General features: G+C 40.7%; 92 protein-coding genes, 1 tRNA gene and 2 pseudogenes. 47 read left to right on the top strand and 48 right to left on the bottom strand.

What is annotated here, in order from left to right; translation table 11 throughout:
- Positions 1 to 811: 811 nt before the first annotated feature.
- The 3 genes from H6H03_RS21370 (at position 812) to H6H03_RS21360 (ending at position 8,075) form a co-directional block, all read left to right on the top strand.
- Positions 812 to 2,194, top strand: a complete 1,383-nt coding sequence (locus H6H03_RS21370; RefSeq protein ID WP_190957090.1) for a substrate-binding domain-containing protein — start codon at positions 812 to 814, stop codon at positions 2,192 to 2,194.
- Positions 2,195 to 2,846: 652 nt separating this feature from the next.
- Positions 2,847 to 6,806, top strand: coding sequence for a beta strand repeat-containing protein (locus tag H6H03_RS21365; RefSeq protein ID WP_242065745.1), 3,960 nt, complete (start codon positions 2,847 to 2,849; stop codon positions 6,804 to 6,806).
- 1,035 nt (positions 6,807 to 7,841) lie between these two features.
- Entirely contained in the window at positions 7,842 to 8,075 is a 234-nt protein-coding gene (locus H6H03_RS21360) for a DUF3134 domain-containing protein (protein ID WP_190957089.1), read from the top strand.
- A 548-nt stretch (positions 8,076 to 8,623) separates the two neighbouring features.
- Here the strand turns inward: H6H03_RS21360 and mltA are convergent.
- Together mltA and H6H03_RS21350 are read right to left on the bottom strand one after the other, a co-directional pair.
- Positions 8,624 to 9,907, bottom strand: a complete 1,284-nt coding sequence (gene mltA / locus H6H03_RS21355) for a murein transglycosylase A (protein ID WP_190957088.1) — start codon at positions 9,905 to 9,907, stop codon at positions 8,624 to 8,626.
- Positions 9,908 to 10,180: 273 nt separating this feature from the next.
- Complete coding sequence (locus tag H6H03_RS21350) at positions 10,181 to 11,515, bottom strand: proton extrusion protein PcxA (RefSeq protein WP_190957087.1); 1,335 nt, start codon at positions 11,513 to 11,515, stop codon at positions 10,181 to 10,183.
- Between the two features lie 78 nt (positions 11,516 to 11,593).
- Between H6H03_RS21350 and H6H03_RS21345 the strand changes: the two genes are divergently transcribed.
- From H6H03_RS21345 to H6H03_RS21335, 3 genes are all read left to right on the top strand, one after another.
- Positions 11,594 to 13,918: a recombinase family protein gene (locus H6H03_RS21345; protein ID WP_190957086.1), complete on the top strand. Its 2,325-nt coding sequence runs from the start codon at positions 11,594 to 11,596 to the stop codon at positions 13,916 to 13,918.
- Between the two features lie 472 nt (positions 13,919 to 14,390).
- Complete coding sequence (locus H6H03_RS21340) at positions 14,391 to 15,227, top strand: sulfite exporter TauE/SafE family protein (RefSeq protein ID WP_190957085.1); 837 nt, start codon at positions 14,391 to 14,393, stop codon at positions 15,225 to 15,227.
- A gap of 2 nt (positions 15,228 to 15,229) precedes the next feature.
- Positions 15,230 to 15,619: a DUF1634 domain-containing protein gene (locus H6H03_RS21335; protein ID WP_190957084.1), complete on the top strand. Its 390-nt coding sequence runs from the start codon at positions 15,230 to 15,232 to the stop codon at positions 15,617 to 15,619.
- 51 nt (positions 15,620 to 15,670) lie between these two features.
- Here H6H03_RS21335 and H6H03_RS21330 read toward each other — a convergent pair whose 3' ends face one another.
- Positions 15,671 to 16,108 carry a YidH family protein gene (locus H6H03_RS21330; protein WP_190957083.1) on the bottom strand — a complete coding sequence of 146 codons (438 nt, stop codon included), beginning with the start codon at positions 16,106 to 16,108 and terminating at the stop codon, positions 15,671 to 15,673.
- Positions 16,109 to 16,341: 233 nt separating this feature from the next.
- Here H6H03_RS21330 and msrA point away from each other — a divergent pair, with 233 nt between their 5' ends.
- Positions 16,342 to 17,010, top strand: coding sequence for a peptide-methionine (S)-S-oxide reductase MsrA (gene msrA, locus H6H03_RS21325; RefSeq protein WP_190957082.1), 669 nt, complete (start codon positions 16,342 to 16,344; stop codon positions 17,008 to 17,010).
- Positions 17,011 to 17,147: 137 nt separating this feature from the next.
- On the opposite strand, the gene H6H03_RS21320 is transcribed toward msrA, so the two are convergent.
- The 5 genes from H6H03_RS21320 to pedR form a co-directional block, all read right to left on the bottom strand.
- Positions 17,148 to 18,341, bottom strand: a complete 1,194-nt coding sequence (locus H6H03_RS21320) for a serine/threonine protein kinase (protein WP_190957081.1) — start codon at positions 18,339 to 18,341, stop codon at positions 17,148 to 17,150.
- A gap of 137 nt (positions 18,342 to 18,478) precedes the next feature.
- Positions 18,479 to 19,546 (bottom strand): dTDP-glucose 4,6-dehydratase, encoded by a 1,068-nt coding sequence (gene rfbB / locus H6H03_RS21315; protein WP_190957080.1) that lies wholly within the window; start codon positions 19,544 to 19,546, stop codon positions 18,479 to 18,481.
- A 31-nt stretch (positions 19,547 to 19,577) separates the two neighbouring features.
- Positions 19,578 to 20,579, bottom strand: coding sequence for a glycosyltransferase (locus tag H6H03_RS21310; protein ID WP_190957079.1), 1,002 nt, complete (start codon positions 20,577 to 20,579; stop codon positions 19,578 to 19,580).
- A 158-nt stretch (positions 20,580 to 20,737) separates the two neighbouring features.
- Positions 20,738 to 21,439 carry a DUF6391 domain-containing protein gene (locus tag H6H03_RS21305; protein ID WP_190957078.1) on the bottom strand — a complete coding sequence of 234 codons (702 nt, stop codon included), beginning with the start codon at positions 21,437 to 21,439 and terminating at the stop codon, positions 20,738 to 20,740.
- A gap of 397 nt (positions 21,440 to 21,836) precedes the next feature.
- Entirely contained in the window at positions 21,837 to 22,100 is a 264-nt protein-coding gene (gene pedR / locus H6H03_RS21300; protein WP_096535280.1) for a photosynthetic electron transport-dependent transcriptional regulator PedR, read from the bottom strand.
- 364 nt (positions 22,101 to 22,464) lie between these two features.
- Between pedR and H6H03_RS21295 the strand changes: the two genes are divergently transcribed.
- Together H6H03_RS21295 and H6H03_RS21290 are read left to right on the top strand one after the other, a co-directional pair.
- Entirely contained in the window at positions 22,465 to 23,442 is a 978-nt protein-coding gene (locus H6H03_RS21295; RefSeq protein WP_190957077.1) for a carbohydrate kinase family protein, read from the top strand.
- 88 nt (positions 23,443 to 23,530) lie between these two features.
- On the top strand, positions 23,531 to 24,286 hold the full coding sequence (locus H6H03_RS21290) for a Uma2 family endonuclease (protein WP_190957076.1): 756 nt from the start codon (positions 23,531 to 23,533) through the stop codon (positions 24,284 to 24,286).
- A gap of 44 nt (positions 24,287 to 24,330) precedes the next feature.
- Here H6H03_RS21290 and H6H03_RS21285 read toward each other — a convergent pair whose 3' ends face one another.
- Positions 24,331 to 25,017: a polysaccharide deacetylase family protein gene (locus H6H03_RS21285; protein WP_190957075.1), complete on the bottom strand. Its 687-nt coding sequence runs from the start codon at positions 25,015 to 25,017 to the stop codon at positions 24,331 to 24,333.
- Between the two features lie 309 nt (positions 25,018 to 25,326).
- On the opposite strand from H6H03_RS21285, the gene H6H03_RS21280 reads away from it, so the two are divergent.
- The 3 genes from H6H03_RS21280 to H6H03_RS21270 all read left to right on the top strand — a co-directional run bounded on the left by H6H03_RS21280 (position 25,327) and on the right by H6H03_RS21270 (position 28,551).
- Entirely contained in the window at positions 25,327 to 26,220 is an 894-nt protein-coding gene (locus tag H6H03_RS21280; protein WP_190957074.1) for an RnfABCDGE type electron transport complex subunit D, read from the top strand.
- 50 nt (positions 26,221 to 26,270) lie between these two features.
- Positions 26,271 to 27,674, top strand: a complete 1,404-nt coding sequence (locus H6H03_RS21275; RefSeq protein ID WP_190957073.1) for a DUF2330 domain-containing protein — start codon at positions 26,271 to 26,273, stop codon at positions 27,672 to 27,674.
- 226 nt (positions 27,675 to 27,900) lie between these two features.
- Complete coding sequence (locus tag H6H03_RS21270; RefSeq protein WP_190957072.1) at positions 27,901 to 28,551, top strand: sigma-70 family RNA polymerase sigma factor; 651 nt, start codon at positions 27,901 to 27,903, stop codon at positions 28,549 to 28,551.
- Between the two features lie 284 nt (positions 28,552 to 28,835).
- Here the strand turns inward: H6H03_RS21270 and H6H03_RS21265 are convergent, their stop codons facing one another.
- From H6H03_RS21265 to H6H03_RS21230, 8 genes are all read right to left on the bottom strand, one after another.
- On the bottom strand, positions 28,836 to 30,470 hold the full coding sequence (locus H6H03_RS21265; protein WP_190957071.1) for an AAA family ATPase: 1,635 nt from the start codon (positions 30,468 to 30,470) through the stop codon (positions 28,836 to 28,838).
- A 15-nt stretch (positions 30,471 to 30,485) separates the two neighbouring features.
- Entirely contained in the window at positions 30,486 to 30,989 is a 504-nt protein-coding gene (locus H6H03_RS21260; RefSeq protein ID WP_190957070.1) for a hypothetical protein, read from the bottom strand.
- 72 nt (positions 30,990 to 31,061) lie between these two features.
- On the bottom strand, positions 31,062 to 32,429 hold the full coding sequence (locus tag H6H03_RS21255) for a vWA domain-containing protein (RefSeq protein ID WP_190957069.1): 1,368 nt from the start codon (positions 32,427 to 32,429) through the stop codon (positions 31,062 to 31,064).
- Positions 32,362 to 33,471: a hypothetical protein gene (locus H6H03_RS21250; protein WP_190957068.1), complete on the bottom strand. Its 1,110-nt coding sequence runs from the start codon at positions 33,469 to 33,471 to the stop codon at positions 32,362 to 32,364. Before H6H03_RS21250 ends, H6H03_RS21255 begins: the two co-directional genes overlap by 68 nt.
- Positions 33,472 to 33,478: 7 nt before the next feature.
- Positions 33,479 to 34,891, bottom strand: a complete 1,413-nt coding sequence (locus H6H03_RS21245; protein WP_190957067.1) for a hypothetical protein — start codon at positions 34,889 to 34,891, stop codon at positions 33,479 to 33,481.
- A 151-nt stretch (positions 34,892 to 35,042) separates the two neighbouring features.
- The gene (locus tag H6H03_RS21240; RefSeq protein WP_190957066.1) at positions 35,043 to 35,273 is read right to left on the bottom strand and encodes a hypothetical protein; all 231 of its coding nucleotides are present in this window, start codon (positions 35,271 to 35,273) and stop codon (positions 35,043 to 35,045) included.
- 18 nt (positions 35,274 to 35,291) lie between these two features.
- Positions 35,292 to 35,867: a 4Fe-4S single cluster domain-containing protein gene (locus tag H6H03_RS21235; protein WP_190957065.1), complete on the bottom strand. Its 576-nt coding sequence runs from the start codon at positions 35,865 to 35,867 to the stop codon at positions 35,292 to 35,294.
- Between the two features lie 3 nt (positions 35,868 to 35,870).
- Positions 35,871 to 37,004, bottom strand: a complete 1,134-nt coding sequence (locus tag H6H03_RS21230; protein ID WP_190957064.1) for a hypothetical protein — start codon at positions 37,002 to 37,004, stop codon at positions 35,871 to 35,873.
- 589 nt (positions 37,005 to 37,593) lie between these two features.
- Here H6H03_RS21230 and H6H03_RS21225 point away from each other — a divergent pair.
- Positions 37,594 to 40,281, top strand: a complete 2,688-nt coding sequence (locus tag H6H03_RS21225; protein WP_190957063.1) for a CHAT domain-containing protein — start codon at positions 37,594 to 37,596, stop codon at positions 40,279 to 40,281.
- A 156-nt stretch (positions 40,282 to 40,437) separates the two neighbouring features.
- Here the strand turns inward: H6H03_RS21225 and H6H03_RS21220 are convergent, their stop codons facing one another.
- The 4 genes from H6H03_RS21220 to H6H03_RS21205 form a co-directional block, all read right to left on the bottom strand.
- Positions 40,438 to 40,998: a Uma2 family endonuclease gene (locus H6H03_RS21220; RefSeq protein ID WP_190957062.1), complete on the bottom strand. Its 561-nt coding sequence runs from the start codon at positions 40,996 to 40,998 to the stop codon at positions 40,438 to 40,440.
- A gap of 254 nt (positions 40,999 to 41,252) precedes the next feature.
- On the bottom strand, positions 41,253 to 41,792 hold the full coding sequence (locus H6H03_RS21215; protein ID WP_190957061.1) for a L,D-transpeptidase: 540 nt from the start codon (positions 41,790 to 41,792) through the stop codon (positions 41,253 to 41,255).
- Between the two features lie 512 nt (positions 41,793 to 42,304).
- Complete coding sequence (locus H6H03_RS21210) at positions 42,305 to 42,820, bottom strand: L,D-transpeptidase (protein WP_190957060.1); 516 nt, start codon at positions 42,818 to 42,820, stop codon at positions 42,305 to 42,307.
- 113 nt (positions 42,821 to 42,933) lie between these two features.
- The gene (locus H6H03_RS21205; protein WP_190957059.1) at positions 42,934 to 43,566 is read right to left on the bottom strand and encodes a bifunctional 4-hydroxy-2-oxoglutarate aldolase/2-dehydro-3-deoxy-phosphogluconate aldolase; all 633 of its coding nucleotides are present in this window, start codon (positions 43,564 to 43,566) and stop codon (positions 42,934 to 42,936) included.
- 198 nt (positions 43,567 to 43,764) lie between these two features.
- Here H6H03_RS21205 and H6H03_RS21200 point away from each other — a divergent pair, with 198 nt between their 5' ends.
- The 4 genes from H6H03_RS21200 to H6H03_RS21185 all read left to right on the top strand — a co-directional run bounded on the left by H6H03_RS21200 (position 43,765) and on the right by H6H03_RS21185 (position 47,189).
- Positions 43,765 to 44,025, top strand: coding sequence for a hypothetical protein (locus H6H03_RS21200; RefSeq protein ID WP_190957058.1), 261 nt, complete (start codon positions 43,765 to 43,767; stop codon positions 44,023 to 44,025).
- 444 nt (positions 44,026 to 44,469) lie between these two features.
- The gene (locus tag H6H03_RS21195) at positions 44,470 to 44,742 is read left to right on the top strand and encodes a GlsB/YeaQ/YmgE family stress response membrane protein (RefSeq protein WP_190957057.1); all 273 of its coding nucleotides are present in this window, start codon (positions 44,470 to 44,472) and stop codon (positions 44,740 to 44,742) included.
- Between the two features lie 447 nt (positions 44,743 to 45,189).
- Positions 45,190 to 46,020 (top strand): metallophosphoesterase, encoded by an 831-nt coding sequence (locus tag H6H03_RS21190; protein WP_190957056.1) that lies wholly within the window; start codon positions 45,190 to 45,192, stop codon positions 46,018 to 46,020.
- Between the two features lie 335 nt (positions 46,021 to 46,355).
- A complete protein-coding gene (locus tag H6H03_RS21185; RefSeq protein WP_190957055.1) occupies positions 46,356 to 47,189 on the top strand; it encodes a metallophosphoesterase in 834 nt (277 codons plus the stop codon).
- 625 nt (positions 47,190 to 47,814) lie between these two features.
- Here H6H03_RS21185 and H6H03_RS21180 read toward each other — a convergent pair.
- Positions 47,815 to 48,546, bottom strand: a complete 732-nt coding sequence (locus H6H03_RS21180) for a hypothetical protein (protein ID WP_190957054.1) — start codon at positions 48,544 to 48,546, stop codon at positions 47,815 to 47,817.
- A 568-nt stretch (positions 48,547 to 49,114) separates the two neighbouring features.
- The gene (locus H6H03_RS21175) at positions 49,115 to 49,723 is read right to left on the bottom strand and encodes a J domain-containing protein (protein ID WP_190957053.1); all 609 of its coding nucleotides are present in this window, start codon (positions 49,721 to 49,723) and stop codon (positions 49,115 to 49,117) included.
- 29 nt (positions 49,724 to 49,752) lie between these two features.
- On the opposite strand from H6H03_RS21175, the gene H6H03_RS21170 reads away from it, so the two are divergent.
- Positions 49,753 to 50,850: a tocopherol cyclase family protein gene (locus H6H03_RS21170; protein WP_190957052.1), complete on the top strand. Its 1,098-nt coding sequence runs from the start codon at positions 49,753 to 49,755 to the stop codon at positions 50,848 to 50,850.
- A 385-nt stretch (positions 50,851 to 51,235) separates the two neighbouring features.
- Here H6H03_RS21170 and H6H03_RS21165 read toward each other — a convergent pair whose 3' ends face one another.
- Positions 51,236 to 51,376 carry a hypothetical protein gene (locus H6H03_RS21165; protein ID WP_190957051.1) on the bottom strand — a complete coding sequence of 47 codons (141 nt, stop codon included), beginning with the start codon at positions 51,374 to 51,376 and terminating at the stop codon, positions 51,236 to 51,238.
- 258 nt (positions 51,377 to 51,634) lie between these two features.
- Between H6H03_RS21165 and H6H03_RS21160 the strand changes: the two genes are divergently transcribed.
- The 5 genes and pseudogenes from H6H03_RS21160 to H6H03_RS21145 all read left to right on the top strand — a co-directional run bounded on the left by H6H03_RS21160 (position 51,635) and on the right by H6H03_RS21145 (position 54,739).
- Positions 51,635 to 53,218, top strand: a complete 1,584-nt coding sequence (locus tag H6H03_RS21160) for an SUMF1/EgtB/PvdO family nonheme iron enzyme (protein WP_242057944.1) — start codon at positions 51,635 to 51,637, stop codon at positions 53,216 to 53,218.
- Positions 53,219 to 53,310: 92 nt separating this feature from the next.
- Positions 53,311 to 53,439: pseudogene (locus H6H03_RS42060) on the top strand (diversity-generating retroelement protein Avd); the annotation flags it as partial.
- A gap of 197 nt (positions 53,440 to 53,636) precedes the next feature.
- Positions 53,637 to 53,933: a DUF433 domain-containing protein gene (locus H6H03_RS21155; RefSeq protein WP_190957050.1), complete on the top strand. Its 297-nt coding sequence runs from the start codon at positions 53,637 to 53,639 to the stop codon at positions 53,931 to 53,933.
- Positions 53,934 to 54,057: 124 nt separating this feature from the next.
- Positions 54,058 to 54,357: a type II toxin-antitoxin system HigB family toxin gene (locus H6H03_RS21150; protein ID WP_190957049.1), complete on the top strand. Its 300-nt coding sequence runs from the start codon at positions 54,058 to 54,060 to the stop codon at positions 54,355 to 54,357.
- Positions 54,341 to 54,739 (top strand): helix-turn-helix domain-containing protein, encoded by a 399-nt coding sequence (locus tag H6H03_RS21145; RefSeq protein ID WP_190957048.1) that lies wholly within the window; start codon positions 54,341 to 54,343, stop codon positions 54,737 to 54,739. The genes H6H03_RS21150 and H6H03_RS21145 overlap by 17 nt, the downstream gene beginning before the upstream one ends.
- 270 nt (positions 54,740 to 55,009) lie before the next feature.
- Here H6H03_RS21145 and dnaA read toward each other — a convergent pair whose 3' ends face one another.
- Positions 55,010 to 56,392 (bottom strand): chromosomal replication initiator protein DnaA, encoded by a 1,383-nt coding sequence (dnaA, locus tag H6H03_RS21140; protein ID WP_190957047.1) that lies wholly within the window; start codon positions 56,390 to 56,392, stop codon positions 55,010 to 55,012.
- 332 nt (positions 56,393 to 56,724) lie between these two features.
- On the opposite strand from dnaA, the gene H6H03_RS21135 reads away from it, so the two are divergent.
- Together H6H03_RS21135 and H6H03_RS41400 are read left to right on the top strand one after the other, a co-directional pair.
- Complete coding sequence (locus H6H03_RS21135) at positions 56,725 to 57,957, top strand: HhoA/HhoB/HtrA family serine endopeptidase (RefSeq protein WP_190957046.1); 1,233 nt, start codon at positions 56,725 to 56,727, stop codon at positions 57,955 to 57,957.
- Between the two features lie 18 nt (positions 57,958 to 57,975).
- Positions 57,976 to 58,110, top strand: coding sequence for a hypothetical protein (locus tag H6H03_RS41400; protein ID WP_277927400.1), 135 nt, complete (start codon positions 57,976 to 57,978; stop codon positions 58,108 to 58,110).
- A gap of 185 nt (positions 58,111 to 58,295) precedes the next feature.
- Here H6H03_RS41400 and H6H03_RS41395 read toward each other — a convergent pair whose 3' ends face one another.
- Positions 58,296 to 58,427 carry a hypothetical protein gene (locus H6H03_RS41395; RefSeq protein ID WP_277926173.1) on the bottom strand — a complete coding sequence of 44 codons (132 nt, stop codon included), beginning with the start codon at positions 58,425 to 58,427 and terminating at the stop codon, positions 58,296 to 58,298.
- A gap of 46 nt (positions 58,428 to 58,473) precedes the next feature.
- Here H6H03_RS41395 and def point away from each other — a divergent pair, with 46 nt between their 5' ends.
- Positions 58,474 to 59,001 (top strand): peptide deformylase, encoded by a 528-nt coding sequence (gene def / locus H6H03_RS21130; RefSeq protein ID WP_190957045.1) that lies wholly within the window; start codon positions 58,474 to 58,476, stop codon positions 58,999 to 59,001.
- Positions 59,002 to 59,142: 141 nt separating this feature from the next.
- Positions 59,143 to 60,330, top strand: a complete 1,188-nt coding sequence (locus H6H03_RS21125; protein WP_242057945.1) for an HMA2 domain-containing protein — start codon at positions 59,143 to 59,145, stop codon at positions 60,328 to 60,330.
- 152 nt (positions 60,331 to 60,482) lie between these two features.
- Here H6H03_RS21125 and H6H03_RS21120 read toward each other — a convergent pair whose 3' ends face one another.
- Positions 60,483 to 60,659 (bottom strand): hypothetical protein, encoded by a 177-nt coding sequence (locus H6H03_RS21120; protein WP_190957043.1) that lies wholly within the window; start codon positions 60,657 to 60,659, stop codon positions 60,483 to 60,485.
- 179 nt (positions 60,660 to 60,838) lie between these two features.
- On the opposite strand from H6H03_RS21120, the gene H6H03_RS21115 reads away from it, so the two are divergent.
- The 7 genes from H6H03_RS21115 to H6H03_RS21085 all read left to right on the top strand — a co-directional run bounded on the left by H6H03_RS21115 (position 60,839) and on the right by H6H03_RS21085 (position 67,137).
- On the top strand, positions 60,839 to 63,136 hold the full coding sequence (locus tag H6H03_RS21115; RefSeq protein WP_190957042.1) for a heavy metal translocating P-type ATPase: 2,298 nt from the start codon (positions 60,839 to 60,841) through the stop codon (positions 63,134 to 63,136).
- A 73-nt stretch (positions 63,137 to 63,209) separates the two neighbouring features.
- Positions 63,210 to 63,518 (top strand): DUF5132 domain-containing protein, encoded by a 309-nt coding sequence (locus H6H03_RS21110; protein WP_096535306.1) that lies wholly within the window; start codon positions 63,210 to 63,212, stop codon positions 63,516 to 63,518.
- Between the two features lie 38 nt (positions 63,519 to 63,556).
- Complete coding sequence (locus H6H03_RS21105) at positions 63,557 to 63,856, top strand: hypothetical protein (protein ID WP_190957041.1); 300 nt, start codon at positions 63,557 to 63,559, stop codon at positions 63,854 to 63,856.
- Positions 63,843 to 64,424, top strand: a complete 582-nt coding sequence (locus H6H03_RS21100) for an HMA2 domain-containing protein (RefSeq protein WP_190957040.1) — start codon at positions 63,843 to 63,845, stop codon at positions 64,422 to 64,424. Before H6H03_RS21105 ends, H6H03_RS21100 begins: the two co-directional genes overlap by 14 nt.
- Before the next feature lie 352 nt (positions 64,425 to 64,776).
- Positions 64,777 to 65,850 (top strand): dihydroxyacetone kinase subunit DhaK, encoded by a 1,074-nt coding sequence (gene dhaK / locus H6H03_RS21095; protein ID WP_190957039.1) that lies wholly within the window; start codon positions 64,777 to 64,779, stop codon positions 65,848 to 65,850.
- Between the two features lies 1 nt (position 65,851).
- Complete coding sequence (gene dhaL / locus H6H03_RS21090) at positions 65,852 to 66,490, top strand: dihydroxyacetone kinase subunit DhaL (RefSeq protein ID WP_190957038.1); 639 nt, start codon at positions 65,852 to 65,854, stop codon at positions 66,488 to 66,490.
- Between the two features lie 14 nt (positions 66,491 to 66,504).
- Positions 66,505 to 67,137: a hypothetical protein gene (locus tag H6H03_RS21085; protein WP_190957037.1), complete on the top strand. Its 633-nt coding sequence runs from the start codon at positions 66,505 to 66,507 to the stop codon at positions 67,135 to 67,137.
- A gap of 116 nt (positions 67,138 to 67,253) precedes the next feature.
- Here the strand turns inward: H6H03_RS21085 and H6H03_RS21080 are convergent, their stop codons facing one another.
- From H6H03_RS21080 to H6H03_RS21070, 3 genes are all read right to left on the bottom strand, one after another.
- Positions 67,254 to 67,646 carry a hypothetical protein gene (locus tag H6H03_RS21080; protein ID WP_190957036.1) on the bottom strand — a complete coding sequence of 131 codons (393 nt, stop codon included), beginning with the start codon at positions 67,644 to 67,646 and terminating at the stop codon, positions 67,254 to 67,256.
- 12 nt (positions 67,647 to 67,658) lie between these two features.
- Complete coding sequence (locus H6H03_RS21075; protein ID WP_190957035.1) at positions 67,659 to 67,967, bottom strand: hypothetical protein; 309 nt, start codon at positions 67,965 to 67,967, stop codon at positions 67,659 to 67,661.
- A gap of 150 nt (positions 67,968 to 68,117) precedes the next feature.
- On the bottom strand, positions 68,118 to 70,472 hold the full coding sequence (locus H6H03_RS21070) for an IMS domain-containing protein (RefSeq protein ID WP_199339025.1): 2,355 nt from the start codon (positions 70,470 to 70,472) through the stop codon (positions 68,118 to 68,120).
- 769 nt (positions 70,473 to 71,241) lie between these two features.
- On the opposite strand from H6H03_RS21070, the gene pdhA reads away from it, so the two are divergent.
- From pdhA to H6H03_RS21055, 3 genes are all read left to right on the top strand, one after another.
- Complete coding sequence (gene pdhA, locus H6H03_RS21065; protein ID WP_190957034.1) at positions 71,242 to 72,276, top strand: pyruvate dehydrogenase (acetyl-transferring) E1 component subunit alpha; 1,035 nt, start codon at positions 71,242 to 71,244, stop codon at positions 72,274 to 72,276.
- Between the two features lie 344 nt (positions 72,277 to 72,620).
- On the top strand, positions 72,621 to 73,490 hold the full coding sequence (locus tag H6H03_RS21060) for an aldose epimerase family protein (RefSeq protein ID WP_190957033.1): 870 nt from the start codon (positions 72,621 to 72,623) through the stop codon (positions 73,488 to 73,490).
- Between the two features lie 60 nt (positions 73,491 to 73,550).
- Positions 73,551 to 73,622, top strand: a tRNA-Lys gene (locus H6H03_RS21055).
- 138 nt (positions 73,623 to 73,760) lie between these two features.
- Here H6H03_RS21055 and H6H03_RS21050 read toward each other — a convergent pair.
- The 5 genes from H6H03_RS21050 to H6H03_RS21030 form a co-directional block, all read right to left on the bottom strand.
- Positions 73,761 to 79,571 (bottom strand): AAA family ATPase, encoded by a 5,811-nt coding sequence (locus H6H03_RS21050; protein WP_190957032.1) that lies wholly within the window; start codon positions 79,569 to 79,571, stop codon positions 73,761 to 73,763.
- A 204-nt stretch (positions 79,572 to 79,775) separates the two neighbouring features.
- Positions 79,776 to 80,822, bottom strand: a complete 1,047-nt coding sequence (locus H6H03_RS21045; RefSeq protein WP_190957031.1) for a hypothetical protein — start codon at positions 80,820 to 80,822, stop codon at positions 79,776 to 79,778.
- Positions 80,823 to 80,866: 44 nt separating this feature from the next.
- Positions 80,867 to 81,952 carry an amidohydrolase family protein gene (locus H6H03_RS21040; RefSeq protein WP_190957030.1) on the bottom strand — a complete coding sequence of 362 codons (1,086 nt, stop codon included), beginning with the start codon at positions 81,950 to 81,952 and terminating at the stop codon, positions 80,867 to 80,869.
- Positions 81,953 to 82,332: 380 nt separating this feature from the next.
- Positions 82,333 to 84,636, bottom strand: a complete 2,304-nt coding sequence (locus H6H03_RS21035) for a TOMM precursor leader peptide-binding protein (protein WP_190957029.1) — start codon at positions 84,634 to 84,636, stop codon at positions 82,333 to 82,335.
- Positions 84,637 to 84,724: 88 nt separating this feature from the next.
- Entirely contained in the window at positions 84,725 to 86,104 is a 1,380-nt protein-coding gene (locus tag H6H03_RS21030) for an AAA-like domain-containing protein (protein WP_190957028.1), read from the bottom strand.
- A 1,087-nt stretch (positions 86,105 to 87,191) separates the two neighbouring features.
- Here H6H03_RS21030 and H6H03_RS21025 point away from each other — a divergent pair.
- From H6H03_RS21025 to fba, 5 genes are all read left to right on the top strand, one after another.
- Complete coding sequence (locus H6H03_RS21025; RefSeq protein WP_190957027.1) at positions 87,192 to 87,350, top strand: hypothetical protein; 159 nt, start codon at positions 87,192 to 87,194, stop codon at positions 87,348 to 87,350.
- A 410-nt stretch (positions 87,351 to 87,760) separates the two neighbouring features.
- Entirely contained in the window at positions 87,761 to 89,359 is a 1,599-nt protein-coding gene (locus H6H03_RS21020) for a tetratricopeptide repeat protein (protein WP_242057946.1), read from the top strand.
- Positions 89,360 to 89,662: 303 nt separating this feature from the next.
- Positions 89,663 to 89,806, top strand: coding sequence for a hypothetical protein (locus H6H03_RS21015; RefSeq protein ID WP_190957026.1), 144 nt, complete (start codon positions 89,663 to 89,665; stop codon positions 89,804 to 89,806).
- A 71-nt stretch (positions 89,807 to 89,877) separates the two neighbouring features.
- On the top strand, positions 89,878 to 90,570 hold the full coding sequence (locus H6H03_RS21010; protein ID WP_190957025.1) for a Uma2 family endonuclease: 693 nt from the start codon (positions 89,878 to 89,880) through the stop codon (positions 90,568 to 90,570).
- 237 nt (positions 90,571 to 90,807) lie between these two features.
- Entirely contained in the window at positions 90,808 to 91,887 is a 1,080-nt protein-coding gene (fba, locus tag H6H03_RS21005) for a class II fructose-bisphosphate aldolase (RefSeq protein ID WP_190957024.1), read from the top strand.
- A 329-nt stretch (positions 91,888 to 92,216) separates the two neighbouring features.
- Here the strand turns inward: fba and H6H03_RS21000 are convergent, their stop codons facing one another.
- Positions 92,217 to 93,029: a carbon-nitrogen hydrolase family protein gene (locus H6H03_RS21000; RefSeq protein WP_190957023.1), complete on the bottom strand. Its 813-nt coding sequence runs from the start codon at positions 93,027 to 93,029 to the stop codon at positions 92,217 to 92,219.
- 216 nt (positions 93,030 to 93,245) lie between these two features.
- Between H6H03_RS21000 and H6H03_RS20995 the strand changes: the two genes are divergently transcribed.
- Positions 93,246 to 93,839 (top strand): MarC family protein, encoded by a 594-nt coding sequence (locus tag H6H03_RS20995; RefSeq protein ID WP_190957022.1) that lies wholly within the window; start codon positions 93,246 to 93,248, stop codon positions 93,837 to 93,839.
- 157 nt (positions 93,840 to 93,996) lie between these two features.
- On the opposite strand, the gene trxA is transcribed toward H6H03_RS20995, so the two are convergent.
- From trxA to H6H03_RS20975, 4 genes are all read right to left on the bottom strand, one after another.
- Complete coding sequence (gene trxA / locus H6H03_RS20990) at positions 93,997 to 94,320, bottom strand: thioredoxin (RefSeq protein ID WP_190957021.1); 324 nt, start codon at positions 94,318 to 94,320, stop codon at positions 93,997 to 93,999.
- 424 nt (positions 94,321 to 94,744) lie between these two features.
- Positions 94,745 to 95,908 carry a GuaB3 family IMP dehydrogenase-related protein gene (locus H6H03_RS20985; protein ID WP_190957020.1) on the bottom strand — a complete coding sequence of 388 codons (1,164 nt, stop codon included), beginning with the start codon at positions 95,906 to 95,908 and terminating at the stop codon, positions 94,745 to 94,747.
- A gap of 244 nt (positions 95,909 to 96,152) precedes the next feature.
- Entirely contained in the window at positions 96,153 to 96,683 is a 531-nt protein-coding gene (locus H6H03_RS20980) for a YdcF family protein (RefSeq protein WP_190957114.1), read from the bottom strand.
- A gap of 646 nt (positions 96,684 to 97,329) precedes the next feature.
- Entirely contained in the window at positions 97,330 to 98,691 is a 1,362-nt protein-coding gene (locus tag H6H03_RS20975; RefSeq protein WP_190957019.1) for an NAD(P)/FAD-dependent oxidoreductase, read from the bottom strand.
- 409 nt (positions 98,692 to 99,100) lie between these two features.
- Between H6H03_RS20975 and ilvC the strand changes: the two genes are divergently transcribed.
- Together ilvC and H6H03_RS20965 are read left to right on the top strand one after the other, a co-directional pair.
- Positions 99,101 to 100,096 carry a ketol-acid reductoisomerase gene (ilvC, locus tag H6H03_RS20970; protein ID WP_190957018.1) on the top strand — a complete coding sequence of 332 codons (996 nt, stop codon included), beginning with the start codon at positions 99,101 to 99,103 and terminating at the stop codon, positions 100,094 to 100,096.
- A gap of 85 nt (positions 100,097 to 100,181) precedes the next feature.
- Positions 100,182 to 101,717: a glycine betaine ABC transporter substrate-binding protein gene (locus H6H03_RS20965; protein ID WP_190957017.1), complete on the top strand. Its 1,536-nt coding sequence runs from the start codon at positions 100,182 to 100,184 to the stop codon at positions 101,715 to 101,717.
- Between the two features lie 136 nt (positions 101,718 to 101,853).
- On the opposite strand, the gene H6H03_RS20960 is transcribed toward H6H03_RS20965, so the two are convergent.
- The 5 genes from H6H03_RS20960 to H6H03_RS20940 all read right to left on the bottom strand — a co-directional run bounded on the left by H6H03_RS20960 (position 101,854) and on the right by H6H03_RS20940 (position 108,780).
- Positions 101,854 to 102,348 (bottom strand): DUF427 domain-containing protein, encoded by a 495-nt coding sequence (locus tag H6H03_RS20960; RefSeq protein WP_190957016.1) that lies wholly within the window; start codon positions 102,346 to 102,348, stop codon positions 101,854 to 101,856.
- Between the two features lie 153 nt (positions 102,349 to 102,501).
- Positions 102,502 to 103,848 (bottom strand): 5-histidylcysteine sulfoxide synthase, encoded by a 1,347-nt coding sequence (gene ovoA, locus H6H03_RS20955; protein ID WP_190957015.1) that lies wholly within the window; start codon positions 103,846 to 103,848, stop codon positions 102,502 to 102,504.
- A gap of 195 nt (positions 103,849 to 104,043) precedes the next feature.
- A complete protein-coding gene (gene egtD, locus H6H03_RS20950; RefSeq protein ID WP_190957014.1) occupies positions 104,044 to 105,018 on the bottom strand; it encodes an L-histidine N(alpha)-methyltransferase in 975 nt (324 codons plus the stop codon).
- A 906-nt stretch (positions 105,019 to 105,924) separates the two neighbouring features.
- The gene (locus H6H03_RS20945; protein ID WP_190957013.1) at positions 105,925 to 108,081 is read right to left on the bottom strand and encodes a polyribonucleotide nucleotidyltransferase; all 2,157 of its coding nucleotides are present in this window, start codon (positions 108,079 to 108,081) and stop codon (positions 105,925 to 105,927) included.
- 153 nt (positions 108,082 to 108,234) lie between these two features.
- Positions 108,235 to 108,780 carry a GNAT family N-acetyltransferase gene (locus H6H03_RS20940; protein ID WP_190957012.1) on the bottom strand — a complete coding sequence of 182 codons (546 nt, stop codon included), beginning with the start codon at positions 108,778 to 108,780 and terminating at the stop codon, positions 108,235 to 108,237.
- Between the two features lie 150 nt (positions 108,781 to 108,930).
- Here H6H03_RS20940 and H6H03_RS20935 point away from each other — a divergent pair, with 150 nt between their 5' ends.
- On the top strand, positions 108,931 to 112,236 hold the full coding sequence (locus H6H03_RS20935) for a DEAD/DEAH box helicase (protein ID WP_190957011.1): 3,306 nt from the start codon (positions 108,931 to 108,933) through the stop codon (positions 112,234 to 112,236).
- Positions 112,237 to 112,396: 160 nt separating this feature from the next.
- Positions 112,397 to 113,233, top strand: a complete 837-nt coding sequence (locus H6H03_RS20930; RefSeq protein ID WP_190957010.1) for an SWIM zinc finger family protein — start codon at positions 112,397 to 112,399, stop codon at positions 113,231 to 113,233.
- A gap of 150 nt (positions 113,234 to 113,383) precedes the next feature.
- Here the strand turns inward: H6H03_RS20930 and H6H03_RS20925 are convergent, their stop codons facing one another.
- From H6H03_RS20925 to H6H03_RS20915, 3 genes and pseudogenes are all read right to left on the bottom strand, one after another.
- Positions 113,384 to 113,569: a PCP reductase family protein gene (locus H6H03_RS20925; RefSeq protein ID WP_190957009.1), complete on the bottom strand. Its 186-nt coding sequence runs from the start codon at positions 113,567 to 113,569 to the stop codon at positions 113,384 to 113,386.
- A 264-nt stretch (positions 113,570 to 113,833) separates the two neighbouring features.
- Positions 113,834 to 115,225, bottom strand: a complete 1,392-nt coding sequence (psbC, locus tag H6H03_RS20920) for a photosystem II reaction center protein CP43 (RefSeq protein WP_190957008.1) — start codon at positions 115,223 to 115,225, stop codon at positions 113,834 to 113,836.
- Positions 115,209 to 115,343, bottom strand: a pseudogene (locus tag H6H03_RS20915) (photosystem II D2 protein (photosystem q(a) protein)); the annotation flags it as partial. The pseudogene H6H03_RS20915 and the gene psbC, both read right to left, overlap by 17 nt.

The following is a 115,343-nucleotide window of genomic DNA, read 5'->3' as shown; positions in this document are numbered from 1 at the left end:
AAATATAGGAATCCGATTTGATTTATAAACAGACCTGTGTAGACAGGCAACAGCGAACAGGGAACACAAAAGAACCAAGTTAGAGATATACTGATTTTTTAACAAAATCCCCTACCCTTTAATCTTCTACCCTCTTACCTATTGCCTCTTGCCTCTTGCCTCTTGCCTAACACATCGTTAAGTTCATAAATTAAATCGGACTAGTATGATAGGTTTTATAAATCCTAAAACAACCTAATTCGCTTGATGGACATAACGATTATTTTGTCAAGACAATAAATTATATTCTAAATCTATTGCAAACTTGAAAGTCAAGCTTAATCGGCAAAACCATATATAGATAAGATTATGGACAAAAATCGAGATTTTACTCTGATGGAATTAATAAAAAGCGGTAACAAGTCCCTTTTTAAAAAACTTCAAAATACTGGCAATAGAATTAATTGTTTTAATCTTTTCATAATGCAACCATGATTGTAATTTTACCTTAACACTCTACTCTTAAATTCGTTAGAACATTCTGGCAGCTACAAATCATAGCAGTCATAGAGAAATCGTGAAATTTTTATTTTCTTTGGTTTAGCCTTGGCTATCGCAGATAGCAAACTGCTGCACGTCTAAGCCAAAGAAAATGATGTTCATAATTATTTGCTCTAATTTATTGACTAGTTTGTGCAAAATTGTGCTTGATGAATAAATTTTTTCGAGCCAGATTTTTGGCTGAAAAAAACTTATTTTTGAGCGCGAATTTGACGATTGGTTTTGTTTTTTTCAGGGTGCTAATCCCTAATTTAACTGCAAGGAGCTTGACATGGTTTTTTATTGCGATCGCCAATCGAATCATTTGATAAGTTCGATTTCTGTACTTGCCATCACAATTGGTTTAGTAGCAGGTCAATCTGCTAGCGAAAAATCTCTAGCTCAGACCTCCACCACTCCTCCTCCAACTGGAGTACTTTCCATAAATGGAGCAGGCGCAAGTACTGTAAACACTTTGTTTGTAGGTACAGGAACTACCGCTCCTTTCAGCCCACAAAACTCATGGTTTAACTTTTACGGTGTTGGAAATCCTCCATCCCTCAACGATCCTGCTGGTGCAACAAATGGCCCAGTCAATTCTGCCGTCACATTCAGATATGCTTCAGTTGGTAGTGGCGCAGGCCTAACAGCCTTTTTCAGCCAAACCGTACCACCTGCATCACCTGGCCCTACCATCTTACCCCCAGTCTCTTTTGCAGCTAGTGACGATCCTTTGGCAGGAACACAAGTAGAACAAGTAGTTACTACTGGTAGTGGAAAACCCAATAGTGGTAAGGCCATTCAAGTGCCTGTGGTGGGTGTCGGAATCACCTTATCCTACAACCGTACTGGTCTTACCATACCAGCAGCTGGACTGAGACTTTCGCGAAATACTTACTGTGGTATTTTGAACGGCAGCATCACAAATTGGAACGATAGCAGAATCAGAACTGATAATGGCGGCGCAGTCATCGCAGCCAATTTACCCATCAGAGTTGTACGTCGTAGTGACAGCAGTGGTAGTACATTTGTATTAAGCACTCATCTCAATACTGCGTGTCAAACTGCTGCGACTTCAGGTCTTCAAACAACCTCTGTATGGAATAGAGGAGTAGGTAGCGTAAGTACTTCAGGCACCGTACCTCCTACACCACCAGCCAATACAGTTGTTTGGCCAGCAAGCTTCCTATCTGCCTCAGGAGGTGGAGCAGTAGCAACTACGATTTCAAGTACTACTGGTGCAATTGGTTATGTTGATAGTGCTACTCGGTTAGCTAGAAGTCTACCTGCCGCACTCTTACGCAACAAAGCAGGTACATACGTTGGCCCTACAACAGCCGGAATTCAAGGCGCTTTGAGTGGTGGAACCATCGTCACATATGGTGCTGCTCCCGCTAACAGACTGGTTAGAATTGATAATTTGGCCGACCCAGCTCCTTCAACTGCCTATCCCATTTCTACAGCAAGTTATTTGCTGTTTTATGACAGATACGCAGACACTACCATAGCAACTAATATTAGGGCTTTTATCAACTGGGCTTTAGGAGGTACACCAACCTCAAGTCCCACAGCAGACAGTATAGCTATAGCTCGTGGCTATGCTCCTCTTCCGGCTGCCATTAAAACTCAATCTAGAAATGTTGTGAATACTTTTGTGAATACTACCAGCCCTTAGGTTTGGAAATCAACCTAGTAACCTATCCGAAAACTCAACTATTAATTTAGTTGGCACATCTTAACTATCGTTAGCAGTGTTGCTGAATTGAAGTATGAAATTTCAAACTCCAAAGCTGGAAAACTTTGTTGTTGCCTTTTGGTGCAAAGCAAAATTCATACTCTGAATCAGTAACACCTTTTTCTAGGTTTACTAAAAAATTCTGGTAAGGATATGAGAATTATGCTTCAGGATTATATTTATAATTCTGAAGTTTTATTTGGGCGATTATTCGTATTCGTCAATCTTGATGTTTATGATTTAGATAAATATTAACTAAGTATAAATAAAATCATTATATTAGCTTTTAGCAATAGTGTTGTAAATCAACTAACTAATAGTATTTTTCTTACTTGCTGAAACTTGATTTTATGTTTGATTTAATCTAGCAACTTCATTAACAACGCTCTTTTTCATGGAACTCGTAATCTCAAAATTGAAAAGATATTAACTCCTTTAAATAACTGCAAAAAAATAATCTGCCAACCCATATCATAAAAATACAATAATTTTTAATTTGATTTACTTAACCTAACTTTTAACAAATACTAACGTTACTTGTTTAAAAGTTCTAAATATATTCCATTGCTAACAACAAACATACAATAAAATCATGGCTGATCCATTATCCAACCTCTCGGAGCTTAACGGCAGCAACGGCTTTAGCCTCAACGGCAGTGGCACAGACTCCTCAGGCAACTCAGTCAGCAGTGCCGGAGACGTAAACGCTGACGGCATCGCCGACATAATAATTGGCGCACCAGGAGCAGGGCAAAGTTATGTAGTATTTGGTAGCACTAGCGATTTTAGTGCCAACCTCGACCCCTCGACTCTCGACGGCAGCAACGGTTTTGCCATCAACGGTGGTGCGAATCAATCTTTTGGCGGCTCAGTCAGCAATGCCGGAGACATCAACGATGACGGCATCGACGACTTAATTATTGGCGCTTCGGGTGCAGCCTCAGGAGCCGGACAAAGCTACGTGGTATTTGGTAGCAGTAGTGGCTTTAGTTCCAGCCTCGATGTTTCTAATCTCAACGGCAGCAATGGCTTTGTCATCAATGGTATTAATGCCACCAACTCCGATGGCTTCTCAGACTCCTCAGGTAACTCAGTCAGTAGTGCTGGAGACATCAACAATGATGGCATCGACGATTTAATTATTGGCGCTTCAGGTGCAGCATCTGGAGCCGGACAGACCTACGTGGTGTTTGGTAGCAGTGATGGCTTCAATCCCAGTCTTGACCTCTCGACTCTTGACGGCAGCAATGGTTTTACCATTAACGGTAATGCCAATGACTCTTTTGGGAACTCAGTCAGTAGTGCTGGGGACATCAATGGCGACAACATCGACGACATCATTATTGGTGCATCTGGTAACGCCAAGAGCTATGTGGTGTTTGGCAGCACTAACAACTTCAGTGCCAGCCTTGACCTCTCGACTCTCAATGGCAGCAACGGCTTTGTGATTAATGGCAATGCCAGCGATTTCTTTGGCGCTTCAGTCAGCAATGCTGGGGATATCAACGATGACGGCATCAACGACATTATTATTGGTGCATACAACGCCGCTTCTGGTGCAGGAAGCAGCTATGTGCTGTTTGGCGGCAACAGCTTTAATGCCAGTTTTGACCTCTCGACTCTTGATGGCAGCAATGGTTTTGTCATCAACGGTATTAACAGCAATGATGTTTCAGGTTACTCAGTTAGTGGTGCTGGGGATGTCAACGACGATGGCATCGATGACATATTAATTGGCGCACCTTTCGCCTCTGCCATTGCTGGACAAAGTTATGTGGTGTTTGGTAGCAGTAACGGCTTTAGTGCCCAACTCGACCTCTCCAACCTTGACCCCAGCAACGGCTTTGCCATCAATGGCATTAATGCTAATGATTCTTCAGGTATTTCAGTTAGTGCTGCTGGTGATGTCAATGATGATGGTGCTGATGATTTAATTATCGGTGCAACTGGCGCTTCCTCTGGTGCTGGGCAAAGTTATGTCGTCTTTGGTACTCCACAGCCCGAACCAGAACCACAGCCACAAGTCATATTTAACCTCTCGACTCTCAACGGCAGCAACGGGTTTGCCATCAACGGCATAAATGCTAATGACTCATTTGGCACATCAGTCAGCAATGCTGGAGACATCAACGCTGACGGCATCGCCGACATAATAATTGGCGCACCAGGAGCAGGGCAAAGTTATGTAGTATTTGGTAGCACTAGCGATTTTAGTGCCAACCTTGACCCCTCGACTCTCGACGGCAGCAACGGTTTTGCCATCAACGGTGGTGCGAATCAATCTTTTGGCGGCTCAGTCAGCAATGCCGGAGACATCAACGATGACGGCATCGACGACTTAATTATTGGCGCTTCGGGTGCAGCCTCAGGAGCCGGACAAAGCTACGTGGTATTTGGTAGCAGTAGTGACTTTAGTTCCAGCCTCGATGTTTCTAATCTCAACGGCAGCAATGGCTTTGTCATCAATGGTATTAATGCCACCAACTCCGATGGCTTCTCAGACTCCTCAGGTAACTCAGTCAGTAGTGCTGGAGACATCAACAATGATGGCATCGACGATTTAATTATTGGCGCTTCAGGTGCAGCATCTGGAGCCGGACAGACCTACGTGGTGTTTGGTAGCAGTGATGGCTTCAATCCCAGTCTTGACCTCTCGACTCTTGACGGCAGCAATGGTTTTACCATTAACGGTAATGCCAATGACTCTTTTGGGAACTCAGTCAGTAGTGCTGGGGACATCAATGGCGACAACATCGACGACATCATTATTGGTGCATCTGGTAACGCCAAGAGCTATGTGGTGTTTGGCAGCACTAACAACTTCAGTGCCAGCCTTGACCTCTCGACTCTCAATGGCAGCAACGGCTTTGTGATTAATGGCAATGCCAGCGATTTCTTTGGCGCTTCAGTCAGCAATGCTGGGGATATCAACGATGACGGCATCAACGACATTATTATTGGTGCATACAACGCCGCTTCTGGTGCAGGAAGCAGCTATGTGCTGTTTGGCGGCAACAGCTTTAGTGCCAGTCTTGACCTCTCGACTCTTGATGGCAGCAATGGTTTTGTCATCAACGGTATTAACAGCAATGATGTTTCAGGTTACTCAGTTAGTGGTGCTGGGGATGTCAACGACGACGGTATCGATGACCTAATTATCGGCGCACCTTTCGCCTCTTCCATTGCTGGACAAAGCTATGTCGTCTTCGGTAGCAGTAACGGCTTTAGTGCCCAACTCGACCTCTCCAACCTTGACCCCAGCAACGGCTTTGCCATCAATGGCATTAATGCTAATGATTCTTCAGGTATTTCAGTTAGTGCTGCTGGTGATGTCAATGATGATGGTGCTGATGATTTAATTATCGGTGCAACTGGCGCTTCCTCTGGTGCTGGGCAAAGTTATGTCGTCTTTGGTACTCCACAGCCCGAACCAGAACCACAGCCAGAACCAGAACCACAGCCTGAACCAGAACCAGAAGCAGAACCAGAAGCAGAACCACAGCCACAGCCACAGCTTCCACAACTGACAAACAGTGGTAATGATGTCTTTAATATCAAAAGTGGCAATGGTCAAGTAACACTCGAAGTTGCTATCACAGCCAGCAATTCTACACTGGTGAATGAGTTGGGTGTGTATGCTGTTGATGATGCTACGGGCAGTATTGATGGTATTGCTCCAGGCGAAGCAGGTTACGCTCGCCAAGCTCTAGAACGAGGACAGGTGATTTTCTCAGCTATTGCAAATCCACCCAATGGGTTCAGCAACAGCCTTGTTGAGAGTGTATTAGAATTTTCATCTGATACAAACCTGAGATTTTATTTAGTCAAAAACAGTACAACTGAAAATGTGCTAAGTAATATCACACCAATCAGTGATGTATTGTTTTCTGACTCATCAAACCAGCAGATTAAAAGTTTAGACAACAATGCATTTTCCTTAGCTTGGAAAGATGGTTCTGGTAATAGCACTAATGATTTTCAGAATTTAGTAGTAACAATTCAGCCTACAAATAATCCAATACCTTTAGGTAAAAGTTTACAAGGTCAGCCGCAAAAAGAATTAATTGACTTCAGAGATATTGAACAACAGGTAACAGCTAATTTTGTTATCAACCGAGAAGCTGCGTTCAATAATTTTGTGGGATTCTATAAAGTAGCTGATGAAAATGGTGGTATTGATACCAATGGTGATGGTACGGTAGATATTCTCGTTGGACAAGCTGGTTATGCCCAAGCTGCTGTGCGTCAGCGGGTTGCAGGAATTGATCTTACTGTGAACAACCAAGGTACGGCAAGTTATACCGGCACTTTCGAGCCTGGTTCTATCTTTGCACCATTTATCATTATCGATGGCAGACCAGATGCCATTTTAGATAACAATTCTAATAACGATCCACAAGTTTACTTCTCATTCTTAGGCGCTAACGCTGACAGGGTTGATCATATTCGTCTGTTGGGGAACAACATCTTTGGCTTTGAAGATCTAGAAAATGGTGGTGACAGAGATTTTAACGATATTATTGTGCAAGCTAATTTTAGTCTTGTTCAATAATTTGAGGAGTTTATACTAAGTTGGATTCAAAGATAGTAAATCTGACTAAGAGGAAGGAGTAAGAATATTCTGGTCGAACACAATTTAGTATTAAAACCTCTAAAGAAGGTGTGAAAAAAGCAGTCTTGAGATAGCTTAGTGTATCAAGATCACAAATGCCGTAGAATTGTTCACCCTTAGAGTTTTTGCATGATACCATCTAGTGTTGGGCACTGAATAAAAGCTGAAAGTAAGTACTTGAGCTAACCAAAACCAGTGCCCACATTAGTTTATGAGATTTATGAGATCGTGCGATCGCTATCACTATTTAGAGACTTTCAACTAAAAATATCTCACGCCTGTGTCAGTTCTGGAAGCAGACAAAGCATCTGAATCATCATTTTCACTCTCAAAATTGCATCGTCTAATTTCTAGAATTCCCTTAACCTTTATTTCTCATATTACTGAGTAAAAATAATAACTTAAGTGCAGAGTACTTAATTAATTCAAAGTAGCAATTAAATACAATCATCCTGTTCTTGATGACTAAATAGCTGTCGGTCACAATAGTTAAAAAAGTTAAACTGCCAACTATGTTATAATTAAGTTAACTTGAGAAATATTTTCGGTCATGTTAGTGACTATATAATAGAGACCTCTCCGAATCTAAATCTCTACACAGTTTGATTCTGGAGGTATTTTATTTCAGGAATCGATTTGAAAAATTTACCTTCGAGGATTCCGAAAATGAAAATTTTTAGCGGAGGAAACTGTACTGGAATACCTCTAAGAAACTCATATATTAATGTGAATTCGATGGCTCATATATTGTCTGCCCTGTTTACTCAATCAAAAAACCTCTAAGAGGTTTTACTACGCAAAATCGTCCTTCTTGGACTCGCAGATAAACTTGAACTAAAGTTAAAGGCAGGGAGAGCTTCGTCGAACTCACGTTATATTACTGTCATAAATTTCCATAACCGACAGTAAACTGTGTCAAAAATCCAAATAGTATACTGATAGTACTTGAACTTATATCGATAGTGAGTTTTTTTTATGCCTACAAGCCCTTTGCGTGAAGAACCTCGTAATCAGCGAGCGCCTGTCATTCGCACAAGTAATGAATTTATTCTTTTGGAATGGCTAAAGTCAAGTGGTCGTCTCATAGAACGCGAACATCAAGAATCTGATTATTTAGGTGAAATAGAAGAAATATCAGAAATGATAGATCTAGATGATATTCCTTACGATCATGATGATGATGATGTTGAGCTAGATTTAGAAGGTTAATGCTGCTTTGGGCAATTTCTAATTCTTAATTACCATACCCAGACATTTCTTTGATTCCAAATCAATAGTTTATGTATCTGAAGTACAGATAATTTGTAGGGTAGCACAGCTGTGCTACCCTACTTTAAATATAATTCAATACAGTTCAGTTAAGCATTTCTGGCATTGCTGAATCTAGGGATGATTTTTACCTCACGCAAAGGCGCAAAGGCGCAAAGAATCTACCTTTAGCCTTCGTCAAAAATCTTAATTCATCCCGCATTTATGCAACGCCGCATTTCTTTGTTCTCTCTGTGTCCTCTGCGCCTCTGTGGTTCGTTAAAAAAATTGACTTTGGCAAAAGGTTTTAGTCTTAACTGAACCGTATTGAAATATAATTCAGAAATAAAATCGGCTTTCTACCAAGGGTTGAAAGTTAGATTGCGTACTTAAGTTTCCTTGAAATACTGTGTATTTTGTAAATATAATTGATGTAGAAAATTTATTACTATTAGTAATAGTAACAAGATAATAGATAAACTAGAAACATGAGTTTTAAATTCTGAATTCTACTTTAGTAATAGATAAAATAATTGCCCATTACTAACTGTGACGCCAGCACGATCGCCTGGGATTTTACCAGTACCTAAAAAATAATCGACTCTACCTGCACCTTTAATTGCGCCTCCGGTATCTTGGTCGAGAACATAGCGGCTAATAATCCGTTCTTCCATGCTTCCGGTAGAATTAACAAAGGGAATAGAAGCACGAATTAATGCTAAAGCACCAGGGGGCATGAGGGATTTATCTGTAGCAATAGAACGCTCTGCTGTTAGTGGTACATTGATGGAACCTTGGGCTGGTTCGCCGTGATTTTCTTGAAAAAAAACAAAGCTGCGATCGCGGGGAATATAAATATTTAATTCTTGGGGATGTTTTTGGAAATAATCGAGAATAATTGGCATAGTCATACCTTCTAATGGTAATTTGCCATCATTCGCTAATTCTCGACCAACGCTTTTGTAATTATAACCAGTATTACCTGCATAACCTATGCTTGTTTGAGTTCCATCAGTGAGTTGAAGTTTAGCTGAACCTTGAATTTGAACCATATATGGTTCGAGGCGATCGCGGAACCAAAATAATTCTAAACCTCGCAATTTACCCTTTGCACCTTGTAAGCCATCTGCTCCTTCTAATTGTAAACGTGTAGGATGAGGTTTAGGCCAGGAGTTGATATCAGGAGGTAATCGATAAACAGGATAGCGATATTCTGCTGTGGGGACGCGACTAGCGGCGTAAAGTGGTTCGTAATAGGCGGTGAATAAAACAGCACCTTTGTTATCTTTTCCAACTGATTGATAATAAATAAATTCTCTTTCTATGGCTTGATGTAACTCCGTTGGAGAATTTGTTTTTAAGAGAATTTCGCGGAATCTTTGTAAACTTTTGAGTACGCGATCGCGACTAATTCCACTCACTTGATAGTTTTGGTAAGCACTTGCAGCTGCTTGAGTTTGTAGGTATTGTAAACTGCGATCGATAGCTGTTAATAATGCTTTTTTATCTGATACTTTTCCATACAGAACTTCATCTACACAAGAAGCATCATCTTCACAACAAGTAACTGGTGTTCTTTGAATTAATACTGGTTTTGCCTGTTGTACAGGTGCATTTTGTTTTTCACTAGTCAACGGCATTGGTATATCCCACTTTTTCACTCGACATTCTGGCGGACTGAGTTCTGGATTTGCCAAAGATTGCATCCTCAACAAAGAAATTGACAGAACTACAAGTACGCTGATAGCGATAAAGTTGTGAAACTTTCCTAATTCAGCAAATATTTTTTTCATGAAAATGCAAATGTTTAATCAATTCAATTAAAAATGTCATTCTTGGAGACATTGCAATGCAACGTCTCTACATCTACTTCGATGGGAAAAAATCGGGCTATGTGAAGTATGACCACGGATTTGCTAACAATAGCATTTAAAAATTCAGGATTATAAGCCATCAAGCTTAATCGCATAAACCATTAGTTTTGATAGCTTGCGAAAGTTCCTATTCAGCAAATTAACCAATGCCCAATGCCCCATGCCCAATGCCCAATGCCCCATGCCCATTACCTATTCATTCATATTCCGGTAAGTAGCCACCGCTGAAGGCGATATCCGGTTTAAATATCGGAATATCCAGTATTTGAAAATCGTATCTAAAATCACCGGGAATGTGGCAATAAATAAGAAGATAAAATCTCGATTTGCAGGTAATCCCCAATGGCGGGATACACCTTCTAAAAGCACTTCCCAGCCGTGGGGAGAGTGGAAACCGACAAATATATCGGTAAACAAAATGATAATAAATGCCTTAGCACTGTCACTAAGTCCATAAACAATATGATCGAAGAAATCTTTCAGCACAGCAATAGAAGACTTGCTCGTTACCATCAGCCAGATAAAAGCAACCACAGAAAACATATCAGCAAAAACATTTTTGATCGCATTAGAGCTTTCTCGGCGAAATTCTTCAGCAATCTCTGTAGCCTTATCTTTTAGCTCTATTTCTATATGCTCAGGCGACAATTGAGGTGCATTACTAATTAGATTTTCAAACTTGATTCTTTCTTCAAATCTTTGTAGTTCTCCCAAGGCTTCTTCTTCCATCTCATAATTCAGGAATACCTGGGCTTGTTCAGTAGTTCTCAATCTATCAACAGCTGGGCCTACTACAAAAGCTTTTGCTATTTGATGCGTTAAAAGTGGTACTATAATTAAGAGCAAAATAAATCTGATAGATATTATTGTTCTTCTTTGAGCTTGACGGAAACTTTGAATTACTTCTTCTTCAGAATTAGGGTCTAATTCAACTTGCAAACGACTGATAGTACTTAAAATTGAACGGGGTAAAACACCCATTGTATCAGTTTTGCCCTTTGGTTTTTTATCCGATTTATTCTCCACATCTTTAGTTGATATCTTCGGCGGTAACGCTGGAGTAATTGCTGAGTCAACTGGTGGAGTTAGAGGTTTTACTAATACAACTTGAGAAGATATTGGTTCGGGAATTGTTGTGTATTTAGATATGACTCCATCGATAAAATTGAGCCTTTCTAAAACGAAAGAAGGACTGAGGAATTCTATGCCTGCTTTATCAGCAGCTTTGTGATTTTCTTCATTGAGAAACCAGCGGCTTGCTCTAAACTCTGTTAGGCGCATTTTGGCAGTTTTTAATAGCTTGTTTAAGTCTGACTCAAAATAATCCATGACGCTGTTACTGTACATGGCTGAGCCAGTGTCTATTTTATTACCATTAAAATGTTTATCTTCTATTTCCTTGATCTTTAATGCTGCATCGTAAGCCCCATTTAAAGAACGTTCAGGAGTCTGTAAGTACCATCGATAAGCAGCAAGTAGGAAAGAATAGATTTTTTGACTAAAAACAGAGTTTTTCATTGCAGACAATCATCCAGCATTATTTGGTGATTCTTAACCTTAAGTTAACGCACGAGGTATACTAACAAATCTACAAGGAGAAAATTTGTGGTTTCTCATTCGATTTGGATTGTTGGCACCAGCCGCAGTGGTAAGACAACTCGCTTAGTAGAGCAATTTTGTAGTTGGGTAAAATCTAAAAATACGTATAATGACTCATTTTATACTAAAAATCAAGGACGTGAAAAAGGTGATAATGTCTCCAAATTTTTATATCTTAAGCCAACAGAACCAGGAGTTTTAGTCTTAGCTGCTAATGATGATAATCGTCGAGAATTAGGAGATAAAATTGTTACATCTACATTGGGAAAATATCCGGTTCGTGGGAAGACACCGCTGGGGTTTTTTCAGGATGAAGTTATTTTATTTTGGCCATTGCTAATCAATTCATTGAACCTCAAGGCGCAGTTTCCGGTGAGATTGCGGCCAGAAACCGAACAAGAGTTAGCAACTAAACTGTGGCGTTCCCAATTAGACGAAGAAATTTTACGTCTTGCGGGTGTGAATGAGTCTCGTTTGGTGCGTCGCATCTTAGATTTATTTCAATTAGCGGCTTATAGTGGTACACCTTGTGAAGATATTGCCCAGATTTTGGCTAGGGGTTTGGGGGAAAATAATACGAATTTAGAGCCGGAATTTTTGGCATCTTTGCTGTTAGATTGGCGTAGCTGGTGTTTAGAGAGAGGATTACTAACTTATGGGATGATTACTGAACTTTATAGCCAGCATTTGTTAAGCGATCGCAATTACCAAAAGCACTTAACAAAACGCTATCAAGCAATACTGGCGGATGATGTCGATGATTATCCTGGGGTAGCGCGTCTGTTGTTTGAGTTGCTCCTAGACGAAGGCGCAGTTGGGGCGTTTAGCTATAATCCCGATGGTGCAGTGCGGTTGGGATTGGGAGCAGACCCAAACTACCTCGAAGGTTTAGCAGAGCGTTGCCGAGTAGAAACCTTAACCGGGCCGCCTCCAGAGTCACTAGGACAACAACTAGCTACACAAATGGTGGAATTAGTCACAGAGTCCGTAATGCCATTGAGTTTACCTGAAATCGTACACTCAATTCAAACCACCTCCCGCGCCCAATTATTGCGGCTCACCGCACAAGTCATTGCCAATGCCATCCAATCAGGGCAAGTGGAACCAGAAGAAGTAGCCATCATAGCACCAGGTTTGGATGCGATCGCTCGTTATACCTTAGTAGAAATCCTCGTCAAGCAAAACATCCGAGTAGAATCGCTTAACGACCAACGTCCATTAATTAGTTCGCCAGTGATTCGGGCATTGCTCACCATGCTGGCACTAGTTTATCCCGGCTTAGGACGCCTTGTAGACCGGGATGCTGTGGCAGAAATGCTGGTTGTGTTGAGCAGAAAACAACAACCATTAGAAAGCACAGACGCCATGAATCGCGTTTCTACGGACGGGATGAATCGTTTTTCTACAGACGCCATGAATCGCGTCTCTACAGATATTGACCCGGTACGCGCTGGTTTAATAGCAGATTACTGCTTTGTACCCCATCCTGACCGACCCAATTTGCTACCAGTATCAGCCTTCGAGCGTTGGGATAGAATCGGCTATGCAGCTACCACAGCTTATAACGAGATATTACAGTGGTTAGAACAACAGCGATCGCAACAAGAACAACGTTTAATTCCCAGCCCCATTTCCCTTTTAGATAGGGCAATTCAACGTTTTTTGTGGAATGGTAGCAATCTTCCCTACGAACAACTAGCAGCATTGCGGGAATTACTAGAAACCGCCCAACACTACTGGGAAATTGAAACAAGGTTACGACAAGCATCTTCTGGAAGAGTAGGGGAAGAGGACGGGGGGACATGGGGACGTGGGGACGCGGCGAAAGAACTCTCCGTGTCGCCGCGTCTCCCAGTCTCCGTGTCCTCTTCATCTCCCTCAGTCGCCACTATTGTAGAATTCATTCAACTACTGCGCCGTGGTACCATCACCGCCAACCCCTACCCGGTGCGTCCCATTGGTGGAGCCAGAAAAGCTGTGACTTTAGCAACTATATTTCAATATCGAGCTAGTAGGCGATCGCACCGCTGGCATTTTTGGCTGGATGCTGGTTCACCTCTATGGGCTAAAGGCGGTGCGGCGACATTGTTCGGTGCGCCATTTTTCCTACAAGACAGATTAGGCGAACCTTGGACAGCAGAAGATGAAAAAGTAGCAGAACAACAGCGACTACGCAGGATTTTAGCAGATTTGCTCTCTCGTGTATCTAAGAGAGTTTATTTGTGTCACAGCGATTTAGCCGTCAATGGACAAGAGCAACTAGGGCCATTGTTACCCTTAGTAAATGCTTGTGTCACAGTTATTTCTGAAACTAGCGAAACGGGCGGTTAGAAACCGCGTCTACACAAAAGACTTCTTGCAGAAGTCGGGGAAAGGGAAAGGGGGAAAGGTTTGGTATTTTCCTTTCCCCTTTTCCCACAAGAGTGCAAAAGTGTTTTTTGCAAGAGACTCCATGAACACAATTCACAACGAAGGAATGAAAATATTTCTTTCCTAGTCACCAGTCCCCAGTCCCTATTTTCAAGGCAGGTCTAAATCAAAGCTACCGATCTTGGGTTTCAAACCCTTAATTTGACCTTAGTCCGCGGAGGCGGACTTTGCCTTTGTAGCCGTGAATTCTATTCGCCAGAGCTTAAGTTGACTGCCCTACTCATCACTTTTAATTATCAATTTAACAAACAAAAATATTTGTTTCTCTTAGGCAAACTTCCTAGAATATTCGGGGGTGAAATCAACCAACCGACAAATAGGTTGAGTTTCGCTTTCTAGTCTCAAGCAAAAAGTTTGTGGCGGGGGAAGCAATTTGAACATCCTAGAATTTTCTTTATTAGTATGGTTCGGCTCATTTCTGGCCGGATTTTTAGGGGCACTAACTGGGTTAGGCGGTGGAGTAGTAATTGTCCCCTTTTTAACATTAGTATTTGGGGTTGATATTCATTATGCGATCGGTGCTTCACTAGTATCTGTAATTGCGACATCTAGTGGAGCCGCATCTGCTTACGTCAAAGAAGGCTACACAAATGTGCGGCTAGGGATGTTTCTAGAAGTAGCAACAACCTTTGGGGCAATTTTTGGGGCAATTGTGGCAGCTAAAATTTCCACAGGAACGCTTGCTGTTGTGTTTGGAATCGTTTTACTCTATTCCGCTTACTTGTCTCGACAAAACCCACCCGAACACCTCAACAATTTGCCGCCAAATTCTTTAGCAATTCGTCTTCAACTCAATGGTACTTATCCCACTCCCACAGGGGAAGAATCTTATCACGTGCGTGGAGTACCTTTCGGGTTTGCATTGATGTTTGTAGCTGGTGTACTTTCAGGATTGCTTGGTATTGGTTCCGGAGCGCTCAAAGTGCTGGCAATGGATCGAATTATGCATATTCCCTTTAAAGTATCAACCACCACCAGCAATTTCATGATTGGAGTGACGGCGGCGGCTAGTGCTGGTATATATCTCAACCGGGGTTACATTGACCCTGGATTAGCAATGCCTGTGATGTTAGGAGTATTATTTGGTGCTTTATTGGGAGCGCGGGTATTAGTTAGAGCCAGAGTCAAACTTTTGCGAAATATTTTCAGCGTTGTAATTTTGGTGCTAGCGGTGGAAATGATTTACAAAGGTGTAACAGGGAGACTTTAAAAATGGCGAAAAGTAGGCGTAGTAAATCTGAGCACCGCTTTGAGAAATTTCTGGGCAACCTATTAAGAATTGGTGTGATTATTGCCACCGCTTTGGTTTTGATAGGTGGAATTTTGTATTTAATTCGCCACGGTACTGAAGCTCCCAATTATCAGTTTTTTCGGGGAGAACTACCCGAATTTCGTAGTCCATCAGGCGTAATGACATCTATTGCATCCGGTCGTCGCCGTGGAATTATTCAACTTGGACTGTTAGTCTTAATTGCCACTCCAGTTATCAGAGTAGCCTGTTCATTATTAGCCTATGTGCAACAACGAGATTTTACTTATATTATTATGACTTCAATTGTCTTGCTTGGACTTTTATACAGTCTGATTGGAGGCTATATATAGCAATTCTAAATCATTCACGAGCAAAATTTATTGCCTATTTCCTCTTGCCTCTTAATACAAATTTCGTGACTGTGGTTGAGTTGGAACAGGAAAACGAACAGGCACTTTATTACGCCATAGAATTAAAGGAATACAGAAAAGTCCCAAAATAATTACTACTCCAGTCATGAACCAAACAATTAATCGATTTGGTTTGTAATTACTGCGTTCAATTTGCCAAAAAACTTGATTGTATCGCCACGCAGCTAAGACAATTGTGACAATTCCAGAAATTACCAAAGCCAGTCCCAAATTTTCTGAATTGGTTAATGAATTTACTGGTGTTTCTTGTTGAGTAATAGCAACATTAAGCTGGCGCAAAAATATACCAAATCTAGCAATAGCAATTCCAAAACTAATTAATGCAATAGAAGTGCGTAGCCAAGCTAAAAAAGTTCGTTCGTTGGCTTGATGTTCCCTTTGACGGTCAATTTTCGGTATTTTATCCATAATTCCATTTTGGATTTTAGATTTTGGATTTTGGAGTGAGAATTTATCGAACAGAATAAAGTCGTCAGTCGTCAGAATTCAGCAATGTTTTTTGACCGAAAAAGCGGATAGCCTAGCGTAAAGCCCTAGTTCACTGCTACCCCTAAAGTAAGGATTGTGAGAATACGCCAAGCGATCGCCAAAATCTTTACAATATTAAATAAGGTAAAGATGTATATTCAGAGTCAAAATCAATGGCACTATTTGGATTTGGCAAAAAACAAAATATGCCCACGCCTGAGGAAGCTTTGCCAGGAAGGGCGCAGTCTATGTCAGTACCCACTGCTCATTATGTCAACAAAAATCCCCTAAAATCTCCTTTTCCTGATGGATTAGAGAAAGCGGTGTTTGGCTTGGGCTGTTTTTGGGGTGCAGAACGTAAATTCTGGCAACTTAAAGGAGTTTACACCACCGCAGTGGGTTACGCTGCCGGTTTCACTCCCAACCCTACCTATGAAGAAGTGTGTAGTGGAAGAACCGGTCACAACGAAGTAGTTTTGGTTGTGTTCGATCCGAAAGTGATTAGTTATTCCGAACTGCTGAAAGTCTTCTGGGAAAGCCATAATCCCACCCAAGGAATGCGCCAAGGCAACGATGTTGGCACTCAGTACCGTTCGGGAATTTATGTATACTCTGAAACTCAAAAGCAGCTAGCACAAGCATCGCTAGAAGCTTATCAACAAGCCTTGAACAAGGCAGGCTATGGCAAGATTACCACAGAAATCTTGGATGCCCCTGAGTTCTACTATGCTGAAGCCTACCATCAGCAATACCTAGCAAAAAATCCCAACGGCTATTGCGGTTTGGGAGGAACAAACGTTTCTTGTCCTATAGGTGTAGTTGAATCCCAAGCGATTGGGTAATGGGGGCTGGGGGGACTGGGGACTGGGGACTGGGGAGACAAGGGGACTGGGGACTGGGGAGACAAGGGGACAAGGAGGGTAATTCTTAACTCCTCACTCCTAACTCCTCACTCCTAACTCCCAATCCCCCATGCCCACTAAAATGCAGATTTAATCAAAGCGATCGCTCTTAGCCACAACATAATACTAATGGGCGCACCAATTAAAATACCAGCGATCGCCCAGCCCCTTTGATGTGCTTTAAAGTGTTCAATATTGCGCCACTGTCTACTTTTCCAAGCCCATTCGTTGCCTTTAGCACCAAGGGCGATCGCCATTACCCACCAACCGTGAGGTATAAAACAGAACAATCCATACCACACTTGGTTAGTCCACATCCATAACCAAGGCATGAGAAATGCGCCCCAATTCCAACCAAGAATTTCCTCTGGGACTGTTTCATTGTGATTGTTGATACCGCATCCAGAGTTGTTGATAATTTCTTTTGGCGGTAAAAGCTGATATTTGTTTGCAGATTTGACAACCAGACCAGATTTGAGGGCTTGCAGCGCTTGGCGAGCAGTAGTAAAACGTTGTTCTGGTGCAGGTTCTATCAATTTTTCTAGCCAACTGATAAAACTGGGACTGAGGTTCACGCGATCTGCAAATTGCAATCGTAAATCCTGCTGGGGTAAATCAGATGGGGGGATACCAGTTAGCAGATGAATTAAAGTCGCCCCCAAGGCATAAAGATCTGAAGCCGCTACCGCACGTCCACCAAATTGTTCCATTGGGGCATAACCATAAGTACCGACAACGGTGAAAGTAACGCCTTCTTTTGCTGCTTTATCTTGAACTGCGCCGAAATCAACTAAATAAATTCGATTATCTTCACCCCAGATTAAATTACTTGGTTTAATATCTCGGTGCAATACGCCTGGATTTAACTCATGTAGATACGTAAGAATATTTAATACTTCAACAGCAATTTTTTTAGCTCGTTTTTCACTAAACCTTTTGCCACTGGCAAGTTTATCCTTGAGTGACTCACCAGGGATGTATTCTTGGATTAAACCAAACCAGAGGGTGCGATCGTCAATACAAAAATAATCTATATACTGGGGAATTCGGGGATGATTTAGCTGTTTGAGAATTTGTGCTTCCCTCTCAAAAAGCTTCAAATCGTCCCACTGCACAGTACCCCCAAAAGCCAAAAGTTTGACCACAACACTAGAGTTCTCGCCATCATCAGCTTGTAAATCCAATGCTAGCCAAGTTTGGCGAATTCCATTGTTGCCGAGTTGGCGTTGAATTTGATAACGGTCTTGTAATATCTGTTTTACTTGCAGCATCTGACACCTGCTGGCAATTTACGCTAATCTCATTCCCTTACTATTCAAGGATAATCATTATCTCGAAAAACTGTCGGAATCTGATTATTAAGGTAGGTTATTTTCGCTATTGCCTATTGCCTGTCCAAAGGGCTTGATCATTTTACAGAATAATTCTTCCAATAATAAGCTTGATATTCCGCAGACAACAGAGGTTCCCACCAATCACGATGAGTGAGATACCATTCAACAGTTAAACGCAAACCTTCAGCAATTGTGACTGAAGGCGTCCAACCAAGTTGAGTTTTAATCTTATTCGCATTAATGGCATATCTTCTATCGTGTCCGGGTCTATCCTTGACAAAAGTAATTAACTGGCTTGCTGGACGCACAGGCAAATCAGATGCCAATTCATCCATCATTTGACATAAAAGTTCCACAAGTTTAATATTTTCTACCTCATTATTGCCGCCAATATTGTATGTTTCCCCTGGCTTTCCGCGATTAATTACTACATCTAAAGCACGACAATGATCGCCCACATAAAGCCAATCTCGGACATTTTTACCATCCCCATAAACAGGTAATGGTTTACCAATTAAAGTGTTGATACACATTAAGGGAAGCAGCTTTTCTGGAAACTGATAGGAACCATAATTATTGGAACAATTTGTAATAATTGTCGGCAGATTATATGTATGATAATAAGCACGCACTAAGTGGTCGCTACCAGCTTTGGAAGCTGAATAGGGACTATTGGGAGCGTAGGGCGTAGTTTCAGAAAAAGCTGCATCATCTGGGCCTAAACTACCGTAGACTTCATCAGTAGAAACGTGCAAGAAACGATAATCAGATGGCTGTGCTTTTGTCTGCCAATGTTGGCGAAAAGCTTCAAGAAGAGTGAAAGTTCCTACCACATTAGTTTGCACAAAAGCACCAGGGCCGAGAATCGAGCGATCGACATGAGACTCAGCAGCAAAATGGGCAATGGTGTCAATATTTTCCGTTGATAATAACTCATCGACAAGGGGGCGATCGCAAATATCCCCTTGCACAAACCGAAAATTCTCCCTTCCCTCAACCGGCGTCAAATTCAAACGATTTCCCGCATAAGTTAGAGCATCCAACACCACCACCCGGTCATCTGGATAAGCTTGACACCAATGATGTACAAAATTTGCCCCAATAAACCCCGCACCCCCCGTCACCAATAATCGCCGACTCATCCAATTTCCTCTCTTCTCTGTTGCGGTTTGTTTATTTAAACTGAAAATATTTTTTTCTCAGCTTACCATATATCCTCTGTGCCCGTAATTTAGCCATACGAATTTTCGTCAAACTTTTAATATTAGATGGCTGCTGTATTTTGTGGTCAAAAAATGTATTTAATTCATCTAAAATCACTTGCAAGCGCTTAATAATATTTTCAGTTCGATACTCAGCAAAAAAATCTTCATTTAATGTAAACACTACTGAAGAATCAAGCGCTTTTAGAATACGTTGCACATCATATTCTTGTGAATATCCAGCGATTTTATAGCAATTAAATCCAGGATCTAAGTAATCTGATAATCCACCATTAACACTAGAAAATACTTGACATCCACAGGCAAGGGCTTCCATTGGTTGCAGGCCAAATCCTTCACTAACACCTTGTTGTGTCCAATACTCAGCAGAATCGTAGAGGTAAACCTTAGCTCGGTTAAATAGTCCAGGTAAATCCTCGACATAGGAATCGACAACGAAAACATTACAATGCTTTTGTAACCCTGGAATCAACTCTTTGATTAAATACTCAGAAGATTTCCGAGCCTGAACTAAAACATCAATATCTCGTTCTAAGCCGAAATTTTTAAACTCATCAGAAATTTGATTGGGCAAATAATAAATCAAAGAATTGGGTGATTTTTCTCCCCAATATCCCATTGTATAGCGACTAACAGTAACAATCGGAATACTTGCTGGTAGCTTAAATGGGTAACCTGGGCTATGTGCGTGGTAAACAACATTGTATTGCTTCAGTTTAGGGACAAGTTGAGGTACATCAAATCCCCAATTAATTACAAAAATCACATCATTGAGATTTTTTTCTTGGAGTAAATCATCAATGAATTGCTTACCTTTTTCCCGTTGACGATAAGTTACAACATCAGCACTACAAATCTGCTGAACCAGATTGACTGTTTTCAATTCCGCCCAAAGACCACCGCAAGCAAATTTGCCATCTGTACCAGGAAGTAAGAAGTAAAGTTTTCTCATCAGTTTTTTAGGGAAGTGGAGAGTGGGGAGATAGGGAGACTTGTACTGAGCAAAGCCGTTGGCGCAGCCTCTCGTAGAGAAGTATGGGGAGATGGGGAGATAAGGACAAGGAGAATGGTTCTTTACTCTTCGTCAACAGTTAACAGTCAACACTTCCTTTATTCTTGCCATTTCACCCGGACAAAATGCGCTTCACGTCCCCAGAGGTCACGTGTACGGGTAATGTTTTCAATTGTTAGGTTAAAAGGAATGGCGGTTGTTAAGTAACGCTGTACCATAGAACCTAAATCAGGTGCGAGTTCAGCAGCTGTTGTTGCCGCTAACCCCAAACCTATAAGTTGCTCTATTGGCCGGAATGGTAACAATAAATGTGCGCCCACAGCTAATCCAGCCGTTAAGAGCATTGCTACTGATAAATTTGTGCCACAACGGGGATGTACTGCTAAATCCCATTCTCCAGCGGTGATGCGATGTCGGGCAAGTGCGACTGCACGCCGCAAATCACTGATATTCACTTGGCCATAGAGGTAGAATCCTTGCTCTGTAGATAAACCGCCTAATAGTTCGTTATCTAGTTGAACTTTCTTGGGTTCTCCTGTGGTGTGGTAGGCACTATTTGATTCGCTCAGAACCCAAACAGTGGCATGTTCTAATGCGTGAACCTGCCGCAGCATCAAAATTTCTTTCAACCCTGGAATGAACGACAGTTGCCTAAGTAAGTCAGTATCTTGTTTGGGATACGGAAAGTCTGAGGGTTGAGATTCTGAGGTTGGAACTTTTCCTGACAGAGGTGTTGTCAAATCAAAATTCAAAAATTCAAAGGGAAAAGAACCACCTTGAAAAGAAGCAGAAGTATTCATCGGAACACTGCTCTCCAAGCCGATGGAGCAACGTAGATTTCTTTCAAATGTAGCGCTTGCATCACTGAATTGTTGCTAATTTTTGTTATTGAGTATAGAGGATTGGGGATTGGGGACTGGGTAATTAGGGATTCGCAGTGCTGAGTGTTGACTCAAGAGTTAGGAGTTATTCTCTTGTCCCCTTGTCCCCTAGCCCCTTGTCCCCTTGTACATAGTTTCCGAGTCCGGAGGCTCAGCTGGCTGCACCAACATAAACTCCTGCTGAGTCAAGGACTCGGAGCTTTTGGTAGAGTGTTCACACTGTAATTAATGTGCGAGGAGAGGAACAATCAGTAAAACTCAATCTTGCTTTTTAGCATACTACACCAGATAAATCGTGTTACAACAAGTCAATTGTTTATTCGATCTGGTTAGGCAGAGGACAGCAATTGACATCATTTAAACAGACTTTGCCCCACTGTAAAGCCCAGCGGACAAGAGCTACTCGATTTTCTGTCTCGGTCTTGGTGAGAATGTTACTGATATGGTTATCAACTGTACGCTTGCTAATTTCCAGTTTCACTGCAATCTCTTGGTTAGTTAAGCCAGCGGCCACTAAGTCGATTATTTGCAGCTCTCTGTCTGACAGACTAACAGGGGTCTCAGACTTGCCACCAGCCATGACTATTTCTATCCTCCCTTGGTATATGTACTTAATCACTCTTTTTAATTCTAGAAGATTCTTTTGTTGGTAGGGGTTTCAAGTGTTAGCAGTAATACGATTGTCAATATTTTCTTTCGATTTCAAGTTGCCAGTAATTTAACTAACAAATATTTTAATGTAAAAAATATAGCATGTTTTACATAATAAACGTAGTTAAATTACTGAGACAAATGAAATATGCATTAGGGGCACATATATGTTGTTTGAGTAGTAAAAATTGCTATTGAATTCTATGAAGAACTGGCGACAGATAGCAACAATTATTGTAGATTTTATACTGGAAATTCGTAATCCAAAATCGAAACCTAAAATCTAAAATGAAATGAGCAATCCCCGCGTTTTGTGTCTTGGTGAGATTTTGTTTGATTGTTTAGCCGATCAATTGGGGCTAAAGCTGGAAGAAGTGAAATCCTGGACTCCCTACCCAGGAGGGGCACCAGCTAATGTGGCCTGTGCTTTAGTCAAGTTGGGGACGCCAACGGCCTTTATTGGGGCTGTTGGCGAAGATGAACCAGGAAATGCACTGGTGAAGCTATTACAAGATGTGGGTGTAGAGACAACAGGGGTGCAACGCCATCCGACAGCACCAACACGGCAAGTTTATGTCATACGGGATCTGGCTGGCGATCGCACTTTTGCTGGATTTGGTCAGCATGATACCTCTGAATTTGCTGATACTCGCCTGCAAGCCAAACAATTGCCAGATTCACTGTTTCAAGAGGCAGATTTTCTAGTTTTGGGTACTTTGGAATTAGCTTATCCTGAAAGCGAAGAAGCAGTTCACCGCGCCCTAGAATTAGCAGAACAATACGATCTGAAGATTGTGCTGGATGTCAACTGGCGTCCTGTATTTTGGCACGATCCAAACATCGCTCATCAAAAAATTCCAGAATTATTTAATAAAGTCGATTTTCTCAAACTTTCCAAAGAAGAAGCCGAATGGCTATTTGAAACCGCCGATCCGGGAGCCATAACTTACCGTCTGGCTACCATTGAGGGAGTATTAGTTACCGATGGAGAAAATGGTTGCACTTACTGTCTTGGTGAAAACGAAGGTAAATTACCCTCATTTTCCATTCCTGTAGTTGATACAACTGGTGCAGGGGATAGCTTTTTAGCAGGATTTATTCACCAACTCAGCCAGTATGGTATCCACAGCTTGCGCGATGCAGAAACGGCAAAACGCATTGTTACCTATGCTAGTGCTGTTGGGGCATTAACTACTATTAAACCAGGTGCGATCGCTTCTCAACCCACAGCGGCCGAAGTCGAAGCTTTTTTAGCCACAAATCAACTTTAGGAATTAACAAAACTAGCGGGAATATTAGCTCATCAAACTTGATATTCCCAGCTAAAAAAGAGATTGAAATTTGAATTTGGAATTGATTATGATAACCCAATTCAATGAAAGCAAAGCATCAAATCAACTGAGAATAACTTGGGAAGCCTTACCCAAAGATTTTCAACTAGAGGATGAACCAGTGGAGAATACAGGTCAGCCAATATTAGCTGGTGCTTTGCGTGAAAGTTTAGAAATTAGTGGTTTCATCCAACCCCAAATGTTAATCGCTTCCAACTTTGGATTATGTGCAACTGTCAACGGACAACTGGTGATTAAAGCGCCAGATTGGGTGTATGTAACAACAGTGAAAGAAGTTATCAGTAATCGCAAAAGTTACACACCAATTTTAGAAGGTGAAATCCCACTAATTGTGATGGAATTTCTCTCTGATAGCGACGGGGGAGAATATTCGGTTAAGCGCACTTACCCGCCAGGAAGATGGTTTTTTTACGAACAGATATTGCAAGTTCGTATTTACATAATTTTTGAGCCAAATGGGGGTTTATTGGAATATTACCAATTGGAAAATGGACGTTATGAATTAAAGTTACCAGACGAGAATGGTCGTCATTTCGTAGATGCAATGGGCTTATTTTTGGGAACATGGCAAGGAACAAAAGAAGCTCATACTGGTTATTGGTTGCGTTGGTGGGATAAAGATGGGAATTTGTTACCTTGGGCGGTGGAAAAAATTGAACAAGAACGCCAACGTGCTGAACAAGAACGCCAGCAAAAAGAAAGACTAATTGCTTATTTGCAGTCGCAAGGTATTGACCCTAATAATTTACCTGCTTTTGAATAGAAATGTTATTAGGTTGTTAACTGTTGACTGTTAACGGTTAACAGTTAACGCTTCCCTGTTCCCTCTGAACGCTGCCATAGAGCATCAACAGTTACAAATTCATAGCCTTGTTGTAACAATTGAGGAATGAGAATTTTGATTGTGGCAGCAACATCTTGTCCACCACAAACACCATCATGTAAGACAATCAACGAACCATTTTTGACTTGCTGCATAACTCGTTTTACCACAGTGTTGACGCCTGGTCGCACCCAATCTTCTGGTACAACACTCCACATTACTGGGCGGTAATTCCACTCAAGAAATAACTTTAAAGTAGTAGGTGTAAATAAACCATTGGGGGGACGGACATCCCGCACTTGTTCGGGTTGCAGATTGCAAGCATTGTAGATGGCAACTTGGGTTTTTTCTAAACTCTGCTTGAGTTCATTTTGTGAAAGCATGGGGAAAGAGCGATGATCGTAACCATGCAATCCAATCCAGTGTCCGCGATCGCTAACAGCTTTAGCAACCGCTGGTGAACGGTTGACGCAAACACCCAACCAAAAAAAACTTGCTGTAATTTTGTACTGGTCTAAAACTGCTAACACTTCCGGTGTATGTTGCGGATGGGGGCCATCATCAAATGTCAAAGCGATCGCTTTACTATGGGGATTGCCCATCCAAAGGCAATTGGGAAAACTCGGCTGGAGAATGCGGTAGAAAATTGGGAACAGGGGAGCTAGTTGCATTTTGCGTTTTTTTGCTGCTGAAAACTTTTTGTAGGTGTTGCTGGCGAAATTGCGATGTCTGCGACCGGCTACACCTACACTTCTGGCAATAAAGCATATTTGGTTAAATGGTAATCTATAAAAACTCGAAGCGTAGGAGTTTTTCGGCTGTTAACTGTTGACTGATGGCTCTTAACCGTCAACCATCAACAGTCAACATAAAATCCATCAGCTTATATTTGTAACAAAATCTGTAACAGCAATGTTATTTCAGCTAACACTCGTCTAAATTGATGAGAAATCTACGGGGAATCCCTGAATTAGCGGGTAATGTTGCTTAAAGATATACGAGACTACCAAATTTTATTTCTCGGCTTGTTCCTAGTCTTGGGAATCGGTACGCGAGACTGGACACTGCGACCAGAATTGATTGCAGTAGCGATCGCCACAAGTCTTTCAACTCAATTGGTATTGTCATTAGTCCTTGGTCGTTGGTCATTTGGAAATAACAAAGCGCAAAGCTTGAATCTTCGCAGTGCTTTAATTACTTCTTTAGGATTGAGCTTGCTGTTGCGGGCTGACCATTGGACAACAATGGCAATAGCTGTAGCAAGTGCGATCGCCAGCAAATTTATCTTGCGAGTCGGCGAGAAGCATTTCTTTAATCCTGGGAATTTTGGCATTATTTGTGCCTTGATTTTCACCGGTGACGCTTGGGTTTCACCGGGACAGTGGGGTGAAGAGTGGTGGTATGGGCTAGTATTTGCCGGTACTGGCGGTATGGTTTTGCAACGAATTGGACGTTGGGACACCACAGCAGCTTTTTTGGGTGCGTACTCTTTACTAGAGGCGATTCGTAATTTCTGGCTGGGTTGGACTTGGGATGTTTACTGGCACCGATTGATGAGCGGATCTTTACTGTTATTTGCTCTATTTATGATCACCGATCCGCGATCGATCCCCAACTCTCGAATCGGGCGGGTAATTTGGGCAATCTGCATCGCCGGATTAACTTTTATCCTGCGAAATTATTTCTTTGTTTCCACCGCAGTTTTCTGGGCACTATTTATCCTTGCACCATCGACCATCCTGATAGATTATCTCTGGTCTGCACCAAGGTTTTCTTGGCAAACGGGAGATGAGGAAAATCTAGCTTTAGCTTCCCAGGGTGTAGAAGATGACGAGAATTCTTATAAATCCTCACTCCTAACCCTTAACTCCTAACTCCTCACTCCTAACTCTCAACTTTTAACTTAAAAATACAGAGGTATAAAATGAAATTTTTGCGATTTTTGACGCCATTATTATTGGCAATTGTAGTTGTTTTGTGCTTTGCGCCGACAGCTTGGGCATTTTGTGGATTTTATGTAGCAAAGGCTGATACAAAACTTTATAACAAAGCATCTCAGGTGGTAATAGCGCGGAATGGCGATGGCTTCGCCAACGCCAAAGGCGATCGCACCGTTCTGACAATGGCAAACGATTTTCAAGGGGAAGTCAAAGATTTTGCAATGGTAGTGCCCGTACCAACTGTAATAAAAAAAGAGCAAGTCCGCGTCACAGAACCCAAAATTATTGAACGTTTGGATGCTTTTAGTGCGCCGCGATTAGTCGAATATTTCGACTCAGATCCTTGTGCCCCGCTTTATGACTATGCCCTACCACAAGCAGCACCAGCGCCAGCGGTAAGCAATGAATCAGCGGGCGCAAGACGCGGTGATGCTAGTTTGGGTGTGACTGTAGAAGCACGTTTTAACGTCGGTGAATATGACATTGTAATTCTCAGTGCTAAAGAATCTGGCGGACTAGAAACTTGGCTGCAACGCAATGGCTACAAAATTCCTAGAGGGGCAAAACAGTTACTTAAACCCTATATCCGCTCCTCCATGAAATTCTTTGTTGCTAAAGTCAACTTAGATAAATTCGAGAAATCTGGTTATCAGTTCCTTCGCCCGCTACAAATTTCTTACCAGTCACCCAGATTCATGCTGCCAATTCGTTTGGGCATGATTAATGCCACCACAGAGCAAGATTTAATTGTTTACATCCTCTCACCGGAAGGACAGGCAGAAATCACTAATTACCGAACAGTGAAAATCCCCTCCGATGCCAACATTCCTGTATTTGTGAAAAATGAATTTGGTGAATTTTACAAATCCATGTTTCAAACCGCCTACACCAAAGAAGACAAGAAAGTTGGTTTTTTGGAATACGCTTGGGACATGAGTAATTGCGATCCCTGTTCTGCCGATCCCCTAACCCAGGAAGAACTCAAGCAAGCAGGTGTATTTTGGTTAGATGATAATTCTGAAAGTAGTGTGCCAGCACCACCGAACTTTCGTCGTCCGTTTCCTACAAGTAGTGTGTTCATCTCCCGGTTGCATGTGCGCTACACTCGCGACAAATTCCCCGAAGACTTGATATTCCAACAAACAGGTAATCGTGATTCTTTCCAAGGGCGTTATGTTTTGCAACATCCCTTCCAAGGAGAACTCAAGTGTCAGGCGGGTAGAGAATATAAGCGTTCTTTACCCAAGCGTTTTGAACAAGAAGCGCAAACTTTAGCGAAACTCACCAACTGGAATATCCAAGACATTCGTAACAAAATGAAACTGAATGTAAGTAATTTGAGATTGTCTTGGTGGGAAAATTTTCTATCTTGGTTTGGATTGTATTAAAAAGATTGGGGAGTGTTGACTGTTGACTAAGGAGTTATTATTCTCCCCTCTACTCCCTGCTTCCTACACTCCCCCCTCCCCCCATACTCCCTCATATCCTTCATCTCCCTCATCCCTATGCCCTATACCCCATGCCCCATGCCCTAATTTCTTGATGAAAGGTAATTTTCTAAGGCGTTGTTATAGGCAATACTAAGATATTCTTGCTTTGTTCCTGAAGATTGTCATGGTTCAATTCGATGAACAGCTACGCCGCTTAGTTACCGAAGCCTGTGGATACCCACCTGGAAGCCCTCAGCGTCAGAAGCTGCTCACACAGATTATTCGTTTGACGGCAAGTAGACTCTGGAGGGAAAGTACTCCCTATTATCAAGACGCACTACAACAAACTTGGTTGTATTTCTGCCGTAATGTTTGTGAAGGTTTGACAGGCCAAAAATATGACCCCGCTTATGGTACTGTGATCACCTGGCTGAATGCTTACCTGAAAAGGAGACTGCAAGACTTTTACCTTAATCAAAACCGGGAACAAGCCACAACAGTCCCTCTTAAAATTCGTCAGTCTACATCTGGTGGAACAAGTGAAACCATCGATCCTGTAGATAACCTACCAGCTAACCCCGAAACACCTCCAATTCTGGAAGAGTTAGAGAACTGGGCGAACGCAGACTCTGATGGAGAACTTCGCAGTACTTACATCAAAGGGCGTCCAGATGTAAATTGTCAGGTGTTAATTCTTAAACGCCTACCCCCGGAAGTTAGCTGGAGAGAGTTGTCTGAGGAATTCCGACTCTCAATTCCGACATTGAGCAGTTTTTATCAACGTCAGTGTCTACCGCGTTTGCGTAAATTCGCAGAATCGGAGGGATTGTTATGAATTAGGACTTACGCATTGACGGTAAATACAAAATATGGAGTGCTTGAAAAAACCACATCTGTCGTAGGGGCACACCATTGCTCATTGGTGTCAACTTAAGGCTGGGCGAATGGAATTCGCGGCTACACAGGCAAAGTCCGCCTATCGCGCTTGCGCTGCGCTTGGCGCACCACGCGGACTAACAGAAAATTAAGGCTTTTGAAACCTGCGTAGGCAGGTTTTGTTTGTGTAGACGCGGTTTCTAACCGCCCGTTTCGCGTTAAGTTGACTATTCAATCAAAAATTCAAGATCCAAGAATAAGATTTTCCAAAAAACCTATTTCCAATACTGATGCACTTTTACCACCGCCTCCTTGTATTAACTTCAAATATTTACCCAACAGTTGTTGCATGTTTGGAGTGCGATATTGAGGGCTAATTTGATTTAAAGCATTTTCCCAATGAGTTTTAGTTGGTAAGTGACCGTATTCAGCTAGATAGATTGCTTCTCTGACTAATTTATCTAATTCTGCTCCTGAATACCCTGCTGTTTGCTCTACTAGATACTCCAATGTGGTTGAGGGGGTTGGTGGTAATTTATAAGCACTAATACGCTTTTGCAAAACTTGAAATCTTTCTTCTTTATTGGGTGGCATAACTATAAAAATTTCATCAAAGCGACCAGCCCGAAATAATTCGGGGGGTAATTTTTCGCGATCGTTACAAGTAGCTATAAAAAAAATCGGGTATTCGTGATCGTTTAACCAAGATAAAAATGTCCCAAACTGTCTAGTACTAACTCCTGAACTATCACCACCAACACCAGCAAATGCTTTTTCAATTTCATCCATAAACAGGATGTTGGGAGCAGATGCTTCAATTGCTCTGAGTGCTTGAAAAGTATTACTTTCTGATTCACCTACCCAACGAGACTGTAATCGAGCAATCTCAAAATTAATTTGAGGTACACGCCATTCTTGAGCGATCGCTCTGGCAATAAAAGTTTTACCACAACCAGGAAAACCTTCCAGTAAAATAGCACGAGGACGTAATTCTGGCTGCGAATCCTGTGTAAACCAAGACTCACGACTATATATCCATTCTTTAACTTTGCTTAACCCGCCCACATCTCTCAAACCCTGACCTTGAGGAGCATAATATTCTAAAACTCCTGTTTTTCTAATTTCTTGCTTTTTGGCTTGCAATAATAATTGTCCGGCTTCTTCTGGTTGAGACCAAAGATTACGAATAGTTGATAACTTTGCACATTGAATAGCTGCTTGTAAGGGCATACCTTGAGCTTGTTCTGCTAATCTCCAAGCGTCTGTTTCTGGCAAACCATATTTTTCGACAGCGACGCTAAAAACATTATCATAAAGTTCTTGTTCTACAGGTAAAGGTAAATCTATAATATGAACTATGTTGCGAAGAATTGTGGGAATTGTCCAATCTGACCCAATAATAATTAAAGACATTCTTGGTAAAGGTCTTTTTTGGTCGATCGCTATAATTAATTCTTTGAGTCTTCGCGTTATTAAATGGTCATCAGCACCCAGCAATACACACCAATCAGGCAATAAATAAGTATGTTGTCGGTTAAGATTTTTAGCTACTTGTTCCTGTAAACGATGTTCTAAGACTTCCAATGCTTGTAATATTAGATTATGACTGCGATCGGGCGGATTGCCTAATCGTTGCCATTGCGCTTGACCAGCAGTTGCTGGTGTTTCTATTCTTTGTTGAAAGCCTTGGGTAGTACTCCACTGTACTAACTCTCCATCTTGAATATCTTGAGTATTCAGAATTGCTAGATGAGCCTCTATTGCACAACGAATAGCGCGACTTTCTTCCGATGACCGTAGAAAAATCAACGGATAACGCGATCGCAACAAATCTTGTAATTCTTGCTTGCACTTATTATACGGAAGTTCAGTTTGCATATTCACTAACCTTGATTAAAAATCAGCCTTGTTAGTATCTGCGCGGACATCTGGAGGTGGTTCTTTTGGTTTTTCAGAATTATTTACACTACTTGGACTTGGAATGTTAGTAGTATTAACAGATTCAACTGTAGGATTTTTAGCAGTTTGAACTACAGTTGTTGGCGTTAATGGTTGTCGAGTCGGTTGCTTGGCAGGTAAGGTGATATTATTAGTAATTGGAGTTGTAATAGTTTGTACAGGCGAAGACACATCTGGGGGTAAATCTAAAGTAACTACAGTTCGATGTAAACCAGATTTAATATCTAAAATCCACGTAGAAATAATTGATTTTAGGTTAGCTGAACTAACCTTCCTTGCTGATTGTTGTTCAATAGCTTGACTGATGGCTAAACGATGTTTTTCGTGGCGAAAATAGTCATCTGGATAATTTTCATCTAATCCACTCAGATTAATAGAATAGTTAATTTCTCTATTTCCTGCTTGGGGAATTCTCACAACTAGAGTATATTCTGACATAATTTTATTCCTTTGCACCTTTGCATAGCAGTCGCTATTCAAAATTCTGAATTCTGAATTATGACTCCTGTTTTATAACCACCGTTCAGCATCTTTTTTAAGTTGTTCGCTCCAACCTTTAAACCACCATAAAGTGCCTCCTAATGCTGCTAAAGTTAACATGAGGATAATTAAGCGATCGGGAATTAAAGGTAGTTGAATAGAAAAGTTCGGTATTCTGAAAGTAACTGGTTCAGAACTGCCATCAATTTTTCTACTAGCAGAATTAATACTAACTTTGGCTTGATATTCTTCTGCTGGTTCTGCACCTACTTGTTTATATTGCAATTCATAATATCTTAAAGCTTTAAAGAAAGTTTCCAAACTATTAACAGCGTCAGTGGCATTATCAGGGAATTGACTAATACCTCCACCTAATTCTGCTATTTGTTTTAAACGCGGTTGATCGACAATAAAATTTGCAATATTTTTTCCAGATAATCTACATTTACTAATTAAATCTACTGCATTATTTTGAGTTAATTGATAATTAGTAATATCACAATTGTAGGCGCGATCGCGTAAATGTTGCAAAGATTCACCATAGCCCAAAGCATAAACTCTCACCGCCGGGTTTTCCTTTAGCACCGTTTCTACTTCAGCAAACTGTGTTTCCTCAGTTTCTCGATTCTTATTATGATAGCCATCAGATAATAAAATTACAGCCACTTTAGGGGGAATCTGAGGTGTATCTGTATTTTCATCCAATTCATTATTATTTTCGTTTTTATTAAATTGATTTGGGTTTCCTAAATACTGCACAGCAGCTTTTAAAGGTTCGTATAAATTTGTTGCAGAACAAGTTGGAGACTGAGATAAATCTGTAACTTTCTTGTCCAATTCTTGATTGTTAGCTAAGAAAAAACTTTTGGCAATAATTTGCTGATTTACCTCATAATTACACTTGCTACGACCTCCTTCGCCAAATGGTACTAAAGCAATACTTACAGGTAAATTATTATCTCTCACTAGCTTGATATACTCTCTAATTGCACTAATAGCACCATCTATTTTTTTAACTTTATTAGCATCTTCTTCTTGCATACTCCCACTCATATCAAGGAGAATCACCACATAAGCAGGTTCAGGTTTTAATTGTTCGCCTGGTGGGATTAATCGCATTCTATTAATAACTGACAAAGTTTGATTAAGTTTAGCTGCTTCAATTTTAAAATCTGACTTTTTTAAATCCTCAATGGGAACATTATTCTCATCGAGAACTTCAACCTTTAAAGTGATAATTTCCCCACTAGGACGAGGGGATACTATAACTTTGTAATTAGCTAGTGCAGGTAAAGGGAGTAACCCGAATAATAACGTCAGAATACCTAATTTAAGCTTGGGGGTCAAGCAGGCGATCGTAGAAAACAAAGCGATAAAATTTGTCTTGATTATCTTCATGGTAAAGGGTAATAATTTGATTATGTCTTAGAGTTTCCTTTTTGCTGGCTGACAAAAAACCATTTTGAATTTGTACAAAACCTTCAGCCAAACAACTAATTTCTACAGTGCCAAAATTTACTTCTAAAGCTACACATTCTTGTGATAAATGTGGAATATAAATATCAACATTATTCCCAGAACCAATAATTAATGGTGTTTTCGTGTATGTTGGTAATTGAATTGATAAACCCTCCTCAATATTTCTGTAATTCCCATCAGGAATAAACTTTAAAGATGAATTATTTAAAGTAGGGTTAAGTATTTGTGTAGGTGTTGTAGTCAAATTTGCTTGAGTTCCTATCACAGTAGTCGGGCGGCGTGTTTTTGGTTTTACGGCTTCAAACCCATGACCAGCCCTTAAAGCTACCCGATAACTAGGAATAGCAGCAAAACACAAAGCCCATCCCAACAAAGCCCCAAACAATAAAAATCCAAAAACATCTCGATATTGGCCTAAAGCTTGATTTACACCTTCACTGAGGATAGCCGCTAACAGTCCAGCACCTGCGCCACATAGAGTGCTGCGGACAATGCGTTGAGTAACTTGACTACCCTTACCATCAATACTCCGCCAACTCCAACTGACACTTTCAGCCAAACCAGCAAAAGCCCCAATTTCCATCCAAGAAATAATTCGCACCAGCACACCAGGCCAGTTACTTGCTAACAGCAACCAATTAAGACCAGTTAGTTGTAAACCTAAGAATGCACCAATGATGAAGACTCTTTTTAAAGATGTCCGCGAAATCACTCGCCAATTAGCTTGATAACGAGTAGGGTTACTTAAAAAAACCTCTGCAATTATCATTCCGCTAGTTATAAAAGGAGTGATAACCATAAACAAAATCAAATATGGGGGGATATTAATATTTTTGGGCAAAAACTGGACAAAGTTCCCACCTATATCTAGCCATAAAATCTGGCTAATACTCCAGCCCAAAAGAGCGGAAATAACACCACAGATAGCATATAAAATCGCTCTAATTGTTAAATTCATCATTTCATGCTTAATTAGTCTTGGTTTTATTATCTTTATTTGCTTTAGGTGGAAAAATATTTATAATTTTGGTATGTATTTCAATCATTGATTTTGTTAATTCTGTTAGTGATTCTTTTTGCGATTTTTTTAAGCATTTTTGAAAATTAGTAGTAGTTTGTTCATAAGGAGATTTTTTAAAGCATTGTAATGATTTGTTTTTTTTATATTCAAAATCTTCATCCTGTGATTGAGTTTCTAAATACTGCTTTAATGGCTGAACATATTCATTATTAATATTTATAAATCCCGCTTGTTTTATTATTTCTTCAAACTGTCGATTATTGCAGTTTTTAACTTGCTCAATACTGTTAAGTGAACATTGATTTTCTTTTTGTGTTTCCGGAATATTAGAGCTATCTTGACTGCTAGTTTTTTGATTGTTATCTAAGCAATTACCATATTCGCTAACTTGAATTTTTTGACACTCTTGTAATTTGACCATTCTCTTATTAAATTCATTTTCATCTCCTTTAGGAGTCCCATCAATAAATTCTTTAGCTTTTTGTTTTTGTTTTTCTTGATTTGAATATGATATGTTAGTTTGGTCTGGCATAAATTTGGCAATTACTATATTTTTCTGATATTCGTTTGCATTTCTGTAACACGATTCAAATGTTGGATAATCTACGAGCCAGTTTCCTGCTTGGTCACATGATACTTGAGGATAAATGATTGAGTGAAATATTTTACTAGAGATAGCAAGGTAGATTACAGGAACACTGATAAATAATAAACTACCTATAATAAGAAGAATTATATTTGGTCTTGGCCCAGGAGCTGGAGTAGGAATGGGATTTTTAGGAAATATTCTTGTTTGGAAGTCTAGAGGGATTTTACCAATAAGTTCTTGAGGGACTTGACTCCCACTGATGCGGTAAAATAATTCTGCTAAATCTGTTCTATTGATATTTTGAAAAATCAGAGCTAAAGGTCTGTATCGACCGTATAGTCTTTTGCGACTAGTAGAATTAAGTTTTTGATTTTTAATCTCTTCAAGTATTTCTGAAATTTGTTCGCAGAATTTTCTAACTGAGTTATAAGCACTGATATCTATGTTAGGCTGATAAAAAATTTTGGTTGCTACCAGATATGCATATTGTTGGAAGTATTCATTCCAAATGCTTTGATGTTCGGTTAGCAAGTAATTAATTTGTTGAGCTATTCTTTGGTGGTTGGGGTCGTTGGGATTAAGAGTTATTAAACTTCTCAAGAAAAAAGTAATACCATAGTAAAGAGATTCATGAAGTCGCTGTTGAACTTGGGAATTATACTTACAACTTTCTTTTAACAACTGATTTTGAAATTCAAGCAGACGGAAAATATCACTGTTATCTGCTGGTTGATTTAGCCAATTTTTGAACGGAGATGTTAAAAAATCCAAAGATGATTTCTTTTCAACATGGATTGATTTCAACAAATCTATTAGCCACTTTTGCTTTTGCTCGTAAGCGATTACGATTAAATATATTTCTGCTTTATAAATGTCGCTTATTGGGTTAGCAGTTGTGTTAAGAGTCGTTTGGTCTATAAAATCAGACCAATTTGCATTTGAGTAGTTGGCTAAATATCCAAATAATTCTTCGGCTTTTTAGTCCTTTTTGTTCTAATTGAGTTGTACTGGCTATTGCTTTAGTGTCTGGGTTATATAATTCACCCGCGAGGTTTTTACCGTCTGATACTTTGACATATTTACCATTTTCTGATAATGCTCTCACCATACTAGTTTTACCAGTGGCGCGATCGCCAATTACCACAATACTCATTTGCTACACACCCTACCTTTAATCAAAACGCTCATTTTCTAGAGGAAAACCCGTGTATGTTAATCTCTCCGGACTCACTATCCACTCTTGGCGGGGAATATCTACCAAGTCGACCGCTGTAATTTGCCCAGATAAAAAATGTAATTTTTGATTCTCAGAACCTCTCATCACTCGATCGCTAGCTTGTTGTTGTATAAATAATCCATCAATCAATAAATCAATCTGATTAAGAAATTCTTGGCTCCCAGGAATCTTATCTAATTTTATTTGTTCGAGTTTATACCCTGTCCAGCAAATTACTGTTTTTCCTACGGTTTTTACTCGGCTAGCTAAATCAGCTAAAGCCACGGACTGGGCAAAGGGTTCACCACCAGAAAAGGAAATTCCTGCTAAATCTGGTAGTTGTTGGAATTGTTGCCAAATTTGGTCTACAGTCACTATCTGATTGACTCGAAATTCTAAAAAATCTGGGTTTTGACAACCCAGACAGCGAAACGGACAACCCTGTACCCAAATCACCATCCGAGTTCCCGGCCCGTTGGCACGAGAACGGGGAAGCAAACCCGCCAAATTCAATAATCTCGGCTGAGTCACGATTTAATATCCCTGACTTTCCAGACGACGTTGGGGTGTATCCGACAAATAAGAGTCTGTGGCTGTTTGGGTTGGCGTAGCCCCAGTATCCAAATTCCGCCATTCTTGATTTACCGGTTCACCATTCCATTGAGTCCATTCCAACTGATAACCTTGCTCTTGAAATAGCTGTATGACATTAACAGTACGACTGGCACAGGACAAATCACCTTGTTGATCTTGTGGCCCTGCTAAATCAATTTTTTGCCCTTCAAACTCCACTCGCATTAGGGTATTTGCTCCCTCATGAGTTTCTATTTCAATTACGACATCACCATCGCTAATTTCGGAAATACGGGCATTGTAGTGGAATTGCTGCCAAGATGCGACTAAATTTTCGGCCGCAGCTTGAATTTGCTCAGTTTGAGACTCTAAGGCGCTAATTTCTTGATGTAATGTTTCTATATCTGTATTGGAAATATGCTGCCAGTTATTACCTGTATAGTTAATTTTCGCTTGTAGTTGTTGAGCGATGCGATGGGGAAGACGTGGCTGTAAGTTATTCAGCCTTGCTTGTACGAAATCAATTTGTGCTTTCGACTCTGCTTGAAGTTGCTGAATTACTTGAATGCGGGCATCGTCCAACGCCTGCAAGTATTTCTCTGCATCTGCCAAGTTTTGAGTCTGTAATGCTTTTTCCGTCTGCTGGAGAGCTTGTTGGACGCTGGAAGCATCGAGTAATTGTTCATCAATCAGAACTTGATACTCTGCCTGAATGCTAGGTAACTTAGTTTGTAAATTTTGCACTCGCCTTTGTGCATCCTGTGACAAAGCTTGATTGATGACATCAGATGTTGATGTTTGAGCAGACTTGATAGTTGCGTTGTGAGATGATGTTGATTTAGTACTCTGCGGTTGTTGAACAACTATTTTGCTATTGGCAGAACTAGAGCGAATGCTAGCTCTAATTTGAGCAATTTTTTGCTGAATTTGTTGCTCTCGTTGGAGAGCAGCTTCTCGTTCTTGACGCTTGCGTTCTTGGTAAGCTTGTAATGCTCTTCCAGTCATAGATACAACTGCGGCAATTGGGTCCAATAATCCTGGTTCTGATGTACTAGAAATACCCTCACTCACGTTGAATGTTTTTCGCCCACTCATGTTTGTAACTCCTACTCACTAATTTTGCTGAGTGACTTCCGTGCAAGCAAATCTTGTAATTCAGAAGGCAGCTATGCTGGAGACAGAAGGCAGAAGGAACCCACGCGCAAATAGTGGGATTGGAAACTTGGACGCCGTATTTCTTGCGCTGCGCGTCTCGAAATACATCTTCTTTTTTAGTGGGCTTTATACGCACAACTAAAGTTTTTATTGATACTCCTAACCTTCTGCCTTCTGCCCTCGTCCCTCTGCCTTTCTTTAGTAAATAAATGATTAAGTAAAATTTAATGGTTTTTGCTGAAAAAAACTACTGAAAAAAGATACCGACGTTATAAATTTACATAATTGTTGTCAATATTCATACAATAGAATCTTGACAAAAAAGACTTTTTAAGCAGTAAGTATATAGGCGATCGCTACCTCAAAACTCCAGCAAGGCCAGCACTTCACACAAATCTCAACCCACTGCTGATAAATAAGATTGTAGAAGCTCACAGATCGTTGATGGATGCAAGTGGTAACATTACCCTGGTAGCCCAAGCACCTACAGTTAGTCCTGTACGTTCCTAGTTATCACTTACCTCTTGCCATGCCCATAACTCAAATAAGCAGACCTGCTGGTGCAAATTCTCTAAAAGTGAAAAGGCAAAAAGTAATACGTTTGTCTTTCTACTTCCTAATGGGTTTGTTATGTATTCTCAGTTCACCTGTGCTGGCAAAAGTTCCTAGCTCATTCAATTCTTCAGCCCAACTGCCAGTTAACACTGCTAACTCAGTAGCTGTAGTTAACGATCCCGCTTCATTGGTAGAACAAGGCAAAGTCTTATACGATGCTGGAAACTTTGCCCAGGCGGCAGAAGTTTTGCAAAAAGCTGTTCAGGCATATCAGCAGCAAGGGGAGAATCTCAGATTAGCAGCAACATTGAGTAATCTTTCCCTAGCTTATCAACAGCTCGGTAAATGGAGTCAGGCACAGCAGGCAATTACAGAAAGCCTAAATTTGCTTCAAGGACAAGATAAAAACCCAAATCTACAAATATTTGCCCAATCACTAGACATCCAAGGTCGTCTGCAATTGGCAATGGGACGACCGGAGGCGGCTTTAGCAACTTGGCAGCAGACGGAAGAAATTTATCAACAAGCAGATAATAAAAATGGTGTAGTGCGATCGCTGATCAATCAAGCACAAGCTTGGCAAGCTCAAGGATTTTACCCTCGTGCAATCAAAACACTCGATAAAGTCAATCAAACTTTAAAATCTCAACCCGATTCTATAGAAAAGACAGTGAGTTTGCGATCGCTTGGTGATGCTCTTTTGGTAATAGGCGATTTGAAAAAGTCACACGAAGTTTTAGAAGAAAGTCTTAAAATTGCTCGTAACCTGCAATCAAAGGCAGATATTAGCGCAAGTCTGTTCAGCTTGGGAAATAATGCCCTCAAACAACAGGATAAGCTAAAGGCGATCGACTATTATCAACAAACAGTTGCAGCATCTCCTTCACCCCTAACAAAAGTCCAAGCGCAACTCAATCACCTAAGCTTACTCATCGAAGGCCAACAATGGGCAGAAGTTCAAACCCTTTTACCATCGATTCAATCTCACCTCGACCAACTCCCCCTCAGCCGTGCTAGCATCTATGCCCAGATTAACTACGCACAAAATTTCTCAAAAGTCAAGAGTGATTATTTGCAAGCATCAACTAAAAATTCTTCCTCCCCACTTTCTCCTCAAAACTCAGCAGAATTACTCGCTCGTGCTATTGAGCAATCCCGTAATTTAGGCGACAAGCGGGCAGAAGCCTATGCCTTCAAGAGTTTGGGTGGTTTGTACGAACAAACTAAACAGTGGTCAGAGGCGCAAGATTTAACTTTGCGAGGATTAGCCATAGCACAGAGCAGCAATGCACCAGAAATCACCTATGCATTAGAGTGGCAGTTAGGTAGATTACTCTGGGCAAAAGAAGATATTAAAGGTGCGATCGCCGCTTATGATGCTGCTGTGGACACTCTCCAGTCTCTCCGCAAAGATTTAGTAGTAAATAACGACATAGTTAATCAGGATGTGCAATTCAACTTTCGGGATAGCGTAGAACCCGTTTACCGACAGTCAGTAGAATTATTGCTGCAATCTCAACAAGGAAAACCAGACGAGAAAATATTAGAAAAAGCACGGCAGCGAATTGAAGCACTCCAGTTAGCAGAGTTGGACGATTTCTTTCGCGAAGCTTGTCTGCAAGGTCAGAGAATAGCCCTCGACCAAGTGGTAGAACGGGATAACCAAAGCGCCGCCATTCTCTATCCAATCATTCTTCCCGAAGAACTCCAAGTAATTGTCAAAATTCCCAAACAACCCCTGCAAAACTACACAACCAAGATTTCCCACACGAAAGTAGAGGAACTTTTAGTAGAACTGCGAAGAAACCTTGTTAATCCCACTGCTACCAAAACTGTTGAAACCCAGTCACAACAAGTTTATAACTGGCTGCTCAAACCCATTGAATCAGAATTGCAAAAAAGCGGGGTAAATACCCTAGTGTTTGTTCTGGATGGGGTATTACGTAATATACCGATGTCCGCGCTCTACGATGGCAAGCAATATTTAGTAGAGAAATATGCAGTTGCTTTGAGTGTCGGTCTGCAACTCCTAGACCCGAAACCGTTGGTGAAACAAAAGCTAGTAGCACTTACCGCAGGATTGACTCAGCCCCCGCCGGGATTTTCTAAGTTTGCCCCATTACTTGGGATAAAATCTGAATTCGACGGCATCACCAAAGCAGGAGTTTCGACAACTAGTCTGCTGGATGGGGATTTTAAGAAAAAAAATTTAGAAACTGAAATTTCTGAAACTTCATTCAACATAGTGCATTTGGCAACCCACGGTCAGTTTAGTTCTCGCCTTGAAGACACTTTTATTTTGGATTTTGATGGTCAGATTAATGTCAAAGATTTTGACACTCTCTTCCGCAATCAAAGTAAAAGCGTAGTCGAACTATTAGTTTTGAGTGCTTGCCAAACAGCAACAGGAGATAGTCGTGCAGCACTTGGTCTAGCAGGAGCAGCTGTACGAGCTGGCGCACGCAGCACCATCGCCTCACTGTGGCAAATTGATGATAAATCAACCGCGATGTTTGTTAGTGCTTTTTATCAAGAACTCAAAAGTGGCAAAATCACCAAAGCTGAAGCAGTCCACCGTGCCCAGCTAAAACTCCTGAAACATCCTAACTATAAAGCACCAAGCTTTTGGTCTTCCTATGTGTTAATTGGCAATTGGTTATAAATTCGCCCCAGAGAACAGACTTTCAACCCTGTTCTCTACTACACAACAAAAACTCAACGTCGAAATTCATTTTAGAGATTACTGGAGCGATCGCTCATACCAAGTTCAGAGCAACAGTTTGAATCACTGTAACTGTCTTCTTGATGAAAGGCAATTCTAACTACCCATCTTTAACCATCCAAAAACTTGATTGACGGTTACCGCAAGTTCAATCTCTGATAATACAGGCAAAAAATCATCACCTTGGAGTAACACTGGCTGTTGCTCTGGTAAAAATACCAAGATACTGAGGTCATCAGGGTCAAGAAACCATCCAAGGCGACTGCCATATTTCAGACAGTACAAAATGTTACCGATTACTTTGTTAGGTTTTTGTTCTGGTGAGAGAATCTCAATTGTCCAGTCTGGAGGAAGGTCAAAATTATCAGGTATTTCATTATCAACAGTAAACGGTATACGCTCCCACACAAACACAGCTACATCAGGTACAATTGAGCGCTCCCCAAAGCTACAACGTAGTTCAGGAAATGCATAGGCAATCTTTTGATTCTCTGTAAGTTCGTTCACAACAGCACAGAGTTTGCCTTGCAAGCGGCTGTGTCTTCCTTTTGGCATTGGCTTAGGAATAATCTCACCGTTAATATATTCGCTGGCAGGCTTTGTTTCGGGGAGCTTCAGAAACTCTTCCAAAGTCACAGAAGTAGTTGTGGCGCTCATAGCTCCTAAATCCCTGGAAAATGTTTTTTTAGTCTAGCAAGATGTATGAATAGATGCGTAAACTTGTTGAACGCACCCATCCATACATCAACATAAGGCGTTGCATAAATGCGGGATGAATTAAGATTTTTGACGAAGGCTAAAGGTAGATTCTTTGCGCCTTTGCGCCTTTGCGTGAGGTAAAAATCATCCCTAGATTCAGCAATGCCCAACATAAAAATTGCGGCTTCGTAGTTGCAACTCTTAATTACGAATTATCTATGCACCACTACTAAAGTTCCCGTTGAAGCCCAATTGTAAAGATTGCGAGCTTGCTTAACAGGTAAATTCACGCAACCGTGGCTGACTGGAGTTCCAAAACGGTTATGCCAGTATGCACCGTGGATAGCATAGCCTCTATAGAAATACATTGTGTAAGGAACATCAGGAATGTTGTAGCCCCTACCTCGCATCCGGTGAGTGCGATACTTAGAATTAATCCGGAATTTGCCTAAGGGTGTGGGGGTCGATCGCTTACCTGCGGAAATTCGATATGAATGAACGAGTTTTTTACCTTCCCATCCACGTAAGCGTTGCTCTGATAAGTCAATTTCAATCCAGCGAGGTTGGGACGTTTGGCTGATACTAGACACAGTGATGCTGTTTTCATCGCCTGACGTGGCTTTGGCTGTAGCAAAATTGGGGTTACCTGCTAACGGTGGTGACCAAGAAAATAAAGTCGCCGCCATCAGCACCACGCCTGTACAAAAAGTTTTTGAGGAACGAATTCCACCACTGCGAATCCAAGATTGCATTATGCCTCACTTTCTAAACTAATTAGTCATTAGCCATTAGTCAGTAGTCCTCTGTAGTTCTTTTCGCCAGAAGTCGGCGCTCAGACTTTGCACTTAGTCATTAGCCATTCGTCCTTAGTTAAATGATGAGTTTTAACTAACGATTAATGACCAATCACTAATGACGACAAATCTGTAATCTCAATACGAAATGCAAACTTTCCCCAGATTCTTATTTGCATTTGTAATTACAGAGAACTTGCAAGGATTTACGCTTATTGGTTTTAGGCAAATAGTTGCATCAAAAATTGGCATAGATAGGATTTTGGAGATTTACGAAACATGCTTTCAATCCAAAATCTCAACTCTAAAATCCAACATTTGTATTAATGCCCTGCTCTACATTTTACTTGAAGTTGAGTAATTCCGATTCCGAAGATTCCCAGCATAAAATGTTGCTGGAAATCTCCCAATTGTCTTGATTTCCAGTTATTTATAATTTTGCCTAAATTGGCTTTGGACTGCTTCACTTACTACTTATGGATAACTACTGGTGTCCCTACTGATGCCCAGCCAAATAGCCATTTAGCATGTTTAGGTGCAAGATTTACACATCCGTGGCTCACTGGAGTACCAAATCTCTTATGCCAGTATGCTCCGTGAATGCCGTAATTACCTTCGTAAAACATTGCATAAGGAACATTAGGAACATCGTAGTTTTCTCCCCGCATTCTTGTAGTTTTGAATTTGGATTGAATTTTAAAAGTACCAACTAGGGTGGGAGTGGATTTTTTACCAGAGGAAATGGCACTTCCATAAACAACTCTGTCACCTTCCCAAGCTATTAATCGTTGTTTTGAAAGATTAATTTGAATCCAGCGCTTATCCGATTTTTGTAATGTCTGGATTGTTTGAGCAATGACTTGATTTTTAGAATTTGCCCAAACTTCACTCGTTCCAGTAGTAGTAAAAACACTTAAAGACAGTGCTGTACCAGCGAGGAGTATTTTTAAATGACGCACCCAGTCAGGAGAATTTAGTTTTTTCATACTAGATACACTCACACTCAAATTATCGGGTCTTAGGAAAGTTTTCAGTTTTCACCTTTGTTTCCATATCTATTAGTTTAATAGACATGAATTTTTGATGATTTGATTCTAAGTTAACTCAACTGTTGCATTAACTTTATTGCCCTAGTTGCGATCGCCTCCCAATTCCCCTCGCTGACAAGCTTTTGGGGAAATAATTCACCACTCAAACCTACAGCGATCGCTCCTGCTTGTAAAAATTCTTTGGCATTTTCTACGGTAACGCCACCAGTAGGAATTAAGGGAATCTCGCCCAGTGGCCCTTGTAAACTTTTAATATAATCAGCGCCCCCCACCGCTTGCACGGGAAACACTTTTACACAACTAGCACCCTGACTCCAAGCGGTAACAATTTCTGTAGGCGTCAGCGCTCCTGGGATAATGGGCACATGTTTTTCTCGTGCTGCTTGAATCATTGCCGAATCAACATGTGGTGTAAACAAAAATTGTGCCCCAGAAGCGATCGCTTTTTGTAGCTGCTCCACATTGAACAGCGTACCAGTGCCAATAGTACAGCCTGGTAATTCCGAACGTAGTTGACTGATTAATTCTTCGGCGCCATCGCTATTCCAGGTAATCTCAATTAGCTGCATTCCCCCAGACGCCACAGCCATCGCCATTTCTCGTCCCCATTCTATTTTAGGAGCGCGAATAACTGCGATCGCTCTATGCTTTTGCAACTGTGATAACCAAATTTGATTAGGCATGGGGAATTGGAGATTGGGGACTGGGGATTGGAAGCTAGGATTCGGCACTGCAAACACCTAATTTTCAATACTAATACTCAATCCCACACTTGCTTGTTGCATCAAGCTATGAGATATTGCATATAAACAACGTTAATTCGATAGGCTTACCGTATTTTAATCAATACCTCAGTGCTTAGGATTCAAGGAGTAATTCAAATGACAATTGCACATCAAAACACAGTAGCATCGTTGCACGGTTCCAATAGCGTTAATCCAGAAAATGTGCTGAAGTTTGTACGGCTAGGTGCAACCAAAGCCAAGGCTTTTTGGTGGCATATTCACGCATATAGGACGATTTTGGCTGTGATGCTATTGACTTTGAGCAGTTTGATTTACTTGATAATCCATTGGTCTTTGAGCAAGTTGCTAAGAGTTCGGATGCATCGAGATGAATGGAAGATTAGTAGTAGTAAATGAGAGTAGTTGTCATTGGTTATGAGTCATTAGCCTTGGCTTAGCGTGATGTGTATTCAGCCGAGTCCGCTAGCTTCTGACTCTGCTATTCCCTAACTCCACAAAGAAACAAGCTAGTAAAAGCATTTCTGGGAGGAAAACTTCAAAAACCAATGACTAATAACCAATGACTAATGACAAATGACACTTCTAGTAGAGGAGATAGCCAATTCAAAATGAATATACTGCTATTACCAAGCAATAGTTTGATAGCTTCTAGTTAAAGACCAACTAGGAGCTTTTTTTGCTTGATTATCTACTTCAACAGGAGGATATATCAAATGAATTAGCACTTATTTAAGTACTACTTTTGGATATCAATAGTTAATTCCTATGATGGATGGAGTACCAAGAGTCAAATTGCTAATATTAATTTGTAAGTAAAAAACCTTTACCAAATTAATAATCATGAATATTCTTGCTTGGATTGTTTTAGGTCTAATTGCTGGCGCGATCGCTAAAGCCATCTACCCTGGTCATCAAGGCGGCGGTATTCTCGGAACAATCTTATTAGGAATTATCGGTGCTTTTGTTGGTGGTAGTTTGGGTATCTTTTTCAGTACGGGAACGTTAACTCTAGCAGCTCCTACTCTCAGTGTCCCAGGTATCGTAGTAGCAGTTTTAGGCGCAATTGTAGCGGTTTTCTTGTGGAATTTATTAACCCGTCGCAGTGCTGTATAGGAGCAAAATTACAGCCAATCTACCAAGAACATTTAGCAAAGCCATTTAAATATTTTATTTTTGAATTGAATCAAAATAATAGCGTTATCTTCATGGGAAGGTAGCGCTATTTTTTAGTTATTTTTAGATTAAAGAATAATTATTTCAAGCAGAATTATGTAAAGTTATAAGAGAATGTCTGAAAAGTTTTTTGTATACAGCGATCGCTAAGAAATCGAACTCATGGAAGCTAACTGTGCTACCCTACCTACGTACTTGGTTCCAATAATAAATATTTAAGTGATTTTTAATACAAAAAAACAGTAATATTTGCATTTTAATAAGTAAAAAGACGCAAATATTTGCGAATTTCATGAAATTTTCAACAAGTTACCTTAGTTCCTACACACAATTCGACGATGTTTCGCTAAGCTATAAGCTCTATGATTATGGTTTATTGAACGTCTTATGCATTGGTTGTTATCTGGGCCGTTGAGTACAGAGAAATTGACGGTTAAGATTGCAGGGTTGCCTGCATCGTTACACGGTAAAAAGTTGGTGCAGTTGTCAGATTTTCATTACGATGGTTTGCGGCTGTCGGAAGATATGCTTTCAAAAGCGATCGCAACTAGCAACCAAGCTGAACCAGATTTAGTTTTATTGACAGGCGACTTCGTAACTGAAGACCCCGAACCAGTTCACCAATTAATACTTCGACTCAAACATCTGCAAAGTAGCTCTGGGATTTATGCTATTCTTGGCAACCACGACATACTTCACAAAGACGCAAAAGCAGAAGTCACCAAGGCGTTAACTAGTATTGGAATTCACGTCCTTTGGAACGAAATTGCCTATCCACTGGGAGAAAAATTACCACTTGTGGGACTGGCCGACGCTTGGTCGCGGGAATTCAATCCTGGGTTAGTTATGAACCAGCTAGACCCAAACACACCCTGCATTGTTTTATCCCATAACCCAGACACTGCGGAGATATTACAACAGTGGCGAGTCGATTTACAATTATCTGGCCATACTCATGGCGGCCAAATCTGGATTCCCGGACTTGGCCCGGCACCGTGGATTTACAACAAAATTGCCAAAAAGTTACCCGCTAAAGTACGGCGTCGGGCGCGATATTTGGAAGAAAATACTTCTGTAGTCAGTCATTGGGAATGGGCGCGGGGTTTCCATCGTTTAGGAAAAAATCAGCTATACGTCAATCGTGGCTTGGGAACTTACCTCCCTGGACGCTTATTTTGCCGCCCAGAAGTTACTATAATCACTCTACAAAGTGAGTGAGGAATATCTAAATTCCACATGAAACAGCCTAATTCCAGTCACTATCCTAACTAACGAGTAGCTACAAATTCAATCAAGACGCGCTTAGTTTAGCTTGAGATTTAAACCAATAAGTTACAGCGCTTTTGGAGTAATTGAACTACACCACTCCCTACAGACATAGGGTTAATCGTGTCTCTACCTATTCCCTATTCTCTGTCTCAATCAGGGTCTAAATACCTGAAAACTGCTGTAATTATATTTGGAGTAGATGACATAAATTATTGCAATTTATCAAGTTGCATTTTGATTTTTGGTAAGCTGTAAGCGCTGGTATGAGGAGTATCGGTTGGCTTATGCATTGGTTGTTTACAGGACATTTAAGAGTAGATAAAGTGACGGTTAAGATTGCGGAACTTCCAAGATCTTTAGAAGGTACTAAGCTGGTACAACTGTCAGATTTTCACTACGATGGTTTGCGGCTATCGGAAGATATGTTAGCAAAAGCGATCGCACTTACTAACGAAGCTGAACCAGATTTAATTCTATTAACTGGTGACTACGTAACTGATGACCCAACACCGATTAATCAATTGGTGCTGCGATTAAAACATCTGCAAAGTCGTTGTGGTATTTACGCTGTTCTGGGTAATCACGATATTTATTACAGCCACTCCCAAGCAGAAGTTACAAAAGCGTTAACTAGCATTGGGGTGCATGTACTTTGGAATGAAATCGCTTATCCACTAGGAAAAGAATTACCACTAGTAGGACTAGCTGATTATTGGTCGCGGGAATTTCATCCTGCACCAGTCATGAATCAATTAGATTCTGTGACACCCCGCATTGTTTTATCCCATAACCCAGATACAGCCAAGATATTGCAACAATGGCGGGTAGATTTGCAATTATCTGGTCATACCCACGGTGGACACATCGTAATTCCGGGCATTGGGCCTTTGGTATTTTATTATAAAAAGCTTCTCAAGAAAATTCCCAAAAAATTACGGCGTTGGGTAACACTTTTACTAGGAGACTGCTCGAAAGTCGTGCGATATTGGGAATGGGCGCAAGGATTTCACAATGTGGAAGAAAATCAATTATATGTCAATCGTGGTTTAGGAACTTATAAACCAGGACGCCTATTTTGTCCGCCAGAAGTGACTGTTATTACGTTAATTGGTGATTAAAAAGAATTCAGAATCCAGAATTTAGAATTCAGAATTGATTGGCTGTTTAGTATCCTTGATATACTCATTCATCAAATATTTTCACGATTTTTTAATTTTTCTGACTCCTGAATTCTGACTCCTGAATTCTGACCTCAAAACAGAAACCGCCTGAAGCTACGATGGATAGATATCGACAGCTTGGGCGGTTTCTTGAAGATTGGATAATTCAGAGCTAAATAATTCAACTAACGTGGACACTACTCGCGATCGCTTTACGGAAAGTTGACATCCTTAACATATATTCCAACTAGGCAGGCATTTTCTGGCTGTGCGTTCTAAAACCTCCAAAATTACTCAATGAACACAAGGCTAAAACACATTCAACGGATGCCACAACCTAAGAGCGATCGCCCTAAAATTAGAGCAGGAGGTACAGGCTCTAACTTAAAAGTTTTACTTAACTTTTAACCTGTTTGTACCTTGTTCTTAATCTAGCACCACAGTTGTTCAACTGGGTTACATATTTACTAAAATTCAATACCATTAATTTTTTGCAATAATCTTGAAATATTGCTTAAAATTTAGCCCACTTGTTGTTGGTGTGAATACCAGCATTGTCAAGTGGGCTGAAAAATCAGAAGTGCTATTGAGCAGAATTTCCTGTAGAACCGCTATTAGATGTACTGTTTGGCTGTTCTATACCTTGAGGTGTAGTGGTTTTAGAAGTGTCGCTTTGGGTATCTGGAGTAGCGGTATTAGTAGAACTATCGTTCTGGGAAGTAGGAGTATTAGTACTTGGACTAGTACTTTGGCCTTGGGTATCATTTGGGGTTGACTGGGTTCCAGAAGGCGCTGGTTGCTGGGGTGGAACGGTAATATTAATATCCGGTTGAGGTGGTGCAGATGGAGGTACAGCCTGTTGTTGTGGAACGGGAACAGGAACAGGAACAGGAACTTCCCTGGTTCTTTCGATGATTTTCGTTTCTGGTTGAGGAGATTGGGTAGGGGTTGCACTGCTATTAGTCGGTGCAGGGGTTGTGACAGGCGCACTATTTTCAACTGCTGCGTTATTAACCTGGTTAAAGTACCAGAGGCCACCAATAATTAGACCAGATAAGGACGTGATAATAATACCCATCAGCAAACCATTAGTTGTATTATTCTCATCCCGTTCGGCTAAATTAGCTTGTTGGTATCTACGCTCAGCATTTAGACCTTCCACGTAACCGTTTTGGTAAGAGTTGGGATTAGTTGTGTTGTTTTTAACTGTTTCAGTGGTTCGTGTCAGGTGGGTGTGAGTATTACCATTAGTACCAGTGTAAGTTTCTTGACTAACTTCACTGTTTTTTATTTCGCGTTCATTAGGAATAGACATAGCTTTTGATTGCACTCCTCAGATTGAATATTTAGAAACTAAAACTTGATAAAAACAAAAGGTTTTGATGATGTGAAAAATGTGTGTTGCTGATAAAAATTGAGTTTTATTGAGTTACCCAACCGTTGGTAATTCTTAGAATAACTTCTGCGATTAGAGAATTGGCTCTATCTCCAGTGAGTTAATACTTAATCAAAAGAAAGAGTATCCTAGAGATAGATGTTATTATGCTGTTAGCTGATATTCGAGTCTGACTATAGCCAGGCAATAGACAATAGGCAACAGGTTAATGCAAGACTAAAGTGTAGGAAATTTTTTCAAAAATCAAATAGTAGTCCTATAAATGGATCTAAAATTTAGTAATTTGTTGAAATCATCTCAATTTTTAATTTGCGATTATAAGGGAATACGCAACAGGCAACAGGAAAGAAGAAGGTACAAATGTACTCTAGCTTTCACAAATGAAATAGGATTGCTATATAGGCATAATGTTGCTATTTGAAGCATCTTCAAGCTATTCTCATTTTGATGTGCCTATTGCCTATTGCCCCTGCTATAACTACTAATCTCATATCCAACGCCGATTTAGGCGCAGTAAAGATTTGATTCCCTGACAAAATCTTGTTAGCAGTTTAGGCTTTGATACACGTCTTGCTGATGACGAACTACGCGCAAAACCTGGATTTCTGAACTCTTGTTCTAACTCTCTAGCTTTATTTAAATCTGAAGTAGCTCTATATTCGTATCCGAGTTGAGAGCAAATTAACCCGCGATATTTATATGCATCAATATAGTAAGGATTGAGACGAATCGCATGGGTAAAATCAGCGATCGCATCCTCATATCTTCCTTGGGTAGCATTCTCTACTCCTAAAGTATAAAAAGCTTCTGCATCCCAACGTTTGACAGATACTTTTGTAGGTTTTTTCGGCGAAGATGAGGATGGATTTACAGTAGTGGGAGGCTCAGATGAGTATTCAGACTTGAGCTTATTGTAAGCTGCGTTGATTTTTTTGATTTTTTCTTCTGCTTCCTGTTTTTGCTTTCGATCAAAAAAGCGATCGGGATGCCAAACTTTCACCAGTTTACGGTAAGCTCGCTTCAGCTGTGCTGGCGAAGCACCGGGTTCCAACTCCAAAATTTCATAAGCATGATTGATATCGAGATCGTCGCGCATACTGAAAAAATCAGCAACTATGTAAATCTATGTTAACTATTCCCCCAAATTTCCTTTCGTCAACCCAAACACCCCATTCTGGTTATCACTGGGATGGAAGTAATCGCCGCTTCTTTGAAGGCTGGTATTATCGCGTCACTTTACCGGAAATTGGGCAAACATTCGCCTTTATGTACTCCATCGAAGACCCCATCGGCGATAAACCTTACAGTGGCGGTGCAGCCCAAATCCTCGGCCCCGATGATGAGTATTTATGCCGTACTTTTCCCGATGTGAAGAAATTTTGGGGTAGTCGCGATGTTCTGGGTTTAGGACATTGGGGTAAGACTGATTTACAAGTTTCTCCCCTGTACCTTCTACCAAAAGAGTTTGAGCATTATGTTCGAGAAGGCTATCAAGCCACGGCGACATTAAATCAGGGAATTATTCGCGATCGCGCCACTAATAATTATTGCCGTTGGCAGTATGAAATTCAACCAGTATACGGCTGGGGCGATCGAGATAGCATTCAACAGTCAACCGCAGGCTGGCTGTCATTTCTACAGATTTTTGAACCGGGATGGCAGATTTTGATGGCTCACGGCTTAGCCAGTGGCCAAATTGACTGGAATGGCAAAATTTACGAATTCAGCAACGCCCCAGCTTACGGCGAAAAAAATTGGGGTGGTGCTTTTCCGCAAAAATGGTTTTGGCTAAATTGCAACTGCTTCGAGGGGGAACCAGACTTAGCCTTAACTGCTGGTGGTGGACGGCGCGGTGTTTTGTGGTGGATGGAATCTGTAGCGATGATTGGTTTGCACTATCAAGGCAAGTTTTATGAATTCGTTCCCTGGAATTCCCAAGTTGATTGGGAAATTCAGCCTTGGGGTAAATGGCAAATGAAAGCTAGAAACTCAAATTACGAAATTGAATTGACAGGAACCACCGATTTACCTGGTACACCTCTACGTGCGCCCACAGATGAAGGTTTAAGATATTGTTGCCGGGACACAATGCAAGGAAAGCTAAATTTAGAATTACGAAAACTAAATGGAACAAAATCTCAAATAATCTTAAAAGCAGAAAGTTTTCTTTGTGGTTTAGAAGTAGGCGGTCAGCCCTGGGATAATAGTTGGCAGTCTCAGTAAAAATGCTATAATCACCAACATGGCATTTTTTTGGGGCTGTAGCTCAGCTGGATAGAGCGAGCGCCTCCTGAATAATCGGGCATCATAAGGGAAACCTTATGAGTGAATGTGGTTGAATTCGGTGAACCCTAAAGAGTGAAAATTTCCTTCTTTCAAAATGCTTGCATGATTGTAAAAAGTATTATAAGAGCTATTGATAGAAAGTAGGAGTGGTTGTGTGTTTACCACAGTGTTGACACTCCACGGGAATACCGAGCCAAGCTTGATTAAATTCAAGAAGGTGTAGAGACTAGGTAGCCACCACCTAAGGGTTAAAAACCTATGGTGAAGGTATAGTCCAGAGAGTGGGGAAACTCACACAAATCTGAAGCGCTAGGTCGTGCGTTCAAGTCGCACCAGTCCCGTAATAATTTGTAATTCGTAATTCGTAATTCGTAATTCGTAATTCGTAATTAAGATGTAGGGTGTGTTTGCCGAAGGCTAAGGTAGCTTCATTTTTTGATGGTGCGGCGCTTGACGACAACATACTCTACTTACTATTCTTTGTGTTTTTTTGAGACGCGATCGCTTTAGCAACAAAACGATTACAATTTGTCAAAAATATTAGGCGTTGTTGATTTCATGTACGAAAACGATTGTGCATGATCTCGTAAAGACGTTGCATTGCAACGTCTCTACATCTGGATTCAGACTGCAATTCTTCAGGGTTAGTTTCTCCGTGAAATCAGCCAAAAATACTATAATTTGTGAAAAACCTAATTTATCCTACTCCTAAAGACGCAAAATGACGGAGGCATCGTTGGTGTCGCTCAAAGTATTCTTCTCTTACTCCCACGCTGACGAACTCCTAAAGAATGAACTAGTTAAAAACTTGAGTATCTTGAAACGGCAAGGTGTAATTTCAACTTGGGATGACCGCGAGATACCACCTGGAGGAGAATGGAATCACCAGATTAATGAGAATTTAAACACAGCCGACATCATTCTATTGCTCGTTAGTTCAGACTTTATAAATTCTGATTACTGCTACGATGTTGAAGTTAAGACAGCAATACAACGCCATGAAGCTGGGGAAGCTTGCGTCATTCCAATTATTCTGCGAAGTGTTGATTGGCGACCAGCACCATTTGCTAAACTACAAGCTCTGCCTAAAAATCTCCTACCTGTTAAGTCTTGGAATAATCAAGACGAGGCATTCACAAATGTAGCTCAGGGAATTAGGTCTGCTGCTGAGAAATTAATTAAGGAGCGTCAAAAAAAACGGGAAATTAAAGAAGCCGCCATAGCTGAGTATCGTCAGAAGGCTGAATATTTTGCGTCTGATGGCAAAATTTCTTTTCTAGAATTGGACATATTGAATGATTTACAGGAAAAGTTAGGATTAGCAGATTCAGAAACCAGTGCAATCCGCAAGAATGCATTAGACTCTTACACGATATATAAACAAAAGATAGCTACATATAGGTTATCCTTAATAAATTTTATACATGAACAAGGATATCCATTGGATGAAAACGCTGAAACTGAATTAAAGCAATTCCAACAACACTATAAGCTTAAGGATGAAGATGTAGTTCGTATCAGGAAAGAACAAGAAGCAAAGCTTTTTACAGAAAATTTGGGCAATGGCGTAGTTCTCGAAATAGTTCCAATTCCTGGTGGAAAATTCTTGATGGGTTCTCCATATAATGAGCCAGAACGCTACGATTCTGAAAGTCCACAGCACACTGTCACCATTCAACCGTTTTTCATGGGTAAATTTCCAGTTACACAAAGCCAATGGGCTATTGTAGCTGCACTCGAAAAGGTAAATATTGATTTAAATCCCGATCCCTCAGGCTTCAAAGGCGCTAATCGACCTGTTGAATGTGTATCCTGGGATGATGCGATCGAGTTTTGTGCCAGATTATCTAACAAGACTGGGAAAACCTATCGCTTGCCTAGTGAAGCAGAGTGGGAATATGCCTGTCGTGCGGGAACGACTACTCCATTTTATTTTGGTGAGACGATTACCACTAACTTAGCGAACTATGACGGTAACTACACCTATAATTCTGGGTCAAAGGGCGAATATCGCGAGCAAACAACAGATGTGGGAAAATTTCCACCAAACCCCTTTGGTTTATTTGATATGCATGGTAATATATGGGAATGGTGTCAGGATACTTGGCACAAAAATTATAATAAAGCCCCAGCAGACGGCAGCCCTTGGATGAGTGAGAATCATAATCGGCTGCTCCGTGGTGGTTCCTGGTACCACTTTCCGAGGTACTGCCGTTCGGGCCATCGCGCCTGGATCGCGCGTGTCGGCAGGAAGAACCTCGTGGGTTTTCGGGTTGTGGTTGCGGCTTCCCTCAGGACTTACTAGCCCTTTATGCTCTTACCCTTTTGCCCTCTGTGGTGTTTTCTTTTCCCTTCTTCTCGCGCTCTGCGCGATCAAATTTTTTAGCTAAATTTTGAATGAGTGATTTACCAATCATACAGAAAACATACGATTTAATCAACTGGTATGTGCCAATTTTAAATCGTCTGCCCAGAGATCATAAATTTTTACTGGGAAATCGGATAATTACAGAATTATCGACTTTAAATGTACCTATTAAATAGATATAGTAGTCCTAAATCATTGGTAAAAATTTTAGGTTGTCAACTTTTATCTACTCAGTAAGTCCGATCGCAGTTGGTTAATAGAAAGTGCGTAGAAGGTTTGCTTCTTGTCGTTAGACATCGCCACAATCTCCTAAATAATACTAAAATAGATAGCAAAATAACAGTCATTATCAACAATGTCAACTACTAGTATTGATATTGGCACTCTCATTACCCGCCACCCTGGAATTCATGGGGGCTGTCCGATTATTGCTGGAACTGGCGTCACAGTGCGACGAATTGCCATCTGGTATAAGCAAGGTTTGAGAGCGGAAGAGATTGCTGCACGAATTGAACATTTAAGCATTACACAAGTTTATGCGGCATTAACTTACTATCATATAAATCGAGAAGAAATTGATAATGATATTGCACAAGAAGAAGCAGAAGCTAACCGAATAGAATCATTACATATAGCAAGCAGACAGTCGTGAGTCGAATTCGTTGTAATATCATAGCCAATCACTCACAATGCAAAAATTAACTCATTTACAAGTGTTTATAGAGCATCTCAATTTGATAGAAAATCCTAATAGTCGTAATCACAAATAAAATTAAATGCACATTATTAGCCGCAGGATTTTGCGGGAGTTTTGTGAAGTCCACGCAGATGCCTGTGATGCACTTTATGATTGGTATAGGGTGGTAACTAAAGCTGAATGGAAAAATCTGGTTGAGGTTCAGGCTATTTATCCAAAAGCAGAAGCCGTTGGCAATTTTACAGTATTTAATATCAAAGGAAACAACTATCGGTTGATTGTTGATATTGTTTACGAAAGTCAAAGAATCTATATTAAATATGTCCTAACTCACGCAGAATATGATAAGGATAAATGGAAAAATGACCCGTACTTTTAATTCTGAATCTTATGCTAAATTACTGACCAAGTATCAGCCAAAAATAATTACCACGGAAGAAGAAAACGAACAAGCGATCGCACTTGCTTTAACTTTAGACTACCGTCCCAATCGTACAGCAGAAGAAGAGATGCTGTTGGAACTTTTGGTGACATTAATTGAGAAGTTTGAAGAAAACCATTACAAAATCCCCCAAGGTACGCCCAATTCGATGTTAATCCATCTGATGGATGCACGCGATATTACGACCGAAGCATTAGCTGAGGTTATTGGTTCATTGGAAGTTGCGTTGCAAATTGTTAATGGCGAATCCACCATTAGTCAAACTCAAGCAGAAACACTTGCGGACTATTTTCATGTAGATGCCAGTTTATTTACCTAGCTGATTTACATTTACTTGCTTACCTGTGGAAAACTTGTGGAAAAACACCCTAGCTTTTCCACAAGGTAATTATACTTAATTAAGTTTGATTAAAAAAACTTCAAGTTTTCCACAGATTTTTCCCCAAAAAGTAAGATTTTTTCCACAATCTAAGTGAAATTTAATCAATATTTATACGTTACTTAATATTTTCAACCAATTGTTTAACTTTTAAAGCTCAATGATGAAGGCGTAGGTTGTGGAAAACTTTAAATAAAGAATTCTGAATTCTTACAATGATTTTTGCGGACGGCTAGTCATATTAATGCGATCGCTCAGTTGGCGTAGAGTTTGTGCTAAAGTGCGATCGCTCTCTTGGAGTTGAGCAATTTTGTCACAACTATAGATCACCGTTGTATGGTCTTTACCACCAAACTCTTCCCCAATTCTCGGCAAACTCAAAGACGTGTGTTGACGCATTAGATACATGCCAATTTGACGCGCCCAACTAATTTCTCGGCGTCGTGAGTTACCTTTAAGGTCATCAACTGAAACATCAAAATTCTCAGCGATAACTGTCAAAATTGTTTCTGGGGTAGCCACCACTTTTTCATTCGCTTGACCTAAAACTGGTGCGATATTTCCCACCGTCATTGGTAAACCCCAAATAGAAATGTAAGCCAGTGCCCGAATTAAAGCTCCTTCTAATTCTCGAATATTAGAAGTATAGTTAGAAGCTATATACTCAACCACATCGCGCGGCAGGCGAATATTTTCATACTCAGCTTTTTTCTGCAAAATCGCCATTCTCGTTTCTAAATCCGGCGTTTGAATATCTGCGATTAACCCCATAGAAAAACGAGAACAAAGACGTTCTTGTAAACTCGGAATTTGGTTCGGAGGACGGTCAGAAGCAATCACAACTTGCTTCCCTGCTTCATGTAAAGTATTAAAAGTATGAAAAAATTCTTCTTGAGTGTATTCCTTGCCTTCAAGAAACTGAATATCATCAACTAATAAAACATCAGCGGCTCGATAATGCTCTCGAAAACTTTGCATACTATCCTTACGAATCGCTGTAATTAAATCATTAGTAAACTGTTCAGTAGAAACATAAAATATTTTACAACCAGGAGAAATTTCCCAACGATAATGACCAATAGCTTGCATCAGATGAGTTTTTCCCAAACCGACGCCGCCACATAAAAATAAAGGATTAAACTCTCTCCCAGGAGATTCTGCGACTGCTAAAGAAGCAGCATGAGCCATGCGATTGTTCGCACCGACTACAAAACGCGAAAAAACATATTTAGAGTTTAATTCCGTAGTTTTTTGCATATTATGAGAAACGGGTTCAGAAATATTGGTAGGATTTGGTGATTCCCAAGAAACCTCCCGTTCGTTAACATGAGAAACTTCATCACCTTGAGCAACGGTAATGTAAATTTCTACAGGATGACCCAAAATATCTTGTACTACATGAGCAATAGTGTTTACATAATACTTCTGCAACCAATTACGAGCAAATGGGTTAGGAGTACGTATCACCAAGCAATTATTTTCTAATCGCTCCGCACTAGCAGTTTTGATCCAAGTTTCAAAGGTAGGCCGGGATAGCTCAAGTTTTAGGCGCTCTAGTACCTGAGTCCACAGATCTTCTATGGAAATTTCCATAATCCACCACCTTTGCTGCTAATCGTCACAATAGAAGAGAAAGCACTAATTTAGCATCGAGATACCCTAGACCTAGAACAAACTTTTAAGTTGTAATCATTTTGGGACATACCCGGTAGGCAAGATCCTAACACCCACTGGCCAAACTGAGTACTCAGCAGTAAGTTTAAAAACTTAATACTGAGCCATCTGACACATAGCTCAATGCTAGTGAACGGTCTTTTAACTCAGCACACGCTAAACTCCCTAAGAAAGCTAACACCACTTTTGTAGAGACGCGATTAATCGCGTCTCCACTCAGCACTCTCATTGACACGGAGAAGCAACGACACATGAAGACAACAAACCATGACTTAACATGCAAAAATATTAATATCAGGGCTTTGCCCCAGAGGTTGTGGATGCTCTCAATAGTGGTGTTGCTGGGGAGCTGCTCTCTTATAAGAGCCAAAACCTTTGAGAGTCAACAAACCGCTCCTCAACCTGAAAACACAATTGCTCCCAATCCGGTAATTGCTCCTCCACCAATTATCTCATCGTCTGGAGATCCTAATTTTGTGGTAAAAGTTGTGCAAAATGCTGGGTCTGCGGTAGTTAGGATTGATTCTTCCAGAACAATTACTTCTCGCGTACCGGAAGAATTTAACGATCCTTTATTTCGGCGCTTTTTTGGAGACGCAGTACCACAGCCGAGACAACGGGTAGAGCGAGGTAGCGGTTCTGGATTTATTATTAATTCCTCAGGTCAAATTTTGACCAATTCCCATGTAGTAGACGGTGCTGATAGAGTGACTGTTACACTCAAAGATGGTCGGACTTTTGACGGCAAAGTTTTAGGTGAAGACCCAGTAACGGATGTAGCTGCCATCAAAATTGACGCCAATAACCTACCAACCCTGGCTGTAGGGAACTCAGATATTTTACAACCAGGAGAGCCAGTAATTGCCATTGGTAACCCTTTAGGCTTAAACAATACCGTAACTTCTGGGATTATTAGTGCCACAGGTCGTTCTAGTAGCGATATTGGGGCTAGTGATAAGCGGGTTGATTACATCCAAACCGATGCTGCCATTAACCCTGGGAATTCTGGCGGGCCACTACTAAATGCTCGCGGTCAAGTAATTGCCATGAACACAGCCATCCTCCGCGGCGCTCAAGGCTTGGGATTTGCCATTCCCATCAACACCGTGCAAAGAATTGCCCAAGAATTAATCGCTAAAGGCAGAGTAGATCATCCTTATTTAGGCGTACAAATGGTGACACTGACACCAGAAAACAAAGAAAGAATCAAAAATATCGCAGGCGATCGCCTAAAATTGACAGCAGATGAAGGCGTTTTGCTTGTCGAAATTGTGCCGCGATCTCCGGCATCCTTAGCTGGACTTAGAGCAGGTGATGTGATTAAAAGCATCAATAACCAGTCTGTGACTAAAATTGAACAAGTACAGAAGCTAGTAGAAAATAGCAAAATCGGTACCGTCCTACCACTAGAAGTAGAGCGCAATGGACAAATTGTCCAAGTAGCAGTCCGACCTGCTCCTTTACCTGTAAGACGTGAAGGATAAAGTTATTGGGCGTTGGGCATGGGGCATTGGGCATTGGGCATTGGGCATTGGGCATTGGGCATGGGGCATGGGGCATGGGGCATGGGGCATGGGGCATGGGGCATGGGGCATTGGGCATTGGGCATGGGGCATGAGGTGATGAGGGAGATTTAAAATTGAAAGTTTCGAGTTCAAAGGCTTAATGTTCAAACTTTAAGGCTTAATGTTCAAGCTTTAAGGCTTAATGTTTAAGCTTTAAGGCTTAATGTTCAAACTTTAAGACTTAATGTTCAAGCTTTAAGGCTTAATGTTCAAGCTTTAAGGCTTAATGTTCAAGCTTTAAGGCTTAATGTTCAAGCTTATCTCCCCGATGCCCAATGCCCAATGCCCAATGCCCAATGCCCAATTCCCAATGCCCAATGCCCAATGCCCAATTCCCAATGCCCCATGCCCAATGCCCAATGCCCCATACCCAATTCCCAATGCCCCATACCCAATTCCCAATGCCCAATGCCCAATTACTAAAGGAGTTTTCTTATGTCTGAACCAATCATTCAATTAGGCAATCCCACACTGCGCCAAAAAGCTGCTTGGGTTGATAATATCCAAGATTCAGGTATCCAAAAATTAATCGATGACTTGATGGCTACTGTTGCCAAGGCTAACGGCGTAGGAATTGCTGCGCCGCAAGTTGCAAAATCTTATCGTTTATTTATTGTGGCTTCCCGCCCTAATCCCAGGTATCCTAACGCCCCAGAAATGGAACCTACTGCTATGATTAATCCTAGAATCATTGCTCACTCAACCGAAGTTGTCAAAGATTGGGAAGGCTGTTTAAGTCTTCCAGGCATTAGGGGATTAGTTCCTCGGTATAAAACTATCGAAGTGGAATATAGCGATCGCCAAGGCAATCTACAAAAGCAAGAATTAAGCGATTTCGTCGCTCGTATATTTCAACACGAATATGACCACCTCGACGGCATCGTATTTGTAGACCGCCTAGAAAACACTCTCGATATGATTACTGAGCAGGAATACCAACAACGAGTAGTTAACAAGACTTAATCCAAAAATAATTCTTGAGAATGATAGTTAACGGAAAGTTTCAGTTATACTTAACCTATCGTTAACCTCTGGTTGGGTCTAGTTATCGGGTAAATGACCAATATTATTAGTAGTCACGAGAGGTTAAGTCCGCAGAAAAGTATGTCTCCTGACTTAACCTCTCACCAGCATCAAAGTGATGAAGTAAAAGAAAATAGCAGTACAACCGATACGGCTACACAGTCACAAGTGCAACTGCCTTCAAAGAGATTGGAAATTGTTCATGCGACTACTGGGCGGCTAAGAATCCGCGCTAGTGAAGGGATTTCCAAATCAACAATCAAAAATATATCCCAAGCCTTACGGCAGCAGTATGGGATAAAACAAGTTGATGCCAACGAGGAAACAGGCAGTATAGTTGTCAGCTTCGAGCCAAAAAAACTGTCACTGCCACAAGTGTTGGGGCTATTGCAACAATTGAATATTCACCAAGCTCAAGTTTCGCCGACCTCAAACACTCAAGTAGATCCCTTTGCTGCATGGAAATCCCTTGATTTCTGGAAGGAACAGACTATTTCGTTGATTCCTTTAATGACAGGGTTAGCAGTCACAGGTGGACTGGGGATCAGCGGCTTGGCATCGATTCCAGTGTATATGATTACCGCAGAAGCAACTCGTAAGGTAATTGATGTTTTTGAAGAAGCTTTGGGATCGGAAAAGTTACAACAAGTAAAGGGCAAGCCAGACGCCCACTCCACAAATAAGGGAAATGCTTTTGGTCAGAACCAAGAGGTGCGAGATTTGAAGGGTAAAAACTCAATAACACAGCCAGCAAAAATTGCTTACAGTGTAGTCCATGCAATTCCGGGGCGTATCAGATTTCATCTGCCTCGATTAGCTGAAGATCGTGCCTATGGACGGCGGCTAGAGAGGTTGATTAACAATGATCCCCAGACCATCGGCGTGCGTGTGAATAGTGGTGCAGCATCCATCGCCATTTCTTATCAGCCTAGCCAGATTAGCGTCAGCCATTGGGTAAATCTCATGGAGTTGGCATTGCAAACTAATCCGCCTAGCGATGCCATCAAAGTTGCACAACCACAAACATCTCAAGAAGAAGTGAGTCAAACAACACAAACAGACACTACAACTGTGTTGGAGGACACAACTTTAAATGTGAGTCATACGGCACAATCAGACAACACAAACGTGTTAGAAGACACAACTCAACAAGAGAGTCGGACGGCAGAAGTAGAGAATACAAATCTAAATTTATCAAGTCTATGGGCTGATTTAAAACCAGCAACTTTGTCTTATTCGTTAGCCATAATGGCGAACTTTCCGTTATAGACGGTTCCACACTTAGGAACACTGGAGGAGAACAATGGAGGGTTCTAGCTCACAACTAGATTCAAGCGATGTCTACGAGGAACTACGCCTACGCACTTACAGACAATTTGTAAGGGTAGTTCATAGCATCACCCATACACATAACAGCCAAGTCAGATTATGTGTGTCTGGGATCGGTCAGAATTTAGAATATCAGCAACGTCTGATTGAGTTGCTGCAAATAAAGCGTCTTTGAAGCGGTAATATCGCATAGCCAATGGGATTGAACCTGCCAGGGATGTAACAGCAGGTTTGGCAAATGCCATCGCCTCTAGCAAAATTTTAGGCATCAGCAAATCTCCAATCCATTAACCAATCCGGCCAGATTGGCCGTCAATACAGCTCGTTTCAGTCTCGATGCTGCAAGATCCCCGACTTCTTGAAAAAGTCGGGGATCTGACCACCGCTTTTCCGTAAATCAACAGTCCGCTGAATAACAAAGTTTGTAAATTTATACGAGATATAACGAATGGCACAAGTCACAGTTCAACCACCATCCCTACGAGTTCAAAAATCTCAGGAGATTGTAGAGAAACAAAGTCAGATAATTCCTTTAGTGCAAAAGAATGGCAAAGTTTCTCTGACTGATAAAAATGGACATTCCCGCAGACATACTGCTCAAGTTACCTACAGTGTTGTTCATCAAATTCGGGGAAGGATAAGGTTGCGCGTGCCTCGATTACGTTATGATGCCGACTATGCTCAACGTCTTTTAGCTATAGTAGAAGCCGATCCCCTCTTTACTAATGTCCGAATCAAAACGGCTGCGGCGGCGTTAGTTGTGAATTATAAATCCAGTTCAGTTGCAGATGCGAAGGTGCGATCGCGTTTGATTTATCTGATTGGGGCGGCCAATGACATGGGAATAGTTGTGCCCAAAGCTAACAATTCATTAGCTACCCAACCAACAGAGGATGTAGAGAATTCCTGGCCTGGGATACAACTTTCGGCTATGGCTACCAGTTTAGCTGTGCTAGGAGGGCCATTGGGGTTACCGATCCCCCCTCTAATAGTGGCGGGAACCATTGCCCTAGCAACCTTACCGGTGTTCCAAAGGGCAGTGGAAGGGATCGTCAAGGAACGGAAATTGAACATTGACTTTTTGGATTTTCTGGCGATCGCAATTACCACCGTTCAAGGTCAATTTCTCACACCATCGTTGATGTTAAGCTTAATTGAAATTGGTGAAAACATCCGCGATCGTACTGCCCGTTCTTCTAAATTGCAAACCCTAGATTTACTCAGTTCCTTAGGGCAATTCGTCTGGGTTGAACGCAACGGAGTCAAAGAACAAATCCCCATTCAGGATGTACAACGTGGTGATACAGTCATTGTCTATCCTGGGGAACAGGTGCCAGTTGATGGTACCATCCTCCGGGGTAAAGCCCTGCTAGATGAGCAGAAACTCACCGGCGAATCCATGCCTGTCTTAAAAAGAAAAGGACAGCCAGTTTTTGCCTCAACCTTGATGCGTGAGGGACGAATTTATATCTTGGCGGAATGGGTGGGTAATGACACCCGTGCCGGACAAAGCATCAAGTTAATGCAAGAAGCGCCAGTCCATGATACCCGCATGGAAAACTATGCCATCAAAATTGCCGAAAAAGCTGTTGTGCCAACATTGTTACTTGGTGCGGGGGTATTTGCCGCAACTCGCAATCCAGCAAGGGTAGCTAGCGTCCTTACCCTAGATTTATGCACGGGAATTAGGGTATCAATTCCGACAACAGTTTTGGCAGCGCTGACTTATGCAGCCAAGCACGGCATCCTGATTCGTAGCGGTCGGGCATTAGAACAACTCGCAGCAGTTGATACAGTTGTGTTTGATAAGACGGGCACTCTTACAAAAGGTGAAGTGTCAGTTGTCAGAGTTGAGAGTCTCAATCCTGCAACATCGGACTTGCGGGTGTTGGAACTAGCTGCTGCGGCTGAACAGCGGCTGACGCACCCTGTAGCTGAAGCAGTGATTCGCTATGCCGAAGCACAGCAAGTAGCGATCCCCAACCGGAGTAAATGGGACTATCAATTGGGTTTAGGCGTACAAGCCGAGATTGACGGCGAGACTGTTTACGTCGGTAGCGAGCGCTTTTTGCGTCAACAAGGCGTAGACATGGAACCTCTCAATGGGCATCAGCCAGGAGACTCACTGATTTATGTCGCTAGTAACAATCAACTTCAGGGTAGAATAGTCTATAGTGATATTCTGCGTCCTGAAAGTCAGGAAGTAATTACCCAGTTATTGACAGTTGATGGCGTAGAAGTTCACATGCTCACCGGAGATAACAAGCGAACAGCTAATGCTGTGGCCGCTCAATTGGGGATTGCGCCAAAGCATACCCACGCCGAAGCTTTTCCGGAACAAAAAGCAACAGTTGTCCGCCAACTACACGAACAAGGCAAAACAGTTGCATTTGTAGGCGATGGAATCAACGATTCGCCTGCTTTAGCCTACGCTGATGTTTCAGTATCCTTCGCTAACGGTTCGGAAATCGCGCGGGAAACAGCAGATGTGGTGTTAATGCAAAATGACTTGCATGGTTTATTAGAAGCGATCGCGATCGCTCGTAAAGCCAAGCAAATAATTCATCAAAACACCAGTATTGTTGCCCTGCCTAACATTGCAGCGATGTTTGTTGCCGTGTTCTTTGGTCTTAACCCCTTAGCGGCAACAGTAGTCAACAACGGCTCAACAGTAGTTGCAGGCGTCAATGGTTTGCGTCCAATTCTCAAACCTTCACCAAAAAAAGCTCTACCATCGGCAAGATGATACAACTCTTTTAACAAGAGTATGTTAGAAAGCTTTACAACAATTTTTCAATTTAACAGGAGGAATCTTAACTATGGCACCTAAAATTACCGATTTCATTGAAGATGCAGGCCCTGTGGGAATTGTAGCTGGAATTGGCGCAGTTATCCTGGCTCCCGTCCTAATTCCCCTCGTTGCTGGAATTGGTAAACCCATAGCCAAGTCCGTAATCAAAGGCGGACTTGCAGCCTACGAAAAAAGCAGAGGAGCCTTTGCAGAACTTGGTGAAAGCTGGGAAGATATTGTAGCTGAAGCTAGGGCAGAACTAGCTGAAGACAAGCAAACTCCAGTATTTGAAGCTGCGAGTAACCCTGTTGACAACACCTTAGATAATGGTGTGTAAAATTCTCAGAAATGCGAATTGAGCATGGGGCATTGGGCATGGGGCAAGCAGGAGGTGTGGGAGGTGTGGGAGGTGTGGGAGGTGTGGGAGGTGTGGGAGGTGTGGGAGGTGTGGGAGGTGTGGGAGGATGGGGAAGCATTAATTCTTTTTCCCCCCACACTCCCCTCTCTCCCCTCTCTCCCCACACTCCCCACACTCCCCTCTCTCCCCACACTCCCCACACTCCCCACACTCCCCACACTCCCCACACTCCCCACACTTCCCCATCTCCCCAATCCCCACTCCCTTCTTTAAAATCCAACTCCAAATCAGGACGGCAGTTGTGTGTTGACAAATAGTCATGGTAGTCTGACCGAGATGCCCAAAATTATTGAGCAAACAGCTTTAAGCAATTTTTCCAAACGAATATCTACAAAAATTGTCAGCAATACTCCAGGACGGCTACGCTTGAGAGTTGCTCTACCCCATCGTCAAAATGGGGAAATGCAACGCATTGCTAATGCACTCGCAGCGCAACCTTATATTAATCAGGTGCGGACTAATATTCATCACGGTAGTATTGCGATCGAACACGATGGCAAAGATGAGACATTGAAAAATGTAATTGCCACACTCACAGATTTAGGAGTTATTTTCGCCGATATTACTGAGGGTAACTCGGAGGCAGCTGTGGGCATTACAAATGCAGTTTTTAATTTAAACAAAAGAGTAGAACTCGCAACGAAAGGCGAAATTGACTTGCGAGTTATTTTTCCCTTAGGATTGAGTATCCTTGCTGTGAGACAGTTACTAGCTAAGGGTTTGCAATTTGAAATTATTCCCTGGTATGTGTTGGCATGGTACGCCTTTGATAGCTTTATTAAACTGCATGGTGTTAGTAAACCACAATCAACAACTAATGAGTGAACATACATAACTAGGGACGCAAGCAGGGCGATGGCATCTTTTAAGAAGTAAAAAGTAAAAAGATAATCCCCATAAATAATTTAGAGAGAAGTTGAAGGGCAGGCTTATAGCAAGAAACAGGCAATAAGCAACAGACTTCAACTTCTCTTGCTGTCTGGCTTTTAAGGCAATACGGTTTAAATGGTCTGCAATCGTGTATCTTGATTATCAGTTATCAGTTTCGTCCGTTGGGTATCGCTTCCTGCACCTGTTGGTCTTTATGCTTTCTTTAGCACTACGATCGCAGCATACGCTCTGGGGTATGTTAACTGTTGACTGATTTCAAATACTGTTTGTCAGAAGTGACCAAACCATGAAAAAGCTGATTAACAAGCCAGAAGACTTTGTACGCGAAAGTCTAGAGGGTATGGCAGTCGCTCATTCTGATTTAATTAAAGTCAACTATGACCCTGCTTTTGTCTATCGAGCTGATGCACCCGTTCAAGGGAAGGTAGCAATTATTTCTGGTGGAGGTAGCGGTCACGAACCGATGCACGCTGGCTTTGTGGGCAGAGGAATGCTTGATGCAGCTTGCCCTGGGGAAGTTTTCACTTCACCTACCCCTGACCAAATGCTAGAAGCTGCCAAGCAAGTAGATGGAGGGGCTGGTATTCTTTATATCGTCAAAAATTACAGTGGCGATGTCATGAACTTTGAAATGGCAACGGAGTTAGCCCATGCTGAGGGCATCCGATCGCTAAATATTTTGATTGATGACGATGTGGCAGTCAAGGACAGTTTGTATACCCAAGGACGACGGGGTGTCGGAACAACAGTACTGGCGGAAAAAATTTGTGGTGCAGCCGCCGAGCAAGGGTATGATTTATCACAATTAGCAAATTTGTGTCGTCGGGTAAATTTGCATGGGCGGAGTATGGGAATTGCTCTGACATCATGTACAACACCAGGCAAAGGAACGCCGACCTTTGAATTGGACGATCGCCAAATTGAATTAGGTATCGGTATTCACGGGGAGCCAGGAATAGAACGCACAAATCTAAAATCAGTAGATGAGATTACCGAAATTTTGACGCGATCGCTCATTGAAGATACAGCATATACTCGCATAGTGCGCGAGTGGGATGAAGACAAGGGAGAATGGGTTGATGTGGAACTCATCGATCCACCACTTGTAAAAGGCGATCGCTTGTTAGTTTTTGTCAATGGGATGGGTGGAACTCCGCTTTCGGAATTGTATCTTGTTTACCGCAAACTTGCCGAAATCTGCCAACAACAAGGATTGCAGATTGTACGAAACTTAATAGGGTCTTATATTACATCTTTGGAAATGCAAGGTTGTTCTATTACCCTGTTGAAGCTAGATGATGAGATGATTCGGCTATGGGATGCACCAGTAAAAACGCCTAGTTGGCGGTGGGGAGTTTGATATGGTCACTCAGGCGCAGATATTACAATGGTTGCAGGCATTTGCATCGGAAATAGAGCAGAATAAAACATATTTGACAGAATTAGATGCAGCCATTGGAGATGCTGACCACGGGATAAATATGGATCGTGGGTTTAAAAAAGCGATCGCTCAGTTACCCAATGTTGCAGACAAAGACATTGGTAGCATTCTCAAAACCGTGAGTATGACCTTGATTTCCTCCATTGGCGGTGCCAGTGGCCCTCTTTACGGCACTTTGTTTTTGCGAGCCAGTGCAGTAGTAGTTCTTAAGCAAGAACTAACAGAAAAAGATATGTTAGAGCTGCTGCAAGCAGGTTTAGACGGTGTGCTGCAACGTGGTAAAGCGCAACTAGGGGATAAGACAATGGTAGATGTGTTATCTCCGGCTGTTGCAGCTTTTCGGCAGGCTGTAGAAGAAAACCAAAGTACTGTGGAAGCTATGCAACAGGCTGTAGTGGCTGCCCAAAAAGCGTTGGAGGAAACTATACCAATGCAGGCGAAAAAAGGACGGGCTAGTTATTTGGGAGAAAGAAGTGTTGGACATCAAGATCCCGGAGGAACTTCTGCTTATTTGATGTTGAAGAGTTTGTTAGGAGTGTTAGAAAGTTCTGAGAAATAAGCATCTAATGTGCCATGACATCTTTTGAACCAAATGGAATTAATGCTGTTGAAGTGAATAATGTTAAGTTTGAAATTATAGTACCGGAGCGAAGGTTGTGCTTACCCAAAAAAAATTTAGTACAGAAATTTCTGGGTATTTTGGATTTTCTGGCTACTTTTGAATCTGTATTTGCAATACTCCCAGGACATTTTTCTCCTAAACATTGTGTAGAGATTGGTATACGAATTACTAATAAAACCTCAATCCCCTTTCGATTTAGTTTTTTTATTTTGAATTTATTTCTAGAACTTGTGGATGCACAGGGGGCAATTCCATTGGAATGTGGTTGGATTAGGCTTCCAACACCCGTAGAATCTGATTATCCTCTCGTTATGCCAGGAGAAAGTTTGATATTCTTCCCTAAGATACAAATTTTTAAGATTTGGGGTAATAGATTAGGGCTTAGCATCATCAATAGAGATAATTGTACGTGCGTTTTTCAACCTCTAAAGCCAGGTAACTTTCAGTTGCGATTTATCTATTACAATCCAGATGAGAAGGTAACAATCTACAGTTCTGAAAGTAGAGGTATGGAATTAATCGAAGACATTTGGACGGGTGAAGTATTAACTCCGTTTGTCGAGTTAAATTTAGCTCAGCTTTGAAGTATAGCTAAAATTTTGATTATCATCAAGGCTGATATGAACTAAAAAATATAGCAACTTATTGTCTTTATAACAGATATCCTAGAATTTTAACTAAAGTATTCAAGTGAGCGATATTATTTCATAAGCATTGGAGAATCGATATCTAAAAGCCAATTTTCATCAACAAATTCCAAATTTTCATTGTAAACAAGAACTAATTCACCAATCTTTTGAGTGTGATTATTCGGTGCTTGTGTGGTATCAGCACTAGAAGCTATGAGGAAAAACTTTAACTGAAAAAAGCGTTCTTTTTGACTAACGCCAATAGAACTACTGACTAATTCTGCGTCTAAGTCACGAGGTAAAGTAATTGTTTCATAATATTCATCTTCATCGTCCCAGTAGCCACATACTTTATACTCACATTCTTCCAAATGTTCTTGAGCAAGTCTATTGCTATCTAAATTTTCTAATATTTCAGTTAAATCTTGCCAAACTTGATGATTTTTTAATTCGAGTCTTGCCATAGTTATATAGCTTTAATGTTCTGTTACCAAACCAGGAAAGTGTAATATACCATCAATGAATTTTGCATGAAATCGGCGGTCGCCACCTTTACCTAAGACTTTAGATTTTAAATCGTAGCCTGATTCTTGGGAAGGTACCAACCCAACATTACCACGAGGAGAGACTTGTCCTTTATCAATAGCTTTTAAATGTTTCCCTTTACGATCGTATTTTAATGCCAGCTTTATTTGTTCGCTTGCAAACGAAACTAGTAGGCCACTGATTGAAAGATATACAGTATCAGCTTGAATATCTGCCCAATTATCGGGTAAAGCTTCCATTAAATTAATACTGATACAGTAGAAGCACAATTTATTTCAGTTAAGTAAGCTAAATAAGTAAGTTCAAACGCTTCCTCTAAAATAAATGTTAGAAGTTATAATATTTTTAGCTTCAAATCCTTAAAGGGCAAGGAAAATCGTAGATATTAACTAAAAATTCCTACTTATTTGATCGACAACCGATATACTCTGAATACGCCATTTAGTTCCGTATCGAACTAAATCATATCTGACTCGCAAATTGTCATTAGAAGAACTTTGAAATTGACCATTTTCATATAACTGTGTAGCTTCTTTGACTGTAGCTTCCACAGCGGCGCGATCGCTAAATAATTCACCTTTCTCTACAGATTCAATCTTCAGGCTATGATTGTACTTGCGATAGCGGTTATCTAACTTATTTTGTTGAGCAATCAGCCGCCATTGAGACAAAGCTGAACCAGTTAAAATCTGGTCTAAACTATTAATTTGATGGTTAGGCCCTAAAGCTGCGGCTTTGGTAGATAGCCAAGTTTGAATTACTTCCTGTGCCGTTGCATTTGTCAAAGTACCGTCTGATAATTGTGGCTTATTTACATCAGGAATAAATACTGGTGGTTGATTTATCTGTACAAATAACTGTAAATCATGCTTAGGTGGCGTGGGGAAAAATAGGTTTTTTATCCATCCAAAAGCTGTTGTAGCTAACACCCAGAAAACTAATATAATAACTAGGGAAATAAACACTCTCCATACCAGCCGTGTTTTCCCTTCTATACTGTTAGCAAAAGTTCGCCGCCGTCGCCGCGCACGAGGACGAGGACGATTATCAGGTATACGTTCTCGACTAACAGGTTGAGTAGGTTTTCTTCGCCTACGCTTTTGGTTTTGACTTGGTGTAGTAGTTCTACCTGAACCATTCCAATGCTGATTATTAGGCCTGGTCGTGCGTTCAGCAGTAGGAGGCGGTGCAGCAGTTACTTCTGGTTTGGCACTTTCAGATGAATTCCATTTCGGTTGCGAGAAGTTTGAATATTCTGGTCTTTGTTGTGTTGGTGTTTCTGGTAAATTTGGGTCTGGTGTTGGATTGCGATCGAATTGTCGAAAAGTCCCAGTTGAATTGTTGGGAAAACGTGGATTATTTGTTTGTGGCTGTTGAAAAAGCTGGGGATTAATTACACCATATTCATTAGTTGTTTGGGCATCGTTGGGCAATGCTTCTAAATAAGCTTGCACCTGTGGGTTAGCAAAGTACTCTTTGAGAGAAGCTTGCTGGTTTGCCAAATCTCGAAAATGGGGAAATACTTCGTGTTGCAACCACTGTTCTGTATATAAACACAGCCCTGGTAACAAATCTGGGGAGTCTTGAGATTTTTCCCGAATAAAGACTAAAGCTTCGTACTCTTGACTAAGTTCTAAAACACGAGTTGCTTCTTCGGTTTGTCCCAAGAGTAATGCACATAGCGACTGTTCTAAATGTACATCTTGGCGATTGCCCAGACGGGCTAGCATCTGCCTTGCTTGCCGAACTAAAGCGGGTTGTCGTTGAGCAAATCCTCTGGCTATCAAAGCATAAACAGCCAAGTAAATAGCCACAGCAGAAGGACGTTTACTTTCGGCTTCAAATAACTTGTGTTGTTCTGCGACTGTTAAATGGTTACGTAATTGCTGGATAAAACGCAGAAAATCATCTATGTTTAAGCCAGAGCGATCGCTATTTGTACCATCAATGCCGCCACGATCTTCCAAAAGATTTTGCAATAATTCCAGACCCTGGCGTCGTTCGGCAGTTTTTTCTTGGGGTAGTGCTAGTAATTCTAAAATTCGATAGGGTCGCAATTTATAGAGATCTGCCTGAATTTCTGCCTGTACGCTGGTAAATAACCCTTCCCGAACCAGCAATTCCTCACCAGTTTCTAGGGATACAGCAGCATTTTCGTAGTGACCTTGCTGCCACTGTTCGCGTCCTAGTTCTAAACAAGCAAGGGCAACAGTGAGAACGACATCGGGACGTTCAGGACTTTCGGGAATTTCTTCGTCTGCTAGATTATTGCCTTTATTGTTACCGGAAACACCGTTTTTATTCACTAGGTACGGACGACCTAGTTTTAGTACGAGTTCGTATTCCCCTAATTCTTGCAAAATCAACAAAGCGCCAACTAACTCGTCTTGGGAAACATCAATACCCAAATTCTGGGCTTCAACATTCCTTTTTTGGCTTTCTTTGGGATTTTCTCCTGCTATTGTGCCAGCAGCAACATTATCAGGGTCATAGGCGTGGGCGAGATAAAGGTGATCGTAAGTACTGCGTTGTTTTGGATCTGATAAAACCACGTAAGCTTCTTCTATAAGTTGTTTACGAGAAGAAATTGCTGCTGTTGAATACTCACGTCTTGGCAATTGTACAATGCGATCGCTGTATGCCTGCCGCAATTGTTCGTCACTTGCCGCTAACGGTAGTCCTAAAATTCGGTAGTAATCTAGCGGAATTCGCACAGTCCACTTCCCCTGCAGCGCGATCGACATAATTCACCTAGAGCGTTCCAGGCCAGTAAAACCGTGCCATAATAATGCCGTGTAGAATCTACTCTACAAGTGTATATTGCAACTACTTGTTTTGTACCTTCCCGAAATTTTGAGTCACATTTTAGTACTAATTTTTCGCCTTCGCCTAGAAAGCTTAAGCTTTTTGTCTTAATTCTTAGTATTTTTTGTTTAATACGACCTTCGATACCATAAACCACAACTACTGCTGTTGTCACGGCATACAATGTTGTGGTCACAGGAGTCTATAGATTTTTTCGGGACTTTCATCAGTATGCAGTTAGTAAACTACTACTTTTGGGGGTTGACCCTGATAACTAGAGACAAAAATGATATCATATTTAACTTTTAATTACAATTACCCATTTAGGTATAGAAATTTTGGCGTCATTTTTTTTTAAATTGTTAATGGGTATGCAGAAACCAGTCTATCTTGATTGGTACTCTATCAAGGGGAATGGTGAGACAAAAAAAGCCCAAACACCAGATGTCGCATTTTAAGTTACATCCCCGCAGGGTTATGGGCGCAAAAGTTAAAATTTCGCCTGGGAAAGTTGAGGGGTATCCAAACCGACACTATCCACTTTCCCAAAAATTAAAAATCCACCTATTCCCTAAAGTCCTTTTTTGGTGCATAAATTAAAGTTTGATTGTTGACTCTTAACGTTAGCCTGTTATAGTCTCAGACGTTATCAGACCAATTTATTTAAGACCGTAACTTTAACTTGTAGAACAGGGATACTGGAAAATAATGGTTCAAGAGCGTACTTTACCCACATTTAATGCTGCCACTAGCCGCATTACCAAAGAAGAAGGGTTACGGTTATATGAAGACATGGTGTTAGGGCGTTTATTTGAAGATAAATGCGCTGAAATGTATTATCGGGGCAAAATGTTTGGTTTTGTCCACTTGTACAACGGTCAAGAAGCCGTTTCCACTGGCGTTATCCAAGCGATGCGGCCGGGTGAAGATTACGTTTGCAGTACCTACCGCGACCACGTTCACGCTTTGAGTGCGGGAGTACCAGCAAAAGAAGTCATGGCAGAGTTATTTGGCAAAGCCACAGGTTGCAGCAAAGGGCGCGGTGGTTCTATGCACATGTTTTCTGCCGAACATCGCTTGCTAGGTGGCTATGCGTTTGTGGCAGAAGGAATTCCCGTTGCAGCCGGAGCCGCTTTTCAAAGCAAATATCGCCGCGAAGTGTTAAAAGACGAAAGCGCCGACCAAGTGACAGCTTGCTTTTTTGGCGACGGTGCAGCCAACAACGGTCAGTTTTTCGAGACATTAAACATGGCCGCTCTTTGGAAACTGCCGATTCTGTTTGTGGTAGAAAATAATAAGTGGGCAATTGGTATGGCTCACGATCGCGCAACTTCCCAACCAGAGATTTACAAAAAAGCCAGCGTATTTAACATGGCGGGTGTGGAAGTAGATGGCATGGACGTTTTGGCTGTACATGCTGTTGCCCAAGAAGCCGTAGCCCGCGCCCGTGCTGGGGAAGGCCCGACATTAATTGAAGCGCTGACCTACCGTTTTCGGGGTCACTCCTTAGCAGACCCCGACGAACTCCGGAGCAAAGCCGAGAAAGAATTTTGGTTTGCCCGCGACCCAATTAAGAAGTTGGCAGCTCATTTACTAGAACAAAACCTGGCGGATGAGCAAGAACTCAAAGGCATCGACCGTAAAATTCAAGAACTAATCGACGAAGCAGTAAAATTCGCCGAAAGTAGCCCCGAACCAGACCCCAGCGAATTGTATCGTTTCGTTTTTGCAGAAGACGAGTAATTTTTGGGGAGTTAGGAATGAGGAGTGAGGAGTGAGGAGTGAGGAGTGAGGAGTCAGGAGTCAGGAGCGACGAGGAGTTAGGAGTTATGAATATTTAACTCCTAACTACAGGAAGCGTCATTGTTTTGATTTCCTGAGCGAATTATGAGTTATGAATTTTTAACACCAAACACCAAACTCCTAACTCCTAACTCCTCATTCCAAACTCCAAACTCCTAACTCCTAACTCCTCATTCCAAACTCCAAACTCCAAACTCCTAACTCCTAACTCCTCATTCCTAACTCCAAACTCCAAACTCCTAACTCCTAACTCCTAACTATCCCTCAACTTAGGACTAAAACTTGTGTTTACCATTGCAGTTCAACAGCAACAGTACAAAACTTACATCCTTTCAGATGAAGCGGCTGGTTCTCAACTGGAAGTTGTCCCAGAACGCGGTGGTATTATTACCCGTTGGCGGATACAGGGGCAAGAAATTTTTTATCTGGACACCGAACGCTTTGCTAACCCTGATTTGAGTGTCAGGGGCGGAAATCCGATTTTGTTTCCTATCTGTGGTAATTTACCAGATAACGTTTACACCCACGACGGGAAACAATACACTCTCAAACAACATGGTTTTGCCCGTGATTTACCTTGGCAAGTCACCGACCAAGTAACTCAAGATAAAGTTAGTCTCACCCTCGTCCTCAACAGTAACGAGCAAACACGGGCTGTTTATCCTTTTGAGTTTCAGGTAACTTTCACTTACGAACTCCAAGGTAATACCTTAGAAATTCGCCAGCACTATCAAAATCTTTCATCCGCATCATTGCCCTTTTCTTCGGGATTTCACCCATATTTTCTGACCCATGATAAAAACGGGCTAGAATTTGAAATTCCCTCTCAGGAGTATCAAGACCAGAGAACCAAAGAAATTTACCCCTTCAACGGCAATTTTGACTTCAACCAGGATGAAATTGATGTTGCCTTCAAAAAGCTAACTAGTAAATCAGCTAGCGTTACGGACAATAACCGAAAGCTAAAACTGACTTTAGATTATGGCGATGAATATCCGATTTTGGTATTTTGGACTGTCAAAGGCAAAGACTTCTACTGTCTAGAACCCTGGAGCGCTCCTCGCAACTCCCTAAACACTGGCGAACATCTAACCATATTAGACCCAGGCGGTAGCTACACAGCATCTGTACGCTTGAGAGCAAATTTTTTCTAAACCCCTTTACAAATCTACAGATGTCTATGCTATGATGGCAAAGTTGCGAAATGAACGAAAGGGTCGCTAACTCAACGGTAGAGTACTCGGCTTTTAACCGATTAGTTCCGGGTTCGAATCCCGGGCGACCCATAAAAAAGAATTCAGAAGTCAGAATGGGCTAGGCCCCGCTGCGCTAACAGAATTAGTACAGTCTATCGTATAGCTGCTAGAGCTAGATAGTATTGTTCACTAATTTGAAATCTGGTGTATATCTTGGGTTGACGGTTGCTAAGAGATATGTCGGTCAATCCAATCTCCATTAAATATTAATTGGTAAATACGGTTTTGGATTTTGAGAGAACCTTGTTGTTTAATAATTAGTCCTGATAGGAGCAATTCTTTTTCTTCTGAACTATCAACGGAAAGTATTTCTCCTTGGTGTAAAATTTGTCGATAAAGCTCTAGCAGTTGGTTAACTTGTAAATCGCTATTGAGAATGCGATCGCGAATTGTTCTTAAATGCTCCGGCTCATCCTGGGATTCCCAATTTTCTATGACATTTGTCACTACCAAATTTTCTATCCATTGAGCTTCAGTATTTGCCGGAATCACAGATGAAGAGTTATAAATGAGCTTACAAACCTTTTGAGTGAGAAAAGGCTGTCCGTTAGTCCAGTGTAGTACTTCTCTGATGACTTTGCGAATGGCGATCGCGTCGCTAACTTTCTCTTTTAATCCCTCGCCTAAAGGATAAACTTCATCTTCTTTAAAACCTTCTAATTGAATTGATTGACCAATATTAAACGGTGTTCGCTTGTGGTCTGAGATTAAATCTGAGGGAGTTGCTACGCCAAAGAAAGCAAAAGTTAAACGCCGATATTCTAAGTTGATACTACGCTGGTTATAACAGAAGCGTATCAAAGCAAAAAAGTCATTAACAGAAAAGTTTAAGCCTAAGACACTATCAATTTCATCGACAAATATATAAATTTTTTCACTCTGAACTTGTTTGAGTAAAATATTTTCAATAAATTGACTCAACTTCTGATTTGGTGACAAATCTTTGTACTCATTCCACCAAAAGGGAAGATTTACTTTATCTAACAAATCGAAATTCTGCCATAATTCCACTGCTAAACCCAAATACCATTGAGCAGGGGTAATGTTGTCACTACCAATGCGCGTTAAATCAATTGCCGTACAACTAAATCCTTCTTGCTGAAGATGGTGCATCATGCGTACCATCAAGCTTGATTTACCCATCTGCCTTGCATTTAATATGTAACAGAATTCGCTATGCCTGAGTGCTTGATAAAAATAACGGTCAGCAGAACGCACAACATAAGTGGGAGCATCCATTGGCAAACTACCCCCAATTTGATAATCATAGTTTGAAAGTTGCTCTGAACTTTTAAGTAGGTCGTTTTCAAATCTGAGTTTTTCTTGAGTAATTTTGAGTTCTTCTAGTGTTTTTAAGAGTTCTTGATTTCGTTCTTCAACTTTTTGTTCTAAAGTGCGGTTGTAATCTTCTAATTGTTCGTATAAGCGGGAATTTTCAATAGATATGGCAGCTTGAGCAGAAAGAATTTTTAATATTTCAATGCGTTCTGGAGTAAATGCGTGTGTGATTAAATTATTTTCTAAATATAAAATGCCGCTTAATTTAGCTTGATGAAGTAAAGGAATACAAAGAATTGATTTAGGTTGCACACCGCTAACATAAGGATCGCTGATAAATTGTCCCTCATGTTCTGCATCATTTAAAACCACATTTTCCTGGCTATGAACAACGTAGTTAACAATAGCAGCCGACAGAAGAGGTAAATGGCGAACAGTATCTACAGAATCTATGGCGAGAGATTGTAAAACCGTAACATTATCATCATCCATTGCTCCTTCAGCTTCAATGACCCAATTTTTGTCCCTCTCAAGAATCAAAAAACCTCTTTGAGCACCTGCATTTTCAATGCAGATTTTCATCAGTTTTTTTAGTAACTTATCAAGAGTGATTTCACCAGCTATGGTTTGTGAGGCTTTGACAACAGTTATCAAATCAAGTTTCTTGCTATCATTGTTACTTGTAGAGATAGTACTGCTAATGTTATTATTAATTGTTTGATTATTAATATTTACCAATAATTGGGGATATTCGGCTTCCAGACTTTTAACTTTGGCTGTTGCTCCCCATTGGACATAACAATAGTGAGCATTTTTTAAGTAAAATTGACCAATTTCTTCCCTACCAGTTGCAATATAAAATTCGGCTGCACGTTCGTAGGCTAGAGCTTCTTCATGAAGAAATTCGTATTTTTTAGCGCCTTGAATAGCTTGTTCGTAAAGTGATTCAGCTTGCCAATTTTGTCCTAGCGATCGCGCTTTTTCAGCTTCCACTAAAGCGTATTTATGTTGAAAATTTTCTGGGCAATGATTAGCCCATGTTTTCATAATTTTTTGATTTTTTTCTACTCGCTCAATTGATTCTTGTTGCTGCTTGATATTACAACTATTATAATGAGCGAGATACGAAAGCGACGAATAAAAATTATGTTGAGGAGCTGTTAAATATGAGCTAGAAGCTTTGACAAATTTTTCGGCGCTAATTCCGTTAACAAAAGCAGTACTATAATTTTTTAAAAAATAAAAATAAACTGTTCTTGCAAAATATATAAAAAATATTAACCATTCACTACTGTTCTGGAGCCAAATTTGTAAATGTTCTTCCTCTTCTGCTTGAGAATTACCAATAAATAAGCTATTAGGATTGTTTGGGTTTAATAAATTAATTACTATCCTATGAAGTATTTCTATGGAATAAATAGCAAATTGGTGTTTTAATTTTCTGAGCGACCTAGAATATTTTTGGTAATTTTGCTCAACTTCATCTAGATTATGTCCGCATAAAAACTTTATTAAGCAATAATTTATAGCTGCATAAGAAGCAAACTCATTTTCTCCTGTATCTAGACCTATCTTAAACCCATGTACTAATTTATTGTGTGCAATAATATCCGTTAAAGGCTCTTTCCAGTGCCATATTTGCCCATAATACATTTGTATAACAAACACTTCTAACTTGGGAGTATTAATTTTTTTGAGTATATTTAGAGAAAGCTTACCAAACTTATATCCATCATTAATATCTTTTTTTATGCTACATAAAAGCATCCCATAAGTAGTGTATATATAAGGTGCATGAGGCGGATTTCCATATTGAATGCAGAAATTAAGCTGAGTTAGTATTACTTCAACAAATAAAGCAAAGTTTGTTGTATGTGTAGCTGAAATAATTTGTTGTAATATTAGTGTAGCTGCTATTTTTGATTCTTCCGTCATCACAGGCAATTGAGCTAAATCTTCAATATTTTTTCCCTGTAAAGCTAATTTGATAAAGTCTTGCTGTTGTTCAATTTTCTTTTCTAAGTTGCCAGAATCTTGAGAAATAGTAATTCCAAGTTCTAGTAAAGTTTTCAATGCAATATCTATTGCCTTATCAGTTTGAAATATCGTCGAATAGTATAATATCTTGATCTGATTTACTTTGGCTTTATCGAGAATATATTTGCTGTGTTCTATAAGAATTTGAGAAAATTTTTCCAATCGCTCAAATTGAGTATTTAAGTAAAACATTTCTAAAGTTTCTAAATGTAATTCCCATGTCAATTTATACTGATATTCCCAGCTATTGGATGCTAAAAATTTTAATCCAGTTTCTAAATATTTCAGAGCAGGTTCATAGGCTGTGGATGCCTTGGACTTTTTAGCTGCTTGAAGATTCAATTTAGCTAACTGCTCTCGTTCTAGTTGTTCAGTAACTAATTCTGCACCTTCGTTGAGTTGATTGACAATATTAAAAATATTTTCTTCTAAATTATCTTCTGTTAAATTTTTTAACAAAAGACGACCTATTTGTAAATGAATTATTTTTTTCTCTTCTTCTTGAATTAGACTGTAAGCGGCTTGTTGAACTCGATCGTGCAAAAATTTATAAGGAATAGATTTTGGATATTTCGGGATAAAAGCAGAGGAAATTTCAGAAGTATCAGTTGACATTTCCTCCAAACTCCATAACAAGGGTAGTTTATAGTCATCATTTAAGGGAATAATCAATCCTTCCTTGATTGTTGGCTGTAATTCTTGAGAGGTAACTGTTTGAGATTTTCTGTTGACAAGTGAAAGAATTTCTAAATTAAATTGGTTTCCTATACAGGCAGCTAATTTTAAAACTTTCTGGGTGGCTTCATCGAGTTTCTCAATTTTCCCAATCATTAACTCAACTACATTATCAGTTATTCTTACTCTTTCAATTTCCTGAATATCCCATTGCCAAAATATCCCCTTGCTTACTACCTTGGTCAGAGAAAACTGATGGGCATTAAAAACTAATAGTTTTTCTTTGTACAATGTTTTGAGTAATTGCGTTATAAAAAAAGCATTACCGCCAGTTTTTTGATTTACTAATTTAGCGAGAGATGTTGTCTTTTTTTTGGGGCAATTTAGAGTATCAGCAATTAATTGATTTATATACTTATTTTCTAAAGGTTGAAGCATTATTTGATTAGCTCTAACTTCTGCCTTTTTAATTTGCTCTAAGGTATGCATTAAATGGTGGGTAGGGGTGACTTCATTATCTCTGTATGCCCCGATTATCAATAAATATTGGCTGTCAGCGTTAGTGATTAATAGTTCAATTAAATTCAAAGATGCTAAATCCGCCCACTGTAAATCATCAAGAAAGATAACTAATGGATGTTCTTTTTGGCAAAAAATATTAATGAATATTCCAAAAAATAAGTTGAAGCGATTTTGTGCTTCAGTTATTCCTAATTGCTCAATAGGTGGCTGTTTACCGATAATTTTCTCTAAATCATGAATTATATCAATAATAATTTGACCGTTATTTCCTAAAGCTTCTAAAATTTTTTGTTTCCAAGTTTGTATGGTTATTTCAGATTCAGTCAGGAGTTGACGAATTAAGTCACTAAAAGCTTGTGTGATTGCGGCGTAGGGAATATCTCGCTGCAACTGGTCAAATTTGCCATGAATGAAATATCCTCGTCGCTGGGTAATAGGTTTGTGGATTTCATTGACCAGGGCAGATTTGCCAATCCCTGAATAACCAGAAACTAGTATTATCTCAGTAGCACCTTGGCTGACTCGCTCAAAGCTAGTCAAGAGTTGAGAGATTTCCTGTTCTCGACCGTAGAGTTTTTGGGAAATCTGAAATTTTTCGGAAATATCCTGACGCCCTAAAGAAAACTGCTTAATTTTTCCTAAAGTTTGTAACTGATAAAGACAGTTTTCTAAATCAGCTTTTAATCCCCTAGCACTTTGATATCGTTCCTCTGGAATTTTGGCTAATAATTTCATTACAATCTTAGAAATTATCAAAGGAATTGAGTAAATTCGCTGGTGAGGTGCATCGGGTTGTTGTGCAATGTGGTAATGAACTAATTCCATTGGGTCAGTTGTTTCAAAAGGTAACTGATTGGTCAGTAGTTGATAGAATGTGACGCCCAAAGAATAAAAATCACTACGGTAATCTATTCCTCTATTCATCCGGCCAGTTTGCTCTGGGGCGATATAAGCTAAAGTTCCTTCTAATCGATTTACATTACCAATCGTCTGATTTTCTTGCGGTAAACGAGTTGAAATGCCAAAGTCAATAATCTTAACCTGCCCAGTTTCTGGGTTGTAGACAATATTCGAGGGATTAATATCTTTGTGAATAATATTGACATTGTGAATAACCGCTAAACTCTCAGTTATTTTCAGAGCAATAGTCAGAAATTCTTCTAAAGCAAACTGCCGCTGTGATATTAAAATTTTTAAAGAGCTACCGCCAAAGTCTTCTAAAAACATTACTAAACTATTCTGATATCGCTCCAACCCATAGGCTTTAATAATTCCATCAGCATTAATTGAACTCGTAATTTCATATTCCTGCTTATAGCGGTTGAGTTCTGAGGGATTAGGATAGTTTTCTTTGAGAATCTTCAAGATAATGGGTTGGTTATCAGGCTTGAGGAGACCTCGATAGACTAATGAATTATCACTTTCATAAATTTGTTCAAGAATCTGATAGTTTCTTATTTTGTTCATGATAATAGTGTTGAGTGATTACTATTGAACGCCAGTTGCTGAAAGCCTCTTAACTCGTCCAACGCACTGGCTCGTAATACTTAAAAGCCAAAGGGGTTTCTAAATCTGGATCGCAAAGCTTACCAATGAAGGAACTTGGATCGATATGAAACCCTTAATAATTCAAAGATTATCGTTAGTGTTGTTGATTTGGTTATTGTTTACTTAAGTACAACTTAACGGTATATAAGGATAGGGAGGCGAAAAGTATTCCACACCTACTAAATAGCTTTTATCGTCCTCATTTTTCTGATAAAAGGGAAATTCTCCACCCTCATCTTTAGCCTGAGACCATTTCGCAATATTTTCAATAGGTAAATTAATCTCAGAGGGTATAGGAGGATAGGGAATAATAGCTTCATAAGCAATAGAAGACTTTCCTGGTTCTACTTTTAACTCTTTTATATCACCTTTAAATTTATCCCAAGTTACCTCTAATCCATACTTGATAACTATTTCACCTGTACTCAAAATAGGTTGAGAAATTTGATGATAGTATGTTTGTCCACCTTTCTTGATCTCATAATATGCCTGGCCTGCCATCAAGAGACTTAAAGTAATTCCCTGCCAACCTTTACTACTAGGCAAAATCAAAAACCTTGCTTTTTCACCAGATTGTTCGCCATTTAAGGGATAATATACGTCAAGGTTCTTTGGTACAAGATGGTCAGGAGAAGATTGTTGATCGAAAAAGAAAATTTCTCTGGCTATCAGACCATCTAAAATATCAGAGTCAATCTCATCCCATTTACCATTAACAAAGTCATACCAAAGTTCACTTGCTTTCGCTTCTAAGTAGCAATGCCAGGTTTTGGCAATTAGTTGGGATATTTTGCGGGTATGGAGTAGAGTTCGGATTGGATCGTAAAAATTATTGGTTTCAATGGAGGGATTTTTGGAAGACTTATCTGGAAATAAAGCATTCAGAAAACCCTTGGGAAAAACGACTCCGGGAGAAGGTAGATAAGAGGCTATGTTTTTATTATTGATATCCTCTCGTTCTGGAATATAATCTTTGAGATTTTGTTGTGTTTTTTCATCAAGCAAATATTTTTTAAATTCACCTCTTTTTTGAGCTAATATTGTGGTTTCTATGTATTGTCCTTCAGTTCTCTTTTTACGAGGAGCGACTAAGAGAATCTGATAATAAGTATCATCGTCATACCACTCCCCTGGTTGTAGTGTATCTCTAGTTATCAAGTTTTTTGCCATAATAATATGCCCTCTTATTGAGTGTTAACAAAGTTGGGAAGTTGTCAAGCCAAACTATAAAAATTGCGAGGGTTATCCCAAACAATCTTTTGTACTATTTTTTGAGATAACTGTGCCTCAAGCTCTAGAACTGTGTTCACAATGTTCGGCTGATGATCCATGTGGGGATAATCAGAGCCGAAGATTAAGTTATCTGCACCAATGTATTCGATAATTTGAGGTAAGTAAGGTTCAGTAGGTGCGATCGCAATAAAGCACTGACGCTGAAAATACTCTGAGGGCTTCATTTTGACATTATCTTTTACCTCCCAATATAAGTTTTCATATTCTTCATCTAGTCGCCATAGCCAGTAAGGTAACCAACCACAACCAGACTCTAGAAAACCCACTTTCAAGCGCGGATGACGCTCTAAAACACCCCCTTCAATGAGGGCTAAAAGTGCCATCATCTGTTCCATCGGATGAGAGCAGGCGTGGAGAGCAAAACGAGTATTAAACCGCTCTGCTCCTGTGGTTGGTAACCGACTATGAGTTCCTTCATGAATTCCCACTGCCATGCCCATTTCTTCGCATTCTGTCCAAAATGGCTTATAAGCAGGGTGACTCAATATTCTTCCTTTAACTGGGTTAGGGCGTAGTAACACAGCCTTCCAACCAAACTCAGCTATGCGATTTAATTCTGTCACCATCTCTTCAGGTGCATGAAAATTAATCGCTCCTACACCTTTTAATTTATCTGGAGCATAGCTGCAAAATTCTTCATATAACCAAGTGTTGTAAGCACGAGTAAAAGCTCCCACTACTTCCGGTGCCATATCGTCAATTGCCCAAAGCCATAACCCATAGGTTGGATAAATGAATGCGATATCAATCCCCATCTTTACCATTGCTTGGACATGAGATTCAGCATCGTAACCCTTGAAATAAGCATTGGGGTGAGCCTCCATCATTTGCTGATTTCCTTGGTAACGAACTTGTTGTGAAATTTTTTCAACAATCTCTTCTCCTTGAATTTTCATATCTGCGGAAGGAGCAAAGTGCTTAAATTTTGGTTCTAAATATTTAGCCCACAAAGTTGGAGGCTCAATAACATGGGAATCAGCATCAATAATTTGATATCCATTAAGCATAGAAAAACCTATTAACTCAAGGAATTTTAGATTTTCAGTTTTGGATTAAATAATTTAAGATTATCAACTTAGCATAATATTAAATGTTTAGTTGCAAATATAAAATTTTATGTTGAATATAATCGAAATTTTTTGAAGCAATAATCAATGGTTAAGAAAGTATAAATGCTCCGCCACAAAGCAGGATTTAAATTTAATATATAAAATTTGGAATTTTTGAAAAAAATAGCAGATTTCAGCTTGATGAGGTACAAACCAATGTTTTTAAACGCAAAGGGTCGCAGAGTCAAGCGCAGAGTTACACAGAGGTTTTCTTAGTTACGCATTAATAAAATGGTGTACTAACTAAGTACCTCAGTAGATTAGGAAATGCTATATATTCACATCCACATCGGAAAAGGATTCAGTTGATTTTCTGTTAACGGCTCTTTCAACCATCCCATTTTCACAGGAACGTCATACAATCTTCCCGAACCTAAACGCTTCCACATATGGCGCATTCCTGGAATTATCACTTTAGCTACTCTCAGTCCAACGTCAGGACGAGTCTGATCTAAAATGAGCATTTCTAAACCATTTTTTTCAACGATTTGTTGACACAATTTAATATCTTCTAGCAAATCATCACTTGCGAGTTGGGGATAATCTGTGTAGATTTTGGTAGTGGTTTTGTTATGCGGAATGAGGTAAGATTGATTGGCTAAAGTTGCGGTTTTCCACCAATCTATTGCTAGGCGATCGCTATATATAGGATATTGAGTATTACCATCTTCTTTTGTAGATAAAAGATTAGGCAGAATTTGATTAACTTCAGTCAAAGCTCGACTTAGAGCTATTTTGGCATCAAAATGAGTTCCATAGCCTAATATAATATCTTCTACTGCTCGATTAATTCTCCGAGTAATGGCAGCAAAAGTAGGAATATTAAAATCGCTGGTTATATCCAACACCCACAGTTCTCGCTCAATGCTTTGGTAATATTGTTTAAGCGTGAGAAAATAAGGTTCATTGAAACTGTCTAAATCCACCTGGGGTTTTTGCAGGCGGTTATACCACCACAAAGCTACACAATCCCGTTCTACTAATTCCATAAACCCTTGCAGAATAGCTTCTTCAAGAGTATTACCAGCCGCACATCCATTGGAATCTGCCCAACAATCAGGTTCCTCAGATAAAGGATACCCATAATAACAATAAGCCGTTGGTAAATATTTAAATTCTTCGTGACTTAATGACCAAACTGGCGTCCAATCAATTTCTTTTTCAACATCAAAAGGTTTTGGAACTTTTTGGAACCAGCCTTCACATTCAATATTCCATTGTTCTCGATTTTCGTATTGTTGTTGGCTGAAGTTCATACAAACATTGGGATGAATCGCTTTTTGCAGTTGTTGAAAACTGGCTTTTTTTCTGATTTCATATCCCTGAAAAACTCCAGAATATCGCTCAATGGCTTCACAAAAACCGCTTGCTTGGGCTTGGATATCAGTTCTACCTTTTCCAGAACTTCTACCTCCAAGATTTTGGCGTAGGCTAGTTATATCGTCAAAAACACTCAGAAAGTGATGCTTGGCAACATAGGTATGGGTTAATGAATGTCCTGGTATTTTGTTCAATTCGCGAACAATACCGGTAATCGGACTAATCAGATGTTGATATTTTCTTAGGGTTTCTCCAGGCGAATAAGCACGGTGTCCTCCATCTGCAATAAATGTTTTTTTGCGGCGTTCTAAAATAATGGGTAAGGGTTTGCTTATCAACTCATTAGTTATTTCTCCACAGGTAGGACATTGAGGACGTTTAACGAATACATGATCTTGGGTTTTTAAAGTGAGAGTATCATAGGTAACTATAGCTTCTGCTAAACGTTTATTTTCTCGTTGAATAATCCATTTGAATACTTCTGTGGCTGCTATTCCTAAGGCGGTTTGTACTGTAGATGCAAAAAACCCTAAGGGAAAAGATAAGGAAGTAGAAATATTTTTATGTCTTTGAATAAATGCTTGAACTGGTCTATTATCTCGTAAGCGACGTGCTAGACATTCCCAACAAGCGGTTTTGTTACCATTAAATATTGGCCCTATCCACAGCATTGTTCCCAAAGGATTGACTAATATCCAAGGGAATTGGGATTGTAAAGCTTGTTGATTAAACTCATCTAAATTTGGGTGGAGATAGTCGTCAGTTAAGACTATTGTGAAATCTCCTTCGTCGGCTATTTGGATTTCTAGGGATTTCAGAATGGCAATAAAATCTTCGGCGTGAAGGGAACCAAAGGTTTTTACTGCTACTTTAGTCGATCGCAATTTTTGATGCGCTTTGCTAGGGCTGATATTTAAATGGTTGCAAAATATCGCAAATTGCGATCGCCTTTCATCCTCTTGTTCTACAATATAGCCCTGTCTTTCCATTTGAAATAGAGCAGACTGGGCTTTAATACTAATATCAAGAACATTTTGGAAAAAAGAATTATGGTCGGGAAATGATTTTTCATCTGGCAGTAATTCTAATTGAATCAGTTCGATAATTTCGTCAACATCCCGATTGCCATCTATTAAAGATGCTAGTAAATAATAAATGCGATCGCTCAATAAAACTGTATCTCTCTCGGATACCAAAAATACTCGATCTGGTGGGATTTTTTCAACAAGGTAACAATCCTTAAAAACAGGTTTATTGAGCATGGTTTTAGCTTTTAAGTTGAATTAATCTCATAAAATTAACGGTAAATTTCCTCCATAGCGGCAACAGGAAAAATTATTTTAACTAATATTAAGTAAATACTACCTGTCTTTTATCATCAACACAGAGGGTTTGAAAGTATTGCCGATATAGTTGAGAACTAGGTATTGCTTTATTGTTATCTAGCTTAATCAACCCCATACTATTTAATTTGTAAGCAATAATTGGTTCTAATGGTACAGGTTCACTAGAATTGAGGGTATTATAAAGAGCGATCGCTAATTCCGGTTGTTCTTGCAATACTGTCAAATGTCGCTGCAAATAATGAGCATAAATTCCACTGGATGTAGGAGCAGTTTCTAGCAATTGTGCTAGAGATATTTTTTGAGAACTTAAATAATATAATGCAATCTGTATTAAGGCTGGATGTCCCCCAACTATTGCCATTAATTGCTTTGCTTCCTCACCATCAGACCACTTCAAACCATAACGTTGAGCTAATTCCTGCACCTGGTCTAAATTAAAGTTTGGTAACTGAATTGGCAACCCAATATTAAAAGGAGACTGCTGAAGTTGTAAAGGAACATAAATTTCTGTTGAATGCACCACAACTAAGCGTAGCTTTTGCCAAATTTTACATCTTTTGGCTTCTTCAAACCACGAACGCAACAGGGGAAAAAAATCTTTTGCTACTTCTGGATACTCAAAAATATAGTTGACTTCATCTAATACTAAAACCAGGGAAGTATTAATTTGATTGAGTACATAATTTCGTAAATAAAAAGTAGAACTCAGTTTACTACCAAAATCTTTATTCCAATATTCATCTAGTTTTTGCTCCATCTGAAGCTGTTGAGTAATATTGGCACATAGCCACCGCAAAAATAGATTAGCATCACTGAGAATTGTCCGATCAACTTGCTCAAGGCTCAAGCTAACTGTACGGTAGCCCATGCGTTCTGCATAATCTAAAATCCTCAATGTTAATGAAGTTTTACCCATTTCCCTTGGAGCTTTAATCCGTATTAATGCTCCTAGTTTTGTAATCTCTGCATACACTGATTTCTGAATATTAGGATGTTCAATATAAAACGGAGAGTTCAGAGGAACTGAACCACTTGGATAACAAGGAAGTGCATCTTCTTGTATACTCAGATCCAATTCTGGAGAATTTATTTTAATTGACTTTGTTACAGGTGTAGTTTGTTCTGTGATGTAAGATTGCAGCAGGACTCGACAATTTTTTTTGTTAACCCGCCTGCCGAAAATCAAAGACAGTTTGCGATACAATCGCGGAGCAACAACATTGGTAATATAGCCGCAGCTATATCTTTCTTGTTGAGCTATTTCTTCATAGGTTTTGTTTTCACATACACCCTGTAAAACTAGAATTTCTGTGGAATGGAGAGGGTCTTCTTGGATTTCCACTAGCTTGCGATTAAGAATATCAAAGATAAAATCTATTGCCATAAAAGTTTAAACAACATCACTTTACTTTCTAGAAAAGCAAAACTGGGAAACTCGAACCTCTATACCAATTCTCTATAAGCTTGCACTTTTGTGATTACCTCTATGTTCCTTAGTGTTCTTCTCTACGAGACGCTACGCGTTGGCGGAAGCCTCTCGTAGAGAAGGCCTTAGCCGTAGCCTGCGGCAAGCCGCTTTCCATCTACATTTTTCAAAATCAAGTGCATCTTCATGGAGAATTGGTATAATTTAGACGCCTATCAGCAGGTTTACCATACTTACCTTTTGTACTGGTTTTAAATATGTAAAACTCAAAATCTCCTCTGGAAATTAGAGGTAATAGTAATTGAAAAATAAAAAGTTCAGTGTTGCTCTCACTTTTGTTAGTTTAGAGGAGTTGACAAATTTAAGTTTTAGGCTTTTGGATTTTTCCCAGATATTTTTACTAAGCTGAGATCCTCCTAATTTTGAGATTATTGATTTTTAAATAATACCGTTTTTTACTAATTATTATGTTTATTGTATTTAAATTAACATATTTTCATTTAAATATAAACTAATTTAATAAATTTATTTAAAAAACTTCTGACATCTAATTAACAAAAATTTTAACTATTCTGGAATAATGAAGTTTGTGCTTAACAAAAATTATAAAATTTCAAATCCCCATACTTTCCAAGACTTGTTGGTTAAGGAGAAAAAGGGAAGGGGAAAGGGGAAAGAAAAAACCTTTACCCTTTACCCTTTTCGCCAAACAAAATTCCGAGTTCAAAATGCAAAACCCTAGCAGTATTGCCATACTTTCAATATTGTGAAAAATTTTTATTTTTTTAGAGAATAAAAATTCTTGATAGGACATGGTTAATATCAAGTTAAATAACAGACTGACAATTATGACTGGCGTTCAGATACTCTGATGCACACAGTTTTGAAATACCACTTATTAAGTGAACTTGATATCAGAATAGTCAGCTAGGTGTTCTCATCACAGATGAAAGAAGCTATTTTATTTTATTGATTTAAAAGTAGCTGAGAAAAGGCGATCGCTCAAAATTATATATTTATCAAACAATCACTTACGACGTATGTGATGTTGATCGTTGACAAGATGCAACCCAATATTGGATATCAACTACGCACCAGACGCACCGATAGCGTACCATCCGTAGTAATTAAACAAACACCTTCTTTCGTCACACCTCATTCGCCATTGGGAGGTTTTCTTCAGAGGTTAAGCAAAAGTATATGAAAACTGTATGAGATTTATAGGTTCCATTTTTGGAAACGAACAACTACATTGAAATATAGTTAATCCTTGGTTGGGAAAGTAACTTTTACTGTACTCAACACTTATTCTCAGACACTGACATAATTTCGGTGAGTGTGGTCAATATTGAAGAGAATTTTCGTTGAGATTACATAATATTAGGTTCAATTAACCTATGAAAAATAGTTCTAAAGGCCTCCAACAGTTAAATGAGGCCAACTTTAATATGCCAAATGGGTTGATGAGTTGTAACCTCAATGCCGAAAATATCTTACAAGAAGCCACTGCCATTAGGCAAGCGCCTCAATGTGATATCTATGACAGGCTTCGCCCAACCCAGGCATCGCAACCCAAAATATTGTTGATGAAATTAATTATAAAGTAACCCCTATATGTCTAAAAACCTTGCCACACTCTTGGTACAGTTCTCTCAACCCTCTGCGGTGGAGATGAATGCTTACTTACTTTTAGATGAAAAACCAATTAGACAAGATCAAAAACTCAAAACATTAAGTAAGTACATGCAGCAGTATCCCCAAGGATGGAAAAAACGGCTGGAATTAGCTAAGTTGTTTTATGAAATGGGACGATGGGAACAGGCTATTGAGGAATATCGCCAAGTGATTGAGCGGCAACCCCAATTGCTTGAGGCGCGGCTACAACTGGCAAAAATCTTGCACCTCATGGGACAACAGACAGAGGCAATAGAGGTTTATGAAAATGCATTGCCCTTGTCGCGTAATGAAGCAAGTCGGCAGCATATACGTGGATTGATTGAAGCTTGCAAAGGTGATAACCAACAGGCAATTAAAGCTCTCGAATCTGCCGCTTCCTTAGAACCTGACAAAGTAGTTCACTGGCTGGCTTTGGGACAGGTATATATGGGAATAGAAAATACTGTTGCAGCTTTGCAAGCCTTTGATACAGTCTTATCACTCAACCCAGATGATATTGTTGCTTTGATTCTCAGCTATGACGCCCTGATAGCGATGGGGAACTTTCAGGCAGCTGGGCAAAAATTGAGCAGAGTTACAGAGTTAGCCCCTGATGATTTGCAGGTACTTCAACGACAGTTAGATGAGCGTTGTCGGATGAGATTGGTATTAGGCGAACAAGGCAAGCAGACAAAAAAAGCGATCGGCTCTGCTTTGCAACAAGCGCCAAATACGGCTGAATTCCACAAATCCCTGGCATATTACCACATTTTCCGAGGGGATTGGGCCCAAGGGGTAGCAGTTTTAGCACAATTTACTGAGAAACACCCCAATAATCCTAGTGGTTGGTATTATTACGGGCGGTGTTTGTCTGACACAGGCGAAAACAAACGAGCGGCCGAGGCGATCTTAAAAGCTTATCACCTATATCCTAATGATTGTGAAATTTATCAAGCATTGTGCGATATTTTGCCTGCTGCGGGAAGATTAGATGAACTGTATCCCTTGGCAGAAGAAATGCTTCGGCGTTTTCCCGAACGCTGGAGTGCTTGGGCTACGGCAGGGCGAACGCTAGTACAAAGCTTTAAAGAAATTGAGTGGGGGTGTAGTGTCTCTGCTAGAGTAACGCAACTTCAACCCCAGTTAGCTGATGCTTGGTTTTGTCATGGGCGAGTTTTGGCATTAGCCGGAAAACACCGAGAAGCGGTAGAAGCATTAGTGCAAGGATGGCAGTTCCTACCAGAAAAAGGAAGTTATCTACAATCTCTACCTGGGCTAGTTTGGCTTGGGGAGAGTTATCGAGTGCAAGGAAATAATGCCGCTAGTCGGCGGTATTGGCAAGAAGCTTGTCTGCAAGCTAAAAAATTGATGGAATTTGACCCAGCTACTGCTCATTACTGGCAAGGCAGAGCCTTAGAGGATTTGGGAGATGAGTTAGGGGCTATCGAGGCTTATCGAAACGCCTTGAGTCAGCAATTGCTTTACCCCGCTCATGGGGATGTCAAGGAGGCTCTGAAATACTTACAAGGTATGCTGCGAAACGGTTTTCGTGCTTAAAGCTGGTTTGATGGGTTGACTCCAATTTAACAAAAAAGCTTCTAACTCGAAAAATTCAGAAATTGACTTTGGTAATCGTCTTATACCAATTCAAAATTCAAAACTTGTACTGAGCTTGTCGAAGTATTCAAAATTCAAAATTAAGAAAGCCAGATATTAGAAGGCTTTGGATCTGTGTATCTGTCGCGTTCTTTTCTCAAGTTGGTATTACATACAGAATCAACAAATAGCGCCAAAGGATTTGAAGAATTGAAGTAATTCAATTGACTTCACAAACAGTGAAAGTTTGACTCCAAAAAAGATATGACCGCTGAAAAGACGGTGACAAAAAAATGGCGATCGCTTCTTTTTAATTGTAAGAAAAGCGATCGCTTATTTTTAGTTAACTTGGAGAAAAAAACGCGCGATCGCTCCTGTTTTGATTATTTCACAACACAAAGGCGATGATTAATTGCCAATAAGCGTCAATTTCCGCAATTCGGTAAGATAGGCATATAGCAATCCCAAATACCATCGTTATGGTAAAAACACCTCCACAAAATCAGACAATTCCCTTGTTGGAAAATGGCGACAAACTCACCCGTTGTGAATTTGAGCGGCGTTACAACGCCATGCCTCACTTGAAAAAAGCGGAATTGATTGAGGGAATTGTCTATATCATGCCTGCTGCTTTGCGTTTTAGAAGTCACGGTCAACCGCACGCTTGGATTCTCACATGGCTAGGTACTTATGAAGCCGCTACACCTGGTGTATCTTTGGGAATTGAACCCACAGTGCGCCTAGACTTAGATAACGAACCTCAACCAGATGCGGTTCTCCTCATCAACCCCGAAGCAGGTGGTCAAGCAAGGCTGAGTGAAGATGATTATATTGAAGACGCACCAGAGTTAATTGTTGAAATTGCCGCTAGTAGTGTAGCCATCGACCTCCATGCCAAAAAACAAGCTTATCGCCGCAATGGAGTCAAAGAATACATCGTTTGGCAAGTACTAGATGAAAAATTGAGTTGGTTCCATTTAGAACAAGGTGAATATCTAGAGTTAGCTACTGATAGCAGTGGAATCCTGCGAAGTCGGGTTTTTCCAGGGTTGTGGTTAGTGGTTGCCGAGTTGTTAGCAGGGAATATGCAGCCTGTGTTAACTATTTTACAAGCTGGCTTGCAATCACCCGAACACGCAGCATTTGTAGAGAAATTAGCAGATTTGGGCTGAAGCGATCGCCTTTGCTCCATGATTTGGCATATACGCTACCAAAGCCTTTAAACTTGAGGTAGCTGACTGTACAGCACCATAGACCATATTTAAAGTAACTTTAGCTTAAACTTTTTCAACATAAGCACACAACACTAGTTATAATTTCCTATAAGTTGAAAAAACTCTTAAGATTTAGCGTGATTATTACGCTTCTCTCACACCGACTAGCTGACAACCACATTAGGAGGACTATCTATGGCGCTTGTACCATTGCGGCTGCTGTTGGATCACGCGGCTGAGAACGGCTACGGCATCCCAGCTTTCAACGTTAACAATTTGGAACAGATTCAGGCGATCCTGAAGGCTGCTGTAGATACAGATAGCCCCGTGATTTTGCAAGCTTCTCGTGGCGCTCGTGCTTATGCTGGAGAAAACTTTCTACGCCACCTAATTTTGGCAGCAGTAGAAACCTATCCTCAGATTCCCATTGTCATGCACCAAGATCATGGGAACGCCCCTGCTACTTGCTACTCAGCAATTAAGAACAACTTCACCAGCGTGATGATGGATGGTTCTTTGGAAGCTGATGCAAAGACCCCTGCTAGCTTCGAGTACAACGTTAGTGTTACTCGTGAAGTTGTAAATGTAGCTCATGCTCTGGGTGTCAGCGTCGAAGGCGAACTAGGTTGCTTGGGTTCTCTAGAAACTGGTGCTGGTGAAGCTGAAGATGGCCACGGTTTTGAAGGTACACTCGACCACTCTCAACTGCTAACCGACCCCGACCAAGCAGTTGATTTCGTTGAGCAAACCCAAGTAGATGCTTTGGCAGTTGCCATCGGCACTAGCCACGGTGCTTACAAGTTTACCCGCAAGCCGACTGGTGAAATTTTGGCAATCAGCCGCATTGAAGAAATTCACCGCCGTCTGCCTAACACTCACTTAGTAATGCACGGTTCTTCTTCCGTACCCGAAGATTTAATCGCTTTGATTAACGAGTACGGTGGTGCTATTCCTGAAACCTACGGTGTACCTGTGGAAGAAATCCAAAAAGGTATCAAGAGTGGTGTTCGCAAAGTGAACATCGACACCGACAACCGTTTGGCAATCACCGCTGCTGTGCGCGAAGCTTTGGCAAAAGCTCCTAAGGAATTTGACCCCCGTCATTTCCTCAAGCCTTCTATTAAATACATGCAGAAAGTTTGTGCCGATCGCTACGAGCAATTTGGTACAGCTGGTAACGCTAGCAAGATTAAGCAAATTACTTTGGAAGATTTTGCAGCTAAGTATGCTAAGGGTGAACTCAACGTTGTTACCAAATCAGCTGCTAAAGTTTAATAAATAAAAGGGATTGGGGATTATGGACTAGGGACTGGGTAAAATAACCGTTTACTAGAATCTTCCTAATTTCTAATTCCTTTCATTTACCAATAGGGGCAAAAGTACTCCTATACTCAAAGAAAAGTGAGAATTTTAATATTGAGATAAGTAAACTGGGTGACCTTGATGCCACCCAGTTTTTTGTTTTATTCATCACAATTGGGCATTGCGGATGGGGCATGGGGCATTGGGAGTGTGGGATGATGAGGAAGAAATCTTTCCTCCCACACTCCCCACACTCCCCCATCTCCCCACCCCCTATCTCCCTCATCCCCAGTCCCTACTCCCTAAAATACCCGATGCTGTAAAGAGGGCATTTGACGGCGGACTTGTTCGAGTCTGGTGGGTTTGATTTCAGCGATCGCAATTCCCGGTTTTTCTCCAGCATCCGCTAAAATCACTCCCCAAGGGTCGATAATCACAGCGTGTCCGTGGGTTAGGCGGCGACCGTAGTTGTTGCCTGTTTGGGCAGGCGCAATGACGTAAGCGGTATTTTCTATGGCTCTTGCTTGTAATAATACTTGCCAGTGGTCTTTGCCTGTAAAGGCGGTAAAGGCGGCGGGAACGAATAAGATATCGGCTCCCTTATCTGCTAAATGGCGATACAGTTCTGGAAAGCGGACATCATAACAAATAGAAAGCCCTAAATTACCGAGTTTTTCTGAAAAATGCACTGGTGGTAGTTGGGTACCAGCTACAACAGTATTGGATTCACGATAGGTATTGCCGTCAGGGACATCAACATCAAATAAGTGTACTTTGTAGTAGCGGGAAAGTTCTTGACCGTTTGGATCGATGAGTAGAGTGGTGTTATAAACTTTGCCTGTATTATCTACCGGAAGTGGAAAGCTACCGCCCAAAATAGTAATTTGAAAGCGCTGAGCCATTTTTTTGAGGAATTTTTCACTTTCAATAGCGATGGTATCCCCTTGGGCGAGTCTGTCTTTTTCTTCTCCCATAAAAGAAAAGTTTTCTGGCAAACCTACCAATTCAGCACCTTGACGCACGGCAAGATCTATTAATTCTTCTGCCTGTGCCAAATTTTTTTGGAGATCGGGCACACTGGTTAATTGAATAGCGGCGGCTAAATAAGACTTCATAGATTCAACAACGAATAGTTGATTTATGGGAAATAGATTATCAAAATATATCGCTACTTCAGCATCTGTGAAACTTAATTAGAAATCCATGACTTGTTGCTTTTCTTGAACAAACTTATTATTCCCACTGTTTATTTTAATCTTCCTCTAGGTTCTAGCAAACTGAGCAACATTGCGATTAAGTTGTGAGCAAACCCTTCCTAAAGCTAGCAGCTCGTGGATATCTCTATTTTGGTTCAGACATTTATCGCTGTGTTTGTCTTGGCAGATGCTGTGGGCAATATACCGATTGTTTTAGTTTTGACTAAGAGTATGATGCCAGAAGAAAGAAACAAGGTCATAGATAAAGCAATTATCGTCGCGATCGCAGTTCTTTTACTGTTTGCCTTTGCGGGGCAAATCATTTTGAATTATCTAGAAATCAGTATTGGATCTTTGCGAGTAGCAGGAGGATTATTGTTACTGTTAATTGCTTTGCAAATGCTCCGCGGAGAATTAGATAGGCCGATTATTGAGGAAGGACGCGATGTCGCAATTACTCCACTAGCTTTACCCCTACTAGCTGGGCCGGGAACTTTGACCACGGTAATGTTGTTGATGTCGAAATCACAGAGTCCCCATCTTGGTGTCGTCGTAGGTATCTTAGCCTCGATGTTTGTTACTTGGTTGATTTTGCGTTTGGCAAATCTGATTGACAAATGGATTGGTGCAGAAGGTGGAGTGATTGTGACTCAGCTTTTGGGTTTTCTATTAGCAGCCCTAGCAGTGGAAATTGGTAGTGCAGGGATTAAGGAGTTGTTTTTCAGCTAGAACAATTCCTACAAATCTTAAAACATTCTTCAATTATGTACAAATATAAACAAGTTTGAAAGACAAGGAATTTAAGCCTTTCAAACTTGTTTGCAAAAATTAACCTAAAGTGACAACAGTATGTATAACTCAAGAGGATTTTGTTGCCAATTGAGTTTCAAAGATACTTTTCCAGAGTGGAAGCTAATGTAGTTTTAGGCACGGCGCCAACCACCATATCGACTTTTTGTCCACCCTTAAAAATCATTAATGTGGGAATACTGCGGATGCCGTACTGACTGGCAACATTAGGATTTTCATCCGTGTTGACTTTGACGACTTTGATTTGACCTTTGTACTGTTCGGAAATTTCATCGACAACAGGAGCTACCATACGGCATGGTCCGCACCAGGGTGCCCAAAAGTCAACTAAAACGGGTACTTCGCTGTCGAGTACTTCTTGCTTAAAAGTAGAATCCGTAACTTGTGCGGCTGCTGACATGCCTAAAACCTTCGCCAAATATATCTGAGCTTCGTGAAAATTCTACCATAGCAAAAACATCTGCTTCGGAGTAGAGGATGTACATTTGCAAAGAAGCTTTAGAATTTATTCATAAACATAAGGAACCGCCCGAACAGTAGTCCGGGCGGAGTGTGGTGTGAGGAGTGAACGGAAACATGCGTCTCCGCTATTTCTATTGTAGGCGACATATAGAATTTTTCCAGGAATTGTTTAGGGGCCTGGAAAATTTTTTTAATAATTTGATGTTGCAAATAGGGCATTGGGCATTGGGCATTGGGCATTGGGCATTGAAAGTTAGGAGTTAGGAGTTAAAAGTTAGGAATTTTCTCTTCAGCTCCCCTGCCCCTCTGCCTCTCTGCCCCTCTACCCCCATGCCCCATGCCCCCTGCCCCATTCCCTAATTTTATTTCCCCATTCCTAATTGCTGAGCTTTTTGGTAAACTTTGCCCTCGGTTAATAGGGAAGGAGCAATTACAACTTCTACCTGTTGCATTTCTTTAATATTTTTCGCTCCTAAGGTGCCCATACTGGTCTTTAAGGCACCTAAAAGATTGTGAGTACCATCATCTAGTCCTGCTGGCCCAACGAGTATTTGCTCTAGGCTGCCAGTGGTGGCAACGCGAATGCGGGTGCCACGAGGTAAGACTGGGCTGGGAGTTGCCATACCCCAATGATAACCACGTCCTGGGGCTTCGGCGGCTCTAGCAAAGGGGGAACCAATCATCACACCATCAGCGCCACAGGCGATACATTTGCAAATGTCGCCGCCGGTGATTAAACCACCATCAGCGATGACGGGAATATAATTACCAGTTTCCTTGAAATAATCATCTCGTGCCGCAGCACAATCAGCGATCGCAGTTGCTTGTGGCACACCCACACCCAACACCCCACGAGATGTACAAGCAGCACCAGGGCCAATTCCCACTAGTACCCCAGCTGCCCCAGCTTTTAACAAATTCAAAGTGACTTCGTAAGTTACACAATTCCCTAACACCACGGGAATAGGCATTGAACGACAAAATTCTGCTAAATCAAGTGGTACTAAAGACTCTGGTGACAAATGTGCTGTGGAAACCACCGTAGCCTGCACAAAAAATAAATCTGCTCCGGCTTTTGCCACTGCTTCACCATATTTGCTGGCTCCTGCTGGAGTCGCACTCACCGCCGCAATGCCGCCTTGTTCTTTAATTTCCTGAATACGTTTTTCTATTAATTCCGGTTTTATTGGTTCGGCATAGAGTTCTTGCATCAGGGCAACAAATTCATCTTTCCCCACGGAGGCAATCCGATCTAATATTGGGTCTGGGTCAGCATAGCGAGTTTGAATCCCCTCTAAGTTGAGGACACCTAATGCTCCTAACTGCGACAAACGTACAGCCATACGAACATCTACTACGCCATCCATTGCACTGGCAATTATCGGGATTTCTCGCTCAATATTGCCAATACGCCATCTAGTATCTGCCAAACTGGGGTCTAGTGTTCTGTTACCCGGGACTAGAGCAATTTCATCTATTCCGTAAGCTCTGCGAGCTGTTTTTCCCCGCCCAAGTTGAATTTCCACGCTTTAAATTTTCTCAAATCTGTTTAAGCTAGGGTATCAAATTGTGGGTGGAATTGGGGCGTTTTTTTTCTCGAACTATATAGCTAACCTTTAACCGTTGTCATTAGTCTTTAGACGCGATTAAACCAAGTCTTTCCAAGAGTTAAGAATTATTCTCCTTGTCCTCTTGTCTCTTCCCATGCCCAATGCCCAATACCCAATAACTGGATTTAGCACTAATTCCAAAATCTAAAATTGCTGTTATTTACTGTTTAGTTTTAGCTGCATCGACACCAGTGTAACCAGTTGCTAACCAAAGTATGGCTCTAGCACCATCTCTAATAGATTTTTCAATAGATTCAGGAGGATTTTCTGAAGGAACTGGCACTGGTTTTAAATAAATACCCCGGCTACCTAAAATAATTTCGCCGATGACGCAAGCCCGACGCATATGAAAGTCTGAAGTAATCAAATAAACACTCTTGATCCCACGAGCTTGCAAATCATCTACCAAAGTTGTAAAATTAGTAACTGTATCAACTGCTTCATAGTCCAAGTGTAAGCGTTTAGGATCGACACCAGCTTTAGTAAATACCCGTTGTGTATACTTTGCTGGACTACCCCCTGTAATCCAAATTGGTATATTTGGATGCTTACGGACAAATTCTGCCGTAAACTTCTCTCGCTCTAAACGTCTCGTTGAACCACCCAACACTACAACGGCTTGCGGCTGTACAAATTGGTTTTGTACTTCTTTGTATCCCCACCACATCACTATCGGTAGGGCAAAAGCCATAAATTTCAAAGATTTACCTGTAAAGAGTAGCTTATTCAAGGCTCGATAACTTAATTTACTTAGTCGAAAATTTTTTGTAGCTAAAAAACAAAAATAGTAGAGTAGTAAACTCCCCAAATAACCCGCCCAAAGTTGAATTTGGGCAAATTTTTTGTTGCAGAGCGCTTAATCGCGCTTTGCTTCGAGATATTCCTCTAATTGATGGATTATCCTAACCTGTATCTGCCGATCCATCAAAGGGTTTCAACCACTTTATATAGCAGGTAACAGCAATAGGCAACAGGCAATAGGCAACAGGCAAAGAAAGTCTTCGGGTGTAGGGGTTTTACAAGCAGTTTATGTCCTAAACTATGCTTCGATTCTTAAAGGAGTGGGAGCATCCCAATTTTATTAAAGTACGCAAAATAACGTCACCCAGTACAGACTGATGCTAATTAAAATTAGCAATGGCGAAGTCCATTAGCTGCACTTGGATGGCGTATTTGAAGAACTATTTAATGTGGCAATGCTGCCTGGGGTGCGAAAATCCCAAGGGCAATGGAGTTGAGTTAAGACTAAAAACGAAAGCTGGGGTAGGTTTGGTTGAAGAAGGATGAAACCCAACATTAACGAGATGTTGTTGGGTAATGCTTAGGCAATGACCAATTTAGACATTTACTGGCTGTTTATTAGTCTCTGATGTGTAATAAGTGTTGCGATCGCTAATTTCTAACTGCGTGACTGATTCTTGACCTGTAATTAATCTGGCTCCACGATTACGGGTGAAATAATTCCACGCCCACTGAATCATCACTACTAATTTATTGTCAAATTCAATTAAGAAATAAATGTGAATTAATAGCCAAAATGCCCACGCAAAGAACCCTTTGAGCTTGAGAAAACCTAAATCCACCACAGCCGAATTTTGCCCAATCATTGCTAAACTACCGCGATCGACATAAGCAAAGGCTGGCAAGGTTTGACCTACAAGCCGTTTTTGAATTAGTTCTGCGACGTATTCTCCTTCTTGCTTAGCCACAGGTGCAACACCAGGTAGTGGTTTACCATTTTGGTGAGAAAAATTCGCCAAGTCGCCAATTACAAAAATATTTGGATATCCTTTAATACTCAAATCAGGTTCGACGATAACACGTCCCGCGCGATCGCATTCGGCAGCTGTGCGTTCTGTTAGCACTTTTCCCATTGCCGAAGCTTTCACGCCCGCTGCCCATAATACGGTTTTTGAGGCAATCTCTTTGACTTCATCCCCTTGTTTGAGGGTGACAATATCATTTTCAATATTAGTTACTAATGTTTTTGTTTGGACAACCACTCCCAAGCGCGTTAGAGATGCTTCGGCTTCTTGTGATAATTCTGGTGCAAATGGTGGCAGAATTCGATCCAGTCCTTCTAAGAGCAAAATTTGAGCTTCTGAAGTGTCGATGTTGCGGAAATCTTCTTTGAGAGTTTGATTTGCCAATTCTGCGATCGCTCCCGCTAATTCTACACCAGTAGGGCCACCACCAACAATCACAAAAGTTAACCAGGCACGGCGTTTTTCTGGGTCGGTTTCTTTTTCCGCTGCTTCAAATGCCATAAAAATCCGGCGACGCATTTCTATAGCATCTTCTACAGTTTTCAAGCCAGGGGCGAATTCTTCCCAGTTGTCTTTGCCAAAATAAGAATGCTTCGCACCCGTGGCAACAATCAATGTATCGTAAGGTATTGCTTCGTCGCCCACAATTACTTTTTGTGCTTGTGGATCGATATTATTCACCTCTCCCAACAGCACTTTTGTATTCTTGCTTTTACTGAGTACAGAACGCAAAGGCGAGGAAATATCAGCGGGAGATAAAGCGCCTGTAGCGACTTGGTACAGGAGGGGTTGAAATAGATGAAAGTTACGTTTATCGATTAAAGTAACATTTACCGCTGTTTTAGCGAGTGTTTTTGCTGCATAAAGTCCACCAAAACCACCGCCAACAATGACAACTTGATGGATTCGGTTATTGTCAAGTGAGTTTACCATAAGAAATATTTCTCTAGATGACGACTGCTGTAACTATTCTTAACAAATTTGTCTCAAACTTGTCATTATAAATTTGTATTGTTTTTTACATTTACTAAATGATTAGTCAATCAAAGCTCCCGATGTATTGATATAACTGGGGACTGGGAAAGAAATATTTTGTTAATAAAGTAACTTTAATCTCCTAAAAATACTGAAAATATTTCTCGTGTAGATTTATCGGTGCTTGATAAGGCATTTATGCAAGTTTAAAAATGAAGGCACTGGGGACTAGGAACTAGAGGAAAGTTGAATACCCAATACCCAGTCCCCAATCCCCAATCCCTAATCCCCAATATTTAGCTACTCAATTTGAGGTACAATCAGAAGCCTGCCAATTTAATGATGCTTGCTGACAGGAGATGCTTCTATGGCCCGGATGTATTATGACGAAGATGCCAATTTAGACCTTTTGAGCGGAAAAACTATTGCTATTATCGGCTATGGTTCCCAAGGTCATGCCCACGCTCTCAACTTAAAAGATAGTGGTTTGAATGTAATTGTGGGACTATATCCGGGCAGTAAGTCAGTGGCGAAAGCCGAAGCAGCTGGTTTAACTGTGAAAAATGTTGCCGATGCGGCTAATGCTGCTGACTTCATTATGATTTTGTTACCTGATGAAGTCCAAAAAACGATTTACAAAAACGAGATTGAACCCAATTTAGAAGAAGGGAATGTATTAGCCTTTGCCCACGGTTTCAATATTCATTTTGGGCAAGTTGTACCACCAGCGAATGTAGATGTGGTGATGGTGGCACCAAAAGGGCCGGGGCATTTGGTACGGCGGACTTATGAGAATGGGGAAGGCGTACCAGCGCTGTTTGCAGTTTATCAAGATGCTAGTGGTCAGGCACGCGATCGCGCAATGGCATACGCTAAAGGTATCGGTGGTAGCCGTGCCGGTATTCTGGAAACGACTTTCCGTGAAGAAACTGAAACTGATTTATTTGGCGAACAAGCAGTATTGTGCGGTGGTTTGAGTGCTTTAATTAAGGCCGGATTTGAAACTTTGGTAGAAGCTGGTTATCAACCAGAATTGGCTTATTTTGAATGTCTCCATGAAGTCAAGTTGATTGTTGACTTGGTTGTGGAAGGCGGTTTAGCGAAAATGCGCGATAGCATTTCTAACACAGCTGAATATGGCGATTATACCCGTGGGCCGCGGATTGTCACCGAACAAACCAAAGCTGAAATGCAGAAGATTCTCAGCGAAATTCAATCTGGGCAATTTGCGCGAGAATTTGTGTTAGAAAACCAATCTGGTAAACCAGGATTTACTGCCTTGCGTCGCAAAGAAGCCGAACACAAAATTGAGGAAGTTGGTAAAGATTTACGTGCCATGTTTAGTTGGTTGAAAAAAGCTTAAAAAGAAGAATTCAGAATTAATCTTTTGTAGAGACGCGATTTATCGCGTCTTTTGATTTATCCCTCAACCATATCAGGAGATAAGTGTGTTTTTGGGCCAATATTTCCTAGAAATTGTCCTCCGCACTGGAGAACATTTAGTATTAGTTGTAATTGCAATGGTGGTGGCCGTTTCCATTGGCATTCCTTTAGGCATATTCATCACTCGCCAACCGAAACTCGCCCAACCTATTATCGGTTTAACTAACGCTATTCAAACCACTCCCAGTTTAGCTATCTTTGGTTTTCTGATTTCAGTACCATTTTTTGGAGGAATTGGCAAAGTTCCTGCTATTGTCGCCTTGATTCTTTATGCTTTGCTCCCAATAATTCGCAATACTTATATCGGTATTAATAGCGTGGAACCAGCAATTCGAGAGGCGGGGCAGGGGATGGGAATGACAGATAGGCAATTGCTGTTTCAAGTAGAAATTCCTCTAGCTTTAGGCGTTATTTTGGCAGGAGTTAGGGTAGCAACAGTTATTTGTGTGGGAATTGCTACCATTGCGGCAGCTATTGGCGGCGGAGGTTTGGGAGTGTTTCTTTTTCGAGGGATTTCTACTCTTAATAATCAGCTGATTTTAGCTGGGGCAATACCCGCCGCTTTGATTGCCTTAGGTGCGGATTTTAGCTTGGGATGGTTAGAAAAAAACCTGACACAGCAAAGTGAAAAAACTATAAAAATTAATCGCAAAACAGGCGTTTATTTTGCAATATTAACGTTAATTATTGGGGTATTAATTGGCTTTACCTATTGGCTAACGCCACCAACAATTATTATTGGTTCCAAAAATTTTACTGAACAATTTATTTTAGGAGAATTACTAGCTCAACAAATTGAATCCCATACTAAATTAAGGGTTGATAGACGGTTAAATTTAGGGGGGACTTTTATTTGTCATGAAGCGGTGAAAGCAGGTAAAATCGCTGGCTATATAGAATACACAGGAACGAGTTTCACATCTGTTTTGAAACAAAAACCTATCAGCGATCCTCAAGTAGTTTATCAAAAAGTTAAACAAGACTACAGCCAAAAATTTAAATTAGAAGTCATGCAGCCTTTGGGATTTAACAACACCTTCGCTATGATTATCCGCAGTGAAGATGCTAAACGATGGCAGATTAAAACCCTTTCCGAAGCTGCTAAATATACACCTCAAATGCAAGCAGGATTTGGTTATGAATTTCTGGGAAGACAAGATGGTTATCCAGGGTTAGCTAAAACTTATGGCTTAAAATTTGCTAAACCTCCCCAACAAATGGAGTTAGGATTGATATATCAAGCTATCAAAGAAAAGAAAGTAGATTTGATAGCAGGTAATTCTACAGATGGCTTGATTGCTGTTTTAAATTTAGTCATCTTAGAAGATGATAAAAAATACTTTCCACCTTATGAAGCTGTCCCTATTTTCAATCAAGCAATTCTGGAAAAATATCCAGAGTTACGAGAAGCTATCAATCAATTAGCTGGGCTAATTTCTACTGAAGCAATGCAAAAAATGAATTACCAGGTTGATAATCAATCTCGCCCTGTTGAAGAAGTTGTACATGAGTGGTTGAAGTCTAAGAAACTGCTCAGCTAAATGGTGTCAATTGGTTTAGCTTTCATCAAAACATGAAGAACAATAGCACTTGAAGCATAGTTTAGGACATAAACTAATCATAAAACCCCTATGCCAAGGAAGTTTCTTTGCCTGTTGCCTATTCTCTGCTATAAAATTACCACCACATTGTTCCCGGACTACCTTTAAATGGCCCGACAATATCAGCAGTAATCCATCCTCCGTAAAAATCGCCAGGTTGAGGTGTTACTAACTCATCATTGACATAACAAGCATCCATTAAATTGGGCATAAAAGCATAGTATTTTTCCAGGGAAACAAAATCAGGGGTGGGGTTAAAATATGCCCAAGCTGCATATTTTAGATATTTCTCACCAACTTTGACATCATAATATTGATATCGCCCTTTCCATTCACACAAGCCATTTTTCGACGTTTCAATCAGGTGTTCTACTTTAACGTCCTCAGGTGGAAAATAATAAACTGGAGGATGGCTTGTTTCTAAAACTCTTTTACCTTTATTAGTTTCTGCCAAAACAATACCATTAAAAATTACCCGTAGTTGTTTATTAGTATCTTCTAAACGAGCCGGACGCGGATAATCCCAAACTGATTCTTGGCCGGGTTGTGGTGGTATTGGATTTGGTTTCATGGTTAATAATCTCCTGTTTTTAGGTTGTTATTAAAACAGAATTCAGACTTCAGAATTCAGAATTAATAAACATCTCCAGAAATTAAATATGCGTTATCCTCGTTTAGGACATAAACTGATGGTAAAACCGCAGCGCCAAAAAACTTTCTTTGTCTATTGCTTATTGCCAGCTATATCTCGAACAATCCTAAAACCTGCGTGTTGATAAAAATTGGGACGGAACCAGTTGCGATAATATTTTAAAGCTTCTGTACCGTTAGTTATCCAACATCCTCCTAGCATTATATGATGTTTGGTGTCAAAAAAGATCGCAGAATTATCTTCGTAGAGATAATGAGGTTTATATCCGGAAAGGGGATTTAAATGATCGCTCAACCATTCCCAAACATTACCTCGCAAGTCGTACAATCCAGAGTGACTTTTGGCTGTTTCTAACATTCCAACTGGACTCGGCGAACCAAATTTTAGATTGAGATTGTAATTATCTATATCTTCTGATGAATTATTTCCATAAGTTGCTAAATGATATTCTGGTTCGCTCATTAAGCGAGTATCTTCACCTTGCCAACGGCAATAAGCCATTGCTTCATAGTGATTGACTTCTACTGGCCAATCTAGGGGTAATTCCATTTCATCAAACATAGCTCGATATTTATAACTGCCATTTTCAGGGAGCCAAAATTTGGGGTGTTTGATGTTATTTTGAGTTTTCCAATTCCAAGATTCCTTATGCCAATATTCGGGATTTTCGTAGCCACCAGCTTTGACAAAATAAATAAACTCGGCGTTGGTGATTAGATATTTACTAGCGAAAAAGGGTTGAACTTCAACAGTGCGATCGCCATAATCAATATCCCATCCATAAGTCCTATCGTCAAAGGCTTTGCCAAGTTTTACCACCCCGCCAGGAACTTCTATCATTTCATTCCCAGGAGTGTAACCATTAAAAGCAGCATATTTCCAATTTGAAGGGCGTTTGACTCTTCCAATTGGTAGTTGGCGAATTAACATCGAAGAAGTTTCAATGTGAATACGCTGGTGTTCAATTGCCATCATTAATGCCCAAAGGGGACAATCGGGATGAATTGGCAGAGTAATTGGAGTGGTTTTAATTACTTCTGAGATGATGGAAAATGCTTGCCTTCGATATTCCCAAGTTTGGGCAAGAGACGGCCAATTCAAATGAGCGATCGCTTCATTCAATTCTTCTGGTTTCTCTGGATCGACTCCAATTTCAAATAAAATTTCATACTCTGGATTCAAGCGTTTTTCTAATAACCCAACGCGAATTAATTTATTGATGTAGAAAACAGCCGAATGTCCCAGGTAAAAAATTAGAGGGTTTCTCAAAGGATCGGGATTGATATAAAATGTATCCTCCCCAACTAGACTTTCCATTAAAATATCTTCTAGTTGCCAAGCATTCTCAAAGTAATCGAGAATGATTTGAGAATTACAACTATCCAGTTTTGGAGGTTTAGTAGATTGTAGACTACTCATGCTGTCAAAAAAAATTTTGGATTTTAGATTTTGCCTACTCCTACGGTGAAGCAAGCTACGCGTAGCGTGTCAAAGACAAAAGTTTGAGGCAGTGTTTCTGGGAATAGTTCGGCTCGTAAAAACGCAATTTTTCGCGTTTCTAGATAAGGGTTTTGGCTTTATACCCTATTCCCTACTCCCTTTTTCAACATCGATTTAAGCTTGACAAAGAATTAACCCGAACCATTCTTGCGGATCTGTCCAAGTCTTCAATGTCTTAAGTCCGTGCATCTTTAGTTGTTCTTGCATAATTGCTAAATCAAACTTGCGCGAAATTTCGGTGAGAATACTTTCTCCCTCTGTAAAAGAAACTTGTAAATTTAATGCTTTTAAAGATACCTGATGACTCTTTTGGGAATGCAGATACATCTCAATTTGAGCGTCAGTTTGGTTATAAATAGCTTGATGAGTAAATAAATTAAGGTCAAAATTGCCTTGAAAACGCCAATTTAAATGAGACAGCATATTCAAGTTAAAAGCAGCCGTTATTCCCTGACTGTCGTTATAAGCTGGCTCTAAAATTTCCTTGGGTTTTTGTAAATCAATCCCCAAAAGAAAGTAATCTCCAGGTTGTAGAGTTTTAGCAATTTGTCCTAAAAATTTATCGCATTCCTGCGGGTTAAAATTTCCCAGAGAACTGCCTAAGAAAAAAATCATCCGTGATGCTGCAAAAGTTGATTCTAGTTTTGCTAAGGCTTGTTCGTAGGTTCCGATTAAACCCTCAATAAAAAAAGCTGGATATTTTTGTTGCAGCTTTAATACACTAGATTGTAAGATACCACGACTCACATCAACGGGTATATATCTACAGTAACTGGCAAGTTTTTGGTAAGCATCTAACAAAAATAGAGTTTTTGTAGAACTGCCACTCCCTAATTCTACGAGTTCGCAAGCACCTGTTATTTGAGCAATTTCATCAGCATATTGCTGCAAAATCCATGCTTCTGTTCGTGTTGGATAATATTCTGGTAATTCACATATTTGTTCAAATAATTCTGAACCGCGATCGTCGTAGAAATATTTTGGAGGTATACTTTTCGGCGTTCGAGTTAATCCTTGAATGACATCTTGTCCCTCGTTAGACAGAGCTTGATCGTGGTCATTCAAAATTTTTAGAGATTTTGTTAACATTATGTGAATGTGTTGATTTATTGATTTAATTCTTCAATATTACAGATTTAAAATTTAATAGCAAGTGGGATTTTTAAACAAATTCATAATTTCTTTTTATCTACTAAAAGCCAATCGGAATACTGCGGTATCTTTAGGGTTTGAATAATTCAGTCATCAGTTAATAGCCCTCTTTCATCGCTGTCTATTAGAGAATAATTTCATCCTCCGCAAGTATTAATTTTAAGCGAAAGAGCTTATTTCACCATAATGTTATGAAATGTAGAAAAAATTTTTTAATGTTGAAAAATCAACTTCGGCTTTTCTTTACCCAGAGTGGTTTAAGAACGGTAAGTGAGTGGGTGAGAATAAACAGAACTATATTATTAAAGGTAAGCCCTTGTTTAAATTTTGTTGATGAAATATAGCAAATTACAAATTATATAGCCGTAGCCACATAGGTTAGGACATTAACAAGTGTGAATGCTAGGAATGGTAACAGTTTTACCTTCTGCCTCCTGCTTGTTGCTATAATTATCAGAAGTTAGGTTTAGTTGTGCTGTTTTACTTACAGTTAAGTTAAAAAAGTTGTATGTTGAGTGGCGATCGCCAAACCAAACTACTTTTTGCTTTCAATGTATGGCTAAGCTGTGTTGAATTATAAATAGCATAAGACTACAAAAATTCTTTTAAGTAGGTAGGCATAATTAAACATTAGATAAAATTTTTAGTTAGTAGTGAGCGATTCATCGCTGATTCAGGATTATCAAGACTAAAGTTCTGACTACAAACTTTAAATTTATTTACGCCTAGCTACTTAGTGTCTGCAATCAATTTTGTCTAATTAATTGAGAGAAGCATAGGGCGATGCCTTCACAGTAGGCATCGCGGATTTTAGATTGCTCGAATCTAAAATCCCAAATCGATTTAACGATTTAGCGCCGCAGCTTCCCTTGCTGCTGCTGCTTGATCTGGGTGGATACCCAAGCGTGTAAGATTAATCCGGCCTTTGTTATCAATTTCGCGCACTTTGATAATCACTTCATCGCCCACTGCGACTTCATCCTCAACTTTGCCAACGCGGTAGTCAGCGAGTTGAGAAATGTGAATCATGCCTTCTTTTCCAGGCAAAAATTCCACAAATGCACCTATTGGTATAATCCGAGTTACGCGCCCTACGTAGACATCCCCTTCGTGCAGCTTGCGGGTCATGCCTTGAATAATACTACGTGCTTTCTTCGCTTTGGCCTCGTCTATAGCGGAAATTGTCACTGTACCATCGTCTTCAATGTCAATTTTCGCACCAGTCTCTTCAGTAATCCCCTTGATGGTCTTGCCTCCGGGGCCAATGACTAGACCAATCATGTCTGAATCAATCTTGATTGTTAACAGACGTGGGGCATAGGGTGAAGTTTCGGTGCGAGGTTCGCCAATGCAAGCGAGCATTTTTTCCAGAATGTGCAACCGGGCTGATTTAGCTTGGTGGATGGCTTGGGCAATAACGTCTAAAGACAGACCGGAGATTTTCATGTCCATTTGCAGGGCGGTAATCCCGCTATCCGTTCCAGCAACTTTAAAGTCCATATCGCCCAGAAAGTCTTCAATGCCCTGAATGTCAGTCAGGACACGGACTTCATCTCCTTCCTTAATCAAACCCATTGCTGCACCACTGACGGGTTTGATAATTGGCACACCAGCATCCATTAAGGCGAGGGTGGAACCGCACACAGAACCCATTGAGGTGGAACCGTTGGAAGAAAGAACTTCCGATACGACGCGAATCACGTAAGGGAATTGTTCTTTTGTTGGTAGCACAGGTAACAGCGATCGCTCTGCTAAGGCACCGTGACCGATTTCACGTCTTCCTGGCGCACGTAAGGGCTTGGTTTCCCCGACTGAGAAAGGTGGGAAGTTGTAATGGTGGATGTAGCGTTTGGATTGGTCTATTTGTAAATCGTCGTTGAGGTTTTGGGCATCTCCTGGTGTACCCAGGGTACAAGCAGATAATACCTGGGTTAAACCCCGATTAAATAAACCGCTACCGTGGACTCGCTTTGGCAAAAGGTCAACTTGACAAGAAACGGGACGTACTTCATCGAGTTTGCGGCCATCAACGCGGACGTTATCTTCGATGATTTGACGGCGCATGAAGTATTTAGTAATGTCTTTAAATGTATTACCAAGTGCCTTAGAGTTTGCAGTTGCGGCAACTTTGATTGGGTCTTCGTCTGGCAGTTCGGCGATCGCAGTTTCAATTTTTTCCTTGACGACATCTAAAGCGGCATCACGTTCGGTTTTACCCAACTCAAATTGCGACAGGATTTTTTTAATTTCGTCGTTGGCGCGATCGCGGATATAATTTTCCAGCGTCACGTCTACTTCTGGTGGTGCTTCTTGCACTAGTTGTAAACCGAGTTCTGCGACTAAATCTTCCTGGGCTTTGATTAAATCCCGTACCGCTTCATAACCAAAATCAATTGCCTCGATAATATCTCGCTCTGGCAATTGATTGGCTCCCGCCTCAACCATAATCACACCATGCGGTGAACCTGCTACTATCAGATCCAAATCTCCAGCTTCAATTTCTGCATAGGTAGGATTAATGATGAAATCATCTCCCACTAAGCCAACCCGCACGGCTGCCATTGGCCCATTAAAAGGAATCTGAGCAATGAGGGTAGCAATTGAAGCACCTGTAACCGCTAGCACATCGGGTGGCACTAACTCGTCCATCGACAGCGTTAAAGCCACAACTTGTAGATCGTCGCGTAACCATGAAGGAAACAAAGGACGCAAAGGACGATCTATCAGACGGCTGGTAAGAATTGTTTTTTCTGGTGGGCGACCTTCGCGCCGCATAATTCCGCCAGGAATTCTACCAGCGGCATATAGCCTTTCTTCGTAATCTACTGTCAGGGGAAGAAAATCAACGCCTTCTCTGGCTTGCGATCGCGTAGCTGTCACCAAAACAGCTGTATCCCCTGATTCTATCAAAACCGACCCACCAGCTTGGGGAGCTAGTAGGCCTACTTTCAGTCGAATATCCCGTCCATCGAAGGATATTGACTTATCAACTTCAGCCATTCAGTTTTTTTTCCTTCTCTTTCGCTATTCTCTTTCTGTGGCAATCCTAACATTTATGCACTATGGCTGACTTCTGGTACATACAAAGTTAACTGTTGACAGTTGACGGTTAAGACTCATCAGTCAACAGTTAAGAGGATCGATTGGCATCTTTCAAGGCAAAGTGCGATACAACATTAGTGCGTCTACCACTTGCTCATTTTCTAGCTTGGCAGCACGGGGAATCCGACCAACGATCTCAAATCCTAAAGACTGCCACAGTGTAATTGAAGCTATATTAGTTTCAAAGACTAAATTGAACATTACTGCCTCGTAGCCCAGGTCTGCTGCGATGGAGAGCATCGACTCTCCCATGAACCGCCCTATACCTTGACCCCGCAAGCTGGCTTGTACAATAAAACCAGCATTGCAAATATGGCTACACCGACCAGGAAAGTTTGGCTTTAAATAAAATGCTCCCAATATTTCTTTTGGTTTTTGTTTATCATCTACAGCTGATGCCCTGACAACAAAGGCATCCTTGCTTAGCCAGTAACTGGAAAATTCTGCTTGAGATAGAGGTTGCTTTTGAGGATAAGTTTTACCTTCAACAATTACACTATTTAATAATGCTCTTACCGCCTCCTCTTCTAGAGGATGCATATAATCTACTTCGTATTTTATACCAAGTTTTAAAACTTTAACAATTGGAAAATCCATTATTAATAATGTCTCAATTGAATGACAAATTACCAGTATACAATTGTATTACAATATATAAGTAATTGATAATAAATGTACTGAAAATGTAGCAAGTAAAATTTTGGTAATTGGAATTATTTAATTTTACGAGAATTTGAGTAGTTAAAAATGGCAATTTTACACGGGAATTGGTTACTAAAAAATCAAAATGGTAGTTTATTTATTTGGGGAGAAACTTGGCGATCGCCGCGAGTAAATTTGGCATCGTATGAATCTGAAGAAATACCATTACATCCATTGGCAATGACATCCGTTGAGTTAAGCGAGTGGTTGCGTTCCCAAAATATGCCAATTGCCAACTTCATCCAGCAACCCCAAACTGTAGCTACAACTAACCGGACACGCAAAGCAACTAGTACTATTGAAATTGCTTTACCAACCCACTCCCAAATCATTGCCCTACCAACTTACATACCAGAAAACACTGGTAAAGAAACAGCAGGAATTTTCCCCGTTCATTCTGCTAGTTTGGAGCTAGCAGCAGACTCACCACAATATTTACAACCCTGGCGAGTTGAAGGTTTTTGTCTCACCCCCGCCCAAGCAGTAAAATTTCTTGCTGCTGTTCCCCTAAATGCTACTAAAGGTGAAGATGCCTTTTTGGGCACAGATTTACGCTTTTGGTCGCAGGTTGCCCGTTGGAGTCTGGATTTAATTTCTCGGTGTAAGTTTTTACCAACTATCAAACGGCAATCCGATAGTTCTACACTTGCTAAGTGGCAAGTACTCTTAGACAGTGCTGTAGACGGCACCCGCCTAGAAAAATTTTCTGCCAAGATGCCCTTGGTTTGTCGCACATATCAAGAGGAGATGGGGATTGGGAACTGGGGACTGGGGACTGGGGACGAGTTTTCCCAATCCCTAATCCCTAATCACCAGTCCCTACTTTATGTAAACTTCCCCACGGAACCTCAAGAATTGTTATTGGGATTTCTCAATAGTACGATAGATGCCCAAATACGAGAGATGGTGGGTTTCCAATCGGTGATGGAAGCCAAGGCGATTGTGTCTTTACCAGCTGCGGTGCGAGAGTGGTTGCCAGCTTTAACTAGTGCATCTGGTACAGTCAATGCAGAAGCCATTGAAGTGGAACGACTAGAAGCGGCACTTAAAGCCTGGACTATGCCGCTACAATACCAATTAACTCTGAAAACTCTGTTTCGCACTTGTTTTCAACTGCGTTCTCCGGAGTCTGGCGAAACAGATTGGACATTGGCGTATTTCCTGCAAGCGGCCGACAATCCAGAGTTTTTGGTGGATGCGGCAACAATTTGGAACAATCCAGTTGAACGATTGGTGTATGAAAATCGCACAATTGACCAACCCCAAGAAACATTTTTGCGGGGTTTAGGGCTAGCTTCCCGATTGTATCCAGTCCTTGCACCCAGTTTAGAAAGAGAATATCCCCAATCTTTTCTTCTTAACCCCATCCAAGCATACGAGTTTATCAAGTCTGTGGCTTGGAGGTTTGAAGATAGCGGTTTGGGAGTGATTCTACCTCCTACTTTGACGAACCGTGAAGGATGGGCGAACCGTTTGGGTTTAAAAATTACTGCCGAAACCCCAAAGACAAAGCAGGGACGTTTGGGGTTGCAAAGTTTATTGAATTTCCAATGGCAATTGGCAATTGGCGGACAGAATATTTCCAAAGCCGAGTTTGATAAACTTGTGGCTTTAAATAGCCCCTTGGTAGAAATTAATGGCGAGTGGGTAGAATTGCGACCCCAAGACATCAAGACAGCCCAAACCTTTTTCGCTTCCCGCAAAGACCAAATGGCGCTGTCTTTGGAAGATGCTTTGCGTTTGAGTACAGGGGACACCCAGGTAATTGAAAAATTACCAGTGGTCAGCTTTGAGGCCTCTGGCGCATTACAAGAGTTGATTGGGGCGCTAACCAATAATCAGGTTATTGAACCTTTGCCCACACCAACCAACTTTCAAGGACAGTTGCGACCTTATCAACAACGCGGTGCTGCTTGGCTTTCGTTCTTAGAACGTTGGGGTTTAGGTGCATGTTTGGCCGACGATATGGGATTGGGTAAAACGATCCAGTTCATCGCTTTTCTTCTGCATCTCAAAGAACAAGATGCACTAGAAAATCCAACTCTATTAGTTTGTCCAACTTCGGTTTTAGGTAACTGGGAAAGGGAAGTCAAGAAATTTGCACCAAGTCTGAAAGTTTTGCAATATCACGGTGATAAACGTCCTAAAGGAAAGGCCTTTGTAGAAGCAGTTAAAAAGCACGATTTAGTCATCACTAGTTACTCGTTGATTCATCGGGATATTAAATTTTTAGAAAGCGTTAATTGGCAGATAATTGTTTTAGATGAAGCCCAAAATGTGAAAAATTCCGAGGCTAAGCAATCAAAAGCAGTGCGGCAATTAGCAGCGACATTTCGGATTGCTTTGACAGGGACGCCAGTAGAAAATAGGCTGCAAGAATTGTGGTCGATTTTGGATTTTCTCAATCCCGGATATTTGGGCAATCGGCAATTCTTCCAGCGCCGATTTGCCATGCCAATTGAAAAGTATGGGGATACGGCTTCTTTGAGTCAATTACGTTCGTTGGTTCAGCCATTTATACTGCGCCGATTAAAAAGCGATCGCGACATTATTCAAGACTTGCCAGAGAAGCAAGAAATGACAGTATTTTGTGGTTTGACTGCCGACCAAGCCGCGCTTTATCAACAAGTAGTAGAAGCATCTTTAGCAGAAATTGAATCTGCTGAAGGTTTGCAACGTCGCGGGATGATTTTGGCTTTACTAATCAAACTCAAACAAATCTGCAATCACCCAGCGCAATATTTAAAACAAGCCACACTAGGACAACATCATTCAGCCAAACTGCTGCGGCTAGAAGAAATGTTAGAAGAACTTTTAGCAGAAGGCGATGCCTACGGCGCTGCTGGTGCAGAACGCGCTTTAATCTTCACCCAATTTGCTGAGTGGGGTAAGTTACTTAAACCTCATTTAGAAAAACAACTAGGACGAGAAATATTCTTTTTATATGGCAGCACCAATAAAAAACAACGCGAGGAAATGATAGACCGTTTCCAACACGATCCACAAGGGCCGCCGATTATGATTCTTTCTCTAAAAGCAGGTGGTGTAGGATTGAATTTAACACGAGCAAATCACGTATTCCATTTTGATAGATGGTGGAATCCAGCCGTAGAAAATCAAGCTACAGACCGAGTATTTCGCATTGGTCAAACCCGCAATGTCCAAGTACATAAATTTGTCTGTACTGGCACTTTAGAAGAGAAAATTCACGACATGATTGAAAGTAAAAAACAACTAGCCGAACAAGTTGTAGGTGCAGGTGAAGAATGGTTGACTGAACTAGATACAGACCAACTTCGTAACTTACTAATTCTTGACCGCAATGCAGTCATTGACGAGGATGACAGTTGATCGGACGAGTCAAATTACTTAATTTGAATATAGGAATCTGGTGAAAAAACTCGGTACACTTTAATTTCCGAAAATCCTATTGCCTGTTGCCTACCTAAGCAAATAATTTCAGTAATCAAACCGGATTCCTATATTATTCAATAATTCAAAAGGTAAAATCATGACTAATTATACTCTTCAAGCTAGTCGAGAATGGTGGTCGCAGCAATGGCTAGATTTGCTAGATTCTTACCGTTTTAAAAAGCGTTTGGAACGTGCTAGAAACTACGCACGTCAGGGAAATGTTTTAAGTATTGAGTTTCAAGGTGCAAAAGTATTAGCTAGGGTACAAGGTAGCGAAGTGGAACCTTATAAAGTTTCCCTTTCTCTTGAACCTTTTAGCGATGAACAATGGGGTTATGTGATTGAAACTATGTCCCAAAAAGCAATTTTTGCTGCCAAATTGTTGGCAGGAGAAATGCCGCAAAATATAGCAGAAGTGTTCACAGCTAATGGTCTTTCGTTATTTCCTTTTACCCTTTCTGATGTTCACAGTAAATGCTCTTGTCCAGATAAAGCAAATCCCTGTAAACATATTGGTGCGGTATACTATCAATTAGGCGATCGCTTTAGTGAAGACCCTTTTGTACTCTTTCAATTACGCGGACGCACCAAAGAGCAAATCCTCAGCGATTTACGACAGCTACGCAGTGGCAAGATAGAAGCTGTAACTTCAGAAACGCCTGATGTTCAACAATCAATTCCTCACAACAAATACTCGGTAAAAATAGACTCTTTCTGGCAATACAATGAACCACTAGAATCATCTTTAGTAGTAATTGCACCTTCAGCTAGCGAGACAATATTAGATGTATTAGGAGCAATTCCTCTAGCAAAGGAAGAGGAAAATGCAGTAAATTTAACTTCCACTGATGTGGTCATGAAGTATTTGAACACACTTTACACAGATGTCAGCCATAAAGCTGTTTTAGCAGCGATGAATGTGGGAGGAAGCTAAGTTAATTTTAGATTTTGGATTCAATTAAATCAAAGTTTTTAATTGCTTAAATTGATTGATGGATCAAAAAGAAGATTTACCAGATTTCAAAGCCATCTACATTGATGTATGAAATCAATCTAAAACCCAAAATCCAAAATCGAAAATATTTCATTGTCCAAACTCAAGCCTAGCCTGTTCTACCAAATCATCTGTCACAACCTCTTGCTGAGCTTGACGAGCCAATGCCTCAATTCGAGCTTTCGCTTGAGGACGCACAAAAAAGGGAATATTTTGCAACTTTTCTTTTGCTTCGGCTGTCCAGCGCAAAGCGCCGATAAAATTTGATTCGCTCATGGTATTAATTACCTCGGTAAACTATGTAAATAATTTTGGATTGATAATTTATTTTTGATAAAGGGTTTGTTAATCTGTTTGCCCTCTTGATTTTTATAATACATTCCAAGTTAGTGAAGTATACCATCTAGACCTGTTAGCTAGAGCGAGAGTCTATTCTAATTCTGACTCCTGAACTCTGCTATTTTTTATAAAAAAAACTCTTGCTTTTACGCAAGAGTCTGTAAGCTAATTGATTGTCAGTGATGAAAAAAACTTTGTAACCTAGTCGAGGAAGTCCATCGACATTACTGGTTCATTTTCACGGTCAATACCTTTTTCAAAACCACCAGCAGCTGCACGAGCGCGACCAGCGTGCCACAAGTGACCAACTAGGAAGAAGAATCCTAGTACGAAGTGTGAACATGCCAACCAAGCGCGAGGAGACACGTAGTTGAAGGAGTTGATTTCGGTAGCCACACCACCCACAGAGTTCAGAGAACCCAGAGGAGCATGTGTCATGTATTCAGCAGCACGACGAGCTTGCCAAGGCTGAATATCGTTCTTGATTTTTTCTAGGTCAAGACCGTTGGGGCCACGCAGAGGCTCCAACCAAGGGCCACGGAAATCCCAGAAGCGCATGGTTTCACCACCGAAGATGATTTCACCAGTGGGAGAGCGCATCAAGTATTTACCCAAACCTGTGGGGCCTTGGGCAGAACCAACGTTAGCACCTAAGCGTTGGTCACGAATCAGGAAAGTAAGAGCTTGAGCTTGAGAAGCTTCAGGACCGGTAGGGCCAAAGAATTCGCTGGGGTAAACAGTGTTGTTGTACCAAACCATGATGGAGGCAATGAAGCCCATCAGCGAGAGGGCACCTAAGCTGTAGGATAGGTAAGCTTCACCAGACCAAATGAAGGCACGACGCGCCCAACCAAAAGGCTTGGTGAGAATGTGGAAAATACCACCAGAAATACAGATAAAAGCAATCCAAATATGACCGCCGATAACATCTTCCAAGTTATCAACGCTCACAATCCAGCCTTCGCCACCGAAGGGAGATTTGATCAGATAACCAAAGATAACTGCTGGGTTGAGTGTTGGGTTAGTAATGATCCGAACATCACCACCACCTGGCGCCCAGGTATCATAGATACCACCAAAGAACATTGCCTTCAGCACCAACAACAGCGCACCGCTTCCCAAAATAATTAGGTGGAAACCGATGATGTTGGTCATCTTGTTCTTGTCTTTCCAGTCGTAACCAAAGAATGAGGAGTATTCTTCTAAGGTTTCTGGGCCACGAACGGCGTGATAGATACCGCCAAAGCCAAGGACTGCTGAGGAAATTAGGTGCAGTACACCAACAACGAAGTATGGGAAGGTGTCGATGACTTCACCGCCAGCACCAACACCCCAGCCCAAAGTCGCAAGGTGAGGCAGCAGGATTAACCCCTGCTCATACATGGGCTTTTCAGGAATGAAGTGAGCGACTTCAAACAAAGTCATCGCTCCAGCCCAGAATACAATCAAACCAGCGTGAGCAACGTGAGCGCCCAGTAGTTTGCCAGAAAGGTTAATTAAACGTGCGTTACCAGACCACCAGGCAAAGCCGGTAGATTCTTGGTCGCGTCCAGCACCGCCTAAAATATTTGGTCTATTAGAGAGCGTTACCACGTGGTAATACCTCCTCAGGGAATACAAATTGTTCGTGGATCTGATCTTGAGGAGCCATCCAAGCGCGGATACCCTCGTTGAGCAAAATGTTTTTGGTATAGAAAGTTTCAAACTCTGG

Origin of the sequence: Nostoc paludosum FACHB-159 (assembly GCF_014698835.1) — a bacterium.
In the GTDB taxonomy this organism is placed as follows: Bacteria; Cyanobacteriota; Cyanobacteriia; order Cyanobacteriales; family Nostocaceae; genus Nostoc; species Nostoc paludosum.
The sequence above is the reverse complement of the archived record's forward strand: the minus strand, read 5'-3'. Positions and strand labels throughout refer to the sequence as shown.

Excerpts from the sequence above, each read along its gene's own strand:
- H6H03_RS21150 (WP_190957049.1), top strand. The coding sequence starts at position 54,058 with ATGCACATTATTAGCCGCAGGATTTTGCGGGAGTTTTGTGAAGTCCAC.
- H6H03_RS21360 (WP_190957089.1), top strand. The coding sequence starts at position 7,842 with ATGCCTACAAGCCCTTTGCGTGAAGAACCTCGTAATCAGCGAGCGCCT.
- H6H03_RS21330 (WP_190957083.1), bottom strand. The coding sequence starts at position 16,108 with ATGGATAAAATACCGAAAATTGACCGTCAAAGGGAACATCAAGCCAAC.
- H6H03_RS21035 (WP_190957029.1), bottom strand. The coding sequence starts at position 84,636 with ATGCTCAATAAACCTGTTTTTAAGGATTGTTACCTTGTTGAAAAAATC.
- mltA (WP_190957088.1), bottom strand. The coding sequence starts at position 9,907 with ATGAAAAAAATATTTGCTGAATTAGGAAAGTTTCACAACTTTATCGCT.
- H6H03_RS21295 (WP_190957077.1), top strand. The coding sequence starts at position 22,465 with ATGAGCAATCCCCGCGTTTTGTGTCTTGGTGAGATTTTGTTTGATTGT.
- H6H03_RS21175 (WP_190957053.1), bottom strand. The coding sequence starts at position 49,723 with ATGCGCGACGATCTCGATATCAATCATGCTTATGAAATTTTGGAGTTG.
- H6H03_RS21290 (WP_190957076.1), top strand. The coding sequence starts at position 23,531 with ATGATAACCCAATTCAATGAAAGCAAAGCATCAAATCAACTGAGAATA.
- H6H03_RS21085 (WP_190957037.1), top strand. The coding sequence starts at position 66,505 with ATGACATCTTTTGAACCAAATGGAATTAATGCTGTTGAAGTGAATAAT.
- pedR (WP_096535280.1), bottom strand. The coding sequence starts at position 22,100 with ATGGCTGGTGGCAAGTCTGAGACCCCTGTTAGTCTGTCAGACAGAGAG.
- H6H03_RS21040 (WP_190957030.1), bottom strand. The coding sequence starts at position 81,952 with ATGCTTAATGGATATCAAATTATTGATGCTGATTCCCATGTTATTGAG.
- H6H03_RS21205 (WP_190957059.1), bottom strand. The coding sequence starts at position 43,566 with ATGCCTAATCAAATTTGGTTATCACAGTTGCAAAAGCATAGAGCGATC.
- H6H03_RS21310 (WP_190957079.1), bottom strand. The coding sequence starts at position 20,579 with ATGAGAAAACTTTACTTCTTACTTCCTGGTACAGATGGCAAATTTGCT.
- H6H03_RS21010 (WP_190957025.1), top strand. The coding sequence starts at position 89,878 with ATGGTAAAAACACCTCCACAAAATCAGACAATTCCCTTGTTGGAAAAT.
- pdhA (WP_190957034.1), top strand. The coding sequence starts at position 71,242 with ATGGTTCAAGAGCGTACTTTACCCACATTTAATGCTGCCACTAGCCGC.
- msrA (WP_190957082.1), top strand. The coding sequence starts at position 16,342 with ATGGCACTATTTGGATTTGGCAAAAAACAAAATATGCCCACGCCTGAG.
- H6H03_RS21160 (WP_242057944.1), top strand. The coding sequence starts at position 51,635 with ATGACGGAGGCATCGTTGGTGTCGCTCAAAGTATTCTTCTCTTACTCC.
- H6H03_RS21075 (WP_190957035.1), bottom strand. The coding sequence starts at position 67,967 with ATGGAAGCTTTACCCGATAATTGGGCAGATATTCAAGCTGATACTGTA.
- H6H03_RS21050 (WP_190957032.1), bottom strand. The coding sequence starts at position 79,571 with ATGAACAAAATAAGAAACTATCAGATTCTTGAACAAATTTATGAAAGT.
- H6H03_RS20935 (WP_190957011.1), top strand. The coding sequence starts at position 108,931 with ATGGCAATTTTACACGGGAATTGGTTACTAAAAAATCAAAATGGTAGT.
- H6H03_RS21305 (WP_190957078.1), bottom strand. The coding sequence starts at position 21,439 with ATGAATACTTCTGCTTCTTTTCAAGGTGGTTCTTTTCCCTTTGAATTT.
- H6H03_RS21070 (WP_199339025.1), bottom strand. The coding sequence starts at position 70,472 with ATGTCGATCGCGCTGCAGGGGAAGTGGACTGTGCGAATTCCGCTAGAT.
- H6H03_RS20960 (WP_190957016.1), bottom strand. The coding sequence starts at position 102,348 with ATGAAACCAAATCCAATACCACCACAACCCGGCCAAGAATCAGTTTGG.
- ovoA (WP_190957015.1), bottom strand. The coding sequence starts at position 103,848 with ATGAGTAGTCTACAATCTACTAAACCTCCAAAACTGGATAGTTGTAAT.
- dhaK (WP_190957039.1), top strand. The coding sequence starts at position 64,777 with ATGAAAAAGCTGATTAACAAGCCAGAAGACTTTGTACGCGAAAGTCTA.
- H6H03_RS21190 (WP_190957056.1), top strand. The coding sequence starts at position 45,190 with ATGCATTGGTTGTTATCTGGGCCGTTGAGTACAGAGAAATTGACGGTT.
- H6H03_RS21270 (WP_190957072.1), top strand. The coding sequence starts at position 27,901 with ATGGTTCAATTCGATGAACAGCTACGCCGCTTAGTTACCGAAGCCTGT.
- H6H03_RS21255 (WP_190957069.1), bottom strand. The coding sequence starts at position 32,429 with ATGAAGATAATCAAGACAAATTTTATCGCTTTGTTTTCTACGATCGCC.
- H6H03_RS21335 (WP_190957084.1), top strand. The coding sequence starts at position 15,230 with ATGGCGAAAAGTAGGCGTAGTAAATCTGAGCACCGCTTTGAGAAATTT.
- H6H03_RS21145 (WP_190957048.1), top strand. The coding sequence starts at position 54,341 with ATGACCCGTACTTTTAATTCTGAATCTTATGCTAAATTACTGACCAAG.
- H6H03_RS21125 (WP_242057945.1), top strand. The coding sequence starts at position 59,143 with ATGTCTCCTGACTTAACCTCTCACCAGCATCAAAGTGATGAAGTAAAA.
- H6H03_RS21185 (WP_190957055.1), top strand. The coding sequence starts at position 46,356 with ATGCATTGGTTGTTTACAGGACATTTAAGAGTAGATAAAGTGACGGTT.
- H6H03_RS21215 (WP_190957061.1), bottom strand. The coding sequence starts at position 41,792 with ATGCAATCTTGGATTCGCAGTGGTGGAATTCGTTCCTCAAAAACTTTT.
- H6H03_RS21110 (WP_096535306.1), top strand. The coding sequence starts at position 63,210 with ATGGCACCTAAAATTACCGATTTCATTGAAGATGCAGGCCCTGTGGGA.
- H6H03_RS21170 (WP_190957052.1), top strand. The coding sequence starts at position 49,753 with ATGTTAACTATTCCCCCAAATTTCCTTTCGTCAACCCAAACACCCCAT.
- H6H03_RS21275 (WP_190957073.1), top strand. The coding sequence starts at position 26,271 with ATGAAATTTTTGCGATTTTTGACGCCATTATTATTGGCAATTGTAGTT.
- H6H03_RS21135 (WP_190957046.1), top strand. The coding sequence starts at position 56,725 with ATGAAGACAACAAACCATGACTTAACATGCAAAAATATTAATATCAGG.
- H6H03_RS21370 (WP_190957090.1), top strand. The coding sequence starts at position 812 with ATGGTTTTTTATTGCGATCGCCAATCGAATCATTTGATAAGTTCGATT.
- H6H03_RS20925 (WP_190957009.1), bottom strand. The coding sequence starts at position 113,569 with ATGAGCGAATCAAATTTTATCGGCGCTTTGCGCTGGACAGCCGAAGCA.
- fba (WP_190957024.1), top strand. The coding sequence starts at position 90,808 with ATGGCGCTTGTACCATTGCGGCTGCTGTTGGATCACGCGGCTGAGAAC.
- H6H03_RS21195 (WP_190957057.1), top strand. The coding sequence starts at position 44,470 with ATGAATATTCTTGCTTGGATTGTTTTAGGTCTAATTGCTGGCGCGATC.
- H6H03_RS21015 (WP_190957026.1), top strand. The coding sequence starts at position 89,663 with ATGACCGCTGAAAAGACGGTGACAAAAAAATGGCGATCGCTTCTTTTT.
- H6H03_RS21265 (WP_190957071.1), bottom strand. The coding sequence starts at position 30,470 with ATGCAAACTGAACTTCCGTATAATAAGTGCAAGCAAGAATTACAAGAT.
- H6H03_RS20980 (WP_190957114.1), bottom strand. The coding sequence starts at position 96,683 with ATGGCTTTTGCCCTACCGATAGTGATGTGGTGGGGATACAAAGAAGTA.
- H6H03_RS21115 (WP_190957042.1), top strand. The coding sequence starts at position 60,839 with ATGGCACAAGTCACAGTTCAACCACCATCCCTACGAGTTCAAAAATCT.
- dhaL (WP_190957038.1), top strand. The coding sequence starts at position 65,852 with ATGGTCACTCAGGCGCAGATATTACAATGGTTGCAGGCATTTGCATCG.
- H6H03_RS21230 (WP_190957064.1), bottom strand. The coding sequence starts at position 37,004 with ATGAGTGGGCGAAAAACATTCAACGTGAGTGAGGGTATTTCTAGTACA.
- H6H03_RS20975 (WP_190957019.1), bottom strand. The coding sequence starts at position 98,691 with ATGGTAAACTCACTTGACAATAACCGAATCCATCAAGTTGTCATTGTT.
- H6H03_RS21105 (WP_190957041.1), top strand. The coding sequence starts at position 63,557 with ATGGGGCAAGCAGGAGGTGTGGGAGGTGTGGGAGGTGTGGGAGGTGTG.
- H6H03_RS21020 (WP_242057946.1), top strand. The coding sequence starts at position 87,761 with ATGTCTAAAAACCTTGCCACACTCTTGGTACAGTTCTCTCAACCCTCT.
- H6H03_RS41400 (WP_277927400.1), top strand. The coding sequence starts at position 57,976 with ATGGGGCATTGGGCATTGGGCATTGGGCATTGGGCATTGGGCATGGGG.
- H6H03_RS20945 (WP_190957013.1), bottom strand. The coding sequence starts at position 108,081 with ATGGCTGAAGTTGATAAGTCAATATCCTTCGATGGACGGGATATTCGA.
- H6H03_RS20940 (WP_190957012.1), bottom strand. The coding sequence starts at position 108,780 with ATGGATTTTCCAATTGTTAAAGTTTTAAAACTTGGTATAAAATACGAA.
- H6H03_RS21025 (WP_190957027.1), top strand. The coding sequence starts at position 87,192 with ATGTTGATCGTTGACAAGATGCAACCCAATATTGGATATCAACTACGC.
- H6H03_RS21365 (WP_242065745.1), top strand. The coding sequence starts at position 2,847 with ATGGCTGATCCATTATCCAACCTCTCGGAGCTTAACGGCAGCAACGGC.
- H6H03_RS21280 (WP_190957074.1), top strand. The coding sequence starts at position 25,327 with ATGTTGCTTAAAGATATACGAGACTACCAAATTTTATTTCTCGGCTTG.
- rfbB (WP_190957080.1), bottom strand. The coding sequence starts at position 19,546 with ATGAGTCGGCGATTATTGGTGACGGGGGGTGCGGGGTTTATTGGGGCA.
- H6H03_RS21240 (WP_190957066.1), bottom strand. The coding sequence starts at position 35,273 with ATGAGTATTGTGGTAATTGGCGATCGCGCCACTGGTAAAACTAGTATG.
- ilvC (WP_190957018.1), top strand. The coding sequence starts at position 99,101 with ATGGCCCGGATGTATTATGACGAAGATGCCAATTTAGACCTTTTGAGC.
- H6H03_RS21220 (WP_190957062.1), bottom strand. The coding sequence starts at position 40,998 with ATGAGCGCCACAACTACTTCTGTGACTTTGGAAGAGTTTCTGAAGCTC.
- H6H03_RS21285 (WP_190957075.1), bottom strand. The coding sequence starts at position 25,017 with ATGCAACTAGCTCCCCTGTTCCCAATTTTCTACCGCATTCTCCAGCCG.
- H6H03_RS21180 (WP_190957054.1), bottom strand. The coding sequence starts at position 48,546 with ATGTCTATTCCTAATGAACGCGAAATAAAAAACAGTGAAGTTAGTCAA.
- dnaA (WP_190957047.1), bottom strand. The coding sequence starts at position 56,392 with ATGGAAATTTCCATAGAAGATCTGTGGACTCAGGTACTAGAGCGCCTA.
- H6H03_RS21080 (WP_190957036.1), bottom strand. The coding sequence starts at position 67,646 with ATGGCAAGACTCGAATTAAAAAATCATCAAGTTTGGCAAGATTTAACT.
- H6H03_RS21155 (WP_190957050.1), top strand. The coding sequence starts at position 53,637 with ATGTCAACTACTAGTATTGATATTGGCACTCTCATTACCCGCCACCCT.
- H6H03_RS21045 (WP_190957031.1), bottom strand. The coding sequence starts at position 80,822 with ATGGCAAAAAACTTGATAACTAGAGATACACTACAACCAGGGGAGTGG.
- H6H03_RS21320 (WP_190957081.1), bottom strand. The coding sequence starts at position 18,341 with ATGCTGCAAGTAAAACAGATATTACAAGACCGTTATCAAATTCAACGC.
- H6H03_RS21250 (WP_190957068.1), bottom strand. The coding sequence starts at position 33,471 with ATGATGAATTTAACAATTAGAGCGATTTTATATGCTATCTGTGGTGTT.
- H6H03_RS21225 (WP_190957063.1), top strand. The coding sequence starts at position 37,594 with ATGCCCATAACTCAAATAAGCAGACCTGCTGGTGCAAATTCTCTAAAA.
- H6H03_RS21165 (WP_190957051.1), bottom strand. The coding sequence starts at position 51,376 with ATGTTGTCGTCAAGCGCCGCACCATCAAAAAATGAAGCTACCTTAGCC.
- H6H03_RS21120 (WP_190957043.1), bottom strand. The coding sequence starts at position 60,659 with ATGCCTAAAATTTTGCTAGAGGCGATGGCATTTGCCAAACCTGCTGTT.
- H6H03_RS21200 (WP_190957058.1), top strand. The coding sequence starts at position 43,765 with ATGACAATTGCACATCAAAACACAGTAGCATCGTTGCACGGTTCCAAT.
- H6H03_RS21210 (WP_190957060.1), bottom strand. The coding sequence starts at position 42,820 with ATGAAAAAACTAAATTCTCCTGACTGGGTGCGTCATTTAAAAATACTC.
- H6H03_RS21260 (WP_190957070.1), bottom strand. The coding sequence starts at position 30,989 with ATGTCAGAATATACTCTAGTTGTGAGAATTCCCCAAGCAGGAAATAGA.
- def (WP_190957045.1), top strand. The coding sequence starts at position 58,474 with ATGTCTGAACCAATCATTCAATTAGGCAATCCCACACTGCGCCAAAAA.
- trxA (WP_190957021.1), bottom strand. The coding sequence starts at position 94,320 with ATGTCAGCAGCCGCACAAGTTACGGATTCTACTTTTAAGCAAGAAGTA.
- H6H03_RS41395 (WP_277926173.1), bottom strand. The coding sequence starts at position 58,427 with ATGGGGCATTGGGAATTGGGTATGGGGCATTGGGCATTGGGCATGGGG.
- egtD (WP_190957014.1), bottom strand. The coding sequence starts at position 105,018 with ATGTTAACAAAATCTCTAAAAATTTTGAATGACCACGATCAAGCTCTG.
- H6H03_RS20930 (WP_190957010.1), top strand. The coding sequence starts at position 112,397 with ATGACTAATTATACTCTTCAAGCTAGTCGAGAATGGTGGTCGCAGCAA.
- H6H03_RS21000 (WP_190957023.1), bottom strand. The coding sequence starts at position 93,029 with ATGAAGTCTTATTTAGCCGCCGCTATTCAATTAACCAGTGTGCCCGAT.
- H6H03_RS21030 (WP_190957028.1), bottom strand. The coding sequence starts at position 86,104 with ATGGCAATAGATTTTATCTTTGATATTCTTAATCGCAAGCTAGTGGAA.